This window comes from Janthinobacterium aestuarii, assembly GCF_051380835.1.
GTDB lineage: Bacteria > Pseudomonadota > Gammaproteobacteria > Burkholderiales > Burkholderiaceae_D > Janthinobacterium > Janthinobacterium aestuarii.
In genome coordinates this window covers 546,916-657,962 of sequence record NZ_JBNYXU010000002.1, presented here as the reverse complement: position 1 = coordinate 657,962, position 111,047 = coordinate 546,916, and the positions used below count along the sequence as shown (strand labels likewise).

Sequence of the window (111,047 nt, the reverse complement as noted above, 5' to 3'; positions counted from 1 at the left end):
CTCGAGTGCGCTGCGGGGGAATTTGCCCGATTGCCATAGGCACGGCGTAAAGTGTTGTCTAAAATAAAACAGGAGTAGCTCGTGGGCATAGAAGTCAATTTCGAGGGCAAGATTGCCCTGATTACCGGCGCATCGAGCGGCCTCGGCGCGCGCTTTGCAAAAGTGCTGGCCCAGGCCGGCGCACAGGTCGTGCTGGCGTCGCGCCGCACCGAACGCCTGAAGGAATTGCGCGCCGAAATCGAGGCGGACGGCGGCGCCGCGCACGTGGTGTCGCTCGACGTGACCGACTTCGCCAGCATCAAGTCGGCCATCGCGCATGCGGAAACGGAAGCGGGCCCCATCGATATCCTCGTCAACAATTCAGGTGTCTCCACCACGCAACGCCTGGTCGACGTCACGCCCGAAGATTACTCGTTCGTGATGGACACCAATCTGCGCGGTTCGTTCTTCGTCGCCCAGCAAACGGCCAAGCGCATGATCGCGCGCGCCAAGGGCGACCCGAAGAAACAGCACCGCATCATCAATATCGCCTCGATGGCGGGCTTGCAGGTGCTGCCGCAGATCGGCGTGTATTGCATGAGCAAGGCGGGCATGGTGCACATGACGCGCGCCATGGCCGTGGAGTGGGGCAAATACGGCATCAACACGAACGCCATCTGCCCCGGCTATATTTCCACGGAAATCAATGAAGATTACTTTGCCACCGAGCAGGGCAAGAAGCTGATCGAAATGCTGCCCAATAAACGTCCGGGCAAGCCGGAAGACCTCGATGGGCTGTTGCTGCTGCTGGCGGGCGAGGATTCGCACTTCATCAACGGTGCCATCATTTCCGCTGACGGTGGCATGAGTACCTTCTAGCGCTGCAGCTGCAGCCCCACCAGCTTGTGCACCAGCTCGGACGACGTCGATGCGGCGAACTTGCGCATCAGCTTGGCGCGGTGCATTTCCACCGTGCGGGGGCTGAGGTCGATCTGGCGGGCGATGACCTTGCTGGTCTTGCCTTCCACCAGCAGGGCGGCGATTTCGCGCTCGCGCGGGGTCAGTTCCGCCGTCACGGGACGTTTCTCGCTGACATCCTCGAACGTCCAGATGCCCGGCCCCAGCGGTTCCTTCGGCAGCATGGCGTGGCCCGTGACGTGGCACCAGAACAATTCTCCATTGCTGCGGCGCATGATGCGCTCGTCCGAATAGCGTCCCTTGGCGTTCATGATGGGGATGATGCGGTCACCGGTGCGCAGGAATTCGTCGTGCGTGGGGTAGAGTACTTCGAACGACTGGTCGTCCAGCTGGGCGCGCGCATAGCCGAACATGGCCGCCAGCGCTTCGTTGCAGCTGCGCATGATGCGGTTTTCCGACATGCACATGCCCACGGGCGCGTGCAGGAAGATGCTTTCATAATCGATGGCTGACGCGGCGTTCATCTGATACGTATCACTCTCACAGGGGGATTGCCGGCACGGCGCCGGTAGTTCTACGGTATTGTACTTTCCACTCGCGTATTTTATGCTGAGTCGCTGCCTGAGTCATGGACTCAAGACCAAAGCTTAACAAAAGATAGAGGGACACCCATGAATAAAGTTTATCCTGACGCCGCCTCGGCGCTGGCCGGTATCGTCCAAGATGGCCAGACCATCGCCGTCGGCGGCTTCGGCCTGTGCGGCATTCCCGAAGCCCTGATCGGCGCCTTGCGCGATTCGGGCGTGACGGGCTTGACGGCCATTTCGAATAACGCGGGCGTGGACGGCTTCGGCCTGGGCCAGCTGTTGACCACGCGCCAGATCAAGAAAATGATCGCCTCCTACGTGGGTGAAAACAAGGAATTTGCGCGCCAGTACCTGGCTGGCGAGCTGGAACTGGAATTCACGCCGCAAGGCACCCTGGCCGAAAAACTGCGCGCCGGCGGCGCTGGCATTCCCGCCTTCTTCACCAAGACGGGCGTGGGCACCATCGTTGCCGATGGCAAGGAGCTCCGCGAATTCGACGGCGAGCACTACGTGATGGAACGCAGCCTCGTGGCCGATGTGTCGCTGGTCAAAGCCTACATGGCCGACCGCGCGGGCAATTTGGTCTACCGCAAAACGGCGCGCAATTTCAACCCGAACGTGGCCATGGCCGGCAAGATCACCATCGTCGAAGTGGAAAAACTGGTCGAAGTGGGCGAGATCGACCCGGACCAGGTCCACACGCCGAGCATTTTCGTGCACCGCATCGTGGTCAACGCGAACCCGGAAAAACGCATCGAGCAGCGCACCGTGCGCACTGAAGCATAAAAAAGAATACGGAGATTATTATGGCTTGGACACGTGACGAAATGGCCGCGCGCGCGGCAAAGGAATTGCAGGATGGCTTTTATGTGAACCTGGGCATCGGCTTGCCGACCCTGGTCGCCAACTATGTGCCGGAGAACATCGAAGTATTCCTGCAGTCGGAAAACGGTTTGCTGGGCATCGGCCCGTTCCCGACCGACGCGGAAGTCGATGCCGACCTGATCAACGCGGGCAAGCAGACGGTGACGGCCTTGCCCGGCGCCGCCTACTTCAGCTCGGCCGATTCGTTTGGCATGATTCGTGGTGGCAAGATCAACCTGGCCATCCTGGGCGCCATGCAAGTGTCCGAAAAGGGCGACCTGGCGAACTGGATGATTCCAGGCAAGATGGTCAAGGGCATGGGCGGCGCGATGGACCTCGTCGCCGGCGTCAAGCGTGTCGTCGTGCTGATGGAACACGTGGCCACCGCCAAGGATGGCACGACGTCGCACAAGCTGCTGAAACAGTGCGACTTGCCGCTGACGGGCGTGGGCGTGGTTGACGTCATCATCAGTGACCTGGGCGTCATCGACGTGACGGAAAACGGCCTGAAGCTGGTGGAACTGGCGCCGGGCGTGACCAAGGAACAGGTACAGGCGGCCACGGGCGCGGAACTGGACGTCTCCGCCGTGTAAGCCAGGCGGATCGTCGTATCGAAGCAGGGCGGACAGCGATGTCCGCCCTTTTTTTTATGCGCCAGCCTTGCCGCGCAATGCGTCCAGGCTGTAGGCGCCGGCGCCCGCTGCCGCGAAGTACAGGAAAGTGAAGCAATACATCACGGCCATTTCGCCGCCGTTCAGGATCGGCAGGAAACCGGCTGGCGCATGCGCCATGAAATAGGCGGCCGCCATCTGTCCCGACAGGATGAAGGCGACGGGGCGCGTGAACAGGCCCACCAGCAGCAAGGTGCCGCCGACCAGCTCGATGACGCCGGCCGCGCCCATCACGGAAAACAGTTGCAAGCCATCGAACATGGCCACGTGCGGCGCGCCGAACAGCTTGGCCGTGCCGTGTTGCAGGAAGAGAAAGCCGAGGATGATGCGCAGCAAGCCCAGCAAGCGTGGGCTCCAGGTGGCGTAAAAGGCGGGCGAGAGGGACATGCGTGCTCCATTCAAAAGTGAGGATGGTTCGGTGTCAGGCTTGCATTAACGCAATGTCATTATGCGGGAGCTTGACGGCGAACAGGTGACAGTACTGTAATAGTTTTTCATTCATTGATCATCGTGATAAATATTGATGCATGATTTACTGTGTATTGATGATTCGAGAAGCGCGCGCACAATGAAAAAAGCCCCGCAGATCGCTCTGCGGGGCTTTGCAATGGAGAGTACGGCTTACTTGACGATATTCACGGCTGGCGCGACATACGCGTCTTCGGTCGGGTGGGTGGGGTGGGCCAGCTCGCTATGCAGCTTGTCCATGTCCAGTTCTTTTTCCCATTTCGACACGACGATGGTGGCCACGCCGTTGCCCACAAAATTCGTCAGCGCGCGGCATTCGCTCATGAAGCGGTCGATGCCCAGGATTAGCGCCATGCCGGCCACGGGGATCGTCGGCACGACGGCCAGGGTCGCGGCCAGGGTGATGAAGCCGGCGCCCGTGATACCGGACGCGCCTTTCGAAGTCAGCATTGCCACACCCAGGATGGTCAGTTCCTGCCAGATGGTCAGTTCCGTGTTGGTGGCTTGCGCCACGAACAGGGCGGCCATGGTCATGTAGATATTGGTGCCGTCCAGGTTGAACGAGTAGCCGGTCGGCACGACCAGGCCGACGACTGGCTTGGAGCAGCCCAGGCGCTCGAGTTTTTTCATCAGGGCCGGCAGGGCCGATTCCGACGAGCTGGTACCGAGCACGATCAGCAGTTCTTCCTTGATGTACAGCAGGAAGCGGCCGATCGAGAAGCCCGTGTACTTGGCGATCAGGCCCAGCACGATGAAGACGAACAGGAAGCAGGTCAGGTAGAAGGAACCCATCAGCTTGGCCAGCGGAATCAGCGAAGCCAGGCCGTATTTGCCGATGGTAAAGGCCATCGCGCCGAACGCGCCGATCGGAGCGACTTTCATGATGATGTTGACCATGCCGAAAATGGCATGCGACAGTTCGTCGATCAGCTTGGTGACCGGACGGCCGCGCTCGCCCAGCAGGGACAGCGAAAAGCCGAACAGGATGGCGATCAGCAGCACTTGCAGGATGTCGCCCTTGGCGAAAGCGTCGACGAAGGTTTTCGGGATGATGTTCATCACGAAGTCGATGGTCGACATGCCTTCGGCATGCGTATATTGCGCGATCGACTTGGCGTCCAGGTGGGCCGGATCGGCGTTGAAGCCGGCGCCCGGTTTGAGGATGTTAGCAACCAGCAAGCCGATGGCCAGCGCGAAGGTGGAGACCACTTCAAAGTACAGCAGCGCTTTGCCGCCCACTCGGCCGATTTTCTTGACGTCCTGCATGCCGGCGATGCCGGAGACCACGGTACAGAAGATCACCGGGGCGATGATCATCTTGATCAGTTTGATAAAGCCGTCGCCCAGCGGTTTCATGTCGACGGCGTTGGAAGGGTAGAACACCCCCAGCAGCACGCCGGCCACGATGGCGAACAGCACCTGTACATACAGGATTTTATAGAATGGTTTTTTCACGAGTGGTCTCCTCTTGCGGGTTGATGCTGCGATCATCCGCGCATTGCCAGGCCGGCTCAATTGTGGATAACCGCAGATATGCATTTTCGCTATATCGGGTATTGCGCCATGGCGAGCGTGCCAGTAGTGTGTTGCGGCGCAGCATTTCAGGCGCGCGCTTGGAGCATTGCCCGCGCTGCGCTACACTGCCGTAGCGTCGCACGCGAGGCAACCGGCAAATCGCCGGTTTCTTTGTTTTTTACTACCAAATAACGACGCCGGACAAAACCGTAGCTCCGGTGTTATAAGGAATCGCATGATCGAAGCGAGCATCAAATCCGTGCAGTGCATCTCCCCCGCAGGCTTGCATACCATGTCCTACAAGGAGTGGGGCGCTGCCGATAATCCGAACGTGCTCGTCTGCGCCCATGGCGTGACGCGCGTGGCGGACGATTTCGACAACCTGGCGCGCGCCATGGCCAGCGATTACCGCGTGATCTGCCCCGACGTGGTGGGCCGCGGGCGCTCGGGCTGGCTGGCCAATCCGCAGTTCTACCGCGTGCCGCAATATGTGAGCGACATGGTGACCCTGCTGGCGCGCGTGCTGGCCAATGGCGAGCGCCAGACGGTGGACTGGTTCGGCACGTCGATGGGCGGCCTGATCGGCTTGGGCCTGGCATCGTTGCCGCACAGCCCGATCAGCAAGCTGGTCCTGAACGATATCGGCCCGACCCTGGCGCCCGAAGCCCTGCAGCGCATCGGCGACTACATCGGCCAGGATTTGCGCTTCGAAACCTTCGAGCAGGGCGCCAAGTTCGTGCGCGACGTGTCCGCCAGCTTCGGTCCGCACACGGACGCGGAATGGCATAAACTGGCGGTCGATGTGTTGCGGCAAGATAAGGATGGCCACTGGCGCCGCCACTATGATATGGGACTGGCCATGCCGTTCCGCTCGGCCACGCCGGAATCGGCGGCCAGCGACGAAGCGATGCTGTGGGCCGCGTATGATGCCGTGCGCTGCCCGACTCTGCTGGTGCGCGGCTCGGAATCCGATCTGCTGTCGCACGAAACGGCCACGCGCATGCTCGGTCGCGGCCCGAAGGCGGAACTGGTGGAAATCGCCGGCGTGGGCCATGCGCCCACTTTCGTCCACGACGACCAGATCGCCATCGCCCGCAAGTTTTTGCTGGGCAAGTAACACAGGTAATACGCTGTACAGATTTTTGAAACAACCGAAAGAAGAAGCATGGAAATTACACGACTGCACGTAGGCAAACGCCTCTCCGAAGTAGCGATACACAACAACACCATCTACCTGGCTGGCCAGATCGCGGAAGACACCACGCAAGGCATCGTCGGCCAGACGCGCGAAGTGCTGGGCCACGTCGACCGTTTGCTGATGGAAGCAGGCAGCGACAAGACTTGCATCCTGTCGTGCCAGATCTACATCGCCGACATGAAGGATTTCCCCGGCATGAATGAAGTGTGGGACGACTGGGTCGCCTCCGGCCACACGCCGCCGCGCGCCACGGTGGAAGCGAAACTGGCCAATCCGGCATGCCTGGTTGAAATCGTCGTCATCGCTGCAGAACGTTAAGTTTTCAAGTTGTTCAGTCATCAAGTTTAAAGGTAATACATGGTTTCCATCTCGGCCCCGAATAGCGCCACATCGGAACAACTGGTAGAGGGCTTGAGTGCGCCGGACTGCGCGCGCGTGCTGGACGCGCTCGCTTATGCCACCGAAGCGTATGGCGACAAGCAGACCTTTGCCGGCCGCTCCGCGCTCGAGTTCGCCATCGGCGTGGCCACCACCTTGGCTTTCCTGCGCAGCGATGCGGAAACGCGCATCGCCGGCCTGATGTTCGAGCTGACCCTGCTGGAGCCGGATACGGCGGCCGACATCGAGCCCCGCTTCGGCAAGCAGGTGTGCGACCTGGCAACAGGCGTGCGCCAGCTGATCCGCTTGCGCGCGCTGACCCAGGCACAGCACGGCAGCGCTGGCGGGCGCGGCAAGAATGCGGCGCAGCAAGCCGTGGCCCAGGTGGAAACCTTGCGCAAGATGTTGCTGGCGATGGCTTCCGACATGCGTGTCGTGCTGGTGCGCCTGGCCGCCTGCGTGACGACCTTGCGTTACTTTGCCGACTTGAAGCTGTTCAACGAAATGACGTGTGAGTACGGCAAGGAAACCCTGGATCTGTACGCGCCGCTGGCCAACCGCCTCGGTATCTGGCAGCTGAAGTGGGAACTGGAAGACTTGTCGTTCCGCTTCATCGAACCGGAAGCGTATAAACGCATCGCCAAGATGCTGGAAGAAAAGCGCATGATGCGCGAGGGCTTCGTGTCCTCGGCGATTTTGCGCCTGCAGACGGAACTGGCTTCGGCCGGTATCCAGGCGGAAGTATTTGGCCGCCCGAAACACATTTACAGCATCTGGAACAAGATGCGCGGCAAGGAGCTCGATTTCACGGCCCTGTACGACGTGCGCGCCTTTCGCGTCATTGTTGCCGACGTGAAAACCTGCTACACGGTGCTGGGCGTGGTCCACAATATCTGGACCCCCATCCCGAAAGAATTCGACGATTACATTTCGCGGCCGAAACCAAACGGTTACCAGTCGCTGCACACGGTGGTGACGGCCGAGGATGGCCGCCCGCTGGAAGTGCAAATCCGCACGAATGAAATGCACAGCTTTGCCGAATACGGCGTGGCCGCGCACTGGCGCTACAAGGAAGAGGGCGGCTCGAACTTTGCCGGCCAGAAATACGACGAAAAGATCGCCTGGCTGCGCCAGCTGCTGGCCTGGAAAACGGAGGTGGCAGACGCCGTCGTGGGCCAGGAAGAAATCCAGCGCGAATGGGTGGAAAAGCTCAAGTCCGCCACCCTGGACGACCGCATCTTCGTTATGACGCCGCAAGCGCGCGTGCTGGAATTGCCTGTGGGCGCGACGCCCGTCGATTTTGCCTACCACCTGCACACGGACGTGGGCCACCGCTGCCGCGGCGCCAAGGTCGACGGCATCATGGTGCCCCTGAATACCCAGCTGAAAAACGGCCAGACCTGCGAAATCATCACGGCCAAAGGCGCGCCGGGCACGGCCGGACCGTCGCGCGACTGGCTCAGCGCCGGCTACGCCGTCAGCACGCGCACGCGCTCGAAAATCCGCGCCTGGTTCCACGCGATCGACATGCAGGAAACCCTGGCCCACGGCCGCACGCTGGTGGAAAAGTCGCTGCAGCGCGAAGGCAAGACGGCCGTCAACCTTGAGGCGCTGGCGCAAAAGCTGGGTTTTGCCAAAGTCGACGAGCTGTTCCTGTCGGTGGGCAAGGATGAATTCAGCCTGCGCCACGTGGAGCAGGCGCTGCACGACAATGGCGAAGTGGTGGTGCCGGAAGACGCCGTGCTGGTCGGTAAAAGCCGCGCTTCCAGCGTGGAGCAGGGCGCCAAGTCCGGCGTACTGGTGGTGGGCACGGAAGGCCTCATGACCGTGCTGGCCAAGTGCTGCAAGCCGGCGCCGCCGGACAGCATCGTCGGTTTTGTCACGCGCGGCAAGGGTGTTTCCATCCACCGCGCCACCTGCAAGAATTTCGAGGAAATGCGCGCCAAGTCGCCAGAGCGCGTGATCTTCACGGAGTGGGGCAGCACGGGCGGGCACGACACCGTGTATCCGGTCGACATCTTTATTCTCGCCGGCGACCGCCAGGGCTTGCTGCGCGACATCTCCGAAATCTTCTCGCGCGAAAAGATCAACGTCATCGGCGTCAACACCCAAAGCGCCAAGGGCCAGGCCCGCATGACCTTTACGGCCGAGATCAGCTCGACGGCGCAGTTGTTGAAGGCGCTGAATGTGATTAAGGATGTCAGTGGTGTTCTTGAGGCACGCAGAAGTTAGTGTACTTTGGGGTCTGTCGCTGCGCGATCGCATTGCGCCCCATTGGGACGCAATGCCCCGGCGGGTCTGACCCCGGTCTTTGCCGTTGGGTTCAATTAATGCGTCTTGTCACCCTGATGTAACCCCGCCATCGCCGCCGTCTCCGGCTGCAGAGTGATGTGGTCTATCCCATGCTTACTCAGTAACATCTTCTTGATCGCCCGCAATACCTTCGGCCAATGGTCGAGGTGTTCGATTTCCACGTGGCCGATCAGGGCCGGCTGGCCGGGCGACATGTCCCACACATGCAGGTCGTGCACGGCAATGACGCCGTCCACTTGTTCCACGTCCGCACCCACCTGGATGTAGTCGATGTGCACGGGCACGCCTTCCATCAGGAAGTGATAGGACTCTTTCAATACCCCGAACGTGGATTTCAGGATCAGCAGGGACACCAGCACCGACAGCAATGGGTCGATCTGCATCCAGCCCGTGAAGTAAATCACGGCGCCGGCGACGATGGCGGCGACCGAGCCGAGCAAGTCGCCCATCACGTGCACGAGGGCGGCGCGCGTGTTCACGCTTTGCTTGTCTTTCGACAAGACCCACGCCACCACCAGGTTGATGGCCAGGCCGATGAAGGCGACGATGAAGACCATGCCGCCTTGCACGGTTTGCGGGGCGGAAAAGCGCAGCACGGCTTCATAGCAGATCCAGCCCACGACGCACAGCATGGCCAGGCCGTTGACGAAGGCGGCCAGCGCTTCGGCGCGGCCAAAGCCGAACGAGTGGCGCGGCGACGGCGGACGGCGGGCGATCAGCTGCGCCAACAGGGCCAGGCCCAGCGCGGCCGCATCCGTGACCATGTGGCCCGCGTCGGAAATCAGGGCCAGCGAATTGGACAGGAAACCGGCCGCCACCTCGATGCCGGCAAACGACAGGGTCAGCCCCAGCGCCCACGCGAGGATGCTCTGGCTGCGCCCCTCGAACGAGTGGGTGTGCTTGGCGTCGCCTTTCAGGTGGGCGTGCAAATGGGTGGCGTCGTGTTCGGTGTGCGTCGGCTGCATGGAATGCTTTGTGAAATGAGGTTGCCGTCAGTGTAATTGAAAAGCAACAAAATAGTCGGCACGAAAAAAACCTGCAGGCCGCGAGGCACTGCAGGTTTTACCTGGAGCAAATAATTTTACTGCGCCGCCGTCTCGCCAAACTTTCCTTCGCGGAAATCCTGCACGGCCTGGAACACTTCCGCCTGGGTATTCATGACGAACGGGCCGTATTGCGCGATCGGTTCGTTCAAGGGCTGGCCGGCGACGAGGATCACGCGGCCGCCTTGCGGTGCCTCGATGCGTACGCCGTCGCTGCCCGGCGTGTTGGCGAAGATGGCCATGCGCAGGGCGGGCACGGCCTTGCCGTCGACCTGCACTTCGCCACGGAACGTGTAGATGAAAGCGTTATGGCCTGGCGGCAGCGGCTGCTCGAAGCTGGCGCCGGCTGGCAAGTCGATATCGAGGTATAGCGGTTCCGTCAGCTCGCGCTGCACGGCGCCCGTCACGCCATGGCTCTCGCCGGCGATCACTTGCACGTCCACACCAGCGTCCGTCGTGTAGCGGGGGATTTCGCTGCTCGTGAAATCGCGGTACCACGGCGTGCGCATCTTGTCGCGCGCGGGCAGGTTCAGCCACAGCTGAAAACCTTCCATCACGCCTTCCTCCTGCTCCGGCATTTCCGAGTGGATCACGCCGCTGCCGGCCGTCATCCATTGCACGCCGCCCGACGTCAGCAAGCCTTCGTTGCCCGCGCTGTCCTTGTGGCGCATGCGCCCCGTGATCATGTACGAGACCGTTTCAAAGCCGCGGTGCGGATGCTCGGGGAAGCCGGCGATATAGTCGTTCGGCTTGTCGCTGGCGAAATTGTCGAGCATCAAAAACGGGTCGAGACGGCGCTGCAGCTGCTGCGTCAGCACGCGGTTGATCTTTACGCCGGCGCCATCCATGACGGCCTGGCCGGCGATCACGCGCTCGACGGCGCGTGGCTTGTTGACGGTGGTGATGTCGCTCATTGTGTTCTCCTGTTTGGGGTCAGACCCGCCGGGTCTGACCCCTTGTTGCGGCAGTCAGCTATTACACCAGGATGGCGTTGATCTCGGCATCCGCCTGGGCTTGTGCCTTGGCCACGGCTTCCGGACCCATGCCCATGCCTTCCGAATACACGTATTGCACGTCGGTCATGCCCAGGAAGCCGAACATGGTGTTCAGGTAAGGCACCTGGCTATCGTTGGCGCTGTCGCGGTGTAAGCCGCCGCGGGACAGGCCCACATAGACTTTCTTGCCGCTCAGCAGGCCAACTGGGCCGTTTTCCGTGTACTTGAAGGTGACGTTGGCGCGGGCAATCGCATCGAACCAGCTTTTCAGTTGCACGGTGATGCCGAAGTTGTACATCGGCGCGCCGATGACGATCACGTCAGCTGCTTGCACTTGCGCAATCAGCGCGTCGTCCAGGGCGATGCGGGCCGCTTGCTCCGGCGTGCGCTTGTCCGCTGGCGTGAACAGCGCTTGCAGGGTTGGCTCGTCGAGCACAGGGTGCGGTGCGGCAGCGAGGTCGCGGCGGACGAGGGCGGCGCCAGGGTTGGCCGCTTGTACGCGGGCGACGATGGCGTCAGCCAGGCGGGTCGAGGCGGAACCGGTGCTGCGGGCGCTGGAATTGATTTGCAGGATGTTCATCTTGTTTTCTCCGTTGTGAGGTGTCTTGCGATGGATGAACTATAGCAATTCCAAAATTGATGCGGAAGCCGTTAAAATGGATAACATTAATCCACCAATGGAACAATGAAGTTGTATGAATATCGATCCCGGAGATTTGCTGCTGTTTGCCAGAGTCGTCGAATGCGGCAGTTTCAGTCGTGCCGCCGTGCGCGTGGACTTGCCCAAGTCGACCCTGTCGCGGCGCATCTCGCTGCTGGAAGCGAAATTGGGCGAACGGCTGCTGCTGCGTACGACGCGCAAGCTGGCGCTGACGGAGTTTGGCGCCAGCCTGCTCGAGCACGCGCGCAAGGTAGTCGAGGAAACGGAGGCGGCCGGCGCCCTGGCGCAGCACCGCCAGGCCGGGCCCAGCGGCTTGCTGCGCATTTCCATGCCGGCCGATTTCGGCGACACCCTGATGCGCCAGGTGCTGGCCGAGTTCGTGCGCCGCTATCCTGCCATTTCGCTGGAACTGGACTTGTCGGCGCGCCGCGTGGATTTGCTGGAAGAAAATTTTGACCTGGCCATCCGCATGGGCAACTTGCCTGACGACGCCAGCCTGTCCGCGCGTCGCGTGGCCTTCAGCACCCTGGCACTGTATGCCTCGCCGCAATACACGAGCGTGCACGGCTTGCCCGAGCATCCCGACGATCTGTACGGCCACGATCTGCTCAGCTTGCCACGGGCCGTGCATGGCCTCGTGCATTGGACTTTGATCCGCGGCAAGACGACGTGGGAGCGCGATCTTCCAGTGCGCCTGCTGGCCAATTCGCCGGAATTGCTGGTGCGCATGGCCTGCACGGGCGTGGGCATCGCGGCCAGCACGGACCGCTTTGCCAAGGCCTATGTGGCGACGGGGGAATTGGTGCGCGTGCTGCCGGAGTGGAGTTTCCCGCTGGTCACGGGTTGGGCCGTGTTTCCCGGCCGGCGTTTGATGCCGGCCAAGACGCGCGCGTTTCTCGATCTGATGGAGGAGATGTACCAGACTGACGCGCCCGTCTAGGGGCGCGCGTCCGGATGCCTTACTTGGGCAGGTTGCCCATGACTTCGCCCAGTTGCACGGGGCCGGCCGGCTGCCAGTTGGCGTTGAATTGCACGGTGTCTTTCGGGAACAGCATGACGACGGTGGAGCCGAGCAGGAAGCGGCCCAGTTCTTCGCCCTGTTTCAGTACGACATTGTCGTTCGCATAGCTCCAGTCGCGCACCTGGCCCGTGCGGGGCGGGTTGACGACGCCGTGCCAGACGGTGGCCATGCTGCCGACGATGGTGGCGCCGACCAGGGTCATGACGAAGGGGCCGTTGGCCGTGTCGAACACGCAGACGACGCGCTCGTTGCGGGCGAACAGGCCGGGAATGCCGCGCGCCGTCGTCGGGTTGACGGAGAACAATTCACCGGGCACATAGATCATGCGCGTCAAACGGCCATCGCACGGCATGTGGATGCGGTGGTAGTCGCGCGGGCTCAGGTACAGATTGGCGAAGCTGCCGTGTTCGAACTGGGCCGCCAGGGCCGCATCGCCGCCGACCAGGGCCGTGGTGCTGAAGTTGTGGCCCTTGGCCTGGAAGATCTGGTCCTTGTCGATGATGCCGAACTGGCTGATACGGCCATCGACGGGGCAGATGTAGTCGGCCTGGGCCAGCGGACGGGCATCGGGGCGCAATGCGCGCGTGAAAAAGTCGTTGAAGCTTGTGTAGTGCGTGATGTCCGGGTCCAGCGCCTCATCCATGTTGACGTTGTAACGGCCGACGAACCAGCGGATCAAACGCGTAGTCATGGCGCCGCCTTTGGCACCGGCGATCCGGCCGGCAAAGTTGGTCAACGCTCCTTTTGGAAGCAGATATTGAGGCAGGACGGCAAGACGGTCAGACACGATGGGAAGCCTTTGACGGGGTGATGGGAACAATGGTGAAAACGCATTATAGCGGCGATGTGGCGCGCAATGATATGCGCCGTATGCAAGGGTGCGTATCGCAGCCCGCCGCCGAATTTAATTTGCTGTAAGAAATATTTTCAGGAAACTGCGCCGCTCGGAAAAAATTGCAGCACAATACAGCGGCCTGTTTTTTAGCTTTTAGCCATTTTTATTCAGCCAACTTTTTTCAGCCAGGTCATGATGCCACGCCGTTGCCTCCGCCTTACCGTTGTTTGTTCCGCCGTTTTACTTGCCTGGAATGCCCAAGCCCAGCAGTCCGAAGTGCCAGCCGACGCTGCTGTCACCGCCGCACCGCTGAAGGCCGAGAAGCCCATGCAAACCGTCGAAGTCAAGGGCAGCGGCTATGATCCGCGCCGCGACGATACGGCCAGCAAGATGGTCGTCGGCAGCGAGGAGATCCTCAAGTATGGCGACACGAATGTCACCGACGTGCTCAAGCGCTTGCCCGGCATTACCGTCTCCGGCGCGGCCGGGCGCTCAGGTGGCGAAATCCGCATGCGCGGGCTGGGCAGCGGCTATACGCAGATACTGCTCAATGGCGAGCGGGCGCCGGCCGGTTTTTCGCTCGATACCCTGTCGCCCGACGTGATCGAGCGCATCGAAATTCTGCACGCGGCCAGCGCCGAGTACAGCACGCAATCGATCGCCGGCACCATCAACGTGGTGCTCAAGAAAGCCGTGAAGACGGCGCAGCGCGAGCTCAAGCTGGGCGTGCAGGGCAGCGATGTGAGCTTTTCGCCCAGCGTCAACGTGCAACTGTCCGACCGCGACGGCAATTTCTCGTATTCGATGGCCGGCTCGCTGTTCCGCTACGACTACCATTACGACAATCCCGGACTGGAACTGGGCTACGCGCCCGGCGGCCGGCAAAACCTGCTGCGCCGCACGAACGGCACGGGTGATGGCCGTCCGGAAGGCATCAATCTGTCGCCGCGCCTGAACTGGGTGCTGGCCAACGGCGACAATGTGACGGCGCAATTCTTTTTCAATGGCGGGCGCTCGAATCACCGCAACTTCAGCCGGGCGGAAACGGAGCAGGGCGTGCGTCCCGACTACGATACCAACACGGGCAGCTCAAGCAACCACAACGCCTTCGGCCGCAGCGACCTGACGTGGATGCATAAGCTGGCCGGCGGCGCCAAACTGGAACTGAAAATCGGCGCCTCGGCCGCCCGCAATACGTCCGACAGCCTGCAGCAAGGTTTTATCGACGGCAGCGGCCTGGCGCTCGAGCGCAAGGTGGGCGTGAAGGCGACGGAAAACGGCGTCAGTTCGACGGGCAAATATTCGTCGCCCTTGCTGCCCGGCCATGCCTTGTCGATGGGCTGGGATGGCGCCTACACGGAGCGCGACGAAACGCGCCGGCAGCGCGAAGCGGCGCTGGCTGCCTTGGGCGCGCGTCCGCCCATCAACAGCGACGAAGGTTTCGACGCCACCATCAAGCGCCTGGCCCTGTTTGTGCAGGACGACTGGGAAATCACGCCGCGCTGGTCGATGTATGCGGGCGTACGCTGGGAAGGCATCGATACGCGCAGCGCGGGCGATACCTATGACGAAGTGAACCAGCGCACCAGCGTGTGGAGTCCGCTGCTGCAAACGCTGTGGAAGCTGCCCGATACCAAGGGCGACCAGGTACGTTTGGCCCTGACGCGCACCTACAAGGCGCAGCCCACGGCGAGCCTGATTCCGCGCCGCAATACCTCGACCAACAATAGCCAGACGGATCCTGATCGCGAAGGCAATCCCTACCTGAAACCGGAGCTGGCGCTGGGCATCGACGCCTCGTACGAGCACTACTGGGCCGAAGGCGCCTTGCTCAGCGCGCGCGCCTCGGCCCGCCGTATCGATGGCTATACGCGCCAGGGCTTGCTATTCATCAATGATCGCTGGGTATCGACGCCCGTCAACGATGGCCGCGCCAATACTCAGACATTGGAACTGGAAGCGAAGTTCCCGCTGCGCGCCGTGCTGGCTGCGCCCGTGCCGGCCATCGACTTGCGCGCCAGCATCAGCCGCAACTGGTCGCAGGTGGAGCAGGTGCCGGGACCGAACAACCGGCTCGACCAGCAGACCCCCGTCAGCGGCAACTTCGGTCTCGACTACAAGACGCCGGACGGCGTGCTGACGATGGGCGGCAGCTTCAACTTCCGCAATGGCGGCCCCGTGCGCATCACAGAGCGCCAGAGCGCCTACACCTCGCCGCGGCGCGACGTCGACATTTATGCGCTGTGGAAATTCGATGCAAAGAACCACCTGCGTCTGGCCGTGTCGAACTTGCTGGCGCAAGACTTCGAAAGCACCACCACGTATGCGGACGCCAGCGGCACGATAGCCCGCAACAGCATTTCGCCGAGTTCGCCGCAGGCGCGCGCGACGCTGGAAATGAAGTTCTGAGCGCGCTGTTTCTATACTGAAAACCCCGGCCGGCATCCCCGCTGGCCTATAATCTCGGCAATTGCGCGCACGGCCCGTCCGTGCGCGCCACCTTTTCATTTGCCAAGATTGCTTTCCCCATGACGTTTTCCTCCCTCGGCCTGATCGATCCCCTGGTCCGCAAACTTGACGAGCTCGGCTATGCCAAGCCCACGCCCGTGCAGGCGCAAGCGATTCCTGCCGTGCTGACCGGGCGCGACCTGATGGCCGCCGCCCAGACGGGTACGGGCAAGACGGCCGGTTTCGCCGTGCCGCTGCTGCAGCGCCTGACATTGGAGGGCGTGGTGGCGCCGCAGTGCGTGCGCGTGCTCGTGCTCGTGCCCACGCGCGAACTGGCCGAGCAAGTCTATGCCAGCTTCCGCAGCTATGGCGGCAACTTGCCGCTGCGCAGCTTTGTCGCGTATGGCGGCGTGCCCATCGAGCCGCAGATCAGCAAACTGCGCAAGGGCCTCGACGTGCTGGTGGCCACGCCGGGCCGTTTACTGGACTTGCAGACGCAGGGCGCCGTCAAGTTCGAGCAGGTGCAAACCCTGGTGCTGGACGAGGCCGACCGCATGCTGGACCTGGGCTTCGAGCGCGAGCTCGATATATTGCTGATGACCATGCCCAAGCAGCGCCAGACCCTGCTGTTCTCGGCCACCTTCTCGGACGCCATCCGCGCCATGGCGAAAACCATGCTGAAGGATCCCGTCTCGGTCGAGGTCAGTGCGCGCAACAGTACGGTCAAGGCCGTGAAGCAATCGGTGATCGTGTGCGACAAGAAACGCAAGCCGGAACTGTTTTTGCACTTGCTGAAGAAAAAGCGCTGGGGCCAGGTCCTGGTTTTCGTCAAGACGCGCAAGGGTGTCGAGCTGCTGGTGAACACTTTGCTGGAGCAGGGCGTGCGCGCCGATTCCATCCACGGCGACAAGACACAGCCGAACCGCCTGCGCGCGCTGGCCCGTTTCAAATCCGCCGAAGTGCAGGTGCTGGTGGCTACCGACGTGGCCGCCCGTGGCATCGATATCGACCAATTGCCCGTCGTCGTCAATTTCGACTTGCCGACCGTGGCGGAAGACTATATCCACCGCATCGGCCGCACGGGCCGCGCGGGCGCCTCGGGCGAAGCGATCTCGTTCGTCTGCGCCGACGAGGTGGAATTGCTGTCGGCCGTCGAAGCGCTGACGCGGCAAACCCTGAAACGCAACGAGGAGCCCGGTTTCGAGGCCGAGCACCGCGTGCCGGGCACGTCCGCCGGCGGCACGATCCAGAAAAAGGCCGTGAAAGTGCTGGCGCCAAAAGCCGCGGAAAGAGCGAAAAAGCGCCGCTTCTACAAATAATCGGCGCAGTTAAGCTGACAAGGCAAGGCGCGCTGCACGGATATGCCATTCGTGCCATCATGCGCCATGACCTCGATACCTTTGTTCCCGCTCAATACGGTGCTGTATCCCGACGGCTATCTGCCCCTGCAGATCTTCGAGGTACGCTATCTGGACATGATACGTCAGTGTATCATGGGCGAGCAGCCGTTCGGCGTGGTGCAACTGCTGGACGGCACGGAAGTGCGCAAGCCGGGCCAGCTGGAAACCCTGGCGCCCGTGGGCACGTTGGCGCGCGTCGTCGACTGGGCCGCGCCCCTGTCGGGTTTGCTGCAAATCAAATGCATGGGCATGCAGCGCTTTCACATCGTTTCCAGCGAACAGCTGAAGCATGGCTTGTGGGTGGCGCAAGTCGATACCTTGCCGCCCGATAAAGCCATCCCCATCCCGCAAGAGCAGCAGAACGTGGCCGACGCGCTCGGCGCCCTGATCCGCACCTTGCAGGAGCAAAAGATTCCGCCCGAGCAAATGCCCCTGCAGCCACCGTACCGCCTCGACGAGTGCGGCTGGGTGGCGAACCGCTGGTGCGAACTGTTGTCCTTGAGCGCCATGCAAAAACAGCTATTGCTGAGCCAGGACAATCCCGTGCTGCGCCTGGAACTGGTGCAGGATATGCTCACGGAAAATGGTCTGCTCGAAGAGTAAAGCATCCCGGGCCGCATGTTTGCACAACGTTCTGTTGTGCAATTGCAATCACTATTGAGAAATACTTTACGCTTTGCCGCCGCTGGCATAAGATAATGCCCCTGGGCAAGATTGCCCTGGGCAACATTCAAGAGCACACGACATGGCAAAAGTAAGCGCGGAACAGATCAATGCGGCAATGGAAGCGATGGCGGGCGAAGGCCAGTCCATCACGGTGCGCGCCTTGCGCGAACGGCTGGGCAACGGCGCCTGTTTGGGCACGATCAGCAAGCTATTGCAGCGCCGCAAGGCTGGTGCGCAGCGCCAGATCGCTGCCGCCGCCGAACTGTCGCCCGTGCTGCAGCAAGCCATCCTCGATTATGTAGGACAGGAATTAAGCGCCAGCCACAGCGCGCATGAAGCCGAGATGAACGACAATCAACAGGAATTGATGGACCTGGCCAGCGAGAACGAGCGCCAGCAAGAGTTGCTCGACCTGCAGGCGGGCGAGCTGGAAACCTTGCGCGAGGAGCTCGAACGCGAGCGGCAAGTGGCGAACCAGGCCCGCACGGACTTGGCCAAGGCCCAGCTGCGCCTGGAAGGCTTGCCGCGCCTGGAAGAGGCGGCCGAGCAGGCGCGCATGGACCTGGCCAAGGCGCAATTCAAGCTCGAAGGCATCCCCCGTCTGGAAGAAGCCGCCGAAGCGGCGCGCGCGGAACTGATCCAGGCCCAGCTGAAGCTGGAAAGCCTGACGCGCGTGGAAACGGAACTGGCGGCCGCGCGTCTGGAACTGGAAGCGGAACGCGAAGAGCTGGGCGAAACGCGCGCCGAGCTGGACGAGGAGCGCACCTTGCGCATCAAGGCGCAGCAGTTCATCGTCGATCCGATATTCAAAACGCCTGTCTGAGGACGCCTGACCAAACCTGCTGCGCGTCGGTATAGGCGGCCTGCGATGCTCACCGGCTCGGCGCGCCCGTACTAAAGTACGGTTGCGCTTCTTAGCCACAAATCACTGCCGCTCGCTACGGTTTTGTCAGGCGTCGTTACGTCTCTTTTCTGGCGCTGCGCACAGTGTTAGTCGGCGCACTGAATTGTGTCATTAAGCGCGTCAAAATAGTTCAGTGATCCGAGCGCGAAAGGGACAGGCATGGAAACGCTGATCGTCATGGGGGCCTCGGTGGGCGGCGTGAGCGCGCTATCCACCATCTTCGCCGCCTTGCCGGCGGACCTGCCCGCGGCGATACTGGCCGTCATGCACGTGGGTGCGCGCAACAGCGTGCTGCCCGAGATCCTCGGTAAAACCTCCGCTTTGCCCGTGCGCTTTGCCGAAGAGCGCGAACCCGTACGCGCGGGGCGCATCCTGCTGGCGCCGCCGGACCGGCACATGCTCGTTGCCAACCTGGCCGGCCAGGCGATGGTCGAGCTGACCCGGGGACCGAAGGAAAACCATACGCGTCCCGCCATCGACCCCCTGTTTCGCACCGCGGCCGCCGCTTTTGGGCCGAAGGTGGTGGGCGTGATTCTCAGCGGCTACCTCGACGATGGCACGGCGGGCTTGCAGGCCATCAAGGCCTGCGGCGGCAAGGCGCTGGTGCAGGAGCCGCAGGACGCGGTGGCGCCGTCGATGCCGCAAAGCGCGATCAACCATGCGGGAGTGGACTGGCGCCTGCCGTGCGCCGAGATCGGACCGGCCCTGCTGGCGCTGGCCAGCGGCGCGCCAGCGCCAGCCGGCGCCGCGCAATCCTTGCCGCCCGTGCCCCAGTGGGTTGCCGTGGAAAACCGTTTTGCCCGGGGAGTGGGAAATATGGAGCAACTGGAAAAAATTGCGACGCCATCGACGTTCACTTGCCCCGAATGCCAAGGCACCCTGTGGGAGCTGCATGGCCAGAAGCCGCAGCGTTTTCGCTGCCATACGGGCCACAGTTTCACGGCGCAGACGCTTGGCGAGTTGCAGCATGAAAAGGCGGAAGACGCCATCTGGGCCGCCGTCAGGGCGCTGCAGGAAAAAGAAAAGCTGTACCTGAACCTGGCCGCCAAAGCCCAGGCCTGGTTGCATCCGGGCACGGCCAGCGAGTATGCAGCCAAGGCGCGCCAGGCGGGCGAGCAGGCCGATATGTTGAAACGGGCCTTGCTGGCTTAAAATAGCGCACTGTCGCGCCATGCCGCGTGACGCCTGATCGCAAAGAAGGTTTATGTCTGCAGAAAAAAAAGAGCCGCTCCCGCTTGCGGCAGCCCCCGTATTGCCACGAGCACTTCCGCCCAGGCCGCCAGCCGAATTCAGTTCGCCTGAAGCGGCCCTGGCCCGCAAGCAGGCGCGCGAAGACAAGGATGCGCAGGTGCGTGGCGTTACCTCTATCGACGCCATGCGCGAGGCCATCAAGCTGGCGGCGCGCGGCTTGCCTGCCATCACCGAAGTGCCGCGCCTGGCCATGCTGGACGCCGCCGCCTTCCGCGCGCGCGCCGCGCAGGGCTTGCCTTTCCTGATGCGGGGGCTGGTGCGGCGCTGGCCCTTATCCAAGCTGGAGCCTGACGTTTTGCGCGAGCAGTTCAGCCATGTGCCCGTGCGCGCTCGGGTGGGCGACTACATCAACACGGCCTTTGCGGCCGACCGCGCCATGCAGGACATGTCGATGGGGCAATATCTGGATCTCGTGGCAGAGGGCAAGTACGGGCTGCCGCCTTACCTGGGCAATCTGGAATTGCGCGAGCTGAACCGTTTGTGCCACTGGCCCACGTATTTCGACAAGATGGGCCCGCCGCGCTTTTGGGTGGGGCCGGCCGGCACGGTGACGCCCTTGCACTGCGATTACGATGACAATATCTTCGCCCAGGTGTGGGGCCGCAAGCGCATCATTTTGTCGCCGCCGCACCACGACGCTTTTCTTTATCCGAGCGAAGCGAACGCCATCCTGTTCGGTTCGCCTTTCGATCCGGAAGCGCCCGATTTCCAGCGTTTCCCCCTGGCACGCCAGGCGACGATGATCGAATGCATTGTCGAGCCGGGCGATATGCTGTACGTGCCCGCCGGCTGGTACCACCAGGTGCGGGCGCTGACGTTTTCGCTGTCCTCGAACCGCTGGGCCAGGGCCGTGCCGCTGGCCTTGCATGGGGATATGGCGCTGCGGCGTACCGAATTAATCTGATGGCATGACGGCCTTGCCGTCGGCACGCAAGCGCCTGGGCCGCCACTCGCTGAGGATGCCCGCACAAATAATCAATATCGCGCCGACGATGGCTAGGGCCGGCAGCCGTTCGCCGGCGATGCGCCCGATCACGCCCGCCCAGACAGGCTCGCCCGCATAGATCAGGGTCGCCTTCGTGGCGGAGATGCGCTTTTGCGCCCAGTTCATCACATACTGGATCAGCGCGCTGGCGCAGCCCAGGGCCAGCACGCTGAGGATGAAAGTCTTGCCGAGAACCGGTGGTGCTTCGCCCATGACGGGCATCAGCAGCAGGGCGATCAATGATGCCGTCGCCAGTTGCACGATGGTCACGCGCAGGATATTCATCTGCGGCGAGACGCGGCTGATGAGGATGATTTCCAGCGCGATCGCGATGGCGCCCACGGCCGTGATCAGCTCGCCCGTGCCGAAGGCCATGCTCAAGCCGTCCGTGCCGGTGAGCAGCAGCAAGCCGACGAACGCCAGCACCACGGCCGCCCACACGGCAGGGTGGGGCCGCTGCTTGAAGACCAGCCACTGCACCAGCGGCACGATGGGCACATAAAAGGCCGTGATGAAGGCCGATTTGCTGCTCGTGATATGCATCAAGCCATAGGTTTGCAACGCGTAGCCGCCAAAGATGCTCACGCCGATGGCCATACCCGTCAACAACTCCGCCTTCGTCAAGTGGCGCAACTGGCCCCGGCAAATCAGGGCGCCGATGCTGGCGGCCACGGCAAAGCGGGCGGCCACGAAGGCCAGCGGGCCGCTGACCGTCACGGCATGCTGCACGACGAGAAACGTCCCGCCCCAGATGAAGGTGATGGCGATCAGGGCCAGTTCGGGCAGGCCAAAGGCGGGCGGGGGACTTGCGTGTGTTTTCATGGGGCGCTATGCTATGAGCAAAATATTTCCCATCATCATAGGAGCAATATATTGCGCAGTCAAGCCGAGGCCGGTGGCGTGCTGGCACACCTGGCCGCCAATCTGCGGCGCTTGCGCCTTGCCGCCGGCCTCAGCCAGGAGGAACTGGCGCGCCAGTCTGGCCTGAGCCGGCGCATGGTCAACGGCGTCGAGGCGGGCAGTACCAATATCAGCCTGGCCAACCTCGACCACGTGGCCGCCGCCTTGAATGTGGCCTTTGTCGACCTCGTCCAGCCGCCGCAGCAGCCGCACGACAGCCTGCGGGTGCTGATGTGGCAAAGCGCATCGCAGGCCAGCCAGGCCGTGCTGCTGGGCGCGGCGCCCGCCAGCCGCCAGGTCGAGCTGTGGTCGTGGACCCTGGCGCCAGGCGAGCGATACGATGCGCAAGCCGATCCGGCCGGCTTCAGCGAAATGCTCTACGTGCTCGAAGGGACGCTGCAGCTCGTGCTGGCAGCGGAAACCAGGCAGTTGGCCAGGGGCGAATTTTTTGTCTTCAGCAGCGCGCAGGCGTATGCCTACGTGAATGCGGGCGAGTCCACCTTGCGCTTTACGCGCAATGTGGCCAGCTGACAGCGTGGTTACTTGAGGCCACACCCCACCAGCAACAGCATCGGCCGCTCCCGTTCTTCTGCCAGGGCCGGCTGCTGCGCCACCTGTGCATCGGTCGGTCCCCATTCTTCCACGTGCTCCAACTGGAAACCGGCGTGTATCAGTGCATTCAAGGTCGTGCCGAGGGTGCGGTGCTGCTTGATCACGCCGGGCGCCAGCCAGTCCGACACGCGCGGGCCTTGTAGTTGGTAGCTGTCGACGGGCCAGGTCTTGCTGCCCTGCGCATCCGTCAGCCAGCCGGGCTGACGCGGGGCCATGAAGATCGGGTGCTCGATGGAAAACACCAGCTTGCCGCCCGGTTTCAAGCCGTGGCGGATGGCTGCCAGCAAGGTGGCGAAATCCTCAACGTAGTGGAATGCCAGCGAGCTGTAGACGAGGTCGTAGGTGGCTGGCGGCAAGGCCAGTTGTTCCAAGTCAAGCCGCGCATAGCGGACCGCCGCGTGCACCCCCATGGCGTCCGCCTGCGCCAGCATCTTTTCCGATATGTCCACGCCCAGCACTGATGCCGCGCCAGCCCCGGCAGCCCAGCGGCAGAACCAGCCATAGCCGCAGCCCAGGTCCAGCACGTTTTTTCCCCGCAGTTCGGGCAGCATGGCGCGCAAGGCGGGCCATTCCGGGGCGCTATCGAGCCCGCCGACGGAGCGGGGCAGTTGACTGTAGGCCGTGAAGAAAGCGTCGTTGTCGTAGATATTCTGAGTCATGCGTCGATGTCCTTGCGGGGCATGCGCTTGGCATGGCCGCTGCGTTGCGCCCGGTAGATGCCCGCGTGGCCGGAAAACAGGTAGGCCACGACGCAGGCGATGGCCGCGTACACGCCGATCTCGGCGCCGAACAGTTCCATGGCCATCAGGGTCGAGGCGATCGGCGTGTTGGCCGCGCCCGCAAACACGGCAACGAAGCCGATGGCGGCCAGCAGGGTGACGGGCTGGTGCAGCACAGGTCCCAGCGCATTGCCCAGGGTCGCGCCGATGTAGAACAAGGGCGTCACTTCGCCGCCCTTGAAACCTGTGCCCAATGAAGCAATGGTAAATGCCATCTTGCCGAGAAAATCCCAGGCGGGCAGCGGTCCTTTCAGCGCATCGGCGATGGTGGGAATGCCCAGGCCGATATACTTGTCCGTGCCGATCAGCCACACGGCGACGGCGATGATCACGCCGCCGGCCAGCGGACGCAGCGGGGCGTAGCTGATCCAGCGCTTCATCAGGCCGCTCAAACCGTGCGTGGCTTGTGCAAACACTTTACCAGTCACGCCGAACAGCACGCCGGCGATCACCATGGCGCACAAGGTCCAGGCGGAGAGGGCGGGGATCAATGGCATGGCGTAATGCGTATGGTGGACTCCCCACAGCAAGCCCACCTGGTCGGCGATGATGGCGGCTAGCAGGCAGGGCAGCATGGCTTCGTAACGCAGACGGCCGATGGCCAGCACCTCCAGGCCGAAGATGGCGCCTGCCAGCGGCGTGCCGAAGACGGAGGCAAAGCCGGCACTGATGCCGGCCATCAAGATGATGCGGCGGTCTTCGTTGTTTAGGCGGAACAGGCGCGTGAGCTGGTCGGCCAGCGCGCCGCCCATCTGTACGGCTGTGCCCTCGCGTCCGACGGAGGCGCCGAACAGATGCGAGATGACGGTGCCGCCCAGCACCAGCGGCGCCATGCGCAGCGGAATGATTTTTTTCGGGTCGTGGATTTCATCGATCAGGAGATTCGCGCCGCCTTCGACGCTGCTGCCGTAGCGCAAATACAGCCAGCCGACGGCAAAGCCCGCCACGGGCAGCAGCCAGATCAGCCAGGCGTGCGCCATCCGCGTGCGCGTGGCCCAGTCGAGGACGAACAGGAAACCGGCCGAAGCCGTGCCGGCCAGCACGGCCACGACCAAGGCCAGCAGCAGCCATTTCAACAGATGCTTTAGTAGATCGGTGAGGGCGCTAAGACGCTGCATCGTGCATCCAGTCAAGGCTGATGGTGGGGATTCCTTACAGGCCCAGTTCCGCCACCAGCACCTGGCCGATGGCGCGCTGCTCGGCCAAGATGGCGCGCAAGTGGTGGGGGCGTGTCTTGACGTTCGTCATAACCACGCGCAGCACGTTGGTCGGGCCAGGGTAGCGCGTCGATTCCAGCACCGTGCGCGAGACAAAGCTGTGGCCTTGCGCCTTTTGCCGGTTTTGCAGCTTGGCGTTCAAGGTGTTCAGCTGCTTGTTCAGTTCGATGGCAGCGTCCACCTGGCCGCCGGCCAGCAAGGCCTCCATGCGCTGGCGCAAGTGCGCGGGCACGTAGCGGTAGGTCAGAATGAACGTGTCCGAGCGCGTGACCAGTTCGAAATCCTGCTGGTCGGCCAATAAATCCTGCAACTGGCCGGACAGGGTGGCCGCCTGCTGCAGCAAGGTCGTGTAGCCGGACACGCCGAGCACCTTGAACGAGGTCCACAGTTTCAAGGCATCGAAGCGGCGCGAGCCTTCCAGCGAAGTCTGGCCCAGGTCGCCCGAGTTGTCGCGCAAGATGTAGTTGGCGTTGTGCTTCAGCAAGTTCAGGCTGGCGCTATCCTTGAACAGCACCATGCTTTGCGCCATCGGCACCCACAGCAGCTTGTGCCCGTCGATGACGACGGAGTCGGCCAGGGTAATTCCGTCGTACAGCGCGCGGTACTGGTCCGCGATCAAGAGGGCGCCGCCCCAGGCCGCATCCACGTGGAACCAGATGCTTTCGCGCGCGGCAATGGCCGCCATCGCGGCCAGCGGATCGATGGCGCCTGTTTCCGTCGTGCCGGCGATGCCGATCATGGCGACGACCTTGATCTTGCGCAGTTTTAAATCGGCAATGGTCGCTTCCAGCGCGGCGACGTCGATGCGGTTGTCGCGGTCGACGGCCACCAGCTGCAAGGCGTTTTCGCCGAGGCCCAGGGTTGCCAAGGCCTTTTTCACGGAGTAATGGCTGCGGGCCGAGCCGATCACGGCCAGCCCCGCGTAGCCCGATTCCTGCATGGCGGCAAACAGGCCCCGTTTGCGCGTGCCGGGCAGCTGCTGCTCGAGCGCCACGGCCAGCGCCGTCAAGTTGCCCATGGTGCCGCCATTGACGACATTGCCCAGCGCGCCGCTGGTGGCGGCCATGGCCTGCGAGTAGACGGCATCGGGCTGCTGGTACACCTGGCGGTGCAGCCAGCCAAGGACCTGCTTTTCGATCAGGGTCGACACGTACGCCGTCTCGATCTTGACCTGGTTCTGGTTCAGGGTGGCCGTAAACGCTTCGGCCAGCACACTGATCCATGGCAAGGCCTGCGTCATGTGGCCGATGTATTGCGGATGGTTCAGCTGGGCCGTATTGGTCAGCACGGTGGTGTCGAGTTCTTGCAGGAAATCCGCCACGGGCATGCCGTGTGCGGGCAGGCTGGTGTCGGACAGTTGCGTCAGCAGTTGCGCATACGGCGTGTGCGGATAGGGCGTGTCGCGTTCGGCGGCCAGCCAGCCGCCCAGCATGCCCAGCGCCTGCCGCATGGGCGCGGGTGCCTGCTGCAGCGCATCGATGGAAAAATGCTGCTGCAGCAGCTGTTCGATAGCGGTATCGGTCATTGCACGTTGTTTTCTTTGCTGATTGCTGAGGCCATGGCCATAAATGCACTGCGCCCAGGCGGAAGCGGGATTTTACCCGACTCCGCCTGAGCGCATCAGTTTGCTGACTGTCTGTGATCAGAAGTAGTTGAGGCCCAGCGCCGACTTGACTTCATCGGCCGTGCGGGCCGCCACTTCGCGTGCCTTGAACGTGCCTTCTTTCAGCATCTGGATGACTTGCCCCTTGTCCTTGGCGAATTCTTCGCGGCGGGCGCGGATCGGCGCCAGCATTTCCTGCAAGACCACGTCCAGGCGTTTCTTGACGATGCTGTCGCCCAGGCCGCCGCGCACGTAATGGGCTTTCATTTCGGCCAGCGCCGCTTTTTCCGGATCGAAGGCGTCCAGGTAGGTAAAGGCGATATTGCCTTCCAGGTGGCCCGGGTCTTCCACGCGCAGGTGCAGCGGGTCGGTATAGACTTTTTTCACGGCGGCCGTGATTTCGGCCGAGGTCGCGCCCAAGTTGATGGTATTGCCCAGCGACTTGCTCATCTTCGCCTTGCCGTCGATGCCGGGCAGGCGGCCGATATCCGGTACCAGTGCCTTGCATTCCATCAGCACTTCGCGGTTGTACATGCGGTTGAAGCGGCGCACGATTTCATTCGTTTGCTCGATCATCGGGATCTGGTCTTCGCCCACGGGCACCACGCCCGCCTTGAAGGCCGTGATGTCGGCCGCCTGGCTGGCAGGGTAGGTCAAAAAGCCCGCTGGAATGTCGCGCTCGAAGCCGCGCAGGCGGATTTCTTCCTTGACGGTGGGGTTGCGCTCGAGGCGCGCCACAGTGACGATATTCAGATAGTAAAAGGTCAGCTCGGCCAGCTCCGGGATCTGCGACTGGATGAACACCGTGGTTTTCGTCGGGTCGATGCCGACGGCCAGGTAGTCGAGCGCCACTTCGACGACATTGCGGTGCACCTTGTCGATGTCTTCCATATTGTCCGTCAGCGCCTGCGCATCGGCCAGCATGATGAATTGCTTGTAGCTGTTCTGGTAGCGGACCCGGTCGCGCAGGCTGCCCACGTAGTGGCCCAGGTGCAAGGGACCGGTCGGGCGGTCGCCCGTCAGGATTACGGATTGCGAAACGATGGCGGCAGCGGACAGCGGCGCGGCCGGTGCGTCATTCTGGTCTTGGGTATCTGGGGTGTTAGGCAAGCTCATCAAGTTTCCTTTTGAGCCGCCTGCATCGGGGATGATCCAGGCTGAGCCTGTTACGCCACCGATCGAGGCGGCGTGGATCTAATTCACATCACTATAGAGTGGCCGCGCGAAAGTGAGCGGGACCACCAATTCAAGCAGGCGAGTTGTGACGGGATAAATTTCATGGCGTTATGGTTGCAGTTCGGGCGCGTTCTGTCAAGTTACGACCCGATTTATCTGCTGCGCTGCGTCAGAGGCTAGCCTACTGCGGAACTTGCTTTCCGGGTACTATTGCCGTTCGGCCACTTTTGCGTGGCATGAATCCATTGGAGAACAGTATGCGCGTGTCGTCCCCCGTCCGGCTCACCGGCCTGGCCTTGGTTATCAGTTCCCTGTTTGCTGTGCCCGTGCTGGCGCAAACGCCGCCGATGGTGCCCGATATCGGCGCCAAGCTGGTGATGCCCGACGTTAATGATTACGTCAAGCGCGTCGTGATGATCCCTATGCGCGACGGCGTCAAGCTGTACACGGTCATCGTCGTGCCGAAGGGCGCCAGCCGCGCGCCCATCATGCTCACGCGCACGCCCTATAACGCTGCCCGCCGGGCCCAGCGCGCCACCAGCGCCAGCATGCTGGCCACCTTGCCGCAAGGCGACGACACCCTGGTGGAAAACGGCTACATCCGCGTATTCCAGGACGTGCGCGGCAAGCATGGCTCCGAAGGCGATTACGTGATGACGCGCCCCGTGCGCGGCCCGCTCAACAATACCAGGGTGGACAACGTCACGGATGCGTGGGACACCATCGACTGGCTGTCGAAGAATATCCCGGAAAGCAATGGCAAGGTGGGCATGCTCGGTTCCTCGTACGAAGGGCATACGGTGCTGATGGCGCTGGTCGACCCGCATCCGGCGCTGAAGGTGGCCATTCCCATGAGCGCCATGGTCGATGGCTGGCGCGGCGACGACTGGTTCCATAACGGCGCCTTCCGTATGCCGAGCTTGTCTTACCTGGCGTGGCAGACGAGCGTGCGCGGCAGCGCTGAATCGCCCGTGCTGGGCGTCTACGACGATTACGAAGCGTATCTGCGCATCGGCTCGGCTGGCGACTATGCGAAGAAATTCGGCATCGACAAGCTGACGTACACGAAAAAGCTGTTCGAACACCCGGCCTACGACAGTTACTGGCAGGAACAGGCGCTCGACAAGATCCTCGCCAAGCGCCCGCTGATCGTGCCCACCATGCACGTGGTGGGGCAGTGGGACCAGGAAGACATTTATGGCGCCTATGCCACCTACACGGCGATGGAAGGACGCGACAAGCGCAACAACCTCAATTACCTGGCGGTGGGACCGTGGCGCCACAGCGGCGTCAACTACGAAGGTTCCAGCCTGGGCGCTCTGAAGTTTGACGGCGATACGGCGCGCCAGTTCCGTGAAAAAGTCATGCAGCCATTCCTCAATCAATACCTGAAGGATGGCGCGCCGGAAGCGAACACGGCGCCCGTGGTGTCGTACCAGAGCGGCACGAACCAGTGGCAGCGCCTGCAGCAGTGGCCGCTGGCCTGCGAGACGTGCGACACCAAGCTGACGCCGATCTATCTGCAGGATGGCTACAAGCTGGGCTTTGCCGCGTCATCGGCTGCAGCCGATGCAGCCAGCGGCGCGTTCGATGAATACATGGCCGATCCCGCGAAACCCGTGCCTTTCGTGGCGCGTCCCGTGCGTCTTGGCGATGGCGATCAGTGGAAACCTTGGCTGGTCAGCGACCAGCGCGGCTATGCGGACCGCACGGATGTGCTCAGCTATGTCTCGGAACCGTTGAGGACGGCCGTGCGCATCGCCGGCGCGCCGATGGTCAACCTGTTTGCCGCCACCAGCGGCACGGATGCCGACTGGGTGGTGAAGCTGATCGACGTGTATCCGGATGAAGTGCCGTCGCAGCCGGCCATGGGCGGCTACCAGCTTGGCGTGGCGATGGACATCTTCCGCGGGCGCTACCGTGACAGCCTCGAACACCCGACGGCCATTCCTGCGGGTAAGGTCGAGCGCTACCGTTTCGCCTTGCCGAACGCGAATCACGTCTTCCTGCCCGGCCACCGCATTGCCGTGCAAGTGCAGTCGAGCTGGTTCCCCCTGTACGACCGCAACCCGCAAACCTTCGTGCCGAACATCTTCCTGGCCCAGCCAGGCGATTACAAAAAGGCGACGCAGCGCGTGTACCACGCGGCAGGGGCGGCCAGCGCGATCGAATTGCCGATCGCGCCGCTCGACGCCCGCTAGGCCATTCGCATGAGCACGGCGCCTGCCGCGATCAGGCCGATGGCCAGGTAGCGGCGGGGGCTGATTTTTTCGCGCAGGAACAGGGCCGCAATGGCGATGGCGAACAGGATCGACGTTTCGCGCAAGGCCGCGATGGCGGCCACGGGCGCCTGCGTCATGGCCCACAGGGCCAGGCCGTAGGAAGCGAGCGTGCCGAAACCGCCAAAGGCGGCCAGGTGCCATTGCGTTTGCGCATAGGCGAGCAAATCGGCAGGGCGGCGCAACGCCGTCCACAGCAGCAGTCCCGTTCCGTTCAAGACAAAAATCCACATGGTGTAGGCGGCCGGGGCGCCGGACAGGCGCACGCCGATGCCGTCGATCAGGGTATAGCTGGCGATGACACAGGCGTTGCCCAGCGCAAAGGCCGTGGCGCGCCCCGTGTGTTTCGCGGTCCCAGGCGTGGCGGGTAATCGCGCGGCAACATACAGGCCGAGGATGCCCGCGCAGATGCAGGCGACGGCAGCCATCTGCATGGCGGACAGCCGTTCGCCGATCAGCGGCCAGCTGGCCAGTGCCACGATCAGCGGCGCGCTGCCGCGCATCAGGGGGTAGGCATGACTCATGTCGCCCGCCTTGTAGGCGGCCGCCAGCAGAGAATAGTAGGCCAGCTGTGCCACGGCCGAGGCGGCCAGCCAGGGCCAGCTGGCGGGCGCGGGACTATTGACGAAGGGCAGTACGGCCAGCGAGATCAGGGCAGCGCCCACGGAGACGAGCACGGTGCTGAGAAAGGTATCCTTGCCCGACTTGACGATGGCGTTCCAGCTGGCATGCAGCAAGGCGGCAAACAGGACGACGGCGACGACCAGACCGGACATGTGGCCTTAGCGGGGACGTATGCTCAGCGACAGCAGTTCCTGGCGGTGGTGGCGCTGGAAGCCTTCCATCAGGGTGCCCGAGCGGCCCGCCTTGTCCAGCAATTCGCGCAAGGTGGCCTGGTCTTCCGCCGTCAGCGACTTGCGCGACAGGTAGACGCCGCTCATGCCCCATGGCAATTCCGGCAGCGCTTCCAGGCGCAGGCGGTCGGCCAGGCCATACACGCGCGCATCGTTTTGCGCCACGCCGGCGAGGATGGTGGGGGCCATGATGGTGGCATCGATGAAGCCGCTTTGCATCAGGCGCGCCACGGAGAGCGCGTCGACTTCGTAGAACAGGCGTCCTTGGCTGCTCAGCTCCTTCGCCAGCGCCTGGTACGGTGCGCCATAGTCATAGCCGCGCACGAGCGCCACGCGCAATTCGCGCCGCTCAATCAGTTCCTGCATGGTGTTGATGGGCGCGCGCGCGCCTTGCAGCGAGATCAGCAGGGGACGGCTGCCCAGCATGGGGATGAACAGGCCATGCTGGTCGCGCCGCGGCGTGCTGCTGGCCGGAATCAGCAAGTCGGCCTTGCCCGCCTCGAACATCGCTTCCAGGCGCGCGCGGGGCACGGCCGTGAAGATGAAATTGCAGCCGAGCTTGGCGCCCATGCTGCGCAGCAAGTCGGGATAGATGCCGCTGATCGTGGCGCCATTGACCACCACGCTGGCGCCGACCGCCGAGACGGGCACCTGGATGTCGCGCGAGCATTGCGCGCCCGCCAGCGTCGGCAACGCCAGCGCCAGTATGGCCATGCTTCGGCGCCAGGCGCTGGAATAAAAGTCAGTCATACCCATCCTTGCTTGCCAACGAATGCCGGACGTCGGTAACGCCCCGCTGATTATCCCATTCTCGCCTATTTATTTCTCGAATGCAATATTACGTCATCGACTACTTTGTGGTGGAAACCGCAAGTCTGGCCAGTCGCTGCGCCTGGAAGTAGCGCCAGGCCACCACGATGCCCAGGGTTTGCATGATGGCGCACAGGTAGAAGGTGCTGCCGATGCGCCAGTCCTGCGGCGGCAAATGGCTCACTTCGCCGAGGATCATGCTGCCGAGCAAAGGCATGAGGATGATGCCCAGGCTGCTGATCGATTGCAGGGAGCCCATCAATTCTCCCTGTTCGCCGGCATTCGATGACTTCGAAATGATGCCTTGCAGGGCCGGGCCGGCAGCAAAGGCCAGCAGGTTGCACAGGATCAGCGCATACATCATCCAGCCCTGCGTCGCCAGCCCGTACAGCAGGTAGGTGAGGGCGCCCGAAGCCATGCCCAGCAGGGATAAACGCACTTCGCCAAAGCGCTTGATCAGTATGCCCAGCAAGCCCGCCTGCACGACGGCCGCGCACAGGCCCACGCAGAACAGGGCGATGCCGTTCTGGCGCGGCGTCCAGTCGAAGCGGAAGTGCGTGTACAGCACCCATGTGGTGTTGAGCATCATTTGCGCAAACGTCATCAGGCCGAAGGCCAGCACCAGGCCGCGAATTTCCACGCGGCGCACCAGTTTCAGCAGGGCGGCGAAAGGGTTGATACGGGCCAGGGTGAACGGTGCGCGCGGACCCGGCTGCAGCGATTCGGGCACGCAGAAATAGCCGTAGATGAAATTGGCCGCCGACAGGCCCGCCGCCACGTAAAACGGCAGGCGCAGATCGATTTCGCCCAGCAGGCCGCCCAGCATGGGCCCGCAAATGAAGCCCAGGCCGAAGGCGGCGCCGATCTTGCCGAAGCTCTTGGCGCGGTTGTCGGGCGTGGAAACGTCGGAGGCGTAGGCGGACGCGACCGACATGCTGGCTGACGAGACGCCGCCGATGACCCTGCCGATGAACAGGCAGGCCAGGTTCGGCGCCCAGCCTGTGGCGAGAAAGTTGATGCCCATGCCGGCCATCGAATACAGCAGCACGGGACGGCGTCCCACGCGGTCGCTGATGGCGCCCAGCATGGGCATGAAAATGAATTGCAGCAAGCCGAAGAGGGCCGCCATGATGCCGTACCAGAATGCCTGGGCATCCTTGCCGTCGACAAAGTTGCCGATCAGGATGGGCAGGACGGGCACCACCAGGCCGATGCCCAGCATATCGATGAAGACGCAGACGAGGATGAAATTGAGATTGCCGGCGCGCGCGGGCGCGGCGGGCGGGGACGGGGAATGACTGTCGGGGCTGGTTTTATCGGACATGCATGCTTTCGGCGCGCACCCCGCGCCGCCGTGTGGCTAGCGGGGTTCAATTGTTGGCGTTGCGCCGGCGCATTGCAGGTTTCTGCTGGCGCGCGGCGCGATAGCTGAGGCTTGCATTATAGACAGCATGCGCGTTGCTGGCTATCGCCACCAGGCTTATGCGCTCATTCCCCATTCGTCCGCAAAGGCGGCGCGGAAATCCGTCAGCACGGCCAGCCGTTGTTCGGCCAGCGCGCGGCCCGCCGCCGTCTGCATCTTTCCGGGCAGCTTGTCGAGCTTGGTGACGATATGGTCGAGCGCGTAGGCCTTGTCGTCGAGCGGGCGATGCGCGGCCAGCGGATCCTTGCCATGCGCGAGCGCGCTATCCATGCGCGCGGCCGTATAGAACAGGCGCGCCAGTCCCACGGCGCCCAGCGCGTCGATGCGGTCCGCATCCTGCACGATCTGCGCTTCGATCGTGTACGGCGGCAGGTTGGCGGAAAAACTGTGCGTCTCGATGGCGTGGGCCACGCCGGCCAATTTTTCTGCCGGGAAATCCAGTTCCGCCAGCTGGCGGCAAGCCAGCGCGGCCGCCTGGCGCGAGGCCAGGTGGCGCTCGGGATGGTTTTTCGGCAAGTTGACCAGGTCGTGCAGGTAGCACGCTGCCATCACGGTGAGGGCGTCGGCCTGCGCATATTCTTCCAGCAGGACGCTGGCATTGCGCCAGACGCGGTGCAGATGGTTGATGTCGTGGGCGCTGTCATCGTCCAGGCCGGACGTGGCCAGCGCCAGCAGGCGTGGTTGCCATTGAGAAAGCAAGGAATGCATGGTTCAAAGTCGTAAAAAGCAGGGGCCGCCAGTGTGGCATAAAACGCTGCCGCGTGCGGCGGGAAGCATGGTGGCCCGGCGTGCCGTATTTGCCACGAAAGTTGTATTTTTGAAAATTCTCAGGCAGGCGACCGCTCTTTTTTAGTGCATGTAAAATTTACATGAGGTAACATTGCCGTACGGAAATTAGAAGCATAAGCTAATTGCGAGAAAGTATTTGCAAAAAACATACAAGTGACAGCCATTCCATCGTGCATGGCTCGTCACATCCAGGGCTTGCGTGCAGCGGGCCCTGGCCTGCGCCCCGGGGCGAGTTAACGAAAGGATCATCATGAACACCAATTCCAGCGATACTGGCGCAACCGTTGCCAAGGCTGCCGAATACCTGGCCTTTACCCTGGGCCAGGAAGAATATGGCATCGACATCCAGAAAGTCAGCGAAATCCGCAGCTATGAAACGCCGACCCGTATCGCCAACGCCCCCGAGTTCGTCAAGGGCGTGGTCAACCTGCGCGGCATCATCGTGCCGATCGTCGACATGCGCATCAAGTTCAACCTGGGCACGCCCAGCTATGACCAGTTCACCGTCGTCATCATCCTCAACATCGGCAACCGCGTTGTCGGCATGGTCGTCGACCGCGTCTCCGACGTCACCACCCTGATGCCGGAGCAGATCAAGCCGGCGCCGGACATGGGGCGCTCGATCAACACGGAATACGTGATCGGTCTGGGCACCGTCGACGAGCGCATGCTGATACTGGTCGACATCGACCAACTGATGTCCAGCGCCGATATGGGCTTGATCGAAAAACTAGCCGCTTGATTTTTCCCCGCCGGTCATTTTGACTGGGTTTGTCGGAAACAATTGACTCTCGACATTGCCTGGTTTTTCTGCAGGGCGCACCCTAGCGCCTTTCCTGGCGCACGGTTCAACCGAACCGTGCGCCAGTTTCACTTTGGTTTCACTTTTCATGCCCGCTTTGATACCGCAGCCACTCAGCGCTCCAAACGGATGCCGCCAGCCGTCCGGCGCGTTGGCATCAGGGCTTTTTAGGATAGTCACATGAATGTATTACGCAACGTCAGCATCGGTGTCCGCCTCGGACTCGGTTTTGCCGTGATCTTGCTGTTTTCCATGCTCATTACGGGCATCAGCGTCTGGCGTCTGCACGACGTGGCCAGCGCCACGCGCGTCATGATGGAGCAGCCGCTGGCCAAGGAACGCTATATTTCCGACTGGTATGGCCGCATCGACAGCGCCGTGCGCCGCACCATCGCCATTGCCCGCAGCAGCGATACTTCGCTCAGCGGCTATTTTGCCGAAGAATCGAAAGTCTCGTCGTCCAGCTCGGCCGAACTGCAAAAGAAGATCGAGGCACTGATCGATTTGCCCGCCGAAAAAGCCATGTTCGCAGGCTTGCTGGAACAGCGCAAGGTGTACATCAGTTCGCGCGACCAGGTCTACAAGCTGAAGGGCGAAGCGCAGGTCGACGCCGCCAATGAAGTGTTTGAAAAGACCTTCGTGCCGGCCGCCGCCAAGTACCAGAAGATGGTGCTGGACTTGCTGGAACACCAGCGCGCCAGCATCGACAAGACGGCGCGCGAGATCGACGCCGTCGCCACTACCAGCCGCAACCTGCTGCTGGTGCTGGCCGCTCTGGCGCTGGGCTTTGGCGTCGTCTGCGCCTGGGTCTTGACGATGGGCATCGTGCGCCCCCTGCGCACGGCCGTGGAGATTGCCCGCAAGGTAGCCGATGGCGACTTGACGGCGCAAATCGACGCCAGCGCCAAGGATGAAACCGGGCAATTGCTGCAAGCGTTGAAGGACATGAACACGAGCCTGCTCAACATCGTGGGCGAAGTGCGCAGCGGCACCGATAGCATCGCCACGTCGTCGACGCAGATTGCCGCCGGCAACCAGGACCTGTCTTCCCGCACGGAAGAGCAGGCCGGTTCGCTGGAAGAAACGGCGTCGTCGATGGAAGAGCTGACCAGCACCGTGAAACAGAATGCGGACAATGCGCGCCAGGCGAACCAGTTGGCGGCCTCGGCCGCGCAAGTGGCCGTCAAGGGTGGCGAAGTCGTGGCGCAGGTGGTGGGCACGATGGAATCGATCAATGCTTCGTCGAACAAGATCGTCGACATCATTTCCGTCATCGATGGCATCGCCTTCCAGACGAATATCCTGGCCTTGAACGCGGCCGTGGAAGCGGCGCGTGCCGGTGAGCAGGGCCGCGGCTTTGCCGTCGTGGCATCCGAAGTGCGCAACCTGGCCCAGCGTTCAGCCAGTGCCGCGAAAGAAATCAAGACCCTGATCGGCGCATCCGTGGAGCAAGTCAACGCGGGCAGCATGCTGGTGGCGCAAGCCGGTTCGACCATGAACGATATCGTCGACAGCGTGCAGCGCGTGAGCGACATCATCACGGAAATCACGGCCGCGAGCAGCGAACAAAGCGTGGGCATCGACGAGATCAACCGGGCCATCGGCCAGATGGATGCCGTCACGCAGCAAAATGCGGCCCTGGTGGAAGAATCGGCGGCGGCCGCCGAATCGATGCAGCACCAGGCGCACAATCTGGCGCAGGTGGTGAGCGTCTTTAAACTCAATGGCCAGCAGGTGCTGAAACGCCCGGCAGCGCCGCAAACCGCCTTGCGCATCGGCACACGCTGATGGCGGCGCGGCTGCTCCGTGCAGCCGCTTTCTGCTGTTCCCCTTTTATATAGTCTGGTTCCGCTTTTTTAGGATATTCACATGAATTTGTTAAGAAACGTCAGTATTGGTGTGCGCCTCGGCCTGGGTTTTGCCGTGATCTTGCTGTTTTCCATGCTCATCACGGGCATCAGCGTGTGGCGCTTGCATGACGTGGCCACTGCCACGCGCAGCATGATGGAATTGCCGCTGGCGAAGGAACGCTATATTTCCGACTGGTACGCGAAAATCGACAGCGGCGTGCGCCGCACCACGGCCATCGCGCGCAGCAGCGACACGAGCTTGGGCGCGTATTTTGCGGAAGAGGCCAAGCAATCGTCGGTGGTCTCGGGCGAATTGCAAAAGAAGATCGAAGCCTTGATTTCCAGCCCGGAAGAAAAGGAACTGTTCCGCCTGGTGAGCGAACAGCGCAAGGTCTACCTCGATTCGCGCGCGCAAGTGTCGAAGCTGAAGGCGGATGGACAGGAAGCGGAAGCGGAGCAAGCTTTCAGTGGGATCTTCGTGCCCGGTTCGACGAAATACCTGAAAGTGGTCAACGACATGCTGCAGCACCAGCGCGCCAGCATCGACAAGACGGCGCGCGAGATCGACGAGGTCGCCAAGACGAGCCGCAACTTGCTGCTGACCCTGGCCGTGCTGGCGCTGGGCTTTGGCGTCGTGTGCGCCTGGTTGTTGACGATGGGCATCGTGCGTCCCTTGCGCACGGCCGTGGAGATTGCCCGCAAGGTGGCCGATGGCGACTTGACGGCGCAGATCGACGCCAGCGCCAAGGATGAAACCGGGCAATTGCTGCAAGCGTTGAAGGACATGAACACGAGCCTGCTCAACATCGTCAGCGAAGTGCGTACGGGCACGGACAGCATCGCGACCTCGTCGACGGAAATTGCGGCCGGCAACCAGGACCTGTCTTCCCGCACGGAAGAGCAGGCCGGTTCGCTGGAAGAAACGGCGTCGTCGATGGAAGAGCTGACCAGCACCGTGAAACAGAATGCGGACAATGCGCGCCAGGCGAACCAGTTGGCGGCCTCGGCCGCGCAAGTGGCCGTCAAGGGTGGCGAAGTCGTGGCGCAAGTGGTCGGCACGATGGAATCGATCAATGCTTCGTCGAACAAGATCGTCGACATTATTTCCGTCATCGATGGCATCGCTTTCCAGACGAATATCCTGGCCTTGAACGCGGCCGTGGAAGCGGCGCGTGCGGGCGAGCAGGGCCGCGGCTTTGCCGTCGTGGCGTCCGAAGTGCGCAACCTGGCCCAGCGTTCGGCCAGCGCCGCGAAAGAAATCAAGACCCTGATCGGCGCCTCCGTGGAGCAAGTCAACGCGGGCAGCATGCTGGTGGCGCAAGCCGGTTCGACCATGAACGATATCGTCGACAGCGTGCAGCGCGTGAGCGACATCATCACGGAAATCACGGCGGCCAGCAGCGAGCAAAGCGTGGGCATCGACGAGATCAACCGGGCCATCGGCCAGATGGATGCCGTCACGCAGCAAAATGCGGCCCTGGTGGAAGAATCGGCCGCGGCCGCCGAATCGATGCAGCACCAGGCGCATAACTTGGCGCAAGTCGTCAGCGTGTTCAAACTGAATGGGCAGCAGGCCAGTGTCAGCGGTTTGAAGGGGATGAAACGTCCGGTGGCGAAAGAGCAGAAGGATGCGTTGCGGATCGGTCGCGCCGCTTAATCTTCTTCCACCCAGCCGGTAATCGCCAGTTGCGATAGCCGGTCCGCCTCGCCATTTCTGTGGCGCGGCAGCCAGCGCAAGCTGACCTCATCGAATTGTTCCAGCAGGGCCACCACGGTGGCCCTCTGCGTTTCCAGTCCCTTGGCGCCGACCGGCGTCGTTCCCAGCACGTCGTTGATCACCACCTGGCTGTCGCCGAACAGCAGCAACTGCACGGGCGGCGGGCGCACCTTGAGTGCCGCTTGCAGCACGGCCGTCAGGGCCGCATATTCCGCGTCGCTGCTGCTGCCATAGCCAGCCGACTCGCTCACTTCGATGCGCTCGCCATTCGGCCCCAGCAGCAGTGCGCCTATGCCCAGTTTGCCCGGATTCGGGTGGGCGGAACCGTCGAACCAGCCGCGCCAGGCCAGCGGGCCGCCATGGTCCTGGCGGCTGAGGGCCAGCTGGGCGCGGCGCGCTTGCATCTTGGCTTCCTTGCGTGCTTTGCGCGCGACTCCTTCCGGCGTCATGGTTTGATCAGGAAGGTGTCGATGAGACTGGCTACCCAGCACGCCACCAGCACACCAACGGCCACCGTCATGGCGGGCCCGTCATTGGCGGACAGCGCATCGACTTTTTCCACGATCAGCTGCACGTCGAGGGGCAGGGCGCCACTGTCGATCTGTGCCATTACCTGGTCCAAACGTGCCATGATCTGGCGTAATACGAGTACGAGCGCGACCAGTGCCGGCACGAGGAAGAGGCAGCCGCGCGCCTTGCGTTGCAATACAAAATGCCCGCTGCCGGGGAAGACGAGGGCCGACAGCAGCAGGGCCTGCGTGCGTTTGGAGATTGATGAAGATGAGGAAGAGCCGCTCATGCGCGCCTTTTGTAGGGGAAAGAGCGGCTCATCATACTATTGCCAGCCGAATTTGCGCAGATACACGCGTTTCATGAACGTCGTCAGCACCGTGTAGCAGATGAGGATGCCCAGCAGCCATGGGAAATATCCCAATGGCAAGGCTTGCAGCTTGAAGTAGGTCGCCAGCGGTCCCATCGGCAGGAACACGCCCACGGCCATGATGGCGGTGGTAGCCACCAGCAGGGGCACGGAAGCGATGCTGTCGATGAAGGGCAGCTTGGGCGTGCGGATCAGGTGCACGATCAGGGTTTGCGTCAGCAGCCCCACGACGAACCAGCCGGACTGGAACAGGGTCTGCTGCTCGGGCGTATTCGCGCCAAACACATGCCACATCAAAATAAACGTGCTGATGTCGAAGATCGAGCTGATGGGACCAAAGAACACCATGAAACGGCCGATGTCGCGCGGATTCCAGCTCAGCGGCTGCTGGATCAGTTCGGCGTCGACATTGTCGAAGGGGATGGCGATCTGCGACACGTCATACAGCAGGTTTTGCACCAGCAAGTGCAGCGGGAGCATGGGCAAAAACGGCAAAAAGGCGCTGGCCACCAGCACGGAAAACACATTGCCGAAGTTCGAGCTGGCCGTCATGCGGATGTATTTGAGCATGTTGCTGAAGGTGCGCCGGCCTTCCAGCACGCCTTCTTCCAGCACCATCAGGCTCTTTTCCAGCAGGATGATGTCGGCCGCTTCCTTGGCGATATCGACGGCCGAGTCGACGGAAATGCCGATGTCGGCCGCGCGCAGGGCGGGCGCGTCGTTGATGCCGTCGCCCATGAAGCCGACGATATGGCCATTGCCGCGCAGGGCGCGCACGAGGCGCTCCTTGTGCAGCGGGCTGAGCTTGGCAAACACGGTGTTGTCTTCGGCCGCGCGGGCCAGGGTGGCGTCGTCCATGTCGTCGAGCTGCGGGCCTTGCAGCACGCCATGCACGGCCAGGCCCACTTCGCGGCAAATCTTTGCCGTCACGAGGTGGTTGTCGCCCGTCAAGACTTTCACGGTGACGCCATGTTCGGCCAGCGCGCGCAGGGCGGGCGCCGTCGATTCCTTCGGCGGGTCCAGAAACGCCACATAGCCGATCAGGGTCAGCGCCGTTTCATCGGCCACGCCATACACGGTTTTGTGCGGCGGCACTTCCTTGACGGCCACGGCCACGACGCGCAAGCCCTCCGCATTCAGGCCATGCGTGGTTTCCAGCACCTTGTCCAGCAGGGCAGAATCGAGCGGAATGTTCACCCCACCGAGGCGCAAATGGCTGCAGGCGGCAAGAATTTCCTCGACGGCGCCCTTGCAGATCAGTTCGTGGTGATCATTTTTTTCGGAAACGACGACGGACATGCGGCGGCGCACGAAATCGAACGGGATTTCATCGACCTTGACGTAATCGCGGGCCAGCTGCATTTCCGTTTGCAATTCCACATGGTCGAGCACGGCGCGGTCGAGCAGGTTTTTGAGGCCCGTCTGGTAGTGGCTGTTCAAATAGGCGAATTGCAGCACTTCATCGGACGGCTGGCCGAACACGTCCGTGTGGCGCTCGAGCACGATCTTGTCTTGCGTCAAGGTGCCCGTCTTGTCCGTGCACAGCACGTCCATGGCGCCGAAGTTCTGGATCGCATCGAGGCGCTTGACGACGACCTTCTTTTTCGACAGTTTCACGGCGCCCTTGGCCAGGGTGCTGGTGACGATCATGGGCAGCATTTCCGGCGTCAAGCCCACGGCCACGGACAGTGCGAACAAAAACGCTTCCATCCAGTCGCCCTTGGTCCAGCCATTGATGAGGAACACGAGCGGCGCCATCACGAGGGCGAAGCGGATCAAGAGCCAGCTGACGCTGTTGACGCCCGCTTCAAACGCCGTCGGCGTGCGCTCGGTGGCCGTCACTCGCGTGGCGATGGTGCCGAAATAGGTGCGGTTGCCGGTCGCCAAGACCAGCGCCGTGGCCGCGCCCGAGATCACGTTCGTGCCCATGAACAGCAAATTGGCCAGTTCCATGGGATCTTTACCATTGCCATCGGCCAGTTCGGCCATCTTTTCCACGGGCAAGGATTCGCCCGTCATGGCGGCCTGGCTGACGAACAGGTCTTTCGCGGAAAGCAGGCGGCAGTCGGCGGGGATCATGTCGCCGGCCGACAGCACGATGATGTCGCCCTGCACCAGCTGGCGGATGGGCAGCTCGATCTGCTGGCCATTGCGCAGCACGGTGGCCGTATTGCTGACCATGGCTTTCAGGCGTTCGGCAGCCCGGTTCGAGCGGCCTTCCTGCACGAAGCGCAGCAGGGTCGACAAAATCACCATGGTGCCGATGACGATGGTGGCCTTCGGGTCTTCCGTCAGGTAGGAAACGATGGCCAGCACGGTCAGCAGCAGGTTGAACGGATTCTTGTAGCACAGCCACAGGTGCTGGCACCAGGCCAGCGGTTTTTCATGCTCGACCTCGTTCGGGCCCGTTTGCGCGCCGATGACTTGCGCCTCGGCATCGCGCAAGCCTTCCACCCGCGTGTGCAGGCGGTTCAGTGCCGTATCGAGGTCTTCATGGGCGGCGGCCAGCAACTGGCGCGCCAGGTGGTCGGGCACGGGGCGGGCCGTGTTGTTTTCCAGCGGCATGGCGCGGCGGCGGAAGTTACCGGCCGTATGGCGCTTGCGCAGGAACGATTCGAATAAGCGGGTGAAGAGATTCATGGCTCTTCCTTTCACGACGAGGTGTTGACGGGCGGCGCAGCCGCAGGCAAGACTTGCGTGCCGCCAACGCGCATGACAAAGCATGGCGCTGGCGGGCAATCCGGGTCAGTAGCCGGTCGCGATCGGAAAGAGGGGGGAGGCGCGCAGCCGGACTGGCCGCGCGAGACACCGCACCTTGCTCAGCAAGGCACGGAGGAAACAGAGTTCCGCGTTGCTTGCTGTTTAGCTGCCGAGGCAATCACCGATACAAGATCGGCTACTGTCACTAGAACAAGTACCCACGTGGGACTCCGTAAAATGAATAATGCACGGATGATAAAAGTGCATGCCGGCAAGGTCAAGCAAAGATCGTCTACATTACCGAAGCGTAATGTAGAGCGGTTCTTGATCACCGGTTTCTGCTGGCGTTCGTCCTGGGTGTGATTGTTATAATCCGGGGAAGCCGTCATGTTCGACGAAGATGCAAGCTGGCAGCCCCATGAAAGGCATTGCTCATATGGCACGACTCAGAGAGATCAGGGTAATTGAAACACCACTGAGCTATTCCAACCAGCGAGCCTGGTCTTTCCATCCGGGCGCGCATCATGTGCGGCAGTTGCTGATGCATTTTTTGCCGCCTGATTTCATCCTTGATGGCTCTTCGCTGCTATCCGTCATCTTCGGCGAAAAACCGGCCGGCGAGGCGCAGTGCAGCCAGGCGCTGGGCTGCACCAGCTATTATGTGGACGACTTCGATATCGGCGCCTACATGGCCGGTTCCCCGTCCGAACAACAAGAGCGCATGCTGCTGGAACTGACCGCGGTGCTGGTCCGGCTGGCAAGTGATGCGGGTGCGGATGTCGAGGCCGTCAATCAAGCGGCACGCTGTGTGCGCGACTGCGGGTTTGCACTCTACATTCCGGTGCGCAAATTATGGCGCTCGTCGCCGGACAGACAATATCGCGTCGAAGTCTACCGATGCCTGGGCCCGGCCATCGGCGAGGTGTGGCAAGCCCATCTCGTCGACAAAGCCGGAAAACCATTGGCTGTCCACGGTATCACCAACACGCCAGGCTACCTGGACCGTACCTCCCACTTCAGCAAGTCCCGCTGGGACGGCATGTTGTTTCAGATTGTGCACGCCACGATGAATTCCGTCGTCTACAGCCTCGATACGGCGCGGTGCGACACATGATGGCTGGCGCGGGAAATTATTTTGAAGTGGAATTATTGAAGCACTTGCATGGCGCGATAGAGGCCGGGGACATCTTGGTCGAGGCTGACAGCGCCCGGCATTTTTCAAGGCTCGCGCAGTGCTATCCCGTTGCCGGTTCCAAAATACGATGGAGCCACCTACCCGGTTCGATCGAGCGCCACGAAAACGCAGCCGATCGTCAACTTGCCGCCGGCTGCGATTTTTTTGGCGAGATGGTTGCGCTGCACGGCTTGACTGGCCAGGCCGTTCATATCGGCGACAGCGCCGTCGAGTTTGCCCTGCTGGCGTCTGTCGGCGAATTTTCCAGGCATCTGGACGCGTTGCTGTCCATTCCACAGCACCACTATTTTGTGGCGGCCGATTATTCGTGGTGCATGGTGCTGGGCATGGAAGGCGGCATGTCTTTTGGCCGGATGGCCAATGGCAATACCGGCACCCGCTTGCACACGTTTATCTCAGCGTAACGGGCAAGCGCCGGGTCAACGGACGCAGGTTTACACGATCCGTCCATAGACCGGGGAAGACTTCGAACTTCAAATCGTCACGGTTGTCGCCGGTATCGAAATAGCGGCATAGCCTGTCGTTCGCGTCGGCATCACCCCACATATTGCTCAGCTCATGCCGTTCGTTCCGGTCGCGGCTTGCCGGTAGTGCCAGTTCTTCTTTCAGCGCGGGTATCACGCCGACCGGATCGGCACCGCGAAACGGGAAGCCTGCCTCAAAATTGACGAGAGGCCTCAAGCAGTAGCGTTCGTGGTCGCCGACAATCAGAGGACTGCCGGCTTGGATTCCATCATACGCTGAACGCGCTGAACAGCAGAAGGGCAAGCAGGCTCGATGTCATGAGGGCTTGCCGGTGGTTAAAGAAAGTGAATCGGAGAGGATTTGCCACAAGGCCGCGTGGCGCTGCTGCAGGGCGGCGCCGCCCGCGTAGATCAGCTCCACGTGCAGGCTGTCGACGATGCCCAGGTAGGCTTGCGCATACAGGTCGACGCGCTGCGGCGCCAGGGCGGGCGCCATGCGGCCCAGGCTGGCCACGTAATGTTGCTGCAATTGCGCCAGCAAGGCTTCATAGCCCGTGCCGACTTCGATGCGCAGGGGCGCGGGCGGCAGGTAGGCTGTGCGCAGCAAAAAGCGCAGATGGGCCGAATCCGTATAGCGCTGCGCCATGCGGTCGCAGTACAGGGCACCGGCCAGTTGCCCGCCGGGCGCCGCCAGCGCCGCCTCGTCGGCGAAGCAGCGATCCATGAAAGCCTGCTCTTCGGCCAGGGCGTCGGCAAACACGTCGAGGAAGAGGGCATCCTTGCCGGCGAAGTGCGAATACAGCGAAGCCTTGCGCATGCCCGCCTGTTCGGCGATGTCGCTCAGCGACGAGGCGTCGTAGCCGTGTTCGGAAAAATGGACGACGGCGACGGCGCAGATGTTATCGGCCGAGGCCGAGCGTTTCTTCATATGAGGCTAGTGGTTGGGTGAAGCGTCAGTGCGCTCCCAGGCTGCCGGCATGGACCGGATGGACGCGCGCAGTGGCCAGGGTCAGCCATGATACCAGCAGGCCGGCCGCGGTCAAGAACAGCAGCCAGGGCAATGGCCCCCATTCGGACAGGCTGGCCGCCAGCGGCGTGGCAAAGGACGACAAGGTCATCTGGATGGCGCCCAGCAGGGCGGCCGTGGAGCCGAGCGCACGCTGTTGCGAACCCATGGCCATGGCCATCAGCGCCGCTTCCGCGATGCCCAGGCCAAACAGGGCCACGAACATGCCGGGCACGACGGCGGCGATGCCCGCTCCCGCCCAGGCGCCCAGCAGGGCCAGTGCCGCGCCGCCCAGCATGGCCGCGCTGCCCGCCACGCTCAGGCGCGCCACGCCGTGCTTTTCCACCATCCGGCCGCTCGCCATCGCGCCGAGCAGCACGGCCACGCCCGTCGCGCCGAACACGAGGCCGAAGTTGCTGACGGACAGGCCGAAATCGCGCTGGTACACGAGCGACGCGCCGCCGATATACGCGAACAGGAAAAAGAACGTGGCGGACAGGGCAAACGCGGGCAGCAGGAAGGCGCGGTCCAGTGCGATGCGCGCGTACGTGTGGTGCATGCCGCGTGGCGAAACGCGGCGCGCAGGCGGCAGGGTTTCCGGCAGGAACAGCGCGCTGTTGAGCAGGGTCAAGGCACCCAGCGCGGCCAGGGCCAGCATCACGGCGCGCCAGCCGTGGTGCGCGTCGAGCAAGCCGCCCACGGCGGGCGCCAGCACGGGCGCCAGACCGACGATGGTCATCAACAGGGCAAACAGCTGCGCCGCTTTGACCCCATCGGCCACGTCGCGCACCATGCTCATCACGACGACCAGGGTCAGCGCCGCGCCCAGGCCTTGCAGGGTGCGCGCCAGCAGCAGGGTGCTCAATTGATCCGCCTGCGACGCCCACACGGCCGCCACGATGTAGACGGCGATGCCGACCAAGAGCGGACGGCGCCGGCCCAGCATGTCGGTGAGCGGCCCGCACAGCAGTTGCCCGCCGCCCAGGGCCAGCAGGAAAACGGTCAGGCTCAGTTGCACGTTCGCATACGAGGTGTGCAGTTCGCGCGCCATGGCCGGCATCGAGGCCAGGTACATGTCGATGCCTGCCGGACCGAGCACGGCCACGAGAGCCAGGGAAGCCGCCAGCCCGAGACTGGCGGCGGGAACAGTGGTTTGCTGCTGCATTGCGATTCCTTTTGTCGTCAAAAAAACGGGGCATGGACGCCTCCGTGTTTTTTATTGTACACTTACTGCCTACCGGTAGGTAGTTTTCTCAATCAATGAAAAGGATCAGCACGATGAAGGAAGAAACGATGACGGGAGAGCTGGCATGACGGAAGTGGGAATTTCGCTCAGCGGCGTAGCTGTCGCGCTGCTGTTTGCTGCCTGGAGCTCGCACCGCGCCCGCTGCGAGCGGCGCGATGTCGTGTGTTTGACGGTACTGGGTGCGGTGCTGGGGCTGCCGGGCGCGGCCTTGCTGGCGTTGCCGGTCGCGTAGGTCGGATTAGCGGAGCGTAATCCGACAACATGGTTAGCGCGGCCGGTGGTGAGGTCGGATTACGCGCTTGCGCGCTAATCCGACCTACGCAGCTGATTGCAGAGTTTCGACGCCTGACAAAACCGTAGCGAGCGTCAGTGATTTGTGGCCGAGAAGCGCAACCGTACTCTAGTACGGTGAGCATCGCCGGCCGCAAAGCGCGACGCGCAGTAGGTTTGGTCTGGCGTTATTCCTCCTCGTAAGAGCTGATCGGTGCGCAGCCGCAGAACAGATTGCGGTCGCCGTACACGTTGTCGGCGCGGCCGACCGGTGGCCAGTATTTGCGCTGGCGCAGCGAAGCGACCGGGTAAGCCGCGATTTCACGGCTGTACTTGCGGTCCCAGCTGTCCGACATCAAGACTTGCGCCGTGTGCGGCGCGTTTTTCAAGGGGTTGTCGTCGTGGTCGAATTCACCGCTGGCGACCTTGGCGATTTCCGCGCGGATGGCGATCATGGCGTCGATGAAGCGGTCGATTTCCACTTTCGATTCGCTTTCCGTCGGCTCGATCATCAGGGTGCCCGGCACGGGGAAGCTCATGGTCGGCGCATGGAAACCGAAGTCCATCAAACGCTTGGCCACGTCTTCGTTGCTGATGCCGGTGGCGTCCGTGATCGGGCGCAGGTCCAGGATGCACTCGTGCGCGACCAGGCCGTCGTGGCCCGAGTACAGCACGGGGTAGTGCGGCGCCAGGCGGCGCGCGATGTAGTTCGCCGCCAGGATCGCCGTCTCTGTGGCGGCGGTTAATCCCTCTGCGCCCATCATGGCGATGTACATCCACGAAATCGGCAGGATGCTGGCCGAGCCGAATGGCGCGGCGCTGACGGCGCCAATGCCGGCGGCATCGCGCTGGTAGCCCGACGAACGCTGGTTCGGCAGGAACTTCGCCAGGTGGGCGCCGACACCGATCGGGCCGACGCCTGGTCCGCCACCGCCGTGCGGGATGCAGAAGGTTTTATGCAGGTTCAGGTGCGACACGTCGCCACCAAACGAGCCGGGAGCGGCCACGCCGACCAGCGCGTTCATGTTGGCGCCGTCGATGTAGACCTGGCCGCCGTGCGCGTGGATGATCTCGCACAGTTCCTGGATGCCTTCTTCAAACACGCCGTGGGTGGACGGGTAGGTGACCATCACGCAAGCCAGGTTGGCGCTGTGCTTTTCCGCTTTCGCTTTCAGGTCGGCCAGGTCCACGTTGCCATTGGCGTCGCAGCTGGTGACGACGACCTGCATGCCGACCATGTTGGCCGATGCCGGGTTGGTGCCGTGCGCCGACGATGGAATCAGACAGATGTTGCGGTGGCCTTCGCCGCGCGATTCGTGATACGCCTTGATCACCAGCAGACCCGCATATTCGCCCTGCGAGCCGGCGTTCGGCTGCAGCGAGACGGCCGCGTAGCCCGTCAGCGCGCACAGCATTTCTTCCAGCTGCGAGATCATTTCGCGGTAGCCGACCGTTTGCGCATCGGGCGCGAACGGGTGGATGTTCGAGAACTCGGGCCAGGTGACGGGAATCATTTCCGACGTGGCGTTCAGCTTCATCGTGCACGAGCCGAGCGGGATCATGGTGCGGTCCAGCGCCAGGTCCTTGTCGGCCAGGCTGCGCAGGTAGCGCAGCATTTCGTGTTCCGAATGGTAGCTGTTGAAGACCGGGTGGGTCAGGTAGGCGCTTTCGCGCGCCAGGTTGGCCGGCAGCGCGCTGGTCACAGTTGCTTCAACGGCGTCCAGGTCCGGGGCGGCAGGCGCGTTGGCCAGGCCGTGCGCGAACACTTTCCACAGCAGCGCGATATCGTCGCGCGTGGTGGTTTCGTCGAGCGACACGCCGACGTGGGTGTTGTCGATCTTGCGCAGGTTGATGCCGTGGTGCATGGCCGTCGCGTGCAGCTGCGCCGCATCGGCGACGTTGATGGTCAGGGTGTCGAAGTAGCTCGCGTTGACGACGCCATAGCCGAGGGTCTTCAGGTTGGCGGCCAGCACGCCCGTGTAGCGGTGCACGCGCTGGGCGATCTGCAGCAGGCCGGCAGGGCCATGGTAGACGGCGTACATCGAGGCCATCACGGCCAGCAGCACTTGCGCCGTGCAGATGTTCGAGGTGGCTTTTTCGCGGCGGATATGCTGTTCGCGCGTCTGCAGGGCCAGACGATAGGCCTTGTTGCCTTGCGCATCGACGGTCACGCCCACCAGGCGGCCCGACATATTGCGCTTGAACTCGTCGCGCGTGGACAGGTAGCCCGCGTGCGGGCCGCCGAAACCGAGCGGCACGCCGAAGCGCTGGCTGTTGCCGACGACGACGTCGGCGCCCCATTCGCCCGGTGGCGTGAGCATGGTCAGGGCCAGCAGGTCGGCCGCGACGATGACCATGGCGCCATTCGCATGCAGTTTTTCCACGCCGGCGCGGTAGTCGCGCACGACACCGTTCACGCCAGGGTATTGCAGCAGCACGCCGAAGCAGGCGTCCAGCGACTCGATTTCAGCCGGGTCGAACGTACGCACCTCGATGTCGATCGGCTGGGCGCGCGTCTGCACCACTTCCAGGGTTTGCGGCAGCACGTCGTTGGCGACGTACAGCACGTTCGACTTCGACTTGCCCACGCGCTGGATCAGGGTCATCGCTTCGGCGGCGGCCGTGCCTTCGTCCAGCATCGAGGCGTTCGAGATGCCCATGCCGGTCAGGTCCGTGATCACTTGCTGGAAGTTCAAAATCGCTTCCAGGCGGCCTTGCGAAATCTCTGGCTGGTAAGGCGTGTACGCCGTGTACCAGGCCGGGTTTTCAAAGATGTTGCGCAGCACGACGCCAGGGGTGAACGTGTTGTAGTAGCCCTGGCCGATCAGGGACTTCAGTACCTGGTTCTTGCCGGCGATGGCTTTCAGGCGCGACAGGGCTTCCTGTTCCGGCATCGGCTGCGAGTACGCGCCCAGGGGCAGGGCGCCCTTGTTGCGGATGTTGGCAGGGACCAGGGCGTCGATCAGCGCGGCGCGCGATGGATAGCCGAGGGTCGCCAGCATGGCTTGCTGTTCGGTGGCGGAAGGGCCGATGTGGCGGGCGATGAAGGCATCGCGTGCTTCGAGTTGGGTCAGGCTGGTGCGGGTCATGATATAGAGGCCAAAAAAGACTGAAAAACCGGGATGCGGCGCGCGGGCGCGGCGCCGGGGCATAGCTACAAAATTAAATGCAAACGGGCCGCAAACGCGGCCCGTGAGTCAAACGCGATTACGCGCTGGTGGTGGCGCCATAGGCGGCAGCGTCGAGCAAGCCGTCCAGGGCCGACACGTCGGCTGGCTTGATCTTGAACAGCCAGTTGGCGTAGGCGTCGGCGTTGATCGATTCAGGCGCGTTGACGACGTCGTCGTTGACGGCCACGACTTCGCCCGACAGCGGCGCATAGATGTCGCTGGCCGCCTTGACCGATTCCACCACGGCGGCGTCGTCGCCGGCGGTGAAGGTGGCGCCGACATCAGGCAGTTCGACGAAGACGATGTCGCCCAGCGCGTCCTGCGCATACTCGGTGATGCCGACGGTGATGGTGCCGTTGGCTTCCAGGCGTACCCACTCGTGGGAAGCGGTGTACTTCAGGTCTGCAGGAATGTTCATGTGTGGCTCCAGATGGTAAATGTTCGTTATTGATTATGGTTGTTCGGTCTTGCGGGCGGCTCTAATCGCTTACGCAACCAGGATTTTACCGTTACGCACGAAAGGCAGCTTGACTACCGAGGCGGCCAGCTGCTTGCTGCGGATTTCCACGTGCACGGTGTCGCCTACAGCTACGCCGTTGGGCACGCGCGCCAGGGCGATTGCTTCCTGCATCGTCGGGCTGAAGGTGCCGCTGGTGATTTCGCCTGTTTGCTCGTTACCGGCGATGATGACTTTTTGATGGGCGCGCAGCACGCCGCCTTTTTCGCGCAGGATCAGACCGACGAATTGCGCGTTCTGGCCTTTGGCCTGCAGAGCGGCCTTGCCGATGAAGTCGCGCTCGCTGACCAGGTCGATCGTCCACGCCAGGCCCGCGTCGAGCGGGTTGACGGTTTCATCCATGTCCTGGCCGTACAGATTCATGCCCGCTTCCAGGCGCAGGGTGTCGCGCGCACCGAGCCCGGCCGGCTTGACGCCCGCCGCTGCCAGGGCGTTCCACAGCGCTTCCACCTGGGTGGCGGCCACGCCGATTTCAAAACCGTCTTCGCCTGTGTAGCCGGTGCGCGCCAGCATGACTTCGCCAAATGGCGTGTCCTTGATGATGACGACGTTGAAGGGCTTGATGGCTTCGGACGCGGCTTGCGTTTGCGGCAGCACTTGCCACACCTTGGCGCGCGCGTTCGGGCCTTGCACGGCCACCAGGGCCATGGCGTCATTGCCGTCGCGGCGCTGCGTGATCGTCAGGCCGCTGTTGGTGCTGGCATTTTGCTGCTGCATCCAGGCCACGTCTTTTTCAGCCGTGCCCGCGTTGACGACGAGGCGGAACCAGTTTTCGTTGAAGAAGTAGACGATCAGGTCATCGATGACGGTGCCTTCGGCATTCAACATGCACGAGTACAGCGCCTTACCCGACACTTGCAGCTTGTCAACGTTATTGGCCAGCAAGCCGCGCAGGAAGGCGCGCACGTTCGGGCCCTCGATATCGACCACGCACATATGGGATACGTCGAACATGCCGGCATCGCCGCGCACGGCGTTGTGTTCTTCGATTTGCGAGCCGTAGTTGACAGGCATGTCCCAGCCGCCGAAATCGACCATGCGGGCGCCGAGGGCTCGGTGGGCGTTGTTGAGTGGGGTCGCTTTGAGCGTCATGGATTCCTCGGGACGAAGGTAATAGGGGAGTTAACAAAACATAGAATAGCCAAACACGGCTTTCCAGCGTGATCACTGACCCCCCTGTCCTTTGTACCTGAGAGATTACGGGGGCTTGCCCCGTGCGCCCCTTCGGTGGGCCGCCGGCAATAGCCGCGGCCGCTCTCCAGAGTTGAGCTAAAGATGTCGCCAAAGCAACAATTTCAGTCCGCCTGATCGGTCCTTTTGCCTGAGAGTTTTTGGGTAGTGCCCCTTCGGCGGCAACGCTGGGTTGCCCTCTCCCGATCAAGTGGGAGGAATATATGCCAGCGGGGTGGTTCTGTCAATCTGTAAAGACGTTGCCAAATTGCAGCAAAAGCCCCGGTTTGCGGGGCTGGGAGCGGTGCTGGCCCGTTGCAAAAGGGCGCCCGGCCGCGCGGGAATGCGCTATGATGAAATCCTGGCTTTCTTGCGGGTGCCTGCCATGAACACGACACAAAGCGAGACACAAAACAACACCGAGCAACACGGTTACTTTACCCTCTCGGGCGACGTCAACAGTGATATGGTGCGGCGCGTCTTCAACGCCGTGGCCGACATCACGGAAGACAAGCTCACCACTGCGCATATTTTGATCCAGTCCAACGGCGGCTATGTCAGCGATGGCATCTGCCTGTACAACTTTCTCAGCAAGTTGCCGCTCGGCATCATTACCTATAACGCGGGCGCCGTGGCGTCCATCGCCGTCACCCTGTTCCTGGCGGGACGACAGCGCCACGCCAGCGACACGGCCCGCTTCATGGTGCACAAGTCGCATGCGACAGCTTCGCCCGGTTCGCGTCCCGATGCGCTCAGCATCATCGTCGAGGGCTTGCGCGCCGACGACATGCGTACCGAGCGCATCCTGCGCGGCCAGGTCAACCTGACGGAAGAGCAGTGGCAGGTGCATGCGTATTCCGACCTGCACCTGACGGCCGACCAGGCGCTGGAGGTGGGCCTGATCGAATCGATCCGTGACTTTGCGCCGCCCAAGGGCAAGCGATTGACGAATATCTGACGCCCGGGAGCTGGCCAAGCCGATGGTTTTGCGCGGAAATTTGTAATGGAATGTAATTCTTCGCTGCAGCACAGCAAAAGCCGCGCGGAACAGGGCAGAGTCGTGGCATAGTGCTAGCTGATCATGAAATAAGCGCATGCACGATGACTTGGTGGAACGGGATTTCTTTTGCGGCCGACATGTCCGTGATGGGGCCGGCTGGTGTGGCGATTGCCTTGTGGCTGCTGGTGTCGCACCAGTGGCGTTTGGTGCTCAGCTGGAGCTTGTGGTACGGCTGCGGCCTGGCCCTCGTGGTGCTGTCGAAGCTGGCGTTCATGAGTTGGGGCGTGGGCAGCAGCGCGCTCGATTTTACGGGTTTCAGCGGCCACGCCATGCGCGCCGGCGCCGTGTTTCCCGTGCTGATGTATGTGCTGTTGCAGCGGGCCGAACCGCGATGGCGCCATGCCGGCGTGCTCGTCGGCGTGGCCTTTGCCGTGCTGGTGGCCATTTCCCGCGTGGTCGTGCATGCGCACAGCGTGTCGGAAGCCGTCAGCGGCTGCGTGCTGGGCCTGGCGTTGGCGCTGGGCTTCATGTGGAATGCCCGCGGCGCCGTCAATTTCGCCGTCAGCCATGCGCTGGCCCTGGCCAGCCTGGCGCTGATGGTGGCGCTGAGCTTCAAGGCCGAACCCATGCCGACCGAGCAATGGCTGCAAAAACTGGCCATAGTGCTGTCCGGTCACGAGCGCGTTTTTTCCCGCGCGGACTGGAAACTGGCGCAGGATGGCCGTCCGGCCCATTAAGACGGCGCCCGCTGGTACTTGACGCCGCTGTTTTTTGGCCAGAAAAGCATCAGGAAATGGTATGATGAACCACTTTTTTTGCGGTGCATGGCCGGACAGCCGTCGCGATGCTGCATCCGAACTGAATATGAACCGGGTTCACCCATAATATAACCGCCAGCATAGGCCAGGAACTCTAAAACACGTGCGTCTCTCTTCCATCAAGTTGTCGGGATTTAAGTCTTTCGTCGATCCCACCAATTTCCAGGTGCCAGGCCAGCTCGTGGGCGTGGTCGGGCCGAATGGCTGCGGCAAGTCGAACATCATCGATGCCGTGCGCTGGGTGCTGGGCGAATCGAAAGCGTCGGAATTGCGCGGCGAATCGATGCAGGACGTCATTTTCAATGGCTCCACCCACCGTAAACCGGCCGGGCGCGCTTCCGTGGAACTGGTGTTCGACAATAACGATGGCAAGGCCTCCGGCCAGTGGGGCCAGTACGCCGAGATCGCCGTCAAGCGCACCCTGACGCGCGACGGCACCTCCACCTATTACATCAATGGCCAGCCCGTGCGCCGGCGCGACATCCAGGATATCTTCCTCGGCACGGGCCTCGGTCCGCGCGCCTACGCCATCATCGGCCAAGGCATGATTTCGCGCATCATCGAATCGCGCCCCGAAGAATTGCGCGTTTTCCTCGAAGAAGCGGCCGGTGTGTCGAAATACAAGGAACGCCGCCGCGAGACGGAAAACCGCCTGCAGGACACGCGCGAGAATTTGCTGCGCGTGGAAGACATCTTGCGCGAACTCAACGCCAACCTGGAAAAGCTGGAAGCGCAGGCGGCCGTGGCCACCCGTTTCCACGCCTTGCAGGCGGACCAGGAAGAAAAGCAAAAACTGTTGTGGCTGCTGCGCAAGAACGAGGCGCAAAACGAGCAGACGCGCTATTTCCGCGAAGTGGAACAGGCGCAGACAGACCTGGAAGAGCAGACGGCCAAGCTGCGCAACGTGGAACTGACCCTCGAGCAAATGCGCCAGGCGCACTTTGCCGTGGGCGACCGCCTGCATACGGCGCAAGGCCATCTGTACCAGACGAATGCGGAAATCGGCAGCCTGGAAGCGCAGATCAAGTTCGTCATCGAATCGCGCGCGCGCCTGCAGGCGCAGCTGGCGACCCTGACGGCCCAGCGCGACCAGTGGAACAGCCAAGGCGGCGAATACCAGGAACAGATCGAAGAGGCGGAATTCCACCTCGAAGAGCTGGCCGCGAAGGTCGAGCAATCGCAAATGATGGCCGAGCAGAAGGGCGAGCAATTGCCCGAACTGGACGCCGCCTGGCGCGCCGCGCAAAACAAGAGCACGGAATCGCGGGCGCGGATCATGCAGGCCCAGCAGCAGCTGGAACTGGAATCGGCGCACCAGCGCAACGCCTCGAACATCCTGGCCAGCCTGTTGACGCGCCGCGAGCGCCTGCAGCAGGAAAAGAACAGCCTCAGCTTGCCCGACAGCAGCCATCTGGAAAACCTGAAACTGCAGCTGGAAGAAAAGCAGCAAACCCTGGAAGAGCAGGGTTTCTATCTGGAAGAAGCGCTGGAGCAGCAGCCCAAACTGGAGCAGGAACGTGCCGAAGCCCAGGCGCAGGTGAATGCCGAAACGGCTGCCAACGCCCAACTGGAAGCGCGTCTTTCCGCCTTGAAACAACTGCAGGAACGGGTACAAACCCAGGGCAAGGTTCAGCCGTGGCTGAAAAAGCACGAGCTCGACACTTTGCCGCGCTTGTGGCAAAAGCTGCAGATCGAAGCGGGCTGGGAAGCGGCCATGGAATCGATCTTGCGCGAGCGCACGTCGGCTCTGCAACTGTCGAACATCGACTGGGCCAAGGCTTTCTTTGCCGATGCGCCACCGGCCAAGCTGGCCCTGTACGCGCCATCGACCGTGGCGCCGCTGGCCTTGCCGGAAGTGCCGGGCCTGAAACCTTTCCTGAACTTGCTCAAACTCAATGATCCGGGCTTGCGCGGCTTGCTGCAGGATTGGCTGTACAACGCCTACGCCGTGGAAGACGCAGCCGAAGCGCTGGCCGAACGTAGTAAATTGCCGCCGGGCGGCTATTTCGTCACGCGCGCCGGTCACGTGGTCACGGCCACCAGCGTGCGCTTTTATGCGGCCGATTCGGAGCAGGAAGGCATGCTGGGCCGCCAGCAGGAAATCGACAATATCGGCAAACAGTTGCGCGCTCAGCAATTGCTGGCCGAAGAGGCGCGCGCCCGTTCCGTGCGGGCCGACGCGGCCGTCGCCACCTTGACGCGCAACCTGTCCGACTTGCGCCTGCGCATACAGCAGCTCACTTCCTCCGTGCACACCTTGCAGCTCGACGTGGTCAAACTGTCGGAAGTGGAAGCGCGCTTCAACCAGCGCAGCACGCAGATCGGCGCGGATCTGGCCGAAATCGCCGCACAGGAAGCGGAGCAGCAGCAGATCAAGGCCGAGTCGGAAGAGAAATTCGAACAGCTGGACATGGAACTGGGCAACTTGCAGGAAGCGCACGAAGACGGCCATACGGATTTCCTGCAAAAGGAACAGCGCCTGGCCGAGGCGCGCGAAGCCTTGCGCGACCTGGAGCGGGCCGCCAAGGATACGGAATATGCGGAAAAAGCCCACCGCGCGAAGATCGAGGAGTTGCGCCGCAACATCGCTACGGCCGGTACGCAGGCCCAGCAAGTGACGGCCAGCCTGCAGGCGGGCGAACTGGAACTGGCCAACCTGGAAAGCGGCGCGGCCGCCGACGGCTTGCAGGATTTGCTCGAACGCCGCACCACGCAGGAGCGGGCGCTGGCCGATGCGCGCCACGAACTCGATCAAATTACGCAGCAGCTGCGCCTGTCCGAAGATGCGCGCACGCAATCGGAACGCAGCTTGCAGCCGCAGCGCGACAAGATCATGGAAATGCAGCTCAAGGAACAGGCCGCGCGCCTGAACCAGGAGCAATTCGCCCAGCAACTGCTGGAATCGGGTGCCGATGAAGCGGCCCTGACGGAAAAGCTGCATCCGGACATGCGCCCGTCGTATCTGCAGGGCGAAGTGACGCGCCTGACCAATGCCATCACGGCCCTGGGCGCCGTCAATCTGGCCGCGCTGGACGAACTGGCGCAGGCATCCGAGCGCAAGAATTTCCTCGACGCCCAGAATGCCGACCTGACGGAAGCGATCAACACGCTGGAAGACGCGATCCACAAGATCGACAAGGAAACGCGCGACTTGCTGCAAGACACGTTCGACAAGGTCAACCATCACTTTTCAGAGCTGTTCCCGATTCTGTTCGGCGGCGGCCAGGCGAAGCTGACCATGACGGGCGACGAGATTCTCGATTCCGGTGTACAAGTCATGGCGCAGCCTCCCGGCAAGAAAAATGCCACCATCCACCTGTTGTCAGGTGGAGAGAAGGCGCTGACCGCGACCGCATTGGTGTTTTCCATGTTCCGCCTGAATCCGGCGCCGTTCTGCCTGCTCGACGAAGTCGATGCACCGCTCGACGATTCGAACACGGAACGCTTCTGCCGCATGGTCAAGCGCATGTCCGACCAGACCCAATTCCTTTTCATTTCGCATAACAAGATTGCGATGGAAATGGCCCATCAATTGATCGGTGTGACGATGCAGGAGCAGGGCGTATCGCGCATCGTGGCGGTGGACATGGAGTCCGCCGCAAATTTTGCAACCGAGGCACAAGCAGCATGACAGACCTTCAAATTACCTTGTTCGGCGCCGGCGGCGTCTTTATCGTCGGCGTTTTTTCGTACAACAAATGGCAGGAATACAAGGCCAAGAAAAGCGTGGAACGGGCCTTTTCCTCCGACCATGACGACGTGCTGATGCGCGATGGCGATGCGCCCGCAGTGGAAGCCCAGGAACCCGTCTTGCGCCAGGAACCGCGCTTTGACGCCGCGCCCGTCGCCAAGGCCGAACCGTCGTTCGGCGCACCGCCAGCGGCGCCCGTGCCCGAGGCTCCCGTGCATGCGGAACCATCATTGGGTGGCGCGGGCATGGAAGCGCCTCCCGCCGCTCCTGCCGCGCCAGTGCAGCAGGAAGTCAGCGCCGCCAGCGAACAGGCGACCAGCCTGGTCGATCCGCTCATCGATTGCCTGCTGCCTTTGTCGCTGGAAGCGCCCGTGCGCGGCGACAAGATCCTGCCCGTGCTGCAAACCCTGCGCCTGGTGGGCAACAAGCCCGTGCACTTCATCGGTTTACACGTGAATGGCGACTGGGAACCGATCACGCATGGCGGTGTCTATACCAAGATGCAGGGCGGCGTGCAGCTGGCCAGCCGCAGCACGGCCTTGAATGAATTGGAATACTCGGAACTGGTCACGCGCCTGCGTGGTGTAGCGGACGAGATCGGCGCCGAGCCGGAAGTGCCGGACATGATGGAAGTGATGGCTGAAGCGCGCAATCTGCACCGTTTCGTTGCCGGCCACGACGCCCAGCTGGGCGTGAACCTGCACACGAATGGCGCGCCATGGGCCATCTCCACCTTGCTGTTCGCGCTGGAAAAACAGGGCTTTGACGTGCGTCCGGACGGCCGCTTCGTCATGCCGGACGGCGAAGGCGGCTATCTGTTCTCGCTGTCGACGAATGTCACGCTGGCCGAGGAAACGACGCCCCGTTTGACCCTGCTGCTGGACGTGCCCTGCGTGGCGCCCGCGCGCGACGGTTTCGGCGCCATGGTCGCTTGCGCCAAGGCACTGGTGGGCCGCCTCGACGCCACCATCGTCGACGATTACAACCAGGCCCTGTCCGATGCGGCGCTGGCCGAGATCGCCGGCCAGGTGCAAGAGTTTTACCAGGAAATGGACGCGGCCGACATTCCGGCCGGTTCCACCCGCGCCCTGCGTTTATTTAGCTGAAGAATCCCGCAACAATGACTGATCCGATCAACCAGGACGCCGCCCAGCGCGTCCTGGCACTCACGGCCGAACTCAATCGGCATCTGCACGCCTACCACGTGCTCGACAATCCCACCATCCCTGACGCCGAGTATGACAAGCTGTTTGTCGAACTGCAGGTGCTGGAAGCGACCCATCCCGACTTGCGCACGCCCGATTCGCCCACCTTGCGCGTGGGCGCGGCGCCCTTGCCGCAATTCGAGCAAGTCACGCACACGGTGCCAATGTTGTCGTTGAACAATGGTTTCTCCGATGATGATATCGTCAATTTCGACCGCCGCGTGCGCGAAGGCCTGGGCCTTGATGGACAGGACGTCGCGTATGCGGCCGAAGTGAAATTCGATGGCCTGGCCATCAACTTGCGCTATGAAAACGGCTTGTTCGTGCAGGCGGCCACGCGCGGCGACGGCGCCACGGGCGAAGACGTGACGGCCAATATCCGCACCATTTCCGGCATCCCTTTGCGCTTGCATGGCGACAAGATTCCGGCCCTGCTCGACGTGCGCGGCGAAGTGATGATGTTCAAGGGCGATTTTGCCCGCCTGAACGAACGTCAGCGCGAAGCGGGGCAGAAGGAATTCGCCAACCCGCGCAATGCGGCGGCCGGCAGCCTGCGCCAGCTCGATTCGCGCATCACGGCCCAGCGCAAGCTGCGTTTCTATGCGTATGGCATCGGCGCCCTCGATGGCGCCGCCATGCCGGTGTCGCATTCGGCCTTGCTGGACTGGTACGAGACCCTGGGCATTCCCGTGTCGAAGGAGCGCAAGGTGGTGCGGGGCGCGCAGGGCTTGCTTGCCTACTATGCCGATATCGGCGCGCGCCGCCCCGCCTTGCCGTATGAAATCGACGGCGTCGTCTACAAGGTGAACGCTACGGAAGACCAGCAGGAGCTGGGCTTTGTCTCGCGTGCACCGCGTTTTGCGCTGGCGCACAAGTTCCCCGCCGAAGAGGCGCTGACGCAAGTGCTGGGCATCGATATCCAGGTGGGCCGCACGGGTGCCATGACGCCTGTGGCGCGCCTGGCGCCCGTCTCCGTGGGCGGCGTGACAGTAACGAACGCCACCTTGCACAATGAAGACGAAGTGCTGCGCAAGGATGTGCGCGTGGGCGATACCGTCGTCGTGCGCCGCGCCGGCGACGTGATTCCCGAAGTGCTGAGCGTGGTGCTCGAGAAACGCCCGGAACCGGCGCCGCTGCCTTTCAAGATGCTCGAAGCGTGCCCCGTGTGCGGCTCGCACGTGGTGCGCGAAGAGGGCGAGGCCATCGCCCGCTGCTCGGGTGGCCTGTTCTGCTCGGCGCAGCGCAAGGAAGCGTTCCGTCATTTCGCGGGCCGCCGCATGATGGATATCGAAGGCCTGGGGGAGCGTTATATCGATACCCTGGTCGAACTCGAATACGTGCATGGCTTGGCTGACCTGTACAGCCTGACCCTCGATAAATTGCTCGAAATGAAGCTGCGTGCGGACGAGCGCGACGGTTCGACGCCAGAGACAGTGCAACAAGGCAAGATCCCCACGAAATGGGCGGAAAACCTGCTGGCCGGCATAGAAGCAAGCAAGCGCCCGCCGCTCGAACGTTTCCTGTTCGCGCTGGGCATCCGTCACGTGGGCGAATCGACGGCGAAGACCCTGGCCGAGTGGCTGGGCAGTCTGGCCTATGTGCGACAAGCGCCGGCGGCCTTGCTGCGCGTGCTGCCCGATATCGGCGGTACGGTGGCGGAATCGATTGCCGATTTCTTTGCCGAAGAAAAGAATCAGCAGGCGTTGCAGGCATTGCTGGACGCTGGCGTCACGCCGCAGGGCGAACACGCGCCCAGCGCCAAGCTGCGCACGCAGCTTGAGGAAACCAAATTGCTGGCGGCCATCGGCATCCCGAAACTGACGGAGCCGCGCAGCAAGCAATTGGTGGAGCGCGGCGTGACCCTGGCCAGCCTGGCCGCGCAAGGTGCCAGCTTCCACGCGGGCTTGCCTGCCGCCGTGGCCGAAGCGCTGGCGCAATGGCTGGCCGATGAGAGCAATGTCAAGCTGCTTGCTCAACTGGACGCCCTGCGAAATGAATTAATGTCACAATTGCCTGAAATGCCAGCCGCTGGCGGCAAGCTGGACGGCAAAACCTTCGTCTTGACGGGCACTTTGCCCAACATGAGCCGCGACGAGGCTGCCGAGCTGATCGAGGCGGCCGGTGGCAAGGTCAGCGGTTCCGTGTCGAAGAAGACAGCTTATGTCGTGGCTGGTTCGGACGCTGGCAGCAAGCTGGTCAAGGCCCAGGAGCTGGGCGTGGCCATACTCGATGAAGCGGGTTTGCTGGCCCTGCTGGCGCAAGACTAACCATTCAAAATATTGCAGAGGCCCATGAAAAAAATCAGAAAAGCAGTCTTTCCCGTCGCCGGCCTGGGCAGCCGTTTCTTGCCCGCGACCAAGGCGCAACCGAAGGAAATGTTACCCATCGTTGACAAGCCGTTGATCCAGTACGCGGTGGAAGAAGCCGTGGCGGCGGGCGTCACGGAAATGATCTTCATCACGGGGCGCAACAAGCGCGCCATCGAAGACCATTTCGATACGGCCTATGAACTCGAGTCGGAACTCGAAGCGGCTGGCAAGCGCCAGTTGCTCGAGATGGTGCAAAACGTCATTCCCAAGCACATCAATTGCATTTACATTCGCCAGTCGGCACCGCTGGGCCTGGGCCATGCCGTGCTGTGCGCCCGTCCCGTGATTGGCGACGAGCCGTTTGCCGTCTTGCTGGCCGACGATTTCATGGATGTGGAAGAGGGTGTGCGCCCCGTGCTGGCGCAGATGGCCGATGTCTTCCAGTACGAAAATTGCTCGCTGCTGGCGGTGCAGGATGTGCCGCGCGCGGAAACCAGGCAATACGGTATTGTCAGCGCGCAACATTATCAGCCTGACCTGGAGCTGGTTTCGGGGATCGTGGAAAAGCCCGTGCCGGAAGAGGCGCCGTCGACCCTGGCCGTGGTGGGCCGCTATGTGCTGACCAGCCGCATCTTCGAGCACCTGGAAAACATCGGTACGGGCGCCGGCGGCGAGATCCAGCTGACGGACGGTATCGCCGCCCTGATGCGCGAAGAGCGCGTGCTGGCTTACCGTTACAAGGGACAGCGTTATGATTGCGGCTCCAAGCTCGGTTATCTGAAGGCAACGACGGCGATGGGCATGAAGCATCCGGAAACGGGCGCGGCCTTCCGCGCTTACCTGCAAGAACTGCAATCGGCACTGGAAGCAAAATGACGGTACGTGAAATCCTCAAGATGGGCGATCCGCGCTTGTTGCGGATGGCCGAACCCGTGCGCGAATTCGATACACCCGAATTGCATGCCCTGATCGCCGACATGTTCGACACCATGCATGCGGCCAATGGCGCGGGCCTGGCGGCGCCGCAGATCGGCGTCAACCTGCAACTGGTGATCTACGGCTTCAAGCAGAATCTGCGCTATCCGGACGCGCCGCAAGTGCCGGAAACCGTACTGATCAACCCGGTGCTGACGCCTTTGTCGGAACGCAAGGAAGAGGGTTTCGAAGGCTGCCTGTCCGTGCCCGGCTTGCGCGGCAGCGTGCCGCGCTGGAGCGAGCTGCACTATGAAGGCGTGGACCAGTTCGGCCAGCCCATCAGCCGCGACTGCGACGGCTTCCATGCGCGCGTGGTACAGCATGAAGTCGACCATTTGCACGGCATTCTGTATCCGATGCGCATCGTCGACTTCACGCAATTTGGTTATACCGAGGTCATGTTCCCGGACCTCGATCCAAACGACGACGACTGACCGGCACCTGAGAGAACGCCCATGGCTGCGTTGCATTGCCCTGAACGTTTTTCAGGTGCTTCGTACTTGTGACTATCACACATAAAAATGGCCGCGCAGCAATCAGCTGGGCGGCCATTTTTATGTGTGAAGCGAACCTAGCGCACCTTGCGGTTGCTGCCCAGGTTATCGAGCAAGTTCTTCAACTCATCCTGCATGGCATCCGTCAGGTTCAGGAAGCGGCAGCCGATCTGCACCTGCTCGCCCAGCAGGAAGGAGCGGAAGGTGCGCGACAGGCGGATTTCCAGATCAGCGATCATGACCTTGTTTGGCCCCAGTTCCAGGCGCACGCGCGACAGCTTGCGGCCCACGTACAGCCCGACCGTGTCGCGCGGGTGGGCGCGCATGCCGATGCCGCCTGCCGAGAAATCATACAGCTGCAATTCATATGGCCGCCCCTCGAGCACGAAGGCGGCCAGATAGTACACGCCCAGCGGCGTTTCCAGGCGCGTCGATTCGCGCCGTTCCAGTACCAGGCAATGGCTGGGGAAGTTCGTCAGGTAGACGTTGGGGCGGTCGGGATACGCTTGCCATTCGCCATTGATGGTAAATTGCAGCTTGGCGCTTTGCACCCACGACACGAACGTGGCGCCACCGGGCGGCAGGGTCGCGCCTTCATTGAGTTCCAGCACGAATTGCGGCAGGTCATCGTCGACGGACAGGATGCGCCCCAGGATGACGTCTTCGCCGCCCGTCGGGTAGATGGAAATGGCGTCGCCGTTGTCAGCCAGGCTGCACAGGGTTTCGCCGATATCCCACGGATCGCTCATATGGTGCGGCTTGGTGCCGGGGGCCATCGGTTCGGCCACGTCAGCGAGACTGGGCGCGCCCTTGCGCAGGGGATTGGGGATGGGATCGTTCACGACAGCGTATCTCTTTTGTTCTGATGGGGAATAGTGTATAGGTTTAAGGCAATATTTACTAAGTAAATCACAATAATTGATTTTATATCACTATATTCCTGTTGCTTATGTGTCTTGGCGTGGCATGCCACCTGGACCCCGCCGCTTAAAATTGCTCGTCCGCACTCAAGTAACGCCATTGGCCCGTTGGCAAGTCACCGAGTTTGACCTTGCCGATGCGTACGCGTTTCAATCCCAGCACTTTCAGCCCCACGGCTTCGCACATGCGGCGGATCTGGCGTTTCTTGCCTTCACGCAGGGTAAAGCTCAGCTGGTCCTCGTTTTGCCAGCGCACTTTGGCCGGCAGCAGCGGTTTGCCATCGAGCCACAGGCCGTGGTTGAGCTTTTTCAGCTCGCTGTCGGGCAGGGTGCCGCCCTTGGTGTAGCTCACGCGCACCAGGTATTCCTTGTCGATGTCGGTATCGTGGCCGATCAACTGCTTGGCCACGCGGCCATCCTGCGTCAAGACCAGCAAGCCGACGGAATCGATGTCCAGGCGACCGGCGGCCACCAGGCTGCGCAGCTGGGTCGGATGGAACTGTTCCGGACTGCGGTCTTCGGCCCAGCGGTTTTCAGCCTTGATCAGGGCCACGGCAGGCGTGTAGCCGTCTTCGGCCTGACCGCTGACGTAGCCGACCGGTTTGTTGATCAGCACGGTGACCCGCTTCGATTGCTCGGCCGCCGCCTGGCGTTCCACGGTGACGCGCTGGCTCGGGTAGACCTTGCTGCCCAGTTCGGACACCACCTTGCCATCCACGCGGACCCAGCCGCGAGCGATCCATTCATCGGCTTCGCGGCGCGAGCACAGGCCCAGTTCGGACATGCGTTTGGACAAGCGTAATAATTCTTCGGTCATGTTGTTTCAGTTTCAGTAAGGGTAGGCGCTGCGCGGAAGGCATTACACCTTCAGCGCATCGAGTAAATCGGTTTCCAGCAATATCTGGTTGCGGGCATTGTTGAGCGCGGGGCCGTCGACGAGGAAGACGTCTTCGACCCGCTCGCCCAGGGTCATGATTTTGGCCGTGTGCAGGTTGACGCGGTACTTGGTCAGCACGTTGGCGATCGCATACAGCAGGCCCGTGCGGTCGTTGGCAGCCACCGACAGCAGGTAGTATTGGCCCTTTTCATCAGGACGCAAATCCACGGTCGGCTGGAAGGGGAAGGTGCGCGACAGGCGCGACAGCCGTCCCTTGCCCGGCGGCGGCAGCGGCGTTTGCGACTGCAGCAGTTCGCCCAGCTCATGCTCGATCAGGCTGATGATGTCGCGGTAGCTCTTGGCAAAATTCTGCTCGGTGACGAGGAAGGTGTCGAGCGCATAGCCGTTTTTCGTCGTGTGGATCTTCGCGTCGAGGATGCTGAAATTCTTGCGGTCGAAATAGCTGCAGATGCGCGCGAACAGGTCGGGCTGGTCGGGAATGTACACGGCCACCTGCAAGCCTTCGCCGATGGGCGCCAGCCGGCATTTTACCACCGGCAACTTGCTGTCGAGCTTGTCATACAGCGAGCGCGTCTGCCAGGCGATGTCGGACGCGTCGTGGCGCAGGAAATACGCCATGTCCAGCTGCTGCCACAGTTTCAGGTGGGCATCCGGCGGCAAGCCGTACAGGCGCAGGGTGGCCAGCGCCTCCTGCTGGCGGTTTTTCAGTTCGCGGTCAGCCGTGTGCGGCTCGCCACCGAGCACGCGCAGGGTGATCTTGTACAGGTCTTCCAGCAGCTTGCCCTTCCACGCATTCCACACTTTCGGGCTGGTGCCGCGGATGTCGGCCACCGTCAGCAGGTACAAGCCCGTCAGGTGGCGCTCGTCCTTGACCACTTTCGCAAAGGCGGCAATGACGTCGGGATCGGACAAGTCCTGCTTTTGCGCCACTTGCGACATGGTCAGGTGATTTTCTACAAGGAATGCCACGAGTTCCGTGTCTTCTTGCGACAGGCCATGGTCCTGGCAGAACTGGGTGGCGTCGGCCACACCCAGCTTGGAATGGTCGCCGCCGCGGCCCTTGGCGATGTCGTGGAACAGGGCCGCCACGTACAGCAGCCACGACTGCGAGAAGTCGGCCATCAGCTGACTGCAGAACGGATATTCGTGCGCGTGTTCGCTCATGGTGAAGCGGCGCATATTGCGCACCACCATCAAAATGTGCTGGTCGACCGTGTACACGTGGAACAGGTCGTGCTGCATCTGGCCCACGATGCGGCGGAAATTCGGCAGGTAGCGCCCCAGGATGCTCATCTCGTTCATGCGCCGCAGCGCGTGGATGATGCCGACAGGCGCCTGCATGATGCGCAGGAAGAGGGCGCGGTTGACGGGGGCCTGGCGGAAGGCGGCATCGATCTTGAAGCGCGCATGCCACAGGGCCCGCGTGGCACGCGACGTCATGCCCTTCAGGGCCGGGCGCTCCGTCATCAGGACAAAAATTTCCAGCATGGCCGACGGATATTGCTCGAACGTGTCGTCGGCGCTGATGTCGATCAGGCTGTTGACTTCATTGAAGCGCTCGTTGATGGGCACGGCCACGTCGTCTTGCGGAAACAGCCGCGCCTCGATGTTTTGCAGCAAAATCGTGTTGAGCTGGGTCACCGTCTTGGCGGCCCAGTAGTAGCGCTGCATGAGGAATTCGCTGGCGCGACGCATGTGCGGCCCGCTGCCCGTCGCTTGCAGGCCCAGCGATTCGGCGATCGCCGTCTGCACGTCGAACACGAGGCGGTCTTCGCGCCGTCCGGCGTGCAGGTGCAGGCGCACGCGGATATCCTTGAAGGCGCGCTCCTTTTCCATCAGCTGGCGCGCTTCCGTCAGGGTGATCAGGCCGCTCGTGGCCAGGGTGCGCCACGAGTTCGCCAGGCCGGCCGCCTTGGCCACCCACAGGATGACCTGCAAGTCGCGCAGGCCGCCCGGGCTTTCCTTGCAATTCGGTTCCAGGCTGAAGGCCGTGTCTTCGTACTTGGCATGGCGCTGGCGCATTTCCGCCGTTTTTGCCTGGAAGAAGGCCTGCGGGTCCATGGCCGCGTCATAGTGTTGCTGCAATTGCGCGAACAGGTCCGCGTTGCCGCACACGAGGCGCGCTTCGAGCAAGCTCGTTTGCACGGTGATGTCGGCCTTCGATTCGACCAGGCATTCATCGACCGTGCGGATGCTGTGGCCGATTTCCAGGCCCAGGTCCCACAGCAGTTGCACCAGTTCCTCGAGCTTTTCCTGCGTGGCGGGATCCGGCGCCTGTTGCAGCAGGATCAGCAGGTCGACGTCGGAATACGGAAACAGTTCGCCCCGGCCATAGCCGCCCACGCCCACCAGGGCCGTGCCGGGTGGCAAGCCCGCTTCCTGCCAAGCACGCGTCAGCACGCCATCGACGCTGTGGCGCAGGCTGCGCAGCAGTTTTTCAGGCTTGCCGTCGGCCTGGAAGGCCGCAATGACGACCTGGCGGTCGGCTTTCAGTTGCTGTTTCAGCTGTTCCCGAACTTGCTTTTTCATCTGGGCCCTGGGGTGGCGGTGCGTGGTATGGGAGGATCAGGCTTTGTTCAGGATAAAGGCGGGCGGTGGCGGCATGCCGGGCGAAACGGTCAGCACTTCATAGCCCGTTTCCGTTACCAGCACCGTGTGTTCCCATTGCGCCGACAGGCTGCGGTCCTTGGTTTTGATGGTCCAGCCATCGTTCATTTCGCGGATTTCGCGGCGGCCCGAGTTGATCATCGGTTCGACGGTGAAAATCATGCCTGCTTCCAGACGCTCCAGGGTGCCTGGTTTGCCATAGTGCAAGACCTGCGGTTCTTCATGGAAGACCTTGCCGATGCCGTGGCCGCAGAATTCGCGCACCACGCTGTAGCCGGCTTTCTCGGCGTGCTGCTGGATGGCGTGGCCGATATCGCCGAGGTGGGCGCCCGGCTTGATCTGGTCGATGCCCAGCCACATGCACTCATAGGTGATTTCCGACAGGCGCTTGGCCAGGATGGTCGGCGTGCCGACGAGGAACATGCGGCTGTTGTCGCCATGGTAGCCATCCTTGATGACGGTGATGTCGAGGTTGACGGAGTCGCCGCTTTTCAGGACCTTGTCGCCGGGAATGCCATGGCAGATGACGTCGTTGACGGAGGTGCAGATGGCTTTCGGGTAGGGCGTATAGCCGGGTGGGCAATAGTTCAGCGGGGCAGGGATGGTGCCTTGCACGTTGACCATGTATTCATGGCACAGGCGGTCCAGTTCGCCCGTTGTGACGCCGACCTTGACGAAGGGAGTGATGTAGTCGAGTACTTCGGCGCCGAGCTTGCCGGCAACGCGCATGCCTTCGATGTCGGCGGCGGTATTGATACGGATGGTGGACATGGTGTAATTCGCAATCTGCAAGAATTCAGGTGAAAAGCACAGACGATTCCTGCTGCATGGGAAAAGTCTGCAAATATGTCGAAATTATAAACGAGGCGCCCTCAATCCGCCGCCTCCTTCCTATGGCCGGAAGGGGATTTGTGGGGAGAAAGCGGATGAAAAGACGGTGTTGCCGCGCCTTGCACCATTGTGGTGCGACGGGTGTTTCCGCAGGGCGCGCGATTTGCAGCGCGGACTTGATGCTGCAGGCATTTCAGTGTAGAATCCCGGGTTGCTTGAATTCTCTTTTAAGCAATGCAGTAAAACAGTGTCTTTAATATAAACACGCGAATCCGGTCGACAAGGGTGCCTGTATGGTGACTGATCGGATTCCAGACCCAACCCTGGAGTTAATAATGTCCGTAACAATGCGCGAAATGCTGGAAGCCGGTGTCCACTTTGGTCACCAAACCCGTTTTTGGAATCCAAAAATGGCACCGTTCATCTTCGGCCATCGCAACAAGATCCACATCATCAACCTGGAAAAAACCATGGCGATGTACCAGGACGCAATGAAGCACGTGCGTCAACTGGCTGCAAACCGTGGCACCATCCTGATGGTTGGCACCAAGCGTCAAGCGCGCGAAATCATCGCTGCCGAAGCACAACGCGCTGGCGTGCCTTTCGTTGATCAACGTTGGTTGGGCGGCATGCTGACCAACTTCAAAACGATCAAAACCTCGATCAAGCGCCTGAAAGACATGGAAGTGATGATCGAAGACGGTTCGATCGAGAAGCTGTCGAAAAAAGAAGCGCTGATGTTCTCCCGCGAAATGATCAAACTGCAAAAATCGATCGGCGGCATCAAGGACATGGGCGGCGTTCCTGACGCAATCTTCGTCGTCGACGTCGGCTACCACAAAGGTGCGATCACCGAAGCAGCTAAACTGGGTATCCCGGTCATCGGCGTTGTCGATACCAACCACTCCCCAGAAGGCGTGAACTTCGTGATCCCAGGTAACGATGACTCCTCGAAAGCCATCATGTTGTACGCTCGCGGTGTTGCTGATGCAATCATCGAAGGCCGTGCAGCTGCCGGTAACGAAGTTGTTGAAATGGTTAAAGCAGCCGCTGGCGACGAATTCGTCGAAGTTAACGAACAGGCTTAATGGCCAGGCTATCGCAAGATAGCCGTTTGTAAGCACAGCAGTAAGGGAAAAGGGGTGGCAGCAGCTCCCCCTTTTTTTTAACAAAAAAACGATAGTGACCGCTGGCGAGGCATGCATGCCCGGCCGCGACTATCGACTCACCGAATCAGGAGAAACACATGGCAGCGATTACAGCAGCGATGGTAGGCGAATTGCGCGGCAAAACCGACGCACCAATGATGGAATGCAAAAAAGCACTGACCGAAGCCGATGGCGACATGGCTCGTGCGGAAGAGATCCTGCGCGTCAAACTGGGCGGCAAGGCATCGAAAGCATCGGCACGCATCACCGCTGAAGGCGTCGTGGCAACCTACATCGCCAATGGCGTAGGCGCCCTGGTCGAAGTGAACTCGGAAACCGACTTCGTTGCGAAAAACGACGATTTCCTGGCACTGGCTAACAACGCTGCCCGTCTGGTAGCGGAACACAACCCGGCTGACGTAGCTGCCCTGCTGGCCCTGCCACTCGACGGCAAGACCCTGGAAGACGTGCGCGCTGCCCTGATCGGCAAAATCGGCGAAAACATGACCATCCGCCGCTTCCAGCGTTTCGAAACCAGCGCCAAGCTGGCTTCGTACCTGCACGGTTCGCGCATTGGCGTGATCGTCGAATTCGACGGCGCCGATGAGCAAGTGGGCAAAGACGTGGCCATGCACATCGCTGCCATGAAGCCAGTGTCGCTGTCGTCGAACGAAGTGCCAGCGGAACTGATCGAAAAAGAGCGTTCGGTTGCACAACTGAAAGCCGAAGAAGACGCCGCCAAAGCGGCCGCCGAAGGCAAGCCAGCGCAATCGCCGGAAATCCTGGCCAAGCGCCTGGAAGGTTCCGTACAGAAGTTCCTGAAAGAAGTTTCCCTGCTGAACCAAGCTTTCGTGAAAAACGACAAGCTGTCGGTTGAGCAAATGCTGAAGGCGGCTAACACCAGCGTCAAAGGTTTCGCCATGTACGTAGTGGGCGAGGGCATCGAGAAGAAGCAAGACGACTTCGCAGCAGAAGTCGCAGCACAGATGGCTGCCTCCCAGGGAGCGTAAGTAAAGCGGGCCGAGAGGCCCGTTTTTTTGGCCCGCCCGCACCTGTCGTGCCGGGCGGCGGCATGGGCAGCTTCCTCCCGCCTATCCGGCGCTGCAAGGCGCTGCGCCATGTCATACTCGAATAACCTCATTTATGGAGCCCCAGCTCATGTCAAAACCAGCCTACAAGCGCGTCCTCCTCAAGTTGTCCGGCGAAGCCCTGATGGGCGATGATCCCTACGGCATCAACCGCGCCACGATCGAGCGCATGGTGGCCGATGTGGCCGAGGTGGCGAAGTTGGGTGTGGAACTGGCAATCGTGATTGGCGGCGGCAATATCTTCCGCGGCGTCGCGCCTGGCGCGCAAGGCATGGACCGTGCCACCGCCGACTACATGGGCATGCTCGCCACCGTGATGAACGCACTGGCCCTGGCCGATGCCATGCGCCACGTCGGCATTACCGCGCGCGTCATGTCGGCCATCGGCATCGAACAAGTGGTCGAGCCGTACGTCCGCCCGAAAGCCCTGCAATACCTGGAAGAAGGTAAAGTGGTCGTCTTCGCCGCCGGTACCGGCAATCCGTTCTTCACCACCGACACGGCAGCGGCCCTGCGCGGTTCCGAGATCAGCGCCGAGATCGTCCTGAAGGCCACCAAGGTCGACGGCGTCTACACGGCCGATCCGAAGAAGGATCCGAACGCCACCCTGTTCCACACGATTACGTTCGACGACGCCATCGCCAAGCACCTGCAAGTGATGGACGCCACCGCATTCGCCCTGTGCCGCGACCAGAAACTGCCAATCAAGGTGTTTTCGATCACCAAGCCAGGCGCGCTGATGCGCGTAATTCTCGGTGAAGACGAAGGTACCTTGGTTCACGTGTAACAGACGCAATTTTAATAGTAGTTATCATTAACAACGCCTGACAAAACCGTCGCGAGCGGAAGGGAGTTGTGGCTGAGAAGCGCAACCGTACGAAGGTACGGTGAGCATCGCAGGCCGCAAATACCGACGCGCAGCAGGTTTTGACAGGCGTCACTACAGGAGTACAGTAATGTCCTTAGCTGACGTTAAAAAGAACGCCCAGGAACGTATGACGAAATCGCTGGAAACACTGCGTGCCGACCTGGCCAAAGTGCGTACCGGCCGCGCCCATACGGGTATCCTGGACCACGTGATGGTCGATTACTACGGTTCGCCGACGGCGCTGACCCAGGTTGCCAACGTGACCCTGATCGACGCGCGCACCATCGGTGTGCAGCCGTATGAAAAGAAAATGGCCTCGACCATCGAAAAAGCCATCCGCGACGCCGACCTGGGCTTGAACCCGTCGGCACAGGGCGACCTGATCCGCGTTCCGACACCGCCGCTGACGGAAGAGCGCCGCAAGGAAATGGTCAAGCTGGTCAAGAGCGAAGCGGAAGACGCGAAGATTGCCGTGCGTAACATTCGCCGCGATGCGAACGAGTCGCTGAAGAAGCTGGTCAAGGAAAAAGCCTGCTCCGAGGACGATGAGCGCCGCTCGTCGGAAGAAGTGCAGAAGCTGACGGACAAGTTTATTGCCGATATCGACAAGATGGTTGTCGATAAAGAAAAAGAAGTGCTGACCGTCTAGTTTTCAGTCCTTTTGACGCTGCCCGGGAAAGCATGGCTTTTCCGGGCAGTGCTATTTGGAGCATAATAGTTATCTTTTATTTTTGGTATTCGTGTTTTCATGATCTATTCGAGTTCGACAACGGCAGTGCCTGAAGTGGGTACGGTGCCGCGCCATGTGGCAATCATTATGGATGGCAATGGTCGCTGGGCAACCAAGCGTTTCCTGCCGCGCGTGGCTGGCCACGTCAAGGGCGCGGACGCCGTACGCGGCATCGTCGAGACTTGCCTCGAGCGCGGCGTCGCATACCTGACCCTGTTTGCCTTCAGCTCGGAAAACTGGCGCCGCCCCGAAGAAGAGGTGTCGATGCTGATGCGCCTGTTCGTCACGATGCTGGAACGCGAAGTGGTCAAGATGCATGCGAACGACATCCGCCTGAAAGTGGTGGGCGACTTGTCGCGCTTTAATGAACAGCTGCAAACGCTGATTGCCGATGCCGAACGCAAGACGGCGCGCAATACGCGCCTGACGGTGTCCATCTGCGCCAATTACGGCGGCCGTTGGGACATCATGCAGGCAGTCAACAAAATGACGGTCGAGGCCGCAGCCAATGGTCAGTCTGCCGGGCGCGCTTACACGGAAGAGCAACTGGCGCCGCACCTGGCCATGGCATACGCGCCCGAGCCCGACCTGTTCATCCGCACGGGCGGCGAGCAGCGCATTTCCAATTTCCTCCTGTGGCAACTGGCGTACACTGAGTTGTTTTTCACCGAGACTTTCTGGCCCGACTTCAATGACGAGTGCCTCGACGCGGCAATCGCGTCTTACCAGCAGCGCGAACGGCGCTTTGGCCGTACCAGCGCGCAATTAACTGAAAAGACAAACTGATGCTGAAAACACGGATAATCACCGCCCTGGTCCTCCTGGCGGTCTTGCTGCCCGTTCTGTATCTGAATTATTTCCCCGCCTTCGCCGTGATCGCCACGGCGTTCTTCGGCGCCGCCGTCTGGGAAAGCTTCCGCATCTTCAAAAATCGCCATGCGCTCGTGATTGCCGCCGTCTGGACTGCCGCTTTCGCGTATACATTTTTTGTCGGTAACGGCATGGCGCAGCTCAATTTCTGGTTCGCCCTGTGCGTGGCCATCTGGCTGATCCGCTTCGTGCCTTCGCTGGCGACGGGCTTGCCGCCGACCGAAGGCCTGGGCAATACCTTGCTCAGCCTCGTGTACCCGGTGACCATCGTCGGCTGCTTCGTTGCCATCATCGCCTTGTTCCTGCATAGCCCTTTGTATCTGCTGTCCGTCATGGCCCTCGTGTGGATCGCCGATATCGGCGCCTATTTCTCGGGCAAGGCGTTCGGCAAGCGCAAGCTGGCGCCAAGTATTTCCCCAGGTAAATCCTGGGAAGGCGCCATCGGCGGCGGCATCGCCGTGCTGCTCATCGCCGCCATCACGATTATCGCCGCGCCATCGCTGCCGGTCCTGCAAGACACCTTCGCCGTGCAGCTGCAATTGCGCCGCGGCTGGCTCGTGGCCTTGCTGGTGCTGCTGCTGGTCGTTGCCGCCAGCATCGTCGGCGACCTGTTCGAATCCCAATTGAAGCGCCGCGCCGGCATCAAGGACAGCAGCAATCTGCTGCCTGGCCATGGCGGCGTACTTGACCGTATCGACGCGTTGATCCCGGTCCTGCCATTTGCCGCCCTCGTGGCCAGCTGGCTTTAAGGAAACACATGCAATACATCACCATCCTTGGCGCGACCGGCTCGATCGGCGTGTCCACCCTGGACGTGCTCGCGCGTCATCCCGAGCAATACAGCGTGTATGCGCTGAGCGCGCACAGCCGCGTGGCCGAACTTGCCGCCCAGTGTTTGCAATTTCGTCCCCAGCGCGCCGTCGTCGGCACGGCGGACGCCGCCCTTGAGCTGACGCGCTTGCTGCGCGGGCAGGGCGTGTCTACCGAAGTCGCGTATGGCGTGGAGGCATTGTGCGCCATCGCCAGCGCGCCGCAAGTGACGGGCGTGATGGCGGCCATCGTCGGCGCGGCCGGCCTGGCGCCGACCCTGGCGGCGGCGCGTGCTGGCAAGAAGGTATTGCTGGCCAATAAAGAGGCGCTGGTCATGTCGGGCCAGCTGTTCATCGATGCCGTGCATGACAACGGCGCCGTGCTGCTGCCGATCGACAGCGAACACAACGCCATCTTCCAATGCATGCCGCACGCCCATGGCCGCGCGCCAGGCGCCGCTGGCGTGGCGAAAATCGTGCTGACGGCGTCGGGCGGTCCCTTCCTCACGCGCGACGTCGAGACGCTCGACACGGTCACGCCGGACCAGGCGTGCAAGCATCCGACCTGGGCCATGGGACGCAAGATTTCCGTCGATTCGGCCACCATGATGAACAAGGGCCTGGAAGTGATCGAGGCGCACTGGCTGTTCGGCGCGCCAGCCGACCAGATCGAAGTGCTGATCCACCCGCAAAGCGTGATCCATTCGATGGTCTCGTACATCGACGGTTCCGTGCTGGCCCAGCTGGGCAATCCGGACATGCGCACGCCGATCGCCCATGCGCTCGCGTATCCGCAGCGCATCGCTTCGGGCGTGGCGCAGCTGGACCTGGCCCAAGTGGCCACCCTGCAGTTCGAACGTCCCGATTTCCGCCGTTTCCCTTGCCTGGCGCTGGCCTTCGACGCCTTGCGCGCGGGCGGCACGGCGCCAGCCCTGCTCAACGCGGCCAATGAAGTGGCCGTGCAAGCGTTTCTTGACGAACAGATCGGCTTCCGCCAGATCGACCGGGTCATCGCGCACGTGATCGAGACGGTGCCGCATGGCGCCGCTTCCAGCATCGAAGCCGTGATGGAGCAGGATCGTCTGGCCAGAGCGGCCGCGCAAGCGTACATCGCCCAAAGGCTGGCTGCATGACGCTCATCACCACATTGCTGGCCTTTATCGTCGCGCTCGGTTCACTGATTACCTTGCACGAGCTGGGCCACTACCTGGTGGCGCGCTGGTGCGGCGTGAAGGTGCTGCGTTTCTCGATCGGCATGGGAAAAGTGGTGTATTCGCGCAAGTTTGGCAAAGACCAGACGGAATGGGCGATTTCCGCGCTGCCGCTGGGCGGTTATGTCAGCATGCTCGACAGCCGCGCGCAAGACCTCAGCGACTTGCCGGAAAGCGAATTGCGCCGCGAATTCACGCGCCAGAGCGTGTGGCGCCGCATCGCCATCGTGGCCGCCGGCCCGCTGGCCAATTTCCTCGTCGCCATCGTGCTGTACGCGGGCCTGTTCATGTATGGCATCGAAGAACCGTCGAGTAAACTCGGCCCCGTGGCCGAACAGACTGCCGCCTATGCGGCCGGCCTGCGCAGCGGCGATACCGTTGAAACAGTCAACGGCAAGGCCGTGGCCAGCTGGTCCGAGCTGCGCTGGGAACTGATTCAAGCCACCCTCGACAAACAGCCGGCGCGCGTCGAAGTGCGCCGTCCCGACCGTGGCCAGCAGGAAGCGACGTTGCCGACGGCCAGCCTGACGGAGACGGACCTGGAAGGCGACGTGCTGGGCAAGCTGGGCCTGACCCTGGCCCGTTCCGCGCCCACGCTGATGGAAATCATGCCCGATGGCGCCGCCGCGCGCGCCGGCCTGCAGAAAAACGACCAGATTCTCGCCATCAACGACGAGCCGGTGCACGACGTGGCGGCCGTCATCGCCACCCTGAGCCAGGCGCCGGGCCGGACCTTGCAATTGCAACTCTTGCGCCAGGGCCAGGACCTGACCCTGCCCATTACGCCGGACGCCGTGCCGGGCGCGGGGGCGGAGGGAGCTGTAACAGTTGGTAAGATACAAGCAAAGCTGGGACAGGTGCCGGATATGATCACCGTGGCATCGGGACCGTTCTCTGCCGTGGGCAAGGCGTCCGCCAAGGTCTGGGATACCAGTGTCATGAGCCTGAAAATGCTGGGCAAAATGGTCACCGGCCAGGTGTCGCTGAAGAATGTGACTGGGCCCATTACCATCGCCGATTACGCGGGCCAGACGGCGCGCATCGGCCTGGTAAGCTACCTGAGCTTCATCGCCTTCATCAGTATCAGTCTGGGCGTGATGAATTTGCTACCCATTCCTGTTCTGGATGGCGGGCATTTGCTGTATTATTCGCTGGAAGTTTTGACCGGACGCCCCTTGCCGGAGCGCGTAGGCGAGATTGCCCAGCGCCTGGGGATCGGTTTGTTGCTGACCTTGATGGTGCTTGCCGTCTTTAATGACGTGTTGCGATTGCTGAATTAGGGCGGTGGTTGATGCCATTGCGTGAGTCGCACAAGCAATCTTTTGTGTATGTTGTCCATTGATTTACCCATTGAATAACCCCAATGAAATTACATTCTGCTCGTTTTGCCTTGCCTTCCTTTCGCCGCAGCCTGATCGGTGCCGCCGTCATGGCCTTCTGTTCCGGCCACGCGCTGGCCGTCCAGCCATTTACTGTCAAGGACATCCGGGTCGAAGGGATCCAGCGTACTGAAGCGGGCACCGTGTTTGCCTACCTGCCGGTGCGGGTCGGCGAAACGTTCTCCGACGAGAAGAGCGTTGCCGCCATCAAGGCCCTGTATGCGACGGGCATGTTCAAGGATGTGCGCCTGGAAGCCGATGGCGACGTGCTGGTGGTGCTGGTCGAGGAACGTCCGGCCATCGCGACCGTGGAGTTTACCGGTACCAAAGAATTTGAAAAGGACGTGCTGGTCAAGGCGCTGAAGGAAATCGGCGTCGGTGAAGCCAAGATTTTCGACAAGGCGTCCGTCGACCGCGCGGAACAGGAACTCAAGCGCCAGTACCTGTCGCATGGCCTGTACGGCGTGAAGATCACCACCACCGTCACGCCGATCGAGCGTAACCGCGTCAACGTGGTGTTCGCCGTCGACGAGGGCGACGTGGCCCGCATCAAGCAGATCAACATCGTCGGCAACAAGGCCTTCACCGACAAGGAGCTGCGCGAGCAGCTGGCCCTGAACACGGGCGGCTGGTTCAGCTGGTACACCAAGGCCGATCAATATTCGAAGACCAAGCTGACGGGCGACATCGAGTCGCTCAAGTCCTATTACCTGGACCGCGGCTATATCGAGATGCAGGTCGATTCGACGCAAGTGTCGATCACGCCCGATAAAAAAGATATCTACCTGACGATCAACATCACCGAAGGTGAAAAGTACAAGATCGCCGGCACCAAGTTCGAAGGCGAGATGTTCGGCCGCGAAGAAGAGCTCAAAGCGCTGAACCTGATGCGCGAAGGCGAAATCTACTCGGGCGCCCGCCTGACTGCCACGAACAAGCGTATCCAGGACCGCCTGGCCACGTTCGGCTACGCGTTTGCCAACGTCAACGCCAATCCCGAGATCAACCGCGAAAAGCATGAAGTCGGCTTTACCTTCTTCATCGATCCGGGCAAGCGCGTGTACGTGCGCCACATGAATATCGCCGGCAATACGACCACGCGCGATGAAGTCATCCGCCGCGAATTCCGCCAGTTCGAATCGTCCTGGTACGACAGCAACAAGATCAAGCTGTCGCGCGACCGTGTCGACCGCCTCGGCTACTTCAAGGACGTGACCATCGACACGCCGGAAGCGCAGGGCACGACCGACCAGGTCGACGTCAACGTGACGGTGGTGGAAAAACCAACCGGTAACTTCCTGATCGGCGGCGCCTTCTCGCAATCGGAGAAGTTCACCCTGTCGGCATCGATTTCGCAAGCCAACTTCGCCGGTAGCGGCAACACGGTCGGCATCGAACTCAATACCAGCCATTACAGCCGCACGATCGCGTTTTCGCAGACCAATCCGTACTACACGGACGATGGCATTTCGCGTAGCTTTGAAGTCTACCTGCGTACGACGGAACCGCCGGCGCTGAACATCGGCAGCTACAAGATCAAGCAGACCGGTGGCCGCGTCAGTTTCGGCGTGCCGTTTTCGGAAGTCGACACCGTCTTCTTCGGCATCGGCGCCGAGCGTTCGCGCATCGAAACCGACGTCACCAGCCCGATCCGCTTCAAGCAGTACGTGGTCGACAATGGCGGCCCGTCCGACGGTATCGGTTCGGCCACGACGAATTCCATTCCGCTGACGGCGGCATGGCAGCGCGACAGCCGCGACAGTGCCCTGACGCCATCGATCGGCCGCTACCAGCGCGTCAACCTGGAGGCTGACCTGATCGGCGACCAGAAATACTTCCGTGCCATTTATGAGCACCAGTATTTCCGTCCGCTGTTCAGCAAGGTCACCCTGGCGCTGAAGGGCGAGATCGATTATGGCCACGGTATCGGCAAGCACGTGTATCCGGTCTTCAAGAACTTCTACGGCGGCGGCATCGGTTCGGTGCGCGGCTACCTGAGTTCCTCGCTGGGCGCGGTCGAACCGAGCACCAACGATGCCTTGGGCGGTGCTTCGCGCCTGATCGGTAACGCGGAACTGCAGATGCCATTCCCCGGTTCGGGCAATGACCGCAGCTTGCGCTGGTTCGGTTTCCTTGACGGCGGCCAGGTCTACCAGGAAGGCGAAAAAATGCGTCTGTCGCAATTGCGCTATTCTGCTGGCCTGGGCATCAGCTGGATTTCACCGGTGGGCCCGCTCAAGCTGAGCTACGCCAAGCCGCTGAACGCCAAGCCGACGGACCGCCTGGAGCGCTTCCAGTTCCAGATGGGCACCGGTTTCTGACCGGGCCATCTGAACCGGGGCGACAGCTTTTACTTTTTGACCATGGAGTATCATGAACACCGCATCCGCTACCCTGCCCAAGACCCTTGCCGTGATCGCATTGTGCTGGAGTTCGCTGTTGCCGGTGCAGGCGCAGGCTCAGGAGTCGAAGATCGCCTGGATCAGCAGCGAACGTATTTATAACGAATCGAGGCTGGCCAAGTTGGCCAGCGCCAAGCTGGCCGAAGAGTTTCGCTCGCGCGAAAAAGCCGTGCAGGAACTGGCGGCCCGCTTCAAGGTGGCCAATGAAGCCCTGGAAAAGGACATGCCGACCCTGAGCGAGGCGGAGCGCGCCAAGCGCCAGCGCGAGTTTTTCGAACTGGACAAGGAATTGCAGCGCCGCCAGCGCGAGTTCCGCGAAGACCTGAGCCAGCGCACGAACGAAGAGCGCAGCGCCATCGCGGAAAAAGCCAACACCATCATCCAGCAGATGGCGCATATCGAAGGATATGACATCGTGCTGCAGGAAGCCCTGTGGGCCAGCCCGCGCATCGACATTACCGACAAGGTTTTGAAGGCGCTGGACAAGTAATCGAAACGGTTTCAAGCCTGGCAGTGCCGTAGCGAGCGGATGTGAGTTGTGGTTGAGAAGCGGAGCTGTGCTGGAGCACAGTGAGCATCGGAGACCGCAAATCGCGCCGCGCAGTAGGCATAGTCAGGCGTTTTTATAAGGGTATATCGATGGGCACTCGACTAGGTGAATTGGTCGAACGCTTCGGCGGACAGTTGGCGGGCGATCCGAACCTGGAAGTTTCAGGGATCGCACCGCTGGCCGACGCCGGCGCTTCGCACATCAGCTTTCTCAGCAATAGCAAATTCCGCGCACAGGCGGCCCAGAGCGGCGCCGCCGCGCTGATACTCACGCCGGCCGACGACGCGCTGATCGGCGGCGACTACGCCGGCGCGCGCATCGTCACACCGAATCCCTATGTGTATTTCGCGCGCGCGGCGCAGTACTTCGCCGCCCTGGCCGAGATCAAGGCGCCCGTGGGTATCCACGCCAGCGCCATCGCCGATGCCAGCGCGCAGGTCGACGCCACTGCCTCGGTCGGGCCGCGCGCCGTGATCGAAGCCGGCGCCGTGATCGGCGCCGGCTGCGTGATCGGTCCCGGCTGCGTGGTGGGGCGCGACGCCGTCATCGGCGCCGGTACCCAGCTGTTCGCCAACGTGACTTTCCACGCGCGCTGCGTGATCGGCCAGCGCGGCATCATCCATTCGGGCGCCGTGATCGGCACCGACGGATTCGGCTTCGCCAACGAAGGCGGCGTGTATATCAAGATTCCGCAGACGGGCAGGGTGGTGATCGGTGACGATGTCGATATCGGCGCCAACACCACCATCGACCGCGGCGCACTGGCCGACACCATCATCGAAGATGGCGTCAAGCTCGATAACCAGATCCAGATCGGCCACAACTGCCATATCGGCGCGCACACGGCCATGGCCGGCTGCGTCGGCGTGGCCGGCAGCGCCATCATCGGCAAGTACTGCACCTTTGGCGGCGCCGCCATGGTGCTGGGCCACCTGACCATCGCCGACCGCGTCCACGTGGGCTCGGGCAGCATGGTCTCGCGTTCGATCGCGGAGCCGGGCCAGTACACGGGCTTCTATCCGCTGGCCAAGAACGCCGACTGGGAAAAGAGCGCCGCCATCGTGCGCAACCTGTCAAGCATGCGCGAGAAAATCCGCGCGCTTGAAAAAACAATTAAAACACTGACCACGCAAGACGAAAAATGACTACTGAAAAAAAGACACTCGACATCCTCGCCATCAAATCGCTGCTGCCGCACCGCTACCCGCTGCTGCTGGTCGACCGCGTGCTGGACTGGGAAGCGGATAAAACCATCACCGCCATCAAGAACGTGACGGTCAACGAAGAGTTCTTCCAGGGCCATTTCCCGCACAAGCCGGTCATGCCTGGCGTGCTGATGATCGAAGCGCTGGCGCAGACGGCGGCCCTGCTGTCGTTCCTGTCGATGGGCGTGAAACCGGACGAAAATTCGGTCGTGTACTTCGTCGGCATCGACAATGCGCGCTTCAAGCGTCCTGTCGAACCGGGCGACCAGCTGAAGATGGATGTGGAAATCCTGCGCGTCTCGCGCGGCATCTGGAAATACAAGGCCGTCGGTACGGTCGACGGCAAGCTGGCGGTGGAAGCGGAACTGATGTGCACCATCCGCAGCGCGCAAGATGCCAGCCAGTCTGCGAGCCAGCCAGCGGGGCAGTAACATGGCGGCCATCCACTCCACGGCAGTCATCGATCCGAAGGCCGAGCTCGACAGCTCGGTCGAGGTGGGTCCGTACACCATCATCGGTCCGCACGTGCGCATCGGCGCCGGCACCAAGGTTGGCCCGCACGTGGTCGTCGATGGCCACACGACGATCGGCAGCGACAACCACCTGTTCCAGTTTTCCTCCATCGGCGCGCAGCCGCAGGATAAAAAATGGGCGGGCGAGGCGACGCGCCTGGAAATCGGCGACCGCAACACCATCCGCGAATTCTGCACCTTCAACACGGGCACCGTGCAAGGCGGCGGCGTCACGCGCCTGGGCAACGACAACTGGATCTCGGCGTATGTGCACCTGGCGCACGACTGTCTGGTGGGCAACAACACGATTTTTTCGAACAACGCGCAGCTGGCGGGGCACGTGGAAATCGGCGACTGGGTCATCATGAGCGGCTTCGCCAATGTGCACCAGTTCTGCAAGATCGGCGCGCACGCCTTTGTCGGCATGAGCACCAGCCTGACGCAGGACGTGCCACCGTTCGTCCTGTTGAACGGCAACCCGGCGCAGGCCCATGGCGTCAATATCGAAGGCTTGAAACGCCGCGGCTTTACGCGCGAGCAGATCAACGGTATCCGCACCGCGTATAAACTCATCTACCGTTCGGGACTGACCCTGGAAGAATCCAAGGCAGCCCTGTTCGAAGAAGAGGTGGCAGCGTCGCCCGAGGTGGCGGAACACATTCGCGCCATGCGCGAATTCCTTGGCGTGGCGTCGCGTGGCATCGTCCGCTGACCATTCCAGCGGCCTGACGGTCGCCATCGTCGCCGGCGAGGTGTCGGGCGACCTGCTGGCCAGCCGGCTGCTGTCAGGCCTTGTGCCGCAGCTGCCCGGCGCGCGCTTCCACGGCATCGGCGGCGAGCACATGGCCAGGCAGGGTTTTGTTTCCGACTGGCCGCTCGACAAGCTGACCGTGCGCGGCCTGTTCGAGATCATCCCCCGCTACCGCGAGATCAAGGGCATCCAGAACGCGCTGCGCGACCAGCTGCTGGCCGAGCGTCCCGCCGTCTTCATCGGCGCCGACTATCCGGGTTTTAACCTGGGACTGGAACAGCAGCTCAAGGAAGGCGGCATCCCCACCGTGCACTACATCGGGCCGCAGATATGGGCCTGGCGCGGTGGACGCATCAAGAAAATCATCAAGGCCGTCTCGCACATGCTGGTGATCTTCCCGTTCGAGGAAGAGATCTACCGCAAGGCGGGCGTGCCCGTCACCTATGTCGGCCATCCGCTGGCCGAGATGATTCCGTTGCAGCCCGATGAAGCGGCCGCGCGGCGTGTCCTGGGTTTGCCGGAAGACGCGAATGTCGTGACCCTGATGCCGGGCAGCCGCATGGGCGAACTCAAATACAATACGGTGGCTTTCGTGACCGCCTGCAAATTGCTGCTGGCGCGCGACCGCTCCTTGCGTTTCGTCGCCCCCATGGCCGGCGAAAAGCAGCGCCAGTATTTCCTGCAATTGATAGCGGAAGCGGGCTTGCAAGACGTCGAAATATTGCTCACGGACGGCGGCTCGCACACGGCCATCTGCGCCGCCGATGCGGTGCTGGTGGCGTCCGGCACGGCGTCGCTGGAAGTGGCGCTGTACAAGAAGCCCATGGTCATCGCCTACAAGATGATGCGCGCCTCGTGGGAAATCATGCGCCACATGGGCTACCAGCCGTGGATCGGTTTGCCGAACATCCTGGCGCGCGACTATCTTGTGCCCGAGCTGCTGCAAAACGCGGCCAGCCCGGAAGCGCTGGCCGAGGCCATGTGGCAGCAGCTGAGCGACGTGCCGGGCCGTTTGCGCCTGGTGCAGCGCTTCACGGACATGCACCACAGCCTGCTGCGCGACAGCGCGCAGGAAAGCGCCAACGCGGTCATGCAAGTCATCGCCGCCAACCGCAAGTAAGCACCGTTTCAATCGCAGTTCCTACCAAAGATTCAACGTGAAAAATATCTATCCCGGCCTGTTTGACGACTTGCCATTCTCGCTCGATGAAATCATCTGCGGCGTCGACGAGGCAGGCCGCGGTCCGCTGGCCGGCCCCGTGTTCGCCGCCGCCGTGATCCTCGATCCGCACCAGCCCATCGACGGCTTGCGCGATTCGAAAAAACTCAGCGAAGCAAAACGCGACTTGCTGGCGCCGCAGATCAAGGCCAAGGCCCTGGCCTGGGCCATCGCCGAAGCGTCGGAAGAAGAGATCGACCGCCTGAACATTTTGCAGGCGTCGATGCTGGCCATGCGTCGCGCCGTCGAGGCCCTGGCGACCGTGCCGACCCTGGCCCTGATCGACGGCAACCGCTGTCCCGTGATGCCGATACGCGGCATGGCCATCATCGGCGGCGACGACAAGGTCGATTCCATTTCCGCCGCCTCCATCCTGGCCAAGACGGCGCGCGACGCGGCCCTCGTGCACCTGCATGCGGCCTATCCCGAATACTGCTTCGACCAGCACAAGGGTTATGGCACCAAATTGCACCTGGAGCGCCTGCACCTGCACGGCGCCTCGCCCGTGCACCGCCGCTCGTTCGCGCCCGTGCGCAACGTGATCGCCCTGTTCGGCGGACAAGAGGTGGCGGCATGAAGACGGTCACTTCGCGCGACAATGCGCAATACAAGGATTTGCTGAAACTGGCGGGCAGTTCGCAGGCGCGCCGCAAGTCGGGCCGGACCCTGCTCGACGGCGTGCACCTGTGCCAGTCGTATCTGCAGCTGCGCGGCATGCCGGAGCAGTGCATCGTCAGCGAAAGCGCCTTGCAGAATCCGGAAGTGGCGGACATCGTCGGCCAGCTGGAAAGCCAGCGCGCGCATGTACTGGGTTTGCCCGACGCGCTGTACAACGCAGTGAGCCAGGTCGAACACGGCGTGGGCGTGATGTTCCTCATCGAGACGCCGGAACGGGCCGTTACGCAGCCGCTGAGCGTGTCGGCCGTGCTGCTCGATAACCTGCAAGACCCGGGCAACGTGGGGTCGATTTTGCGCAGCGCGGCCGCCGCCGGCATCACGCAGGTGTACTGCAGCGCCGGCACGGCCTTCTGCTGGTCGCCGAAGGTGCTGCGCGCGGCCATGGGCGCGCACTTTGTGCTCGACATCTTTGAAAACGTCGATCTGGCCGCGCTGGTTGCGGGCGCCAAGGTGGCGACCCTGGCCACCAGCGGCTACGCCACGAAGCAGCTGTACGACGTCGACCTGCGCCAGCCCGTCGCCTGGCTGTTCGGCCATGAAGGGCAGGGCGTGGCCGACGACCTGCTGTCGATGGCGACGCACCAGGTGGTCATTCCGCACCTGGGCCAGATCGAATCGCTGAACGTGGCCGCCTGCGCCGCCGTCTGCTTCTTCGAGCAGCTGCGCCAGGGCCGATCCTGAACAGGGTAGCCATGTCTTTTCCTCTGCTTGCCGATGGTGCCGTACGTGATGAGGCCTGGTGGCGTCAGGTCGCCGCGTTTTATCCCGCGCCGCTGGACGCCATCGTCAATCTCGAACATGGCTATTTCGGCGCCATGGCCGCGCCCGTGCAAGCGGCGTTCGAGCAGGCCGTGCGCTACACCAACGAGCAACTGAGTCCCTTCGTGCGCGGCGAGTTTACGCGCACGCATGTGGATATTCTGCGCCAGCGCGTCGCCGCGCTGATCGGCGCGCAGCCGCACGAGATCCTGCTGACCCGCAGCGGCACCGAGTCCATGCAGGTGCTGATTACGCAATACCACGGCCTGGCGCCCGGCGATACGGTTCTATGGAGTAATCTCGATTATCCGGCGATGCGCACGGCCATGCGCTGGCTGGCGCAGCGTCGTGGCGTCACCAGCACGCAAGTCACACTGAGTTTGCCGGTCAGCGATGACGAGATCGTCGCCCGTTACGCGCAAGCCATGTGCCGGGCCGTCAAGCCCAAGTTGCTGCTGCTGTCGCAGGTGGCGCCGGCCAATGGCCAGCAACTGCCGGTCAAGGACATCGTGGCGCTGGCGCGCGAACACGGCATCGACGTGCTGCTCGACAGCGCCCATGCGCTGGGACAGGTCGACGTGGACGTACAGGCCATGGGCGTCGATTTCGCCGGTTTCAATCTGCACAAATGGCTGGGGGCGCCGGCGGGACTCGGTGTCGTGTATATCCGCGCATCGCGGCTGCACAAGATCGAGCCGCATTGTGGCGACGATGATTATCCGCCGGACGATATCCGCAGCCGCCTGCACATGGGCATGCCCCCGATCGGCGCCATTCTGGCCGCGCCCGCCGCGTTGGATTTCCATGCGCGCCTGGGCGGCACGCCGGCCAAGAACGAACGCCTGGCCTGGCTGCGCGATTACTGGGTCAGCCGCGCCGCGCAACTGCCCGGCGTGCGCATGTTGTCTCCGCTCGATGCGAGGCGCGGCACGGCGCTGGTCGCCTTTGCCGTGGACGGCATGAGCGCGCGCGATCTGCAGCAAGGCTTGCTGCAGCGCTTCGGCGTCTTTACCGTGCAGCGCAATATCGGCGATACCGATGTGGTGCGCGCCACGGTCGCCATCACGACCACCACCGGTGAACTCGATCAGCTCGTGGCCGCGTTGACGGTGCTGTCCAGCGAGGAGAACTCCAGCGTGGCGTACACCTGACAAAACCGTAACGAGCGGAAGGAAGAGGTGATCGAGAAGCGCAACCGTACTAAAGTACGGTGAGCATCGCAGGCCACCTATACCGACGCGCAGCAGGTTTGGTCAGGTGTTCTCAGTATTCGCGGCGGTTCGGCTTGATCTCCTGGAGGATCGTCGTGGAGATTTCCTCGATCGACTTGGTGGTCGACGACAGCCAGCGGATACCTTCGCGTTTCATCATTTTTTCCGCCTCGTTGACCTCGTAACGGCAATTTTCGATGGCCGCATACTTGCTGCCTGCGCGTCTTTCGTTGCGTATTTCCGACAAACGTTCGGGCGTAATGCTCAATCCGAAAATTTTATTCTTAAATTCCAGCAGGGCGGAAGGCAGCTTGTCGCGCTCGAAATCGTCGGGAATCAGCGGATAATTGGCCGCCTTGATGCCATATTGCATGGCCAGATACAGGCTGGTCGGGGTCTTGCCAGAGCGCGAAACACCCACCAGAATGACGTCGGCCGAGGACAGGTTCTTGTGCGACTGGCCGTCGTCGTGCGCCAGCGAATAGTTGATCGCCTCGATGCGGTTCTTGTATTCCTCGCTGTCGACGATGTTGTGCGAGCGGCCGATGGTATGGGTCGACATCACGCCCAGTTCCTGCTCCAGCGGAGCGACAAAGGTCTGGATCAGGTCCATGTGCATGCCGCTGGACTTGCGGATCACTGCCGACAGGTCGTTCTTCACCAGGGTGGAGAAAATGATCGGGCGCTGGCCGTCGCTGGCGAAGGCTTCGTTGATCTTGCGCGCCGCCTCGTAGGCCTTGTCCATGGTATCGATGAAGGGCAGGCGGATCTGGCGGAAGCGCAGATCGAACTGCGTCAGCACCGAGTGGCCGAACGTCTCGGCGGTGATGCCGGTGCCGTCGGAAACGAAGAAAACGGTGCGGGCCGCGGAGGGCAGAGGAGGGCGTGGATCTTGTGTCATGGGTTTTCGGATCAAGATTGTGCGTCGTCAATTTGCGCCGCACAAGGTAAAATGGCTGTAACGGTATGATTGTGCTGCACGACGCCAAGAATAACAAGAAGACTGTCTGTGCGCCGCGCGTAAAGATTTCTATCATCAGTAAGGGTGTCATTATGACCAACGCAGTATCGCAACAGCAGGAAGACAAGGACGCGGTGTATGTTGCCTCGTTCGAGCATTTGCGCATGACGGATGTCGAATCCGTCGGCGGCAAGAACGCCTCCCTGGGCGAAATGATCAGCCAGCTGGCGGAAGCCGGCGTGCGCGTGCCCGGTGGCTTTGCCACCACGGCGCAGGCATTCCGCGATTTCCTGTCGTATAGCGCCAATGGCGGCTTGCCGCTGGCCGAACGCATCGCCCAGCGCCTCGAAGGGCTGAACATCGATGACGTGCGCTCGCTGGCGCAAGCCGGTGCCGAGATCCGTCAATGGATCGTGGAAACGCCATTCCAGCCACGCCTGGCCGCCGAAATCGACCAGTTCTACGCCAAGCTGGTGGCCGATTCCGACACGGAAATGTCGTTTGCCGTGCGTTCCTCCGCCACTGCGGAAGACTTGCCGGACGCGTCTTTTGCTGGTCAGCAAGAAACCTTCCTGAACGTGGTCGGCATCGACAACGTGCTCGAGGCCATGAAACAGGTGTTCGCCTCGCTGTACAACGACCGCGCCATCTCGTACCGCGTACATAAAGGCTTTACGCACGCGGAAGTGGCCTTGTCGGCCGGCGTGCAGCGCATGGTGCGTTCCGACCTGGGCGCGGCCGGCGTGATGTTCACCATCGATACGGAATCGGGCTTCAAGGACGTGGTCTTCGTCACCTCCAGCTATGGTCTGGGCGAAACCGTGGTGCAGGGCGCCGTCAACCCCGACGAATTCTATGTGCACAAGCCGATGCTGGAAAAAGGCAAGTCGCCTGTGATCCGCCGCAATATCGGCTCGAAGCTGCTGAAGATGGAATTTACGAACGAAGCGAAAGCTGGCCGTTCCGTGAAAACCGTCGACGTGCCCGTCGAAATGCGCAACCGCTACTCGCTGAACGACAGCGAAGTGGTGGAACTGGCAAAGTATGCCGTCATCATCGAGAACCACTACGGCCGTCCGATGGACATCGAGTGGGGCAAGGATGGCCGCGACGGCAAGCTGTACATCCTGCAAGCGCGTCCCGAGACCGTCAAGTCGCAGCAAAAGGCGACCGACGTGCAAGAGCGCTTCAAGCTGAAAAGCACGGGTACCGTGCTGACATCGGGCCGCGCCATTGGCCAGAAGATCGGCGCCGGCCCCGTGCGCGTGATTCACGACCCGGCCGACATGGAGCGTGTGCAGCCAGGCGACGTGCTCGTTGCCGACATGACGGACCCGAACTGGGAGCCGGTCATGAAGCGCGCATCGGCCATCGTCACCAACCGCGGCGGCCGTACTTGCCATGCTGCAATTATCGCCCGCGAACTCGGCGTGCCGGCCGTCGTCGGCTGCGGCGACGCGACCGACGTGCTGAAAGACGGCACGTTTGTCACCGTCGTGTGCTCCGAAGGCGACGAAGGCAAGATCTACGATGGCTTGCTGGAAACGGAAGTGTCGGAAGTGTCGCGCGGCGAATTGCCGAAGCTCGACACCAAGATCATGCTCAACGTGGGCAATCCGCAGCTGGCGTTCGACTTCCAGTCCGTGCCGAATGCGGGCGTGGGCCTGGCGCGTCTGGAATTCATCATCAATAACAATATTGGCGTGCATCCGCGCGCGATCCTCGAGTACCCGAACATCGATGCCGACCTGAAAAAGGCCGTGGAGTCGGTGGCGCGCGGTCACGCTTCGCCGAAGGCGTTCTACATCGACAAGCTGGCCGAAGGCATCGCCACCATCGCCGCCGCGTTCTGGCCGAAAAAAGTCATCGTGCGCCTGTCCGACTTCAAGTCGAACGAGTACAAGAAGCTGATCGGCGGCTCGCGCTACGAACCGGACGAGGAAAACCCGATGCTGGGCTTCCGCGGCGCGGCGCGCTACCTGTCGGCCGACTTCTCCGAAGCGTTCAACATGGAATGCGAAGCGATGAAGCGTGTGCGCAACGACATGGGCCTGACGAACGTGGAAATCATGGTGCCATTCGTGCGCACCCTGGGCCAGGCCGAGAAAGTCATCGACCTGCTGGCAAAGAATGGCCTGAAGCGCGGCGAGAACGACCTGCGCGTCATCATGATGTGCGAAGTGCCGTCGAACGCCATCCTGGCCGACCAGTTCCTCGACCATTTCGACGGCTTCTCGATCGGTTCGAACGACCTGACCCAGCTGACCCTGGGCCTGGACCGCGATTCCGGCATGGAATTGCTGGCCGCCGACTTCGACGAGCGCGATCCTGCCGTGAAAGCCCTGCTGGCCCTGGCCATCAAGGCTTGCCTGGCACGCGGCAAGTACATCGGTATTTGCGGCCAGGGTCCTTCCGACCACCCTGACTTCGCCGTCTGGCTGATGGAGCAGGGCATCGAATCGATGTCGCTCAATCCCGACTCGGTGATCGACACCTGGCAAAAGCTCGCTGCGCTGAAAGCGTAAGCATCTTTATCGCCGTCTGAAAACCCGCTGCCGCTCACCCGGCAGCGGGTTTTTTTATGCCTGCCATGCGGCGCACGGCAGTATCCGATGGGCTTGCGCCAGATCAGCTAAAATGATTCCACCAATACATTGAAACGGGAGTTCACATGGCAAGCAAGAAACCGAGCAAAGTTGCAAAGATCGACATCGGCATTTCCGAGGCGGACCGCGCGAAGATTGCGGAAGGCCTGTCCGGCCTGCTGGCCGACAGCTACACCTTGTACCTGATGACCCATAATTTTCACTGGAACGTCAAGGGGCCGATGTTCAACACCCTGCACCTGATGTTCATGACGCAATACACGGAACAGTGGGCCGCGCTGGACCTGATCGCCGAGCGCATCCGCGCCCTCGGCTATCCGGCGCCGGGCACCTACAAGGAATTCGTCAAGCTCGCTTCGATCAAGGAAATTGACGGCGTGCCGCCGGCGCTGGACATGGTCAGCCATCTGGTGTCGGCACAGGAAGCGACCGCGCGCACGGCGCGCCGCCTGTTCCCGCTGCTGGAAAAAGCCAATGACCAGCCGACGGCCGACCTGATTACGCAGCGCCTCGATTTGCATGAGAAGACGGCGTGGATGCTGCGCAGCCTGCTCGAGGAATAAATCCCCTATGGCGGTGCTAATTCCCCCGTGGCTATTGACGCCATCCGGAATTGCGTTAGACTGCTTGCATATAGGTGTTTGGCAAGAATAATATCAGGCAGTACAGCGCATTAAACCCCGTCGCTTATATAGGCTGCGGGGTTTTTTATTTTCGGATTCACAAAGATGGAGGCATCATGGCTGAATGGGTAGGCTGGTTTGTAGCGGCTGGCGCGGTATTGATCCTGGAGCTGTTTACGGGCACGTTTTATTTGCTGATGATCGCCATCGGCGTCAGTGCCGGAGGATTGGTGGCGCTGGCGGGCGGAAATGGCAGCTGGCAGGCCCTGACGGCCGCGATTGTCGGCGTGGCGGCCACCCTGTTATTGCGGCGCAGCCGTTTTGGCAAGGCGGCGCGGCGCGATGCGGCGCAGGATCCGAATGTGAATCTCGATATCGGCCAAAGCGTGGTGGTCGCGCATTGGGTCGATGGCGCGGCGCGCGTCATGTATCGCGGCGCCTTGTGGGATGTGGAACTGATTCCCGGCAGCGATACGCAGGCCGGTCATTACACCATACGTGCCGTGCGTGGCAGCCGTTTGATAGTTGGATAACCTGGAGAATAGATTATGGAAGTAAGCATCGGAAGCGTGTCGCTGATCTTGTTATTGCTGGCGTTGGTATTTGTCTTCAAGACGGTCAATGTCGTGCCGCAGCAGCATGCCTGGGTGGTGGAACGCCTGGGCAAGTTCCATGCGGTATTGGGTCCTGGCCTGAATATTGTCGTGCCTTTTGTTGACCGTATCGCTTACAAGCATGTGCTCAAGGAAATTCCACTCGACGTGCCGCCGCAGGTGTGCATTACGCGCGACAATACGCAATTGCAGGTCGATGGCATTTTGTATTTCCAGATTACCGATGCCATGCGGGCTTCGTATGGTTCGTCGAATTATATTGCCGCCATTACGCAACTGGCGCAAACGACCTTGCGCTCGGTGATCGGTAAGATGGAACTCGACAAGACATTTGAAGAACGCGACCATATCAATACGGCCATCGTGAATGCCATCGATGAATCGGCGGCGAATTGGGGCGTCAAGGTATTGCGCTATGAAATCAAGGATTTGACGCCGCCCAAGGAAATCCTGCATGCGATGCAGGCGCAGATTACGGCCGAGCGCGAAAAGCGCGCGCTGATTGCCGCCTCGGAAGGGCGCAAGCAGGAGCAGATCAATATCGCCAGCGGCGAGCGCGAAGCGGCCATCGCCCGCTCCGAAGGCGAAAAGCAGGCATCGATCAACCGCGCCGAAGGCCAGGCCACGGCCATCGTCGCGCTGGCGCAGGCCAGCGCCGAGGCGCTGCGCCAGGTGGGGGCCGCCATCCGCGAGCCGGGCGGCGAAGATGCCGTCAATCTGAAAGTAGCCGAGCAGTATGTGGGCGCCTTCGCGCAATTGGCGAAAACGAATAACTCGATTATCGTCCCGGCCAATCTTGGTGATATGAGCGGTTTGATCGCCACGGCGATGCAGGTGGTGAAAACGCAGAAGCCGAAAGGCGGCGTGGCTATTCCCTGATTGCCTGCTGACTGGATCAATAGCAAGTTGGTTGTCAATACTGCCCGCTGTATAGCGGGCAGTTTGCATTTGCGTCGCCCTGATTATCTGGCAGCAGCGGAGTGGGGAGTATCTGTGGCTGAGTGTGTAACGCTGAAAATATTTTCTTCATGCTATGCTGTGCGCACTTTCGGGATTATGTGTTGTCGCGCGGCGCTTGGAGCTGATGCGTGATAGGCGATAGTATTGGCCCTATGTCTATTTTGAATTGCTATTTTTAATTACTATAAATTGCAATGAAACAAAAAGTATTGCAAAATAAATGCGGCCGATGACGTTGTATTGAATCGTTGCCGCACAAAGCAGGGCTACTTGCGCAGACGGCCCATGTGCGATGTCCGCCCCCTTGATTGAAGAATCGCATCGCTTGAAAGCCGGGGAAATGAGGCTTTGAGTAAAAGAATTGTAAAAAACAATCAAATCTTCAGAAAAATCACCTCAGTCGCGTTACAATTGGATAGAATTTAACTGTTCAGTTATATTTTTCAACCCACACAAGGAAATATCATGGATCTGTCCAGCTTATCCCTGTCCGAACTGCGCACCTTGCAGGACGACATCAAGAAGCAAATGAAAAAACGCGAACAGGACGATCTGTCCAAAGCGCGCGAACAAATTTTGGCGATCGCCCAGAGCGTCGGCGTTTCCGTAAAAGATCTGGTGGGCACGGGTATCCGCGCTAAAACCGGCACGGTTGCGGTGCGCTATCGCAATCCGGATGATGCGACGCAACAATGGACTGGCCGTGGCCGTCAACCGAAATGGGTCAAAGAATGGACCGATTCGGGCAAGTCGCGTGATCTGCTGAAGGTGTAATGTAGTAATACGCCATTCATTCGGATGCTTGTCCTGTGCGGTAGGGCAGGTGTGATACAAGGCAGTATGCAAGCATCCGGAACTTTCCTCGTTTATTGTCGTTGGCCAGACAGGTCAAGCTGACGTACATTGCTTATTTCCATGGTATTTTCTCCAATACCAGTCTATTCCCGCCTTATCTCTTTTCTTCCCTGTTTTATTCCATCGCGCCGAGTTTTCTTTCCGCTTGCCGCAGGCAATCGACAAAATAAAACCCGGCATATAGCCGGGCTTGTTGGTATTGGCGCAGCACGCTGCGCGCAGTGCCGGATCAGCGGCGGTGCGACTTCATTGCCGCCTGCACTTCGCGTGCGCCATCACGGTCGCGTTCCGCCGCCCGCTTGTCGTGCTGCTTCTTGCCTTTGGCCAGGCCGATTTCGCATTTCACGCGGCCGCCCTTGTAGTGCAGGTTGAGCGGTACCAGGGTGTAGCCGGAGCGTTCCACCTTGCCGATCAGTTTATCCATTTCCGTGCGGTGCAGCAGCAGCTTGCGCGTGCGTACGGCTTCCGGATGGATATGGGTAGAGGCGGTCGGCAGGGCGCTGATATGCGCGCCGAACAGGAAGAGTTCATCGCCGCGGACGACGACGTAGGCTTCCTTGATTTGTACGCGGGCGTCGCGGATGGCTTTGACTTCCCAGCCTTCCAGCACGATGCCCGCTTCGTAGCGATCCTCGATAAAGTAGTCGTGGAAGGCTTTTCTGTTGTCTGCTATGGTCATGAGATGGTAAATGTGCGCGGGTCGGTTAAACTACTGTCTCGCGCAAGCGCGATAAAATCAAATGTATCCAACATCATAGCAAATGGTTCTTCAATGGCAGTAGTACATAAATCAGTTTTTCTCGGCTATAGCGCCGAACAAATGTTCGCGCTGGTGGCGGCGGTGGAGGATTATCCCAAATTCCTGCCCTGGTGCGGTGCGGTCGAGATTCGCGAGCGGGGCGAGAACACGGTGGTCGCCAGCGTGGGCATACATTACCACGGCGTGCGCCAAAGCTTCACCACGTCCAACGAGAACGTGCCGCCCACTTCTATCAAGATGAAGCTGGTGGACGGTCCTTTCAAGACCCTCGATGGCGTGTGGACCTTCAAGGCCCTGCGCGAAGACGCCTGCAAGATCGAACTGGACCTGCACTACGAGTTTTCCAGCCGTGTACTGGAGCAGATCATCGGCCCCGTCTTCGGCATGATCGCCAACAGCATGGTCGACTCGTTCTGCAAGCGCGCGGAGACAGTGTATGGCTGAGGCCAGCATCCACGTGCAAGTCTGCCATGCCTTGCCGGATAGCAGCTTCCTGCGCGCCTTGACGGTGCCTGCCGGCACCACCATCGAACAGGCGGTGGCGCAGAGCGGCTTGCTGCAGGCCATCCCCGGCATCGACCTTGCCGTGAATATGGTGGGCATCTATGGCAAGAAGAAGCCGCTCGATACGGTATTGCGCGAACATGACCGGGTGGAAGTGTACCGTCCCTTGCAGGCGGACCCGAAAGAGGCGCGCCGGCGCAGGGCTGGCGGCAAGCCTGCCAAGGCTTAGCTGCCGAGCGCATCTGCGCGCAGCTGCAAGCCCAGCGCGCGCGTCACCTTCAGGATCGTGGCAAAGCTGGGATTACCTTCGCCGGACAGCGCCTTGTACAGGCTTTCCCTACCCAGGCCAGTATCCTTGGCCAATTGCGTCATGCCGCGTGCCTTGGCGATATTGCCAAGCGCCTTGGCGATAAACGATGCGTCGTCGCCAGCTTCTTCAAGGCAGGCTTCAAAGTAGGCGAGTATATCTTCTTCGGTCTTCAAATGCTGTGCGCTATCCCATTTGCTGAGTTTCTGTGTCATGGCAATCTCTTAGAGTTGTTGCGCCAGTCGCAGCGCGATCTTGATATCTTTCGCCTGTGTGGATTTATTTCCGCCCGCCAGGAGGATGACGATTTCCATGCCGCGCTGCGTGAAATAGACGCGGTATCCTGGGCCGTAATCGATACGCATTTCCAGCACGCCATGTCCGACAAGCTTGCAATCGCCAAAGTTGCCATCTTCGGCACGGTCGATACGCGCCTGGATGCGAAAAAAGGCGCGTCTGTCCGTCAGATTGCTGAACCAGTTGTCAAAGGTCGCAGTGGTCAGGACGCTTTTCTATATCGAGTGTATTATTTGGGATACATAAAGGCAAGCAAATAAATCAAATTCAAGCAAAGTTATCGTGACTTTTGTAAAGGTTTAGGACAAGAACCAAGAATTTCCGTATAACTTGCTTCGTGCAGCGGGGAGCTAGGATTTATGCGGGTTGCAGGCCCGCGCTTGTTTTTGTGGGCGAAACGTGGGCGAAAATCAAGCCGCGCCTGTTTTCCGGTCATCGGTCATTTTGAGGTATGGATCAGGCAACACTCCGCCTTCCTGCTCCAGCCAGCGCCCATAGGTTCGGGTGATCATCGTCGTATCTGTATGCCCCATCTGCTTTGCCACGTACATCGGATTTACACCTGTCGAAAGTAATGTTGACGCGAAGGTATGGCGCGTTTGATACGGATTCCGGTACCGCACTTTCCCCTTTTTGATCATCTGCGCCCAGAACAGGCTCAAGCGCTGCGTATTGTCCCAGCCTTCACCTGTGGCTGGATCCTGAAACACCAAACCACCAGCAAGGAAACTATGTTGTTTCTGTGCAACCAACGCCTCAACGGCACCGCGGCGAAGCTCCACCAGGCGCCGGCCGGCGCGGGTCTTCAGTTCCTCGCGGGAAATGCCCATCACGCGTGACCGTTCGACCTTCGCCTTGAAGGCAGTCCAATCGATTGAATCCCAGCGTAGGGCAATGTATTCGCTTGGGCGCATACCAGTGTAAAAGGCAAATTGAAAGACATTTCTGGCTTGGCCTTGGGCGGCTCCGAGGATCGCCCCGATCTCTTGCGCAGAAAATGGGTCTACCTCGTATTCATTCCTGTAAGCGTCGCGGTCCAGTGTTTTGTGCAGTTTGACTCGGTCAAGCGGGTTGCTATCAATTAGATCATCGTTTATTGCAAGCTCCAGAGCGCCTCGTAAGGGGATTAGAACCTGGCGAACGGAAGTAGCCTTGAGCGAGAGATCAACGATCCAGGTGCGTAGTGCCGCAGGAGTAAGTGCAGAAAGTAAGGTATCCCCCCATTGCCCCAACAGAACTTTTTCATATACGCGCTTGTAGCTTTTCAAAGTGCTGGGCGCGAGGATGCGCTCATAAATTTCGAATTGCTGAATAAGCAGGTCACCAACGGTTACGTTCTTGCCCCGGGGTTGCAATCCGAACTTTTTCAACTGCATCGATTCGGGAAAGTACTTGGCATAGCTGAAATTACCCAGCGCAATTGCGTTCAGGATTTCGCCGCGCAGCCGCTCCGCATATTTGATATTTGCCTTGCTGTGCGCGAGTTTAAGCGTTTCCCTGCACTCGGTGCCCCGGTACATAAATTTTATGCGGATCGATTCGCTTTGGACGCCCGACCGGAGTTCGATGCCTGGCGGGCTGGACTTGTTTGTTCCCATTTTGCTACCCATTCTTCTACTGCCGGCAGGTTGATCCAAAGCCGGCCATCCACAATTTTGCATTGATTGCCGTCGAGCCACTTGCCAGCCTTGCGGCGGGCCTGCACGGAATCGACAGAATCTCCTGATATTTCGACGTAGCGCTCCAGCTTTACCCAAGTAAGGGGCTGGTGCGCACGCTCGATTGCGGCAACCATTCTGGCCACCACGTCGTGTTCGCTCATGTTCATGGCACGCTCCCATCCGCCTTACTGACAGCGATAGCGGCCAAACCAACAACTCGCGTTGGCGTCTTGATGTACCCGCTGTTCATTTCCACGTTTTCCAGGCTCTCGTGGCTGTAGACGACGCGGCCATTCAGATCTAACGCGGCGTAAAGGACTGCATGCGGGTTTGCTTCGCCCTGAATCGCTGGGGCGGCCGGCGCTGCAGCGATCATGGCGCGGAACACAGCATTGCCTGTCCAAATTTTATTGATGGCCGTGGTGTCGATCCGCACAGCCTGCGCGCCAGCGGCCTGCATGGCGTCATTTGGCTCGGCGAGCACCAGCTTCCAGCCATCCGGCACGGCCAGGTGCTGAGGCACTGCGGCCCCCGAAGGGGGAGCACCTTGCTCCAGCGCGTCAATACTAGCGTTGTTGTTCATTCTGCATGCTCCAAAAAGGTTATCTCGCAGGGCTGGCGCGGTGTCGCATCGCCCATCAGGTAAATCACGGAAGACACGCCGCCGCCCAGGACCTGGGCGCCCATGGCGCGCAGGTGGTGCTGCTTGCCGTCGAATAGCACGGGCTGGCAGGTGTGGATCGCGCGCAGCACGGCCCGGTCCAGCTTGTAGGCTGCCTCGGCCGGGGTTTCCGGCGCGGGCGTTGGGCCGCGGCTGCTCATTGCGCTGCTGGAGCACGGTGCGCGAACCATGCCACGGGACCATCGTTCTCTTCGTCGTACAGCGCAAGGAGGAACCAGCCTAGGCCTGGCGCCGTGGGATTCCAGTCCACCAATGCGCTGGGGTCGCCATCACCTTCCAGATAGCGTTCTGCCAAGTCGGGCGCGTCGCCATCCATCCACACGCGCTGGACCTCCAGCCCCTGGGCGTCTATCCATTCCTTGAATTTGGCCGCATCGCCTTCGTCAAAGGGTGGCAGATCAGGATGCTCATACCAGCCTTGAGCATCGCGTATGACTGGTGCCGCTTCAATTATCTTTTTCATATTCGCCTTTCAGGTTGTCGCGGCCAGGACGCCCGCCAGGGTCGCCGCCACGTAAATCAGGAACAGGGCCGCCGCGACGCGCGCGGCGCCTGGGCTGCGTTCGCTGCTCGGCACTTCGTCGTTGTCGGTCATGCCGCCTCCGTGGTGGGCATCTTGATGCCGCGCCAAGCATAGAATGCTGGCCTGTCAGTAGGCGAGATGCGCATGTAGTCTTCGCCGAACGTAAAGGTCGCGTCGTACTGCGCCCCTGGAAACTTGAAGTAGAGGAGCGCCTGGGCGTGGCCCAGCCTGTCGGGCCCCTGCAGTGGCGCGCGGCTTACCCAGATGCTGCCGATCTTGCAGTCTGGATACTTGACCGCAAAGAACTCTATCAGGGCCGCCTGGGCCGCCTTTTGCGCGCGCCGCTCGACAAACTCCCGCATTACGCAGCTCTGGCTGCAGTAGACGGCATCGCCGTCCGTGATGACTTCCAGGTGCTCGTGCTCTTCACCTTCGTCCTCAGCTTCCTGCTGCATGTCGTCGCTGACGCGCCGGCTGCAGTGATGACACTCGAACCACCATCCATGCTTGATCAGCACGGTCTTCGGCACCGGGCCGGGTGCGTACTGGTCGAATTGCGGGCGGCGGTTGCAGGATTCGACTTCGCTGAAGGAGCAGTCCAGTTCATTTCCACCCTCACGCCGCGCGGTGGCGCTGTCGCTTGCGAAGGTGATGACGCAATGACCCTCGTCAGGCTCCCGCACTTCATAGGCAAGAAGGCGCTTCATGGCGTCACCCGCTTGAATTCAATCGCCCACACCCACGGGTTGGCATCCCAGCTGCCGGCGCCGTTGATCTTCTCCCACAGGTCGTAATAGGCGGTGTAAGCGTCCGGCCGTGCGAATGCGCCGGGGTAGCCTTCCCAGCCGGGCAAGCCACGCATGAAGGAATCGGTGAATTTGTGTACGCCTTCCGCGATTGCATCCGCCTCGCTGCAGTCGTTCAGCCGCTCGACGCGCACCGACACGATCTCCAGCAGGATGCGGCTGGCGCGCCGGGGCATGTGGATGGAGGGATGCCACGCCGAACGCGGGTCGCCATCACCATCGTCATCGCCGGACCATTCAAAGGCACCGTCAGCCGCATAGATCACATGGCCAGAGTAGTAGCCTTGGCCGAATGGCATTTCGCTGATTGCCGTCGCAGGGCGATCAGGCGCCCAATCAATCAGATTGCAGGCCTCATCCCATGCGTGACTGATGACGCCCCACGTCTCGCGCACCCAGATGCGATCGCCTGGCTGGCCATAGGGGCAATGCGCGACCATGCCGCCCGCATAGGTGGCCGCGCCATCAATAACCGATTGCGGCGCAGGCGCCGCCAATCCGACTTTCTTGACGATGCGCCGCGTCTGCGTCTTGCTGCCGTCGAGCAAGGCGCGCACCATGGGCGCGTTGAATAGAATAGGGTGCTCTTTGCTCATGCTACAATTTCCTTATGAAAAAAATAACCAGAAAAAAATTAGCTGTCAGTGTTATGGTGACAATATTTCTTGTATTCCTGATCGCTGGATTTGGCATTGCGGTTCGTTGCAAAGGTTTTGGCTCATCCGAGGCTGCAGGATGGGCGCAAGCGATCGGTTCGTTCGGCGCGATTGTGGGTGCGGTTTATATAATGAACAGCCAGTTCCGTGATGCCACGTATCGAGCTAAAGAAGCACGTTCCACTGAGCTGGGTAATTTGCTAAAGGCAGTCGGCTCCGAAATTTCCGCATTCGAGAAAATGTTGTCAGTTATACAGTCAGACATGACCAACAATCCAAGCATGGTTTTTAGTGGACGCTATCAAATGGTTTACCCTGAAATCCTTGCTAGCTTCCCAATTTATGAGGCTTGCGCTCTTGAAATTGGGAAAATTGAAAATGATGTGTTCCGAAATGAAATTGTTGAAACGTATGCCGAGATACGTGCATTTCTTGCTGCCCTTAATAAAAACAGTACCTTTGCTGAGAGAGTTCCAATGAATGAAGCTCCCTCGGGTGATGTGGCAGTCGCGCTGGCTCATCTAGGGCCAAAACTTCAGCGGCAGTTGGAATCGCTTTCTGTACAGTTGGCTCGTCTTAAAGTGACGATCGCTAGTACTCGCGACAGCTAATTCGTGCCCTGAGTTGTCAGCACCGTGCGATTGCCGTTCGATGCCATTCCGCTCACCACGCCCTGCGCCTCCATCGCCTCGATCAGCCGGGCCGCACGGTTGTAGCCGATGCGCAGGTGGCGCTGCACCAGTGATATCGATGCTCGCTGCTGGGTGCGCACTACCTCGACGGCCTGGTCGTACAGCGGATCGCTCGCGCTGCCGTCGCCGGGCAGCACGGCGCCTGCCGCTTCGCCATTCAGCTGCAGCGCCGGCCGCTGCTGGCGGACAGGGGCATCGCCCGCAGCCGGCCGTGGGCTCGGTTCCATGATCTCAACGGCGGCTACCAGCAGCAGGTCGGCGGATTGTGAGCCGCCAGGAAGCTCCTTGGCCAGCGTCTGCGCCGATTTAATCGCGCCCTCGGCGGTTTGCTCCATGTGCTCGCGCACGCGGGCAACGGCTGGCTGCACGGTGCTGTCATACAGCTCGTTGAGCACATCGCGATAACGGGCGCGAAGCTTGTACAGATCGGCAGTCAAGTTCACGGCTCGCTCGATCTTCTGCTGGCCGGCAGCAGCCGGGCCCGCTGCTTGCGTCTCCACGTCGGCCTCGCCGCCCAACGCGTCGACCAGATCGGCCAGTAGCTTGGCCAGCTCGCTCGCCATCAGCGCGAAGTCGCCGTCGAAGCGCTCGTCGTCGTTGCGCGTGGCGCTTTCCTTGATGATCTCCAGCGGCTTGATGGACTTGATGGCCAGGCTCTCGTCCAGCACGAAGCTGATCTTGTCACTCCAGGTCATGGCCAGGCGAGTGCATTGCTTGCCGGCGGCGATATGGCGGCGGATATGGCAGCAAGACCTATCAGGAGTTCCTGCCACTATTCGAGCAGGTCGAGTTCAAATTCGTCTACACCGCCACGCCGTCGCCGAACCGCTTCAAGGAACTGATCCACTATGCCGGCTTCCTGGGTGTGATGGACACTGGGCAGGCCCTGACACGCTTCTTCCAGCGCGACAGCGAGAAGGCCGGCAAGGGAAGGAGACTCTTGTCGAGCAAACCCAGCTCGACCCCGTGAAAACGATTTTCGCCTACTGGCAGAAAATCATGGACTCGCCCAAGTCCATTCTCGACGACAAGCGCAAGCGGTTGATAGCCAAGGCGCTCAAGGGCTACTCGCCGGCTGATATCTGCAAGGCCATCCGTGGCTGCTCGAAGACGCCGCACAACATGGGGCAGAACGACGCCCAAACGAAGTACAACGGCCTGGGCCTGATCCTGCGTGACGCGGACCACATCGACCGCTTCATCCGCAACGATGCTGGCCAGGCCCGCGCCAGCGCCGGCAACGAGTCGATCGAGCAGACGAATGCCCGCGTGATGCGCGAGCTGATGGGCACTGTCGCTCCGGTCCGCGACATCATCGATGCGGTGCCAGCATGAACGCCGCCGACGCGCCACGCTTCATGCAGCTGCTGGCCGAGACGTTGGCCGCCTACGGCAAGCCGTTGCCCGAGCCTGCAATGTCCCGCGCCTGGCTGGCCAACCTGGAGCCTTACCCGCTGCGCACGGTCGCGGCCGCCATGCAGGCCTACCGTGACGAGAACGGCGAATTTGCGCCGGTACCGGCTGGCATCGCAAAGCGCTGCAAGCTCAAGCGCCTGTGCGCTGCAGAAGATCGCGGGCAACGTCGAAGACGCCGGTGACCAGGCGCTGCAATTCATGGCTGAATGGGTGGGGGAGGCAGAAGGCGGCCATATCACCATTTTCAAAGACTTCGGCGCCACTTCGTTGGCTGCCGCCAGTGCAGAGCTACTTTTCAAAGGTGCATCGAGCGGCCTGCTGTCGGCCGAGAGCTACTTCAATGAACTCAAGCGTCGCGGCATCCTGTCGCCGGATCTAGATTGGGAATCGGAACGAGCGAAGATCAAGCCACCCAAAGTTGGACGAGGCAGTTAGGGAGAAAAAGCACCAAGAGTCAGAGTTGGTATTTCGATTTCAGACACATGTTGCGCTTCGTTCTAACGGGGGAACGCTAAAATTGTTGCCGCGCGGGAATAGTGGCATAATAACAGCGTCGAAATTTCTAATTTTATGATATGACTGTTGGAGCAGTGCCAGATGGCTTTATCTTGTCTTTGCAAATCATTGCCTCGGGAATGATGGGGGCGGATTATTTTTTTGATCCTGATCAAAGAGATAATATCAATATTTGGATAAATCGAAAGGCCAAGAATTTTCAATTGCGAGCAGAGTCGAACTGGAAGTTGTCGTATCAAGAGATTTTTGTTAATAATCGGATCAAGCTCGCAATAACTTTATTCCTGTTTATTGCGTCCTTGGGAATGATGTTTTCGAAAGAGTATGTTGTGGAAAAATTTGGGCTGTGGGGCGCAGCAGTACCGGCAGCGGGTATAATTTTTTTCATGTTATCGGTTGCTATATTCTCTAGAAATGTATCGAATCATATATTTACGGCGATGTTTTCGTTAATTTTCTGGATAATGTCTTTTTTTGTGAGTTATTGTAAAAAGGGCGCTATCTTTGGAGTGGGATTCCTTTTTCTTTTGTTCTCATTCCTTTGCCGCTATCTAAATCTTCCCTAATATGTATTTCTGAATTGAAGCCGCCTTTAAATATGGCGGCTTTTTTTATGTCACAAGTGACGACGCATGGAAACTTCATTGCAAGTTGCTGGCTGTGCGTGGGCCGCTTGGATCGGCTTCAACCTGCTGATGGTCGCTCTCGCGGCGACCGTCCTGCCGGTTCACCAGGTGCACTTCGACGGATTCCGCGCGCGTCTGCCGGCCCCATTGCCCACGCAGTTGGCGCAAGCTGAGATTGCCGCCGTCGTAGCTCACGAGCATGGCCACGGCCACCACCTGCATATCTGGACCAACCTGCTGCTGCGATGCCTGCTGTTGACTCCCGGGCCGCAGCGCCGGCGCCGACAGGAAATCGAAGCCGACGACTATGCCGTCGCGGGCGGGCACGGCGCCCACCTGGCCAGTGCGCTGCGCAAGCTGTCGAACCATCCTGACGATGTATCAGGGGCCGAGCGCCTGGAGTGCATGTAACAAAAACGATTTCACCGACCGCCCTCGAGGCGGTTTTTTATTGCCGCAAGCGGACGCGACGCGGTGCACGGCCGGAAGGCCACAAATAGGGCGGATGCCCGGAAAGCTCTCAAATGAAACTGAAACTCGACGCAAATGGCAACGCAGTGCTGCAAGACGGCAAACCTGTCTACATTCTTGAAGACGGCCGCGAAGTTGCGCACGACGCCGCCGCGACCGTGGCGAAGATTTCCAGCTTGAACGGCGAGGCTATGAGCCATCGCCAGGCAAAAGAGGCTGCCGAAGCCGCGCTGAAGCCATTCAAAGATGCCGGTATCGAAGATGCCGCCGCCGCTGCTGTTGCACTGCAAACCATGGCAAATATCAATTCCGGCGACCTGACCACGGCTGCCAAGGTGCAAGAGATCAAGGATGCTGCGACGCGCTCGGCGAACGAGGCGGTCGCTGCGGCGACCCGCGCGGCCGAAGAAAAGCAGCGCACGCTGACCGAGCAGAACACGAAGCTTACCAATGACCTAAACGATCACATCATTGGCGGCTCGTTTTCGAGCTCCAAATTCATTTCCGAGAAACTGGCTATCCCGGCTGACATGGCGCGGACCTTCTTCGGCAGTCGTTTCAAGGTCGATGGCGGCAAGCTCGTTCCGATGGACCAACAGGGCAATCCGATTTTCTCGTCCACGAACCACGGTAACCATGCCGACTTCGATGAAGCCATCCAGGTCATGGTCGGCCAATACGCCAACAAAGACATGATCCTGAAAGGCAGTGGAGCCTCCGGTGGTGGCGCAGGCGGCGGAAAAACCGGCTCCGGTGGCGGCAAGGAAATCCCTCGCTCGCAGTTTTTCACCATGCCTCCGCAGGCACAGGCCGACGCGATCAAGGGCGGTGCTGTGGTTACCGACTAAGCGGCTCGCAAACATTTATCCCATCTTTTCAATGAACTATTTTTATGCCTTGCTGATGGATGTCGGCGGGGTGCTTTGGGCTGGATAGCCTATCCGTTCTACAACTCAAATCATCCCGACAGGCTCGCATTACGCGGACCTTTTTTATTTCCGAAAGGCATCACCAAATGACCATCCTCACTCTTACCGGCCTCATCCCCGATATCTACGCAGCAATGAACGTCATTGCGCGCGAGCAAGTGGGCTTCATCCCGGCCGTGTCGCGCGACTCGACCGCCGAACGCGCCGCACTGAACCAGACTGTCCGCTCGCCAGTCGTCGGCGCAATGGCCGCTGAAGACCTGACGCAAGGCGCCTACGCCGAAGACGCTGGCAATCAAACCATCAACTACGTTGATATGACGATCTCGAAGCAACGTTCAGTCCCGTTCGGCATCAACGGTGATGACACCCAGCGCCTGCAAAGCGCTGGCACGTACGCCAACATCAATCAGCAGCGTATTGCGCAGGCTCTGCGGACGCTGACCAATGAAGTGGAATCGGACTTGGCCGCCACCAGCATCAAGTTGAGCCGCGCCTACGGCGCCGTCGGCACCATTCCCTTCGGTACTGCTGGCGACCTGTCCGATTTCGCCCAGCCGAAGAAGATCCTGAAAGACAACGGTGCGCCATTGTCTGATCTGCATATGGTCTTGGGTTCCGCTGCGATGGCGAACATTGAAGGCAAGCAGTCCGGGCTGTTCCGCGTGAACGAAGCCGGTACCGATGATCTGCTGCGCCGTGGCGCGGTCACTGTAGTCCAGGGCTACGACCTGCACAATTCGGGCGCGATTGGCGATCTCATCCCAACTGGCAATGCAGCAGCCGCGACGACCAGCAATGCTGGTCACGCCAAAGGCGCTACCGTGATTAACCTTGCTGCGGCGGGTAAGGCGTATCTTCCCGCCTTTTTGGTAGGGCCAAGAACCCCGGATCCGGTGATGGCAGGGGTGGCTCTGGCGCCGCAAATTCCAGCTATGCGTTACGCCACGCCGATGATTTCCGGACCGCGCGCTCCACTTGCCACTTCAGCTCTTGTTGAAAACGCGATTGCAAGCACGACTCAGCGTACCGGCATGGTCGAAACGAATATTCATATTGATGGCGTGAGAATCGGCAAAGCGGTCACCGCCTACCAGACCAAGGTTTCGGCCGGGCCGCAGTCCGGAATTGGGCGCTTTGATTCCTCAATGGCAGCACCACAACCAGGGATATCACGATGAAGCCTGACACTTACATGCAGCTCGGCGACATGCAGTTGTCGCGCTACGAGGTGCCGGAATCGATCGGCTTTGGTGGCGAGCAGGCACTCGCTGTCCATGAGCTGACCGGTGGCCGGCGAGTTGTTGACGCGATGGGGCGCCAGGACCGCCCTCTGGAATGGTCTGGCCTGTTCATCGGCGAGAACGCCAGCGAGCGCGCTCGCTACCTGAACGCGCTGCGGATCGCTGGCAAGCAGGTCAACGTATCTTGGGCCGAGTTCGCTTACAAGGTGGTCATTCGGTCTGCGTTGCTCGACTACCGGCGTGCCTACGAGATCCCGTACACGATTTCGTGCACCGTCATCGAAGACCTGACAATCCCGGTGTCGGAGCTGACGGCATTGTCCATCGACACCGCTATCAGCGACGACATGGACGCAGCAAATGCGCTGGGCGACCAGATCGGCGATGGCCCGCTGTCGACGATGCTGGGCACGCTCAATTCCACCATCAAATCCGTGTCGTCCTTTGCCGGTGCGGCGCAGAGCACGATCACCAGCGTACTGGGCCCTGTCCTGGCCGTCCAGTCGCGCGTATCGGCGCTGATCGCCGCGACGGGCAACACGATCTCGAATATTTCGACGGTCGGCGGCGTGCTGCCGAATAACCCGATCTCGACGCAGGCCGCCAAGCTGTCCCGCCAAGTGGCGGGCTTTACGCAACTGCCGCTGCTGCTCAACCTGCAGTCGACGGTGGGGCGCATGGGCGCGAACCTGGGCGCGGTGTCCGGCGCTGGGACCAGCATCACTACCGCCGGCGGCAACCTTTTCGCCATGGCATCCAAGGCCTACGGCGATGCCTCGAAATGGGTAGGCATCGCCCGGGCCAATAAAATCAGCGACCCGGCGCTGACCGGCGTGCAAACAATCATCGTCCCGCGCGTGCCGGGAGATACGGGGGGCATCAATGCCGGTTAATCCAGATGCGGTATCCGCTGCGCGCCAGCCGCGCGGCATTGTCAATGTGGGCGGTGTACGCGTCGACGGCTGGGTGCGGTTCGAGGCCGACAACAATACCTTCAGCGAGGCCGACACGTTCCGCGTGGTGTTCGCGCTGTCGGCGCTGCCGACCGCCTACGGCGATTCATTTTGGGCATCGCAGTCCGAAGTGTTTGTCGAGGTGTTTGCCGGCTTCCCTGCCGACGCCGAGCACTATAGTGCCGAGGAGTTGCGGAGTTGGGTCTACGGGCGCGTCGATGACGTCGAGTTCGACCCCGTGGCGCGCACAGTGGTTGTCTCAGGGCGCGACCTGACGGCCATCCTGATCGACGCGCGGACCATGGAGTCGTTCCAGAACCTGACCGCGTCCCAGGTGGCCACAAAGCTGGCCCTGCGCCATGGCTTTACGCCAGTGGTCACGGCGACAAAGGACATGGTCGGCAGCTACTACGAGACAGACACGATCAAGGTCAACACCCAGCGCAGCGAGTGGGATATTTTGACGACGCTGGCGGCGGCCGAGGGTTTTACCTGCTTTGTGCGCGGCAAGGAACTTCACTTCGAGCCGATCGCGCCAGCGCCGGTCGACGGCTACGCGCTGAAATGGGAGGCGCCAAACGACCAAACGGGCGCCTACAGCTTCAACGGCAAGGCCATCAGCTTTCGCCGCGCGCTGAGCATCGCCCGCGGCGTGGTTGTAGAGGTGACCTACACCGTGCCGAACAAAAAAGGCACGTTCCGTGTGCGCTATCCGAGCAAGGCCGCCGATATCAAAGTGGGGCAGAGCGCCGCTTCGGCGCAACTCTACCGCATCACCATGCTCGGCACCAGCCCACAGGGCGCGCTGAATCGGGCGCAGCGGGAGCACGCCGCAATCACGAAGCACGAGGTCAAGATGGTGGCAAGCCTGCCGGCCGACGACATCCTGACGACGACGAACATCATCACAGTGACCGGCACCGGTACTGCGTTTGATCAAACCTATTATCCGGAGAGCATCGTGCGCGAAATGGATGTCAGCACCGGCTATTCGATGACTGTGCACGCGAAAAACCATTCGCCGGAAACGGTCGTGGCGATATGAGGGGCATGCTCAACGCGATGCGCCAGCAGGCACAGGCTGCGCTCGGCGACGTGGCGCTGCCGAGTACTGGCATCGTGCGCAGCTACGACCCGACGAAATACGCAGTGCGCCTGGAGTTGCAGCCGCAGGGCAACATGACCGGCTGGATCCCGCTGCTGACGCCCTGGGTGGGCAACGGCTGGGGTATGTTCTGCCCGCCGACCATCGGCGATCTGGTCGAGGTCACGTTTTTGAATGGCGACATCAATTCCGGCGTGGCCGGCCTGCGCGCCTTCAACGACCAGGACCTGCCGCTTCCGGTGGTGTCCGGCGAGTTCTGGCTGGTGCACAAAGCAGGGCAGGCTCTGAAATTCCATAACAACGGGACTATCGAGATCAGTGCGCCAGGCCGAATTAGCTATACGGCGGCCGGCCACGATTTTCACGGGCCAGTGACCATGGATGACACGCTAGACGCGCAGGGAACGATCACGGCTCCGATTGTCGACGGCACTTTAAATGTGACCTTCGGCGGCAAATCCGGTATTGACCATAAGCACGGCGGTATTCGCCGTGGCACCGAAATGAGCGACCCACCCACATGAGCGACCTGAACCACTATTTCGGCGGAGACCTTACGCAGTCGTCCACGGGCGATCTACTCAAGGTCGACGGTATGGAGGAGGGGCTGCAGAGGGTGCTGCGCCGGCTACTCACAAACCCGGCCCTGATCGATGCCGACGGCAACACGCTGATCCCGGGCGACTATATTTTTCATCCGGACTACGGCGCCGGCCTGCCGCGCATGATCGGCGACACAGTCGACATCCCAAAAATCAAGGGGCGCATCCAGGGGCAGATGTTTCTCGAGGCGTGCGTTGCGCGCAGCCCGGCACCGATCATCATGGTGACCGAGATCCTGGGCGGCGTGTCGGTCGATATCCGCTACAACGATGCGCAGACCGGGACGCCGGCGGCGCTCGCGTTCGATGTAACCAAATAAGGCGACCATGAGTATTTCAACAAAAGATTTTGTAACGCTGGTCCGCGACGCTGTCACGGCGATCCAGGGCTCCGCGAGCGGCCTGGTCAATCTGACCGTCGGCTCGATCCTGCGCGCCGTAGTCGAAGCCAACGCCACAGTCATTCTGTGGCTTCAGGGTCTGATCTTGCAGTTGCTGGCCGCCACGCGCGCGGCGACGTCCAACGATGCCGATCTGGATAGCTGGATGGCCGACTTTGGTGTGGTGCGCCTGGGTGCCGTTCCGGCCTCGGGCCTGGTCTCGTTCTCGCGCTTCACTCCGACCGCGCAGGCTGTCGTCCCGGTCGGCGCCACCGTTTTGACGCTCGACGGCACGCAGGCGTATGTCGCGCTGCTCGATGTGAAGAACTCCGCGTACAGCGCTCTGCTGGGTGGCTACGTGCTTGCGCCGGGCGTGGCGAGCATCAATATCACTGTGACCGCATCGATGCCTGGCGCGGCAGCGAACGCAGTGGTCGGGCAGATCGCGTTGATCAATCAACCGATTCCCGGCGTCGACACCGTCACGAACGCGGCGGGCTTCACAAATGGCGTCGACGCAGAGAAAAACGCCGCCCTGCGAGCCCGTTTCATCACCTACATCGCCTCGCTGTCGAAGGCGACCAAGCTGGCGATTGGGAACGCCATCACGTCGCTGGCGCAGGGCGTGACGTTCTCGCTGACCGAGAATTTCACCTACGGAGGCGTGGCGCAGAACGGCTATTTTTTCGCTGTGGTCGATGATGGCACGGGCTATCCGCCCTCGCAACTTCTGCTGTCGGCGGCCAATGCGATCGACGCCGTGCGGCCTTTCACGTCAACGTTTGGCGTGTTCGCCCCGGTTGTCGTCACGGCCAACATCGCGATGACGATCACCACGGCCGTTGGCTATGACCACGCAGCGACTGCCGCTCTCGTGGCGAAGGCGATCAATTCCTACGTCAATACCCTGACGTTGGGGAATGCCCTGACTTTCTCCCGCCTGACACAGATCGCATACGATGCCTCGCCCGGCGTCACAAACGTGACCGCCGTCAAGCTCAACGGCAGCACGGCCGACCTGGTCGCCACCGCGCTGCAGGTCATCAAGACCGGTACGATCGGGGTGGCGTGATGACGGGTGACCAATCTGATATTGCCGCGCGCATAAAAAGCGTGCTGCCGCCCTGGTTCGGCCCGGTGCGCGACCTGGTCGACGCGCTGATCCAAGGCCTCGCCAATGCATCCGCCTTCGCATATGCGCTCTACCAGTACGCGGTGCTGCAAACCCGTATCAAGACGGCGACCGAGGGCTGGCTCGACATGATCGCTGCAGACTTTTTTGGTACCGCGCTGATGCGCTCGGCGAACCAGTCCGACGCTAGTTTCCGCGCGCGGATAATCATCAACCTGTTCCGTGAGCGCGCCACGCGCAATGCGATCACTCGCGTGCTGACCGACCTGACCGGGCGCGCGCCGATCATCATCGAGCCGCAGCGGCCGGCGGATACTGGCGCTTACGGGGCACCAAACAGCGGCTACGGCGCGGCTGGCGCCTATGGATCGATGTTGCTGCCGTTCCAGGCGTTTGTGCAAGCTTACCGCCCAGCCTCGTCCGGCATCCCGTACATCGCCGGTTACAGCTCACCGCCAGGTGGTTACAGCGCGCCGTCTCGCGCGGCCTACGCAACGCTGTCGCAAAGCACGGGCGCAGTGACGGACGCCGACCTATACGCGGCTGTGGATAGCGTAAAGCCGGTCGGAACCATCGTCTGGATGAGCATCCACTCCTGATAAATCCGCAATTCACCCACAAGGGCCGCTCACGCGGCTCTTCTTTTTGGAGTAAATTTTGAAACGACAAATTATCTATCCAGGCCAAATTCCTCTGGAGACGGACCTGCTCGGCACCAATAAAAACATGATGATTGCCCTGGCAAAGCTGACGGCGACAATCGTCGGCACCGCGACCATGGCCAGCGGTTTGGCCTGCGCGCCGAACTCGCCAGCTGCGCTGAACGTCGTGATCGCTCCGGGTGAGATATACAGCCTGCAAAACATCGATGGCACGGCCTACAGTTCAATCGCCGCCGACACCGCGCACTCGATCATGAAACAGGGCATCCTGCTTGATTCCGTGACACTGGCGTGCGCGGCGCCGGGAACGGCCGGCCAGAGTATCAACTACCTGATTCAAGCAGCATTTTCAGAGGTGGATAGTGGGGCGGTGGTGCTGCCGTACTACAACGCTAGTAACCCTTCGACAGCATACAGCGGCCCGGGCGGCGCTGGCACCACGAACAACACTGTACGCGATGGGACGGTGGCGCTATCGGCGAAGGCGGGCATCGCGGCTGCGACCGGATCGCAAGTAACGCCTGCGGCAGATGCTGGCTATGTCGGCTTGTGGGTCGTCACAGTAGCAAATGGGCAGACGACAATTACGGCTGGGAATATCGCGCAGGCTGCAGGAGCTCCATTCTCTGGCACTGCAGCGATGCTGAATGTGATGAATGCGTTCACAGTCTCCCCAACGGTGCCAACGCCGCCTGCAGCCGACAACAGCGCGAAGGTAGCGACCACTGGTTGGCTTTATAACGCCATAGCAACTGTCGCTTCCGCAATGGGCTTCTCAGCAAGTCTTACTGGACACGGATATATAAAACTCCCATCCTGGCTCGGCAGTTTCATCATGCAATGGGGTTACGGGTCAACATCCGATAGCTCTGGATTATCAACCGTAGCATTCACCATCGCTTTCCCTGCCTCGGTTTTACACGTATTCCCTTTCTACGAAGCCAGTGGAGGCTCCCCTTCACCCAATCCGTCGGTTGTAAATGCTGGGCTGACGACCTTAGTGGGAGCCAAACTTTTTACTTGGAGCGGCACAACCATCTCCGGTGGTATCACCCCTTCATACATTGCCATCGGCAAATAAAGGAATCTAAATGAATAAATTTTTCTCAGTTGCAACTGGTGGATTTTATGGGGCCGCGTTGCGTGGAGACTATGACGGTGCAGGTACTTGGCCTGCTGATGCAGTTGAGGTTACCGCCACCACAGAAGGGGAGTTGAGGGCGGCAATTTGCCGCGGCGACACGATCAAACTCTCCGGCGCAAAATTCATTTTTACTCCGGCGCCTGCGGCTCCGTTCGCCCCAGTCGCTGCCGCGTACCTGGACACCGTGCGCGTCATACGCGAACAGGTTCTCAATCGCCTGGCCGGGATCGGTATGGCGGCACTACTTGCCGCCGATACCAAGACGGCCCAGGCGGCTGCGGGCGCCCGGCAGGCGCTGCTCGATATCACCATCGCGCCGGCCGTGCTGGCTGCTACGGATCTCGAAGGAATGGTCACTGCAATGAGAGGCGCCTACGCGGCGATCATTACAGCGGCGCCGCCGGCTATTCGCGAGGCCTTTGATCCTAACGCGATCTAAGAGCACGCCCAGTCCGTTACAAACCCGCTTCCGCGGGTTTTTTCATTTCCACCACCTGAAAGGCATTACATGGCCATCGAAACGACCGCCGCCGGCGGCGCACTGATTAAAATTTTTGGCATCCCGGTCCTGGCCGGCGCCGCCGCAACCTCACTGGGATTTATGTTCATGTGGCCAAAAACTGCCAAGGAAGCGGGCGTGCGCTTCTTCGTCACCATTCTCTTTTCCGCCTTGATGGGCCCGGCCCTGGTCGTGGTCGTGCGCAACTGGATGCCGGGTCTGTTCGACAGCGCGCGCGCCGTCGCCGTGCTGTACGGCAGCGATCCGGCACTGGGCTTCCTGTTCATTGCCGCGCCGCTGATGGTGGCCGCCGGCTTGCCCGCATGGTGGGTGCTGGGCGCCACGGTACGCTGGTTCGACAAGCGCCGCGACAAGGACATCGGCGAGCTGGCGCGCGACATGGCCGCCACCGTCAAGGACGTGCGGGGTGGCCTGTGAGCGCCGTCACGCTGGCCCAGCTGCTGGCCATCATGCCGCTGGCCCGCAGCCGCGCGGCAGCCTTCTTGGCGCCGTTGAACGCGGCCATGGTGGAGTTCGGGATCACGACACTGGCGCGTCAGGCGTCGTTCCTGTCCCAAGTCGGGCACGAGTCCGGCCAGCTGCGCTATGTGCGTGAGCTGGCCAGCGGCCAGGCGTACGAAGGTCGTGCCGACCTGGGCAACACGCAGCGTGGCGACGGCGTGCGCTTCCGTGGGCGTGGCCTGCTGCAGGTGACCGGCCGCGCGAACTACGCCGCCTGCGGCAAGGCGCTGGGCCTGGACCTGCTGGCGAAGCCTGAGCTGCTTGAGCAGACCGTCAACGCCTGCCGCTCGGCCGGCTGGTTCTGGCAGACGAAAGGGTTAAATGCCCTGGCCGATGCTGGCGACCAGGAGCGGGTGACGCGCCGCATTAACGGTGGCGTGAACGGCCTGGCCGAGCGCCTGGCCTTATATCGTGAAGCGCGCAAGGTGCTGGCGTGATCGCGCTGGCCAAGGTAGCGGGCAAGGTGCCGGGCTGGCTGTACGGTGTTTTTCTCGTGTGCGTGCTGGCCGGCGTCGGCATGGTGTATCAGCGCGCGCAGGGTGTCGCCCAGGGCCGCGCGGCCGTGCAGGTGCAGTGGGATGCTGACAAGCGGAGAGGGGTTGCAGCAGAAACGAAGGCGGTAGCGCGGCGCGCTGCCGAGAACCTGGCGCAAGCCCGACAACAGGCCGCCAGTGCGCTGGCCATCAAGAAAGTCTACGATGACGAAATCAACAATATCCGCGCTCGCCTTGCTGCTACTGAGCGCATGCGCAAGCCCGCCTTCTGTGCAAATGCTGGACCTGCCGCCCCGGCCGGTGGCAGTGGCGCCGAAGGAGGCGCTGCAGCCGATCCCGCCGGCGGGCTACTTCCTGACGCGGTGGCGCGAGATATTCAAGCCTTGATCCTACAGACGGAAGAGGTTGCCGCAACTGGACGGGCATGCCAGGCGTTTGTAAGAGCTAATGGCTTGGCTCCGGCACAGGAGGGCAGATCTGATCGTCATCACGCGGGACAAGAACGCTGATAGCCCCCGTGTGTATCAGCTGATATGCCAAGGCTGATGCTTCAATTCGTGCAGCGCGATCTGATTTAAAGGTGGTTGGGGTCGGTATCTTAACGTTAGGCAGGATCGCATTGCCATCATGTGCAGTAACCAGAATCATGCCCCGGAATTTGCCTTCGTCCGTTATGTACGCGCCCAAGTGATACTCATATCCATCTAACTGGTGTTGCTGAGTCGTTTCCATCCCCCCTCCATTGAAATTGTGAAAGCGGCATGTATCCATGAGAAGTGAGCAGTAATTATATGTTTTTGCTTAAATGAGTCAAGCGCGCTGGTAAAAGAATATGGAAAAACAGAGCGCTGATTGTCGCTGCATCAACAGCGGCAATCAGCCTCGGCACGCTGGCCAGGCCAGTGAACCAAGAAGGCTCGTGCTACCTCGGGAAGGTAATTCGACTCTAACATTAGGAGGTTCACATTTTGGCTTTACCCATCATCCCCTGGATCGGAGGCAAACGACGCCTGGCAGACCGCATCATCCCCCAATTTCCACCGCACACCTGCTACGTCGAGGTTTTTGCCGGTGGCGCCGCGCTGTACTTCATGCGGCCGCCGGCCGAGGTCGAGGTGCTGAACGATGTCAACGGCGAGCTGATCAACCTTTATCGAGTCGTGAAGTGTCACCTGGAG

At 61.4% G+C, this 111,047-nt stretch carries 114 protein-coding genes, 1 pseudogene and 2 riboswitches (1 of these 117 running past the window's edge); of the genes and pseudogenes, 72 read left to right on the top strand and 43 right to left on the bottom strand.

The features are described 5' to 3' along the window. Nucleotides 1–81 precede the first annotated feature (81 nt). Nucleotides 82–858 carry an SDR family oxidoreductase gene (locus tag ACQ4WO_RS09055; protein ID WP_034752351.1) on the top strand — a complete coding sequence of 259 codons (777 nt, stop codon included), beginning with the start codon at nt 82–84 and terminating at the stop codon, nt 856–858. On the opposite strand, the gene ACQ4WO_RS09050 is transcribed toward ACQ4WO_RS09055, so the two are convergent. Continuing rightward, on the bottom strand, nt 855–1,421 hold the full coding sequence (locus ACQ4WO_RS09050) for a LuxR C-terminal-related transcriptional regulator (RefSeq protein ID WP_046684925.1): 567 nt from the start codon (nt 1,419–1,421) through the stop codon (nt 855–857). The genes ACQ4WO_RS09055 and ACQ4WO_RS09050 overlap by 4 nt on opposite strands. Before the next feature lie 147 nt (nt 1,422–1,568). Here ACQ4WO_RS09050 and ACQ4WO_RS09045 point away from each other — a divergent pair, with 147 nt between their 5' ends. Together ACQ4WO_RS09045 and ACQ4WO_RS09040 are read left to right on the top strand one after the other, a co-directional pair. Then, nucleotides 1,569–2,270: a CoA transferase subunit A gene (locus tag ACQ4WO_RS09045; protein WP_436481110.1), complete on the top strand. Its 702-nt coding sequence runs from the start codon at nt 1,569–1,571 to the stop codon at nt 2,268–2,270. A gap of 20 nt (nt 2,271–2,290) precedes the next feature. Continuing rightward, nucleotides 2,291–2,941 (top strand): CoA transferase subunit B, encoded by a 651-nt coding sequence (locus tag ACQ4WO_RS09040; protein ID WP_035818065.1) that lies wholly within the window; start codon nt 2,291–2,293, stop codon nt 2,939–2,941. A gap of 54 nt (nt 2,942–2,995) precedes the next feature. Here ACQ4WO_RS09040 and ACQ4WO_RS09035 read toward each other — a convergent pair whose 3' ends face one another. Both ACQ4WO_RS09035 and ACQ4WO_RS09030 read right to left on the bottom strand, forming a co-directional pair. After that, a complete protein-coding gene (locus tag ACQ4WO_RS09035; protein ID WP_139092776.1) occupies nt 2,996–3,406 on the bottom strand; it encodes a DoxX family protein in 411 nt (136 codons plus the stop codon). A 234-nt stretch (nt 3,407–3,640) separates the two neighbouring features. Then, the gene (locus ACQ4WO_RS09030) at nt 3,641–4,978 is read right to left on the bottom strand and encodes a dicarboxylate/amino acid:cation symporter (RefSeq protein WP_223279167.1); all 1,338 of its coding nucleotides are present in this window, start codon (nt 4,976–4,978) and stop codon (nt 3,641–3,643) included. A 259-nt stretch (nt 4,979–5,237) separates the two neighbouring features. On the opposite strand from ACQ4WO_RS09030, the gene ACQ4WO_RS09025 reads away from it, so the two are divergent. From ACQ4WO_RS09025 to ACQ4WO_RS09015, 3 genes are read left to right on the top strand one after another with little or no spacing between them, the layout of a single operon-like run. Further along, a complete protein-coding gene (locus ACQ4WO_RS09025; RefSeq protein ID WP_219328396.1) occupies nt 5,238–6,119 on the top strand; it encodes an alpha/beta fold hydrolase in 882 nt (293 codons plus the stop codon). 48 nt (nt 6,120–6,167) lie between these two features. Beyond that, complete coding sequence (locus ACQ4WO_RS09020) at nt 6,168–6,518, top strand: RidA family protein (RefSeq protein WP_034752339.1); 351 nt, start codon at nt 6,168–6,170, stop codon at nt 6,516–6,518. Between the two features lie 39 nt (nt 6,519–6,557). Then, a complete protein-coding gene (locus tag ACQ4WO_RS09015) occupies nt 6,558–8,810 on the top strand; it encodes a RelA/SpoT family protein (RefSeq protein WP_436481109.1) in 2,253 nt (750 codons plus the stop codon). 95 nt (nt 8,811–8,905) lie between these two features. Here ACQ4WO_RS09015 and ACQ4WO_RS09010 read toward each other — a convergent pair whose 3' ends face one another. From ACQ4WO_RS09010 to ACQ4WO_RS09000, 3 genes are all read right to left on the bottom strand, one after another. Further along, the gene (locus ACQ4WO_RS09010; RefSeq protein ID WP_436481108.1) at nt 8,906–9,856 is read right to left on the bottom strand and encodes a cation diffusion facilitator family transporter; all 951 of its coding nucleotides are present in this window, start codon (nt 9,854–9,856) and stop codon (nt 8,906–8,908) included. 116 nt (nt 9,857–9,972) lie between these two features. Further along, nucleotides 9,973–10,848: a pirin family protein gene (locus ACQ4WO_RS09005; RefSeq protein WP_436481107.1), complete on the bottom strand. Its 876-nt coding sequence runs from the start codon at nt 10,846–10,848 to the stop codon at nt 9,973–9,975. A gap of 61 nt (nt 10,849–10,909) precedes the next feature. After that, nucleotides 10,910–11,509 (bottom strand): FMN-dependent NADH-azoreductase, encoded by a 600-nt coding sequence (locus tag ACQ4WO_RS09000; RefSeq protein ID WP_102294713.1) that lies wholly within the window; start codon nt 11,507–11,509, stop codon nt 10,910–10,912. 115 nt (nt 11,510–11,624) lie between these two features. Between ACQ4WO_RS09000 and ACQ4WO_RS08995 the strand changes: the two genes are divergently transcribed. Then, nucleotides 11,625–12,530: a LysR family transcriptional regulator gene (locus tag ACQ4WO_RS08995; protein WP_436481106.1), complete on the top strand. Its 906-nt coding sequence runs from the start codon at nt 11,625–11,627 to the stop codon at nt 12,528–12,530. 19 nt (nt 12,531–12,549) lie between these two features. Here ACQ4WO_RS08995 and asd read toward each other — a convergent pair whose 3' ends face one another. Further along, nucleotides 12,550–13,398 carry an archaetidylserine decarboxylase gene (gene asd / locus ACQ4WO_RS08990; protein WP_436481105.1) on the bottom strand — a complete coding sequence of 283 codons (849 nt, stop codon included), beginning with the start codon at nt 13,396–13,398 and terminating at the stop codon, nt 12,550–12,552. A 375-nt stretch (nt 13,399–13,773) separates the two neighbouring features. Between asd and ACQ4WO_RS08985 the strand changes: the two genes are divergently transcribed. The 6 genes from ACQ4WO_RS08985 to ACQ4WO_RS08960 all read left to right on the top strand — a co-directional run bounded on the left by ACQ4WO_RS08985 (nt 13,774) and on the right by ACQ4WO_RS08960 (nt 21,019). After that, a complete protein-coding gene (locus ACQ4WO_RS08985; protein ID WP_436481104.1) occupies nt 13,774–15,855 on the top strand; it encodes a TonB-dependent receptor plug domain-containing protein in 2,082 nt (693 codons plus the stop codon). Between the two features lie 119 nt (nt 15,856–15,974). Further along, a complete protein-coding gene (locus ACQ4WO_RS08980; RefSeq protein ID WP_436481103.1) occupies nt 15,975–17,213 on the top strand; it encodes a DEAD/DEAH box helicase in 1,239 nt (412 codons plus the stop codon). A 66-nt stretch (nt 17,214–17,279) separates the two neighbouring features. Next, nucleotides 17,280–17,897, top strand: a complete 618-nt coding sequence (locus ACQ4WO_RS08975; protein WP_230518654.1) for an LON peptidase substrate-binding domain-containing protein — start codon at nt 17,280–17,282, stop codon at nt 17,895–17,897. A gap of 142 nt (nt 17,898–18,039) precedes the next feature. After that, the gene (locus ACQ4WO_RS08970; RefSeq protein WP_034752328.1) at nt 18,040–18,783 is read left to right on the top strand and encodes a DNA-binding protein; all 744 of its coding nucleotides are present in this window, start codon (nt 18,040–18,042) and stop codon (nt 18,781–18,783) included. 240 nt (nt 18,784–19,023) lie between these two features. After that, nucleotides 19,024–20,016, top strand: coding sequence for a chemotaxis protein CheB (locus tag ACQ4WO_RS08965; protein WP_436481102.1), 993 nt, complete (start codon nt 19,024–19,026; stop codon nt 20,014–20,016). 52 nt (nt 20,017–20,068) lie between these two features. Continuing rightward, a complete protein-coding gene (locus ACQ4WO_RS08960) occupies nt 20,069–21,019 on the top strand; it encodes a cupin-like domain-containing protein (RefSeq protein ID WP_436481101.1) in 951 nt (316 codons plus the stop codon). Here the strand turns inward: ACQ4WO_RS08960 and ACQ4WO_RS08955 are convergent. Then, entirely contained in the window at nt 21,011–21,922 is a 912-nt protein-coding gene (locus tag ACQ4WO_RS08955; protein WP_436481100.1) for a DMT family transporter, read from the bottom strand. The genes ACQ4WO_RS08960 and ACQ4WO_RS08955 overlap by 9 nt on opposite strands. Nucleotides 21,923–21,973: 51 nt before the next feature. Between ACQ4WO_RS08955 and ACQ4WO_RS08950 the strand changes: the two genes are divergently transcribed. After that, nucleotides 21,974–22,531: a helix-turn-helix domain-containing protein gene (locus ACQ4WO_RS08950; protein ID WP_436481099.1), complete on the top strand. Its 558-nt coding sequence runs from the start codon at nt 21,974–21,976 to the stop codon at nt 22,529–22,531. 8 nt (nt 22,532–22,539) lie between these two features. On the opposite strand, the gene ACQ4WO_RS08945 is transcribed toward ACQ4WO_RS08950, so the two are convergent. The 4 genes from ACQ4WO_RS08945 to trpS form a co-directional block, all read right to left on the bottom strand. Next, nucleotides 22,540–23,271, bottom strand: a complete 732-nt coding sequence (locus ACQ4WO_RS08945) for a class I SAM-dependent methyltransferase (protein ID WP_436481098.1) — start codon at nt 23,269–23,271, stop codon at nt 22,540–22,542. Beyond that, nucleotides 23,268–24,509 (bottom strand): chloride channel protein, encoded by a 1,242-nt coding sequence (locus tag ACQ4WO_RS08940; RefSeq protein WP_436481097.1) that lies wholly within the window; start codon nt 24,507–24,509, stop codon nt 23,268–23,270. The genes ACQ4WO_RS08945 and ACQ4WO_RS08940 overlap by 4 nt, the downstream gene beginning before the upstream one ends. A gap of 34 nt (nt 24,510–24,543) precedes the next feature. After that, nucleotides 24,544–26,133: a pyridoxal-dependent decarboxylase gene (locus tag ACQ4WO_RS08935; protein ID WP_436481096.1), complete on the bottom strand. Its 1,590-nt coding sequence runs from the start codon at nt 26,131–26,133 to the stop codon at nt 24,544–24,546. A 117-nt stretch (nt 26,134–26,250) separates the two neighbouring features. Beyond that, nucleotides 26,251–27,327 (bottom strand): tryptophan--tRNA ligase, encoded by a 1,077-nt coding sequence (gene trpS, locus ACQ4WO_RS08930; RefSeq protein WP_436481095.1) that lies wholly within the window; start codon nt 27,325–27,327, stop codon nt 26,251–26,253. Between the two features lie 317 nt (nt 27,328–27,644). On the opposite strand from trpS, the gene ACQ4WO_RS08925 reads away from it, so the two are divergent. Further along, nucleotides 27,645–29,588 carry a CocE/NonD family hydrolase gene (locus ACQ4WO_RS08925; protein WP_436481094.1) on the top strand — a complete coding sequence of 648 codons (1,944 nt, stop codon included), beginning with the start codon at nt 27,645–27,647 and terminating at the stop codon, nt 29,586–29,588. On the opposite strand, the gene ACQ4WO_RS08920 is transcribed toward ACQ4WO_RS08925, so the two are convergent. The 4 genes from ACQ4WO_RS08920 to ACQ4WO_RS08905 form a co-directional block, all read right to left on the bottom strand. Then, complete coding sequence (locus ACQ4WO_RS08920) at nt 29,585–30,442, bottom strand: EamA family transporter (RefSeq protein WP_436481093.1); 858 nt, start codon at nt 30,440–30,442, stop codon at nt 29,585–29,587. The genes ACQ4WO_RS08925 and ACQ4WO_RS08920 overlap by 4 nt on opposite strands. A 6-nt stretch (nt 30,443–30,448) precedes the next feature. Continuing rightward, on the bottom strand, nt 30,449–31,234 hold the full coding sequence (locus ACQ4WO_RS08915) for a substrate-binding periplasmic protein (protein WP_436481092.1): 786 nt from the start codon (nt 31,232–31,234) through the stop codon (nt 30,449–30,451). Nucleotides 31,235–31,370: 136 nt separating this feature from the next. Beyond that, nucleotides 31,371–32,654 carry a TCR/Tet family MFS transporter gene (locus tag ACQ4WO_RS08910; RefSeq protein ID WP_436481091.1) on the bottom strand — a complete coding sequence of 428 codons (1,284 nt, stop codon included), beginning with the start codon at nt 32,652–32,654 and terminating at the stop codon, nt 31,371–31,373. A 156-nt stretch (nt 32,655–32,810) separates the two neighbouring features. After that, nucleotides 32,811–33,461: an HD domain-containing protein gene (locus tag ACQ4WO_RS08905; RefSeq protein WP_436481090.1), complete on the bottom strand. Its 651-nt coding sequence runs from the start codon at nt 33,459–33,461 to the stop codon at nt 32,811–32,813. Between the two features lie 331 nt (nt 33,462–33,792). Between ACQ4WO_RS08905 and ACQ4WO_RS08900 the strand changes: the two genes are divergently transcribed. The 3 genes from ACQ4WO_RS08900 (at nt 33,793) to ACQ4WO_RS08890 (ending at nt 37,851) form a co-directional block, all read left to right on the top strand. Further along, nucleotides 33,793–34,284, top strand: a complete 492-nt coding sequence (locus tag ACQ4WO_RS08900; RefSeq protein ID WP_436481089.1) for a chemotaxis protein CheW — start codon at nt 33,793–33,795, stop codon at nt 34,282–34,284. A 240-nt stretch (nt 34,285–34,524) separates the two neighbouring features. Next, nucleotides 34,525–36,132 carry a methyl-accepting chemotaxis protein gene (locus ACQ4WO_RS08895; RefSeq protein WP_436481088.1) on the top strand — a complete coding sequence of 536 codons (1,608 nt, stop codon included), beginning with the start codon at nt 34,525–34,527 and terminating at the stop codon, nt 36,130–36,132. An 81-nt stretch (nt 36,133–36,213) separates the two neighbouring features. Beyond that, nucleotides 36,214–37,851: a methyl-accepting chemotaxis protein gene (locus ACQ4WO_RS08890; protein ID WP_436481087.1), complete on the top strand. Its 1,638-nt coding sequence runs from the start codon at nt 36,214–36,216 to the stop codon at nt 37,849–37,851. Here the strand turns inward: ACQ4WO_RS08890 and ACQ4WO_RS08885 are convergent. From ACQ4WO_RS08885 to mgtA, 3 genes are read right to left on the bottom strand one after another with little or no spacing between them, the layout of a single operon-like run. Continuing rightward, nucleotides 37,848–38,360 (bottom strand): ribonuclease HI family protein, encoded by a 513-nt coding sequence (locus ACQ4WO_RS08885; protein ID WP_436481086.1) that lies wholly within the window; start codon nt 38,358–38,360, stop codon nt 37,848–37,850. The two genes, ACQ4WO_RS08890 and ACQ4WO_RS08885, sit on opposite strands and share 4 nt — an antisense overlap. Further along, on the bottom strand, nt 38,357–38,710 hold the full coding sequence (locus ACQ4WO_RS08880; protein WP_436481085.1) for a hypothetical protein: 354 nt from the start codon (nt 38,708–38,710) through the stop codon (nt 38,357–38,359). The genes ACQ4WO_RS08885 and ACQ4WO_RS08880 overlap by 4 nt, the downstream gene beginning before the upstream one ends. Nucleotides 38,711–38,746: 36 nt before the next feature. Next, a complete protein-coding gene (mgtA, locus tag ACQ4WO_RS08875) occupies nt 38,747–41,431 on the bottom strand; it encodes a magnesium-translocating P-type ATPase (RefSeq protein ID WP_436481084.1) in 2,685 nt (894 codons plus the stop codon). Nucleotides 41,432–41,909: 478 nt separating this feature from the next. On the opposite strand from mgtA, the gene ACQ4WO_RS08870 reads away from it, so the two are divergent. Next, the gene (locus ACQ4WO_RS08870) at nt 41,910–42,605 is read left to right on the top strand and encodes a hypothetical protein (protein ID WP_436481083.1); all 696 of its coding nucleotides are present in this window, start codon (nt 41,910–41,912) and stop codon (nt 42,603–42,605) included. Next, a complete protein-coding gene (locus ACQ4WO_RS08865) occupies nt 42,602–43,090 on the top strand; it encodes a hypothetical protein (RefSeq protein WP_436481082.1) in 489 nt (162 codons plus the stop codon). Before ACQ4WO_RS08870 ends, ACQ4WO_RS08865 begins: the two co-directional genes overlap by 4 nt. Here the strand turns inward: ACQ4WO_RS08865 and ACQ4WO_RS08860 are convergent. The 3 genes from ACQ4WO_RS08860 to ACQ4WO_RS08850 form a co-directional block, all read right to left on the bottom strand. Beyond that, complete coding sequence (locus tag ACQ4WO_RS08860) at nt 43,077–43,367, bottom strand: DUF8309 domain-containing protein (RefSeq protein WP_436481081.1); 291 nt, start codon at nt 43,365–43,367, stop codon at nt 43,077–43,079. The genes ACQ4WO_RS08865 and ACQ4WO_RS08860 overlap by 14 nt on opposite strands. A 99-nt stretch (nt 43,368–43,466) precedes the next feature. Further along, nucleotides 43,467–44,078: a TetR/AcrR family transcriptional regulator gene (locus ACQ4WO_RS08855; protein ID WP_436481080.1), complete on the bottom strand. Its 612-nt coding sequence runs from the start codon at nt 44,076–44,078 to the stop codon at nt 43,467–43,469. Between the two features lie 25 nt (nt 44,079–44,103). Continuing rightward, nucleotides 44,104–45,321 (bottom strand): Bcr/CflA family efflux MFS transporter, encoded by a 1,218-nt coding sequence (locus ACQ4WO_RS08850; RefSeq protein WP_436481079.1) that lies wholly within the window; start codon nt 45,319–45,321, stop codon nt 44,104–44,106. Nucleotides 45,322–45,466: 145 nt separating this feature from the next. Here ACQ4WO_RS08850 and ACQ4WO_RS08845 point away from each other — a divergent pair, with 145 nt between their 5' ends. Continuing rightward, complete coding sequence (locus ACQ4WO_RS08845) at nt 45,467–45,634, top strand: hypothetical protein (protein WP_436481078.1); 168 nt, start codon at nt 45,467–45,469, stop codon at nt 45,632–45,634. 226 nt (nt 45,635–45,860) lie between these two features. Here ACQ4WO_RS08845 and gcvP read toward each other — a convergent pair whose 3' ends face one another. The 3 genes from gcvP to gcvT all read right to left on the bottom strand — a co-directional run bounded on the left by gcvP (nt 45,861) and on the right by gcvT (nt 50,451). Continuing rightward, nucleotides 45,861–48,761 (bottom strand): aminomethyl-transferring glycine dehydrogenase, encoded by a 2,901-nt coding sequence (gene gcvP / locus ACQ4WO_RS08840; protein ID WP_436481077.1) that lies wholly within the window; start codon nt 48,759–48,761, stop codon nt 45,861–45,863. Nucleotides 48,762–48,879: 118 nt separating this feature from the next. Then, nucleotides 48,880–49,260: a glycine cleavage system protein GcvH gene (gene gcvH / locus ACQ4WO_RS08835; RefSeq protein ID WP_436481076.1), complete on the bottom strand. Its 381-nt coding sequence runs from the start codon at nt 49,258–49,260 to the stop codon at nt 48,880–48,882. Between the two features lie 69 nt (nt 49,261–49,329). Beyond that, nucleotides 49,330–50,451, bottom strand: coding sequence for a glycine cleavage system aminomethyltransferase GcvT (gene gcvT / locus ACQ4WO_RS08830; RefSeq protein ID WP_436481075.1), 1,122 nt, complete (start codon nt 50,449–50,451; stop codon nt 49,330–49,332). Between the two features lie 74 nt (nt 50,452–50,525). Further along, nucleotides 50,526–50,631: riboswitch (glycine riboswitch) on the bottom strand. A gap of 27 nt (nt 50,632–50,658) precedes the next feature. Continuing rightward, nucleotides 50,659–50,745: riboswitch (glycine riboswitch) on the bottom strand. 169 nt (nt 50,746–50,914) lie between these two features. Between gcvT and ACQ4WO_RS08825 the strand changes: the two genes are divergently transcribed. The 7 genes from ACQ4WO_RS08825 to def all read left to right on the top strand — a co-directional run bounded on the left by ACQ4WO_RS08825 (nt 50,915) and on the right by def (nt 60,961). Beyond that, nucleotides 50,915–51,487: an ATP-dependent Clp protease proteolytic subunit gene (locus tag ACQ4WO_RS08825; protein ID WP_436481074.1), complete on the top strand. Its 573-nt coding sequence runs from the start codon at nt 50,915–50,917 to the stop codon at nt 51,485–51,487. A 143-nt stretch (nt 51,488–51,630) separates the two neighbouring features. Continuing rightward, entirely contained in the window at nt 51,631–52,266 is a 636-nt protein-coding gene (locus ACQ4WO_RS08820; protein WP_436481073.1) for a phosphatase PAP2 family protein, read from the top strand. 184 nt (nt 52,267–52,450) lie between these two features. Beyond that, a complete protein-coding gene (smc, locus tag ACQ4WO_RS08815) occupies nt 52,451–55,978 on the top strand; it encodes a chromosome segregation protein SMC (protein ID WP_436481072.1) in 3,528 nt (1,175 codons plus the stop codon). After that, nucleotides 55,975–57,144, top strand: a complete 1,170-nt coding sequence (locus ACQ4WO_RS08810) for a cell division protein ZipA C-terminal FtsZ-binding domain-containing protein (protein ID WP_436481071.1) — start codon at nt 55,975–55,977, stop codon at nt 57,142–57,144. The genes smc and ACQ4WO_RS08810 overlap by 4 nt, the downstream gene beginning before the upstream one ends. A 14-nt stretch (nt 57,145–57,158) precedes the next feature. Next, complete coding sequence (ligA, locus tag ACQ4WO_RS08805) at nt 57,159–59,510, top strand: NAD-dependent DNA ligase LigA (protein ID WP_139092742.1); 2,352 nt, start codon at nt 57,159–57,161, stop codon at nt 59,508–59,510. A 24-nt stretch (nt 59,511–59,534) separates the two neighbouring features. Then, entirely contained in the window at nt 59,535–60,428 is an 894-nt protein-coding gene (gene galU / locus ACQ4WO_RS08800) for a UTP--glucose-1-phosphate uridylyltransferase GalU (RefSeq protein WP_139092743.1), read from the top strand. Further along, nucleotides 60,425–60,961: a peptide deformylase gene (gene def / locus ACQ4WO_RS08795; RefSeq protein ID WP_034752265.1), complete on the top strand. Its 537-nt coding sequence runs from the start codon at nt 60,425–60,427 to the stop codon at nt 60,959–60,961. Before galU ends, def begins: the two co-directional genes overlap by 4 nt. 137 nt (nt 60,962–61,098) lie before the next feature. Here def and ACQ4WO_RS08790 read toward each other — a convergent pair whose 3' ends face one another. From ACQ4WO_RS08790 to map, 4 genes are all read right to left on the bottom strand, one after another. After that, the gene (locus ACQ4WO_RS08790; RefSeq protein ID WP_139092745.1) at nt 61,099–61,863 is read right to left on the bottom strand and encodes a flagellar brake protein; all 765 of its coding nucleotides are present in this window, start codon (nt 61,861–61,863) and stop codon (nt 61,099–61,101) included. A gap of 145 nt (nt 61,864–62,008) precedes the next feature. Continuing rightward, a complete protein-coding gene (locus ACQ4WO_RS08785) occupies nt 62,009–62,758 on the bottom strand; it encodes a pseudouridine synthase (RefSeq protein ID WP_034752263.1) in 750 nt (249 codons plus the stop codon). 42 nt (nt 62,759–62,800) lie between these two features. Then, nucleotides 62,801–65,368, bottom strand: coding sequence for a [protein-PII] uridylyltransferase (locus tag ACQ4WO_RS08780; RefSeq protein WP_436481070.1), 2,568 nt, complete (start codon nt 65,366–65,368; stop codon nt 62,801–62,803). A 36-nt stretch (nt 65,369–65,404) separates the two neighbouring features. Continuing rightward, nucleotides 65,405–66,217 (bottom strand): type I methionyl aminopeptidase, encoded by an 813-nt coding sequence (gene map / locus ACQ4WO_RS08775; RefSeq protein WP_436481069.1) that lies wholly within the window; start codon nt 66,215–66,217, stop codon nt 65,405–65,407. Nucleotides 66,218–66,612: 395 nt separating this feature from the next. Between map and rpsB the strand changes: the two genes are divergently transcribed. The 17 genes from rpsB (at nt 66,613) to ACQ4WO_RS08690 (ending at nt 83,607) form a co-directional block, all read left to right on the top strand. Continuing rightward, entirely contained in the window at nt 66,613–67,365 is a 753-nt protein-coding gene (gene rpsB, locus ACQ4WO_RS08770; RefSeq protein WP_086137733.1) for a 30S ribosomal protein S2, read from the top strand. Nucleotides 67,366–67,523: 158 nt separating this feature from the next. Further along, on the top strand, nt 67,524–68,435 hold the full coding sequence (gene tsf / locus ACQ4WO_RS08765; RefSeq protein WP_436481068.1) for a translation elongation factor Ts: 912 nt from the start codon (nt 67,524–67,526) through the stop codon (nt 68,433–68,435). Nucleotides 68,436–68,583: 148 nt separating this feature from the next. After that, nucleotides 68,584–69,300, top strand: coding sequence for a UMP kinase (pyrH, locus tag ACQ4WO_RS08760; protein WP_076569768.1), 717 nt, complete (start codon nt 68,584–68,586; stop codon nt 69,298–69,300). A gap of 169 nt (nt 69,301–69,469) precedes the next feature. Continuing rightward, entirely contained in the window at nt 69,470–70,030 is a 561-nt protein-coding gene (gene frr / locus ACQ4WO_RS08755) for a ribosome recycling factor (RefSeq protein WP_034752256.1), read from the top strand. Between the two features lie 99 nt (nt 70,031–70,129). Further along, nucleotides 70,130–70,897 carry a polyprenyl diphosphate synthase gene (gene uppS, locus ACQ4WO_RS08750; RefSeq protein ID WP_436481067.1) on the top strand — a complete coding sequence of 256 codons (768 nt, stop codon included), beginning with the start codon at nt 70,130–70,132 and terminating at the stop codon, nt 70,895–70,897. Next, the gene (locus ACQ4WO_RS08745) at nt 70,897–71,730 is read left to right on the top strand and encodes a phosphatidate cytidylyltransferase (protein ID WP_436481066.1); all 834 of its coding nucleotides are present in this window, start codon (nt 70,897–70,899) and stop codon (nt 71,728–71,730) included. Before uppS ends, ACQ4WO_RS08745 begins: the two co-directional genes overlap by 1 nt. An 8-nt stretch (nt 71,731–71,738) precedes the next feature. After that, nucleotides 71,739–72,923 carry a 1-deoxy-D-xylulose-5-phosphate reductoisomerase gene (ispC, locus tag ACQ4WO_RS08740; protein WP_436481065.1) on the top strand — a complete coding sequence of 395 codons (1,185 nt, stop codon included), beginning with the start codon at nt 71,739–71,741 and terminating at the stop codon, nt 72,921–72,923. After that, nucleotides 72,920–74,281, top strand: coding sequence for an RIP metalloprotease RseP (rseP, locus tag ACQ4WO_RS08735; RefSeq protein ID WP_436481064.1), 1,362 nt, complete (start codon nt 72,920–72,922; stop codon nt 74,279–74,281). The genes ispC and rseP overlap by 4 nt, the downstream gene beginning before the upstream one ends. 83 nt (nt 74,282–74,364) lie before the next feature. Beyond that, nucleotides 74,365–76,701, top strand: coding sequence for an outer membrane protein assembly factor BamA (bamA, locus tag ACQ4WO_RS08730; protein ID WP_436481063.1), 2,337 nt, complete (start codon nt 74,365–74,367; stop codon nt 76,699–76,701). A gap of 52 nt (nt 76,702–76,753) precedes the next feature. Then, nucleotides 76,754–77,272, top strand: a complete 519-nt coding sequence (locus ACQ4WO_RS08725) for an OmpH/Skp family outer membrane protein (RefSeq protein WP_046684967.1) — start codon at nt 76,754–76,756, stop codon at nt 77,270–77,272. Between the two features lie 149 nt (nt 77,273–77,421). Beyond that, nucleotides 77,422–78,477, top strand: coding sequence for a UDP-3-O-(3-hydroxymyristoyl)glucosamine N-acyltransferase (gene lpxD / locus ACQ4WO_RS08720; protein WP_436481062.1), 1,056 nt, complete (start codon nt 77,422–77,424; stop codon nt 78,475–78,477). Next, nucleotides 78,474–78,968, top strand: coding sequence for a 3-hydroxyacyl-ACP dehydratase FabZ (gene fabZ / locus ACQ4WO_RS08715; protein WP_034752234.1), 495 nt, complete (start codon nt 78,474–78,476; stop codon nt 78,966–78,968). Before lpxD ends, fabZ begins: the two co-directional genes overlap by 4 nt. A gap of 1 nt (nt 78,969) precedes the next feature. After that, the gene (gene lpxA, locus ACQ4WO_RS08710; protein ID WP_436481061.1) at nt 78,970–79,761 is read left to right on the top strand and encodes an acyl-ACP--UDP-N-acetylglucosamine O-acyltransferase; all 792 of its coding nucleotides are present in this window, start codon (nt 78,970–78,972) and stop codon (nt 79,759–79,761) included. Next, nucleotides 79,745–80,920 carry a lipid-A-disaccharide synthase gene (lpxB, locus tag ACQ4WO_RS08705; RefSeq protein WP_436481060.1) on the top strand — a complete coding sequence of 392 codons (1,176 nt, stop codon included), beginning with the start codon at nt 79,745–79,747 and terminating at the stop codon, nt 80,918–80,920. Before lpxA ends, lpxB begins: the two co-directional genes overlap by 17 nt. A 37-nt stretch (nt 80,921–80,957) precedes the next feature. Further along, nucleotides 80,958–81,596 (top strand): ribonuclease HII, encoded by a 639-nt coding sequence (gene rnhB, locus ACQ4WO_RS08700; RefSeq protein WP_436481059.1) that lies wholly within the window; start codon nt 80,958–80,960, stop codon nt 81,594–81,596. After that, nucleotides 81,593–82,378 (top strand): TrmH family RNA methyltransferase, encoded by a 786-nt coding sequence (locus ACQ4WO_RS08695; RefSeq protein WP_436481058.1) that lies wholly within the window; start codon nt 81,593–81,595, stop codon nt 82,376–82,378. The genes rnhB and ACQ4WO_RS08695 overlap by 4 nt, the downstream gene beginning before the upstream one ends. Before the next feature lie 11 nt (nt 82,379–82,389). Beyond that, nucleotides 82,390–83,607: an aminotransferase class V-fold PLP-dependent enzyme gene (locus tag ACQ4WO_RS08690; protein WP_436481057.1), complete on the top strand. Its 1,218-nt coding sequence runs from the start codon at nt 82,390–82,392 to the stop codon at nt 83,605–83,607. Nucleotides 83,608–83,719: 112 nt separating this feature from the next. On the opposite strand, the gene ppsR is transcribed toward ACQ4WO_RS08690, so the two are convergent. After that, nucleotides 83,720–84,568, bottom strand: a complete 849-nt coding sequence (gene ppsR / locus ACQ4WO_RS08685) for a posphoenolpyruvate synthetase regulatory kinase/phosphorylase PpsR (protein WP_072453992.1) — start codon at nt 84,566–84,568, stop codon at nt 83,720–83,722. 152 nt (nt 84,569–84,720) lie between these two features. Here ppsR and ppsA point away from each other — a divergent pair, with 152 nt between their 5' ends. The 5 genes from ppsA to ACQ4WO_RS08660 all read left to right on the top strand — a co-directional run bounded on the left by ppsA (nt 84,721) and on the right by ACQ4WO_RS08660 (nt 90,205). Continuing rightward, complete coding sequence (gene ppsA, locus ACQ4WO_RS08680) at nt 84,721–87,153, top strand: phosphoenolpyruvate synthase (RefSeq protein WP_034752367.1); 2,433 nt, start codon at nt 84,721–84,723, stop codon at nt 87,151–87,153. Nucleotides 87,154–87,299: 146 nt separating this feature from the next. Continuing rightward, a complete protein-coding gene (locus tag ACQ4WO_RS08675; protein ID WP_034752224.1) occupies nt 87,300–87,797 on the top strand; it encodes a Dps family protein in 498 nt (165 codons plus the stop codon). A 176-nt stretch (nt 87,798–87,973) separates the two neighbouring features. Further along, nucleotides 87,974–88,390 (top strand): NfeD family protein, encoded by a 417-nt coding sequence (locus ACQ4WO_RS08670; RefSeq protein ID WP_436481056.1) that lies wholly within the window; start codon nt 87,974–87,976, stop codon nt 88,388–88,390. Nucleotides 88,391–88,405: 15 nt separating this feature from the next. Continuing rightward, nucleotides 88,406–89,350 (top strand): SPFH domain-containing protein, encoded by a 945-nt coding sequence (locus ACQ4WO_RS08665; RefSeq protein WP_034752220.1) that lies wholly within the window; start codon nt 88,406–88,408, stop codon nt 89,348–89,350. A 546-nt stretch (nt 89,351–89,896) separates the two neighbouring features. After that, nucleotides 89,897–90,205, top strand: a complete 309-nt coding sequence (locus tag ACQ4WO_RS08660; protein WP_010397665.1) for an H-NS histone family protein — start codon at nt 89,897–89,899, stop codon at nt 90,203–90,205. Between the two features lie 310 nt (nt 90,206–90,515). Here the strand turns inward: ACQ4WO_RS08660 and smpB are convergent, their stop codons facing one another. Beyond that, on the bottom strand, nt 90,516–90,965 hold the full coding sequence (gene smpB / locus ACQ4WO_RS08655; RefSeq protein ID WP_034752217.1) for an SsrA-binding protein SmpB: 450 nt from the start codon (nt 90,963–90,965) through the stop codon (nt 90,516–90,518). A gap of 93 nt (nt 90,966–91,058) precedes the next feature. Between smpB and ACQ4WO_RS08650 the strand changes: the two genes are divergently transcribed. Both ACQ4WO_RS08650 and ACQ4WO_RS08645 read left to right on the top strand, forming a co-directional pair. Beyond that, complete coding sequence (locus tag ACQ4WO_RS08650; protein WP_035818194.1) at nt 91,059–91,490, top strand: type II toxin-antitoxin system RatA family toxin; 432 nt, start codon at nt 91,059–91,061, stop codon at nt 91,488–91,490. Then, nucleotides 91,483–91,779 (top strand): RnfH family protein, encoded by a 297-nt coding sequence (locus tag ACQ4WO_RS08645; protein ID WP_436481055.1) that lies wholly within the window; start codon nt 91,483–91,485, stop codon nt 91,777–91,779. The genes ACQ4WO_RS08650 and ACQ4WO_RS08645 overlap by 8 nt, the downstream gene beginning before the upstream one ends. Here the strand turns inward: ACQ4WO_RS08645 and ACQ4WO_RS08640 are convergent. The 10 genes from ACQ4WO_RS08640 to ACQ4WO_RS08595 all read right to left on the bottom strand — a co-directional run bounded on the left by ACQ4WO_RS08640 (nt 91,776) and on the right by ACQ4WO_RS08595 (nt 96,422). After that, a complete protein-coding gene (locus tag ACQ4WO_RS08640; RefSeq protein WP_436481054.1) occupies nt 91,776–92,072 on the bottom strand; it encodes an addiction module antidote protein in 297 nt (98 codons plus the stop codon). The genes ACQ4WO_RS08645 and ACQ4WO_RS08640 overlap by 4 nt on opposite strands. Nucleotides 92,073–92,081: 9 nt before the next feature. Then, nucleotides 92,082–92,324 carry a type II toxin-antitoxin system RelE/ParE family toxin gene (locus tag ACQ4WO_RS08635; RefSeq protein WP_436481183.1) on the bottom strand — a complete coding sequence of 81 codons (243 nt, stop codon included), beginning with the start codon at nt 92,322–92,324 and terminating at the stop codon, nt 92,082–92,084. Between the two features lie 240 nt (nt 92,325–92,564). Beyond that, entirely contained in the window at nt 92,565–93,674 is a 1,110-nt protein-coding gene (locus tag ACQ4WO_RS08630; RefSeq protein WP_436481053.1) for an Arm DNA-binding domain-containing protein, read from the bottom strand. A gap of 5 nt (nt 93,675–93,679) precedes the next feature. Beyond that, on the bottom strand, nt 93,680–93,982 hold the full coding sequence (gene xisR / locus ACQ4WO_RS08625; protein ID WP_219726802.1) for an excisionase family protein: 303 nt from the start codon (nt 93,980–93,982) through the stop codon (nt 93,680–93,682). Beyond that, a complete protein-coding gene (locus ACQ4WO_RS08620) occupies nt 93,979–94,398 on the bottom strand; it encodes a hypothetical protein (protein WP_436481052.1) in 420 nt (139 codons plus the stop codon). The genes xisR and ACQ4WO_RS08620 overlap by 4 nt, the downstream gene beginning before the upstream one ends. Further along, nucleotides 94,395–94,637 (bottom strand): hypothetical protein, encoded by a 243-nt coding sequence (locus ACQ4WO_RS08615; protein ID WP_436481051.1) that lies wholly within the window; start codon nt 94,635–94,637, stop codon nt 94,395–94,397. The genes ACQ4WO_RS08620 and ACQ4WO_RS08615 overlap by 4 nt, the downstream gene beginning before the upstream one ends. Further along, nucleotides 94,634–94,960 carry a hypothetical protein gene (locus ACQ4WO_RS08610; RefSeq protein WP_436481050.1) on the bottom strand — a complete coding sequence of 109 codons (327 nt, stop codon included), beginning with the start codon at nt 94,958–94,960 and terminating at the stop codon, nt 94,634–94,636. The genes ACQ4WO_RS08615 and ACQ4WO_RS08610 overlap by 4 nt, the downstream gene beginning before the upstream one ends. A 9-nt stretch (nt 94,961–94,969) precedes the next feature. Further along, nucleotides 94,970–95,092, bottom strand: coding sequence for a hypothetical protein (locus tag ACQ4WO_RS08605; protein ID WP_436481049.1), 123 nt, complete (start codon nt 95,090–95,092; stop codon nt 94,970–94,972). Then, nucleotides 95,089–95,727 (bottom strand): hypothetical protein, encoded by a 639-nt coding sequence (locus ACQ4WO_RS08600; protein WP_436481048.1) that lies wholly within the window; start codon nt 95,725–95,727, stop codon nt 95,089–95,091. Before ACQ4WO_RS08600 ends, ACQ4WO_RS08605 begins: the two co-directional genes overlap by 4 nt. After that, nucleotides 95,724–96,422 (bottom strand): hypothetical protein, encoded by a 699-nt coding sequence (locus tag ACQ4WO_RS08595; protein WP_436481047.1) that lies wholly within the window; start codon nt 96,420–96,422, stop codon nt 95,724–95,726. Before ACQ4WO_RS08595 ends, ACQ4WO_RS08600 begins: the two co-directional genes overlap by 4 nt. A 14-nt stretch (nt 96,423–96,436) precedes the next feature. Here ACQ4WO_RS08595 and ACQ4WO_RS08590 point away from each other — a divergent pair, with 14 nt between their 5' ends. Next, a complete protein-coding gene (locus tag ACQ4WO_RS08590; RefSeq protein WP_436481046.1) occupies nt 96,437–97,093 on the top strand; it encodes a hypothetical protein in 657 nt (218 codons plus the stop codon). On the opposite strand, the gene ACQ4WO_RS08585 is transcribed toward ACQ4WO_RS08590, so the two are convergent. Further along, complete coding sequence (locus ACQ4WO_RS08585) at nt 97,090–97,617, bottom strand: DNA translocase FtsK (RefSeq protein WP_436481182.1); 528 nt, start codon at nt 97,615–97,617, stop codon at nt 97,090–97,092. The two genes, ACQ4WO_RS08590 and ACQ4WO_RS08585, sit on opposite strands and share 4 nt — an antisense overlap. 60 nt (nt 97,618–97,677) lie before the next feature. Further along, nucleotides 97,678–97,914 (bottom strand): annotated as a pseudogene (gene rdgC / locus ACQ4WO_RS08580) (recombination-associated protein RdgC); the annotation flags it as partial. Nucleotides 97,915–98,140: 226 nt separating this feature from the next. On the opposite strand from rdgC, the gene ACQ4WO_RS08575 reads away from it, so the two are divergent. The 19 genes from ACQ4WO_RS08575 to ACQ4WO_RS08485 form a co-directional block, all read left to right on the top strand. Next, the gene (locus tag ACQ4WO_RS08575) at nt 98,141–98,509 is read left to right on the top strand and encodes a hypothetical protein (protein ID WP_436481045.1); all 369 of its coding nucleotides are present in this window, start codon (nt 98,141–98,143) and stop codon (nt 98,507–98,509) included. Then, nucleotides 98,506–98,772, top strand: coding sequence for a hypothetical protein (locus ACQ4WO_RS08570; RefSeq protein ID WP_436481044.1), 267 nt, complete (start codon nt 98,506–98,508; stop codon nt 98,770–98,772). Before ACQ4WO_RS08575 ends, ACQ4WO_RS08570 begins: the two co-directional genes overlap by 4 nt. 16 nt (nt 98,773–98,788) lie before the next feature. Further along, nucleotides 98,789–99,025, top strand: a complete 237-nt coding sequence (locus tag ACQ4WO_RS08565; protein ID WP_436481043.1) for a hypothetical protein — start codon at nt 98,789–98,791, stop codon at nt 99,023–99,025. 140 nt (nt 99,026–99,165) lie between these two features. Continuing rightward, nucleotides 99,166–99,672 carry a hypothetical protein gene (locus ACQ4WO_RS08560; RefSeq protein ID WP_436481042.1) on the top strand — a complete coding sequence of 169 codons (507 nt, stop codon included), beginning with the start codon at nt 99,166–99,168 and terminating at the stop codon, nt 99,670–99,672. Between the two features lie 66 nt (nt 99,673–99,738). Then, nucleotides 99,739–100,143 (top strand): hypothetical protein, encoded by a 405-nt coding sequence (locus ACQ4WO_RS08555; protein ID WP_436481041.1) that lies wholly within the window; start codon nt 99,739–99,741, stop codon nt 100,141–100,143. A 113-nt stretch (nt 100,144–100,256) separates the two neighbouring features. Then, a complete protein-coding gene (locus ACQ4WO_RS08550) occupies nt 100,257–101,051 on the top strand; it encodes a DUF6651 domain-containing protein (protein WP_436481040.1) in 795 nt (264 codons plus the stop codon). Between the two features lie 167 nt (nt 101,052–101,218). Continuing rightward, nucleotides 101,219–102,313, top strand: coding sequence for a major capsid protein (locus ACQ4WO_RS08545; RefSeq protein WP_436481039.1), 1,095 nt, complete (start codon nt 101,219–101,221; stop codon nt 102,311–102,313). Continuing rightward, nucleotides 102,310–103,269, top strand: a complete 960-nt coding sequence (locus ACQ4WO_RS08540; protein ID WP_436481038.1) for a hypothetical protein — start codon at nt 102,310–102,312, stop codon at nt 103,267–103,269. Before ACQ4WO_RS08545 ends, ACQ4WO_RS08540 begins: the two co-directional genes overlap by 4 nt. Continuing rightward, nucleotides 103,259–104,374: a hypothetical protein gene (locus ACQ4WO_RS08535; RefSeq protein ID WP_436481037.1), complete on the top strand. Its 1,116-nt coding sequence runs from the start codon at nt 103,259–103,261 to the stop codon at nt 104,372–104,374. Before ACQ4WO_RS08540 ends, ACQ4WO_RS08535 begins: the two co-directional genes overlap by 11 nt. A gap of 5 nt (nt 104,375–104,379) precedes the next feature. Beyond that, nucleotides 104,380–104,958 (top strand): phage baseplate assembly protein V, encoded by a 579-nt coding sequence (locus ACQ4WO_RS08530; RefSeq protein ID WP_436481036.1) that lies wholly within the window; start codon nt 104,380–104,382, stop codon nt 104,956–104,958. Continuing rightward, entirely contained in the window at nt 104,955–105,356 is a 402-nt protein-coding gene (locus ACQ4WO_RS08525; protein WP_436481035.1) for a phage tail protein, read from the top strand. The genes ACQ4WO_RS08530 and ACQ4WO_RS08525 overlap by 4 nt, the downstream gene beginning before the upstream one ends. Before the next feature lie 7 nt (nt 105,357–105,363). Further along, a complete protein-coding gene (locus ACQ4WO_RS08520; RefSeq protein WP_436481034.1) occupies nt 105,364–106,488 on the top strand; it encodes a baseplate J/gp47 family protein in 1,125 nt (374 codons plus the stop codon). After that, entirely contained in the window at nt 106,488–107,147 is a 660-nt protein-coding gene (locus ACQ4WO_RS08515; protein ID WP_436481033.1) for a UCP028438 family phage-derived protein, read from the top strand. The genes ACQ4WO_RS08520 and ACQ4WO_RS08515 overlap by 1 nt, the downstream gene beginning before the upstream one ends. 58 nt (nt 107,148–107,205) lie before the next feature. Continuing rightward, the gene (locus ACQ4WO_RS08510) at nt 107,206–108,291 is read left to right on the top strand and encodes a gp53-like domain-containing protein (protein ID WP_436481032.1); all 1,086 of its coding nucleotides are present in this window, start codon (nt 107,206–107,208) and stop codon (nt 108,289–108,291) included. 10 nt (nt 108,292–108,301) lie between these two features. After that, nucleotides 108,302–108,793, top strand: a complete 492-nt coding sequence (locus ACQ4WO_RS08505) for a hypothetical protein (protein ID WP_436481031.1) — start codon at nt 108,302–108,304, stop codon at nt 108,791–108,793. A 168-nt stretch (nt 108,794–108,961) separates the two neighbouring features. Continuing rightward, nucleotides 108,962–109,291: a hypothetical protein gene (locus ACQ4WO_RS08500; RefSeq protein ID WP_223278734.1), complete on the top strand. Its 330-nt coding sequence runs from the start codon at nt 108,962–108,964 to the stop codon at nt 109,289–109,291. Further along, nucleotides 109,288–109,812: a glycoside hydrolase family 19 protein gene (locus ACQ4WO_RS08495; RefSeq protein WP_436481030.1), complete on the top strand. Its 525-nt coding sequence runs from the start codon at nt 109,288–109,290 to the stop codon at nt 109,810–109,812. Before ACQ4WO_RS08500 ends, ACQ4WO_RS08495 begins: the two co-directional genes overlap by 4 nt. After that, the gene (locus ACQ4WO_RS08490) at nt 109,809–110,378 is read left to right on the top strand and encodes a hypothetical protein (RefSeq protein WP_436481029.1); all 570 of its coding nucleotides are present in this window, start codon (nt 109,809–109,811) and stop codon (nt 110,376–110,378) included. The genes ACQ4WO_RS08495 and ACQ4WO_RS08490 overlap by 4 nt, the downstream gene beginning before the upstream one ends. 459 nt (nt 110,379–110,837) lie before the next feature. Then, nucleotides 110,838–111,047: the start of a DNA adenine methylase gene (locus ACQ4WO_RS08485; protein WP_436481028.1), read on the top strand. It continues 579 nt past the right edge of the window; only the first 210 of its 789 coding nucleotides appear in the window; its start codon is at nt 110,838–110,840; the stop codon falls past the right edge of the window.

Excerpts from the sequence above, each read along its gene's own strand:
- ACQ4WO_RS09050 (WP_046684925.1), bottom strand. The coding sequence starts at position 1,421 with ATGAACGCCGCGTCAGCCATCGATTATGAAAGCATCTTCCTGCACGCG.
- ACQ4WO_RS09045 (WP_436481110.1), top strand. The coding sequence starts at position 1,569 with ATGAATAAAGTTTATCCTGACGCCGCCTCGGCGCTGGCCGGTATCGTC.
- ACQ4WO_RS09040 (WP_035818065.1), top strand. The coding sequence starts at position 2,291 with ATGGCTTGGACACGTGACGAAATGGCCGCGCGCGCGGCAAAGGAATTG.
- ACQ4WO_RS09035 (WP_139092776.1), bottom strand. The coding sequence starts at position 3,406 with ATGTCCCTCTCGCCCGCCTTTTACGCCACCTGGAGCCCACGCTTGCTG.
- ACQ4WO_RS09030 (WP_223279167.1), bottom strand. The coding sequence starts at position 4,978 with ATGATCGCAGCATCAACCCGCAAGAGGAGACCACTCGTGAAAAAACCA.
- ACQ4WO_RS09025 (WP_219328396.1), top strand. The coding sequence starts at position 5,238 with ATGATCGAAGCGAGCATCAAATCCGTGCAGTGCATCTCCCCCGCAGGC.
- ACQ4WO_RS09020 (WP_034752339.1), top strand. The coding sequence starts at position 6,168 with ATGGAAATTACACGACTGCACGTAGGCAAACGCCTCTCCGAAGTAGCG.
- ACQ4WO_RS09015 (WP_436481109.1), top strand. The coding sequence starts at position 6,558 with ATGGTTTCCATCTCGGCCCCGAATAGCGCCACATCGGAACAACTGGTA.
- ACQ4WO_RS09010 (WP_436481108.1), bottom strand. The coding sequence starts at position 9,856 with ATGCAGCCGACGCACACCGAACACGACGCCACCCATTTGCACGCCCAC.
- ACQ4WO_RS09005 (WP_436481107.1), bottom strand. The coding sequence starts at position 10,848 with ATGAGCGACATCACCACCGTCAACAAGCCACGCGCCGTCGAGCGCGTG.
- ACQ4WO_RS09000 (WP_102294713.1), bottom strand. The coding sequence starts at position 11,509 with ATGAACATCCTGCAAATCAATTCCAGCGCCCGCAGCACCGGTTCCGCC.
- ACQ4WO_RS08995 (WP_436481106.1), top strand. The coding sequence starts at position 11,625 with ATGAATATCGATCCCGGAGATTTGCTGCTGTTTGCCAGAGTCGTCGAA.
- ACQ4WO_RS08985 (WP_436481104.1), top strand. The coding sequence starts at position 13,774 with ATGCAAACCGTCGAAGTCAAGGGCAGCGGCTATGATCCGCGCCGCGAC.
- ACQ4WO_RS08980 (WP_436481103.1), top strand. The coding sequence starts at position 15,975 with ATGACGTTTTCCTCCCTCGGCCTGATCGATCCCCTGGTCCGCAAACTT.
- ACQ4WO_RS08975 (WP_230518654.1), top strand. The coding sequence starts at position 17,280 with ATGACCTCGATACCTTTGTTCCCGCTCAATACGGTGCTGTATCCCGAC.
- ACQ4WO_RS08970 (WP_034752328.1), top strand. The coding sequence starts at position 18,040 with ATGGCAAAAGTAAGCGCGGAACAGATCAATGCGGCAATGGAAGCGATG.
- ACQ4WO_RS08965 (WP_436481102.1), top strand. The coding sequence starts at position 19,024 with ATGGAAACGCTGATCGTCATGGGGGCCTCGGTGGGCGGCGTGAGCGCG.
- ACQ4WO_RS08960 (WP_436481101.1), top strand. The coding sequence starts at position 20,069 with ATGTCTGCAGAAAAAAAAGAGCCGCTCCCGCTTGCGGCAGCCCCCGTA.
- ACQ4WO_RS08955 (WP_436481100.1), bottom strand. The coding sequence starts at position 21,922 with ATGAAAACACACGCAAGTCCCCCGCCCGCCTTTGGCCTGCCCGAACTG.
- ACQ4WO_RS08945 (WP_436481098.1), bottom strand. The coding sequence starts at position 23,271 with ATGACTCAGAATATCTACGACAACGACGCTTTCTTCACGGCCTACAGT.
- ACQ4WO_RS08940 (WP_436481097.1), bottom strand. The coding sequence starts at position 24,509 with ATGCAGCGTCTTAGCGCCCTCACCGATCTACTAAAGCATCTGTTGAAA.
- ACQ4WO_RS08935 (WP_436481096.1), bottom strand. The coding sequence starts at position 26,133 with ATGACCGATACCGCTATCGAACAGCTGCTGCAGCAGCATTTTTCCATC.
- trpS (WP_436481095.1), bottom strand. The coding sequence starts at position 27,327 with ATGAGCTTGCCTAACACCCCAGATACCCAAGACCAGAATGACGCACCG.
- ACQ4WO_RS08925 (WP_436481094.1), top strand. The coding sequence starts at position 27,645 with ATGCGCGTGTCGTCCCCCGTCCGGCTCACCGGCCTGGCCTTGGTTATC.
- ACQ4WO_RS08920 (WP_436481093.1), bottom strand. The coding sequence starts at position 30,442 with ATGTCCGGTCTGGTCGTCGCCGTCGTCCTGTTTGCCGCCTTGCTGCAT.
- ACQ4WO_RS08915 (WP_436481092.1), bottom strand. The coding sequence starts at position 31,234 with ATGGCCATACTGGCGCTGGCGTTGCCGACGCTGGCGGGCGCGCAATGC.
- ACQ4WO_RS08910 (WP_436481091.1), bottom strand. The coding sequence starts at position 32,654 with ATGTCCGATAAAACCAGCCCCGACAGTCATTCCCCGTCCCCGCCCGCC.
- ACQ4WO_RS08905 (WP_436481090.1), bottom strand. The coding sequence starts at position 33,461 with ATGCATTCCTTGCTTTCTCAATGGCAACCACGCCTGCTGGCGCTGGCC.
- ACQ4WO_RS08900 (WP_436481089.1), top strand. The coding sequence starts at position 33,793 with ATGAACACCAATTCCAGCGATACTGGCGCAACCGTTGCCAAGGCTGCC.
- ACQ4WO_RS08895 (WP_436481088.1), top strand. The coding sequence starts at position 34,525 with ATGAATGTATTACGCAACGTCAGCATCGGTGTCCGCCTCGGACTCGGT.
- ACQ4WO_RS08890 (WP_436481087.1), top strand. The coding sequence starts at position 36,214 with ATGAATTTGTTAAGAAACGTCAGTATTGGTGTGCGCCTCGGCCTGGGT.
- ACQ4WO_RS08885 (WP_436481086.1), bottom strand. The coding sequence starts at position 38,360 with ATGACGCCGGAAGGAGTCGCGCGCAAAGCACGCAAGGAAGCCAAGATG.
- ACQ4WO_RS08880 (WP_436481085.1), bottom strand. The coding sequence starts at position 38,710 with ATGAGCGGCTCTTCCTCATCTTCATCAATCTCCAAACGCACGCAGGCC.
- mgtA (WP_436481084.1), bottom strand. The coding sequence starts at position 41,431 with ATGAATCTCTTCACCCGCTTATTCGAATCGTTCCTGCGCAAGCGCCAT.
- ACQ4WO_RS08870 (WP_436481083.1), top strand. The coding sequence starts at position 41,910 with ATGAAAGGCATTGCTCATATGGCACGACTCAGAGAGATCAGGGTAATT.
- ACQ4WO_RS08865 (WP_436481082.1), top strand. The coding sequence starts at position 42,602 with ATGATGGCTGGCGCGGGAAATTATTTTGAAGTGGAATTATTGAAGCAC.
- ACQ4WO_RS08855 (WP_436481080.1), bottom strand. The coding sequence starts at position 44,078 with ATGAAGAAACGCTCGGCCTCGGCCGATAACATCTGCGCCGTCGCCGTC.
- ACQ4WO_RS08850 (WP_436481079.1), bottom strand. The coding sequence starts at position 45,321 with ATGCAGCAGCAAACCACTGTTCCCGCCGCCAGTCTCGGGCTGGCGGCT.
- ACQ4WO_RS08845 (WP_436481078.1), top strand. The coding sequence starts at position 45,467 with ATGACGGAAGTGGGAATTTCGCTCAGCGGCGTAGCTGTCGCGCTGCTG.
- gcvP (WP_436481077.1), bottom strand. The coding sequence starts at position 48,761 with ATGACCCGCACCAGCCTGACCCAACTCGAAGCACGCGATGCCTTCATC.
- gcvH (WP_436481076.1), bottom strand. The coding sequence starts at position 49,260 with ATGAACATTCCTGCAGACCTGAAGTACACCGCTTCCCACGAGTGGGTA.
- gcvT (WP_436481075.1), bottom strand. The coding sequence starts at position 50,451 with ATGACGCTCAAAGCGACCCCACTCAACAACGCCCACCGAGCCCTCGGC.
- ACQ4WO_RS08825 (WP_436481074.1), top strand. The coding sequence starts at position 50,915 with ATGAACACGACACAAAGCGAGACACAAAACAACACCGAGCAACACGGT.
- ACQ4WO_RS08820 (WP_436481073.1), top strand. The coding sequence starts at position 51,631 with ATGACTTGGTGGAACGGGATTTCTTTTGCGGCCGACATGTCCGTGATG.
- ACQ4WO_RS08810 (WP_436481071.1), top strand. The coding sequence starts at position 55,975 with ATGACAGACCTTCAAATTACCTTGTTCGGCGCCGGCGGCGTCTTTATC.
- ligA (WP_139092742.1), top strand. The coding sequence starts at position 57,159 with ATGACTGATCCGATCAACCAGGACGCCGCCCAGCGCGTCCTGGCACTC.
- galU (WP_139092743.1), top strand. The coding sequence starts at position 59,535 with ATGAAAAAAATCAGAAAAGCAGTCTTTCCCGTCGCCGGCCTGGGCAGC.
- def (WP_034752265.1), top strand. The coding sequence starts at position 60,425 with ATGACGGTACGTGAAATCCTCAAGATGGGCGATCCGCGCTTGTTGCGG.
- ACQ4WO_RS08785 (WP_034752263.1), bottom strand. The coding sequence starts at position 62,758 with ATGACCGAAGAATTATTACGCTTGTCCAAACGCATGTCCGAACTGGGC.
- ACQ4WO_RS08780 (WP_436481070.1), bottom strand. The coding sequence starts at position 65,368 with ATGAAAAAGCAAGTTCGGGAACAGCTGAAACAGCAACTGAAAGCCGAC.
- map (WP_436481069.1), bottom strand. The coding sequence starts at position 66,217 with ATGTCCACCATCCGTATCAATACCGCCGCCGACATCGAAGGCATGCGC.
- rpsB (WP_086137733.1), top strand. The coding sequence starts at position 66,613 with ATGTCCGTAACAATGCGCGAAATGCTGGAAGCCGGTGTCCACTTTGGT.
- tsf (WP_436481068.1), top strand. The coding sequence starts at position 67,524 with ATGGCAGCGATTACAGCAGCGATGGTAGGCGAATTGCGCGGCAAAACC.
- pyrH (WP_076569768.1), top strand. The coding sequence starts at position 68,584 with ATGTCAAAACCAGCCTACAAGCGCGTCCTCCTCAAGTTGTCCGGCGAA.
- frr (WP_034752256.1), top strand. The coding sequence starts at position 69,470 with ATGTCCTTAGCTGACGTTAAAAAGAACGCCCAGGAACGTATGACGAAA.
- uppS (WP_436481067.1), top strand. The coding sequence starts at position 70,130 with ATGATCTATTCGAGTTCGACAACGGCAGTGCCTGAAGTGGGTACGGTG.
- ACQ4WO_RS08745 (WP_436481066.1), top strand. The coding sequence starts at position 70,897 with ATGCTGAAAACACGGATAATCACCGCCCTGGTCCTCCTGGCGGTCTTG.
- ispC (WP_436481065.1), top strand. The coding sequence starts at position 71,739 with ATGCAATACATCACCATCCTTGGCGCGACCGGCTCGATCGGCGTGTCC.
- rseP (WP_436481064.1), top strand. The coding sequence starts at position 72,920 with ATGACGCTCATCACCACATTGCTGGCCTTTATCGTCGCGCTCGGTTCA.
- bamA (WP_436481063.1), top strand. The coding sequence starts at position 74,365 with ATGAAATTACATTCTGCTCGTTTTGCCTTGCCTTCCTTTCGCCGCAGC.
- ACQ4WO_RS08725 (WP_046684967.1), top strand. The coding sequence starts at position 76,754 with ATGAACACCGCATCCGCTACCCTGCCCAAGACCCTTGCCGTGATCGCA.
- lpxD (WP_436481062.1), top strand. The coding sequence starts at position 77,422 with ATGGGCACTCGACTAGGTGAATTGGTCGAACGCTTCGGCGGACAGTTG.
- fabZ (WP_034752234.1), top strand. The coding sequence starts at position 78,474 with ATGACTACTGAAAAAAAGACACTCGACATCCTCGCCATCAAATCGCTG.
- lpxA (WP_436481061.1), top strand. The coding sequence starts at position 78,970 with ATGGCGGCCATCCACTCCACGGCAGTCATCGATCCGAAGGCCGAGCTC.
- ACQ4WO_RS08695 (WP_436481058.1), top strand. The coding sequence starts at position 81,593 with ATGAAGACGGTCACTTCGCGCGACAATGCGCAATACAAGGATTTGCTG.
- ACQ4WO_RS08690 (WP_436481057.1), top strand. The coding sequence starts at position 82,390 with ATGTCTTTTCCTCTGCTTGCCGATGGTGCCGTACGTGATGAGGCCTGG.
- ppsR (WP_072453992.1), bottom strand. The coding sequence starts at position 84,568 with ATGACACAAGATCCACGCCCTCCTCTGCCCTCCGCGGCCCGCACCGTT.
- ppsA (WP_034752367.1), top strand. The coding sequence starts at position 84,721 with ATGACCAACGCAGTATCGCAACAGCAGGAAGACAAGGACGCGGTGTAT.
- ACQ4WO_RS08675 (WP_034752224.1), top strand. The coding sequence starts at position 87,300 with ATGGCAAGCAAGAAACCGAGCAAAGTTGCAAAGATCGACATCGGCATT.
- ACQ4WO_RS08670 (WP_436481056.1), top strand. The coding sequence starts at position 87,974 with ATGGCTGAATGGGTAGGCTGGTTTGTAGCGGCTGGCGCGGTATTGATC.
- ACQ4WO_RS08665 (WP_034752220.1), top strand. The coding sequence starts at position 88,406 with ATGGAAGTAAGCATCGGAAGCGTGTCGCTGATCTTGTTATTGCTGGCG.
- ACQ4WO_RS08660 (WP_010397665.1), top strand. The coding sequence starts at position 89,897 with ATGGATCTGTCCAGCTTATCCCTGTCCGAACTGCGCACCTTGCAGGAC.
- smpB (WP_034752217.1), bottom strand. The coding sequence starts at position 90,965 with ATGACCATAGCAGACAACAGAAAAGCCTTCCACGACTACTTTATCGAG.
- ACQ4WO_RS08650 (WP_035818194.1), top strand. The coding sequence starts at position 91,059 with ATGGCAGTAGTACATAAATCAGTTTTTCTCGGCTATAGCGCCGAACAA.
- ACQ4WO_RS08645 (WP_436481055.1), top strand. The coding sequence starts at position 91,483 with ATGGCTGAGGCCAGCATCCACGTGCAAGTCTGCCATGCCTTGCCGGAT.
- ACQ4WO_RS08640 (WP_436481054.1), bottom strand. The coding sequence starts at position 92,072 with ATGACACAGAAACTCAGCAAATGGGATAGCGCACAGCATTTGAAGACC.
- ACQ4WO_RS08630 (WP_436481053.1), bottom strand. The coding sequence starts at position 93,674 with ATGTACCGGGGCACCGAGTGCAGGGAAACGCTTAAACTCGCGCACAGC.
- xisR (WP_219726802.1), bottom strand. The coding sequence starts at position 93,982 with ATGAACATGAGCGAACACGACGTGGTGGCCAGAATGGTTGCCGCAATC.
- ACQ4WO_RS08620 (WP_436481052.1), bottom strand. The coding sequence starts at position 94,398 with ATGAACAACAACGCTAGTATTGACGCGCTGGAGCAAGGTGCTCCCCCT.
- ACQ4WO_RS08615 (WP_436481051.1), bottom strand. The coding sequence starts at position 94,637 with ATGAGCAGCCGCGGCCCAACGCCCGCGCCGGAAACCCCGGCCGAGGCA.
- ACQ4WO_RS08610 (WP_436481050.1), bottom strand. The coding sequence starts at position 94,960 with ATGAAAAAGATAATTGAAGCGGCACCAGTCATACGCGATGCTCAAGGC.
- ACQ4WO_RS08605 (WP_436481049.1), bottom strand. The coding sequence starts at position 95,092 with ATGACCGACAACGACGAAGTGCCGAGCAGCGAACGCAGCCCAGGCGCC.
- ACQ4WO_RS08600 (WP_436481048.1), bottom strand. The coding sequence starts at position 95,727 with ATGAAGCGCCTTCTTGCCTATGAAGTGCGGGAGCCTGACGAGGGTCAT.
- ACQ4WO_RS08595 (WP_436481047.1), bottom strand. The coding sequence starts at position 96,422 with ATGAGCAAAGAGCACCCTATTCTATTCAACGCGCCCATGGTGCGCGCC.
- ACQ4WO_RS08590 (WP_436481046.1), top strand. The coding sequence starts at position 96,437 with ATGAAAAAAATAACCAGAAAAAAATTAGCTGTCAGTGTTATGGTGACA.
- ACQ4WO_RS08570 (WP_436481044.1), top strand. The coding sequence starts at position 98,506 with ATGAACGCCGCCGACGCGCCACGCTTCATGCAGCTGCTGGCCGAGACG.
- ACQ4WO_RS08565 (WP_436481043.1), top strand. The coding sequence starts at position 98,789 with ATGGCTGAATGGGTGGGGGAGGCAGAAGGCGGCCATATCACCATTTTC.
- ACQ4WO_RS08560 (WP_436481042.1), top strand. The coding sequence starts at position 99,166 with ATGACTGTTGGAGCAGTGCCAGATGGCTTTATCTTGTCTTTGCAAATC.
- ACQ4WO_RS08555 (WP_436481041.1), top strand. The coding sequence starts at position 99,739 with ATGGAAACTTCATTGCAAGTTGCTGGCTGTGCGTGGGCCGCTTGGATC.
- ACQ4WO_RS08550 (WP_436481040.1), top strand. The coding sequence starts at position 100,257 with ATGAAACTGAAACTCGACGCAAATGGCAACGCAGTGCTGCAAGACGGC.
- ACQ4WO_RS08545 (WP_436481039.1), top strand. The coding sequence starts at position 101,219 with ATGACCATCCTCACTCTTACCGGCCTCATCCCCGATATCTACGCAGCA.
- ACQ4WO_RS08540 (WP_436481038.1), top strand. The coding sequence starts at position 102,310 with ATGAAGCCTGACACTTACATGCAGCTCGGCGACATGCAGTTGTCGCGC.
- ACQ4WO_RS08535 (WP_436481037.1), top strand. The coding sequence starts at position 103,259 with ATGCCGGTTAATCCAGATGCGGTATCCGCTGCGCGCCAGCCGCGCGGC.
- ACQ4WO_RS08530 (WP_436481036.1), top strand. The coding sequence starts at position 104,380 with ATGCTCAACGCGATGCGCCAGCAGGCACAGGCTGCGCTCGGCGACGTG.
- ACQ4WO_RS08525 (WP_436481035.1), top strand. The coding sequence starts at position 104,955 with ATGAGCGACCTGAACCACTATTTCGGCGGAGACCTTACGCAGTCGTCC.
- ACQ4WO_RS08520 (WP_436481034.1), top strand. The coding sequence starts at position 105,364 with ATGAGTATTTCAACAAAAGATTTTGTAACGCTGGTCCGCGACGCTGTC.
- ACQ4WO_RS08515 (WP_436481033.1), top strand. The coding sequence starts at position 106,488 with ATGACGGGTGACCAATCTGATATTGCCGCGCGCATAAAAAGCGTGCTG.
- ACQ4WO_RS08505 (WP_436481031.1), top strand. The coding sequence starts at position 108,302 with ATGAATAAATTTTTCTCAGTTGCAACTGGTGGATTTTATGGGGCCGCG.
- ACQ4WO_RS08500 (WP_223278734.1), top strand. The coding sequence starts at position 108,962 with ATGTGGCCAAAAACTGCCAAGGAAGCGGGCGTGCGCTTCTTCGTCACC.